Genomic DNA, 115343 nt, shown 5'->3' with positions numbered 1-115343 from the left:
CATCCGCGCCAGGTCCTCCCCGAAACCAGAGCGAGGCCCCCCGGCCGGCACGTCCTCACCGGGAAGCGGCCCAGGGACCACCCTCGGCATGTCCCCGGCGGGCGGCGGCGCGTGGGCCGTTCGCGGCGCGTCCTCGGCGGGACCGGCCGATTCCGGCTCGTCGCCCCAGGCGGTCGGCCAGGCGGGGGTGGGCACGGCGTCCCACGCACTGGACCTCGGCGGCTCGGCCTCCACGCCCGCACCCGCGGACGGCGACTCCGGCCACGCCGAAGGGCCAGGAGACGGCGACTCCGGCCACGCCGAGGGGCTCGCGGACGAGGGCTCCGGCCACACCGTGGCCCCTGTGGACGGCGGCTCGGACCACGCCGAGGGAACAGAAGACGGCGACTCCTGCCACGCCGAGGGGCCCGCGGAGGAGGGCTCGGACCAGGCGGAGGGGCTAGGGAACGAGGGTTCCGGCCACACCGTGGCCCCTGTGGACGGCGGCCCGGACCAGGCCGAAGGAACCGGAGACGGTGGCTCAGGCCACGCCGAAGGGCCAGGGGACGGCGAGTCCGGCCACGCCGGGGCGCCCGTGGGCGGGGGTTCGGACCAGGTTGGGGTGCCAGGGCCCGGGGAGACCCCTGAGGCCGGTGGGGGCCAGGCGGGAGAGTCAGGGCCAGGGGAGGCGCCGGAGGCCGGTGTGGGCCAGGCGGGGGCGTTGGGGTCGTCGTCGGGCCAGGCGGCGGGGGCCAGCCATTCCTCGGTTCCCCGGTCGTCGTCGCGCCGGCCCGAGGCTCCGCGCTCGTCCGCCCCGTCGGGGTCGGACCCTCGGCCTCGCGATGACGTGTGGCGTCCCCGTCCCATGAAGCGCCTTCCTCCTAGAAACCACAGCGCGTCACTTCATAACACCTTCAACACGTCTTTGTCACAATTTTCACGTTAATCACGGAAGTGATCCCAGCCACTCCTCTGCCCCACCCGCCCTCTGACCTGCACGCCTTCCCCCTCCGCCGCCCGCCCGATGACCTTCCACTCAGCGGGCAGCGAGACGTCCGGCGGGAACGCGGCGACCAGCGCGTGGTCCTCGCCCCCGGTCAGCACCCACTCCACCGGGTCCTGGCCGAGCTCGGCGGCGGCGTCGGCGAGCAGTGCGGGGACGGGCAGGGAGGCGGGGTCCACCTCGATGCGCACCCGGCTGGCAGAGGCGATGTGCCCGAGGTCCTGCACCAGCCCGTCGCTGACGTCGGCCATGGCGGTGGCGCCGAGAACGGCCGCCCGCGGCCCGCACGCGTACGGCGGCCTGGGACGCCGGTGGGCGTCGGCCAGTTCGGGGAAGGCGTCGTCGGCGCGGCCCGCCAGCAGCAGCGCGAGCCCGGCCGCGGCGTGGCCGAGCCGCCCCGCCACGGCCACCACGTCGCCGGGACGCGCTCCGGAGCGGGTCACCGGGGCACGTCCGCCGAGGTCGCCGAGTGCGGTGACCCCCAGCACAACAAGATCGGACCTGGCGATGTCGCCGCCCGCCACGCTCGCGCCGACCAGCGCGCACTCCTCGCCGAAGCCGTCGGTGAGGCCGTCCACCCAGTCGGTCGCGGTGTCCCCGGGCATCCCGAGGCCCACCACCAGGGCGGTGGGATCGGCGCCCATGGCCACGACGTCGGCGAGGTTCTGCGCCGCCGCCTTGCGCCCGATGTCGTACGCACTGGACCAATCGCGACGGAAGTGCCTACCCTCGAGTAGGAGATCCGTCGTCACAACCACCCGTCCATCAGGGGCGCGGACCACCGCGGCGTCGTCCCCAGGACCGAGCAATACCGCCGGAAATTGTGGCAAACGTCCGGCAATACGGGCAATGATCCCAAATTCGCCAAGATCTGCGGCTGTGATAGCACACCTCCAGGTCTGTTGCATGTACGGTTGCGATTCGGACTGATCGAGTAACGGCACTGAAACAAACCAGCTTCGCCCCCGCGGGAGGACGTGATGGTGCAGGCCTACATCCTTATCCAGACAGAAGTCGGCAAGGCCGCCGCGGTCGCAAGCGCGATCGCGGGCATCCAGGGTGTGACACGCGCCGAGGACGTCACCGGCCCGTACGACGTGATCGTCCGCGCCGAGGCCAACAACGTGGACGAACTAGGCAAGCTGGTCGTCGCGCAGATTCAGGCCGTCGAGGGGATCACGCGTACCCTTACTTGTCCGATCGTGCACATCTGAGCGTCGAGGTCTTCGGGGGGAGCCATGGGGCGGGCCGTCGTGGCCGCGTCGTGCCTGGCGGCGCTGTCCCTGACCGCCGGCTGCAGCGCGGCGGTCAGGGTGCAGCCTCCGGCCCCCCAGGGTGCGACGGCGGCCGCCTGCGCGTCCCTGGACGACCGGCTCCCCCGCACGCTCGACGGCGCGGAGCGCGTCCCGTCCGAACCCCCTTCGCCGTACGTGGCGGTGTGGGGCTCGGGCGAGATCGCGCTGCGCTGCGGCGTGCCGCGCCCCGCCGCGCTCGATCCCACCGAGCAGGTTCCCGAGATCAACGGCGTGCCCTGGTACGCCGACCCGGCCAGGCCGTCGCTGTTCACGGCCCTGGTCCACGGCGACTACGTCGAGCTGACGATCTCCTCCAGGCACCAGGCCGCGGCCGTGCTCGTCGACCTGGCCGCCCCGATCAAGACGGCGTTCCCCGGCCACTGAAACCCGCGGCCGGCCCCGACGCCCGCCGCGACTCGCGCGCCGACGCCCACCGCGACCCGCGCGCCGACGCCCGCCACGACTCGCACGCCGACGCCCGACGTCCCTGACCGGAGCGGCCGCCGCGGGCGGGCCGACGGCCCTTCCGCCCGCGATGACGCGCTCCAGCCGTTCCACCCGCGGCGACCCCCTCCGGCGGCTCAGCGCAGGCCGACGGGGCGGTGCAGCGCGAGCTGGATCAGATGGTCCACCAGCTCGGCGTAGGAGAGACCCGTGGCCGCCCACAGCTGGGGCGCCACCGACATGGCCGTGAAGCCCGGCATCGTGTTGATCTCGTTGAGGATCAGATGCCCCGTCGGCGTGTAGAAGAAGTCCACGCGCGACAGCCCTTCGCACCCGAGCGCCTCGAACGCCCGTACGGCCATCGCCCGAAGCTCCTCCGCGACCGCCTCGGGGATGTCGGCCGGCACGCTGAGCGCCATGTCCGACCCGATGTACTTGGCCGAGAAGTCGAAGAACTCGTGCGACTCTTCCACCAGCACCTCGCCGGGCAGGCTCGCCCGCGGCGGCTCGTCGCCCGGCCACTCCAGCACCGCGCACTCGATCTCGCGACCCTCGATCGCCGCCTCGACCAGGACCTTCGGGTCGTGCTCACGGGCCAGCTCCACGGCCCGCTCCAGATCCTGCACGTCGTCCACCCGGGTGATGCCCTGGCTGGACCCGGCCCGGGAGGGCTTGACGAAGACCGGCATGCCGAGGGCTTCGACGTCCTTGAGCACTCGGTCGCGGTCCAGGCGCCAGTCGCGGTCGCGCACGACGACGTACGGCCCGACGGGCAGGCCGGCCGAGGCCAGCAAAGCCTTCATGTACGCCTTGTCCATGCCCACGGCACTGGCCAGCACCCCCGAGCCGACGTAGCGCACGCCGGCCATCTCCAGCAGGCCCTGGATGGTGCCGTCCTCGCCGAACGGGCCGTGCAGCATCGGGAAGACGACGTCCACCTGTCCCAGCGAGGCCGGGATCGTCCCGGCGTCCAGCGCCACGAGGGGACCGCCTCCGGACGGCAGCGCGAGCGCCGTGCCGGCCGGGTCCACGCTGGGCAGTTCCTCGCCCTCGATCTCGAACCGCTGGTCGTCGGTCGCCAGCACCCACCGCCCGTCCGGCGAGATGCCGATGGGCACGACGTCGTACTTCGACCGGTCGATGGCCGAAAGGACACTGCCCGCGCCCATGAGCGACACCGCGTGCTCGGAGTTTCGGCCCCCGAAGACCACCGCCACCCGTACGCGCGGCCGGGATTGCTGCTGCTCGTTCATGATGCCCGAATCTACCTTGCGTCACTGTCGTCCCTGCTTGTCAGGTGCGCGGCGCGTCGTCCCATGACGCCCGCCGACGGACCGGAATGGTCAGGCGCGGGTGGCGGTGTTCGAGCGCAGGGCGTCGAGCGCCTCGGTGACGTCGGCGATGAGGTCCTCGGCGTCCTCCAGGCCGATGGAGAAGCGCACGGCCCCCGCGTCGACGCCCGAGCCGGCCCGGGCGGGCTCGTCGAGGCGGCGGTGGGTCGTGGAAGCCACGTGGGCGACCTTGGTCTCGGCGCCGCCGATCGAGGCGGCGATGCGCGGCAGCCGCACGGTGTCGGCCAGCATGACCCCGGCCTCGTAACCGCCGTTCGGGACGACGGTGACGCACGCCCCGTACCTGGTGCCCTCGGGGCCGGCGTCGAAGAGCTGGCGGGCGAGCTGGTGGCCCGGGTGGCCGGCCAGGCCGGGGTAGTCGACGCGGCGCACCGCCGGGTGCTTGGCGACGGCCGCGGCGAAGACCATCGCGGTGGCGCACATGCGGCGCACCCGCAGCGTCAGCGTCGCCAGGCCCCGGCGCAGCAGGAACGCCTCGTCGGGGGCCAGGGCTCCGCCGGTGTCGATGCGCACCTCGCGGATCTGCGCGATCAGGTCGGGACGCCCCACGACCGCGCCGCCCGTGGCGTCGTCGTGCCCGCCGATGTACTTGGTGGCCGAGTGGACGACCAGGTCGGCGCCGTGTTCCAGGGGCCGGCAGACCACGGGGGTGGCGAAGGTCGAGTCGACGACCAGCAGCGCGCCGGCGTCCCGGGCGATGCGGTAGAGCCCGCGGATGTCGGCGACCGCCATCGTCGGGTTGCTCAGCGTCTCGGCGTAGATGATCTTCGTGGTGCGGCGCACGGCGGCGTGGACGCGGCGCAGGTCGGCGTAGTCCACGAAGTCGACCGACACGCCGAACCGCGACAGCACGTTCGACAGCAGCGAGTAGGTGCCGCCGTAGACGTGGGCGGGCGCGACGACGTGCGCGCCGGCCCGCAGGAACGTCATCAGCACCCCGCTGACGGCCGCCATGCCCGACGCGAACGCCTGCCCGGCGACGTCCTCGGGGGCCGCGGCGCCCTCCAGCGCGGCGATGCCCGAGGCGAACGCCGCCACGGTGGGATTGTCGACGCGGCTGTAGGCGAACCCCGGCGCCCGGTCGCCGAGCACGTCGGCGTACTCGGCGGAGCCCTCGAAGCTCCACGCGGAGGTGCGCCAGACGGGCAGCCCGATGGGGAGCTGGCGGGAGGCCGGGACCGGTGGCAGGTGGACGGCCCGGCTGTTCTCGCCGAGCCTCCTGCGCATGCGTCGGGAGGAAGTCACACGCCGTACCGTTCGGGCTTGGGAGTCCGTGACATCAGCAGCATCGCGGCCTCGCTCGGGGTCATTCCGTCATGGACGACGCCCACCACGACCTCGGTGATCGGCATCTCCACGTCGTGCTTCCTCGCCAGGTCGAGGACCGACTCGCAGGACTTGACCCCCTCGGCGGTCTGCCTGGTGGCCGCGATGGTCTCGGCCATGGTCATGCCCCGGCCGAGATTCTCGCCGAAGGTGCGGTTCCTCGACAACGGGGAGGTGCAGGTGGCGACGAGGTCTCCCATGCCGGCGAGGCCGGCGAAGGTGTGCGGGTCGGCGCCGAGCGCCGCGCCGAGCCGGGAGATCTCCGCCAGGCCGCGGGTCATCAGCATCGCCCGGACGTTGTCGCCGAGCCCCATGCCGGCGGCCACGCCCACCGCGAGCGCGATGACGTTCTTGACCGCGCCGCCGAGCTCGACCCCGACCACGTCGGTGTTGGTGTAGGCGCGGAACCACGGCAGGTGGCAGGCCTCCTGCAGCCGCGCGGCCACCTCGTCGTCGACGCTGGCCACCACGGTCGCGGCCGGCTCGTGCCTGATCAGCTCGCCCACCAGGTTGGGCCCGGAGACCACCGCGACCCGCTCGGCGGGGACGCCCGCGACCTCGCAGATGACCTCGCTCATCCGCCGCGAGGTGCGCAGCTCGATGCCCTTCATCAGGCTGACGAGCACCGCGTGCGAGGGGATGTGCGGGCTCCACTGGGCCAGGTTGCCGCGCAACGTCTGGGAGGGCACCGCGAGCACGACGAAGTCTGCCCCCTCCATGGCCTCGACCGGGTCGGTGGTCGCGCGCACCGTCGCGGGAAGCCGCACGCCGGGGAGGTACTCGGGGTTCTCGCGCCTGCGGTCGATGGACTCGACCACCTCGGCCCGCCGTCCCCACAGGGTCGTCGGCGTGCCGGCCTCCGCCAGGATCATCGCGAAGGTCGTCCCCCACGAACCGGTTCCGAAAACGACGGCCTTGGTCATCTGCTCACCGTACGCCCACTCCGCGGCACATGGCCGTCTCTGACGGTCACCGCCGGATCGTTCACTGTCATGGCCACCGCGACGCCGGCGGACGAGGCCGCCGGCGCGCCGTCACCCGGCGCGGGTCTCGGGCTCGCCGAAGGGGGCGTCGGGCGCCTTCTCGCCGCGCAGGTCGGCGAGCTGGGAGGTGATGGCGGCCATGATGTCGGCCGTGGCCTCCTTCAGGACCTGGGAGCGCATCGGCAGGCCCTCGTACTTGGACAGGTCGACGGGCGGCCCGGCGATCACCCGGAAGGTCTTGCGGGGGAACAACCGGGGCTTCTTCTGGCCGTACGGGAGCAGCTCCTGGGCGCCCCAGTGGGCGACCGGGATGACCGGGACGCCGGTCGCCAGCGCCAGCCGGGCGACGCCGGTCTTGGCGCCCATGGGCCAGAACTCGGGGTCGCGGGTGATCGTGCCCTCGGGGTAGAAGATCACGCAGGAGCCCTCCCTGAGGGCCTGCTCGGCGTCCTTGAGCGAGCGCGCGGCGTCGGTGCTGCCGCGGTGCACCGGGATCTGCCTGCACTTCCTGACGATGGTGCCGATGACCGGGATGTCGAAGACCCCGGACTTGGCCAGGTACACCGGCCAGCGGCCGTTGTTGTAGGCGAAGTGGGCGAACAGCAGCGGATCACTCCACGACAGGTGGTTGGCCGCGATGATCACACCGCCCTTGCGGGGAACGTTGGAGCGGCCCCGCCAGTCGCGCTTGGTGAAGAGCAGCAACACCGTCTTCACGATCGCGACCACGAGGGCTTCCCAGAAAATGGGCGGACGTCCGGGGCGGCTCATCGACTCCTCCAGTCATGCCTGTGCGCCCTCAGTCTCCCGGGTGCCTCCACGGAATGTCGAGGCGGGATGCTTAAGCCATGCGCCGTACGCAACCTGGCGGGCCCGGCCCGCGGCCCGGCTGGACCATGGTGGTGCCGGTCAAGACCCTCATCGCCGCCAAGACACGCCTGGCCGCGGCGGCGGGTCCGCACCGGGCCGCGCTCGCCGTGGCGATCGCCTGCGACACGGTCGCGGCCGCGCTGGCCTGCCCGGCGGTGGCCCGCGTCGTGGTCGTCACCGGCGACCCGGTGCCCGCCGAGGCGCTGTCGGCGCTCGGGGCGCACGTGGTGCCCGACCCGCAGGCCGGGTTGAACGCCGCGCTGCGGGCCGGCGCGGCGCATGCCCTGGGCCTGGCGCCGGACGGGCCGGTCGGCGCGCTCCAGGCCGACCTGCCGGCCCTGCGCCCGGCGGAGCTGGGCGTGGCGCTGGCGGCGGCGGCCGAGTTCGACCAGGCGTTCGTCCCGGACGCCGCGGAGGTCGGCACCACCTTCTACGGAGTGCGTCCGGGCGTGGCCTTCCGGCCGCGGTTCGGCGGGGAGTCGCGGGCCAGGCACCTGGGCGGCGGGGCCAAGGAGCTGACGCCCGACGGCATCGTGTCGGTCCGCACGGACGTCGACACCCCCGCGGACCTCGCGGCGGCCCTGGCCCTCGGCGTCGGCCCCCGCACCCGGGCGGTGGTGGAGACGATGAAGGAGTCCCCCACCCGGGAGACTCCTTCCTGACTCTCCTTCCGAGGCGATTCCAACGGATGGGCCACAAGGACCCGCGTCCCGAGCCGCCGAGCGAAGCGGGGCCGGAAACTACGCCTCTTCCTGTTCGCGGGCGTGCTTGGGCAGCAGGAAGGCGACCAGGAAGGTCAGCAGCAGCATGCCGTCCACGACCCACAGGATCGTCTTCATCGCCACGCTGAAGCCCTGCTTGGCCGCCTCGGTACCGGCCGACGCGACGGCCCTGCCGATGGCCGCGCCCGCCTCCGGCCCCTTGGCCGCCGACGCGGCGTCGGCCTGGAGCCGCTCACAGGAGGCGGGCACCAGCACCGGGTCCTTGGCGACCGCGCGATCGTGCACGCAGGCGCGCACGCCCTCGACCAGGCGGTCCTGCGAGGCGCCGGTCACCTGGACGGCGGCCAGCTCGGCGCGCAGCTTCGGCGCGGTGTCGTCCGCGGCGGCGCCGACGTTGCCGCCGAGCAGGCCGAAGAAGACCGTGCCGAGGAGCGCCACGCCGAACGCGCTGCCGAGCTGCTGGACGGCGGTGAGGGTGCCCGAGGCCGAGCCGGTCTCGTGCTGCTCGACGCCGGCGAGCACGATGTCGAAGAACGGCGCCATGAGCAGGCCCATGCCGATGCCGGTGACCGCGAGCGCGGGGGTGAGCTGCCAGGGGGTGACGCCGACGCCCGCGAGGTTGAGCGTGACCAGGATCGCGAGCACGCCGACGGCCATGAGCAGGGTTCCGCCGTGCAGCAGCTTGCGCCCGTACTTCTGCAGGGGCTGGGCGATGCCGAAGCCGACGACCATGCCGAGCGACCATGGCACCATCGACAGGCCGGCCTTGAGGGTGGAGTAGCCGAGGCCGATCTGGGTGTAGAGGTTGAACACCAGCGTGAAGCCGATCATGCCGGAGAAGAAGACCAGCCCGGTGACCAGGCCGCCGGTGAAGGCGCGCTTGCGGAACAGGCTCGGCACGACGAGCGGGTCGCCGCCGGCCCTGGCCTTGCGCGACTCGTACCACCCGAAGACCGCGAACACCACGACGGACCCGGCGATCATCAGCAGCGACCAGAGCGGCCAGTCGTGCTCGCGGCCCTGCACCAGCGGGAAGATGATCAGCAGACCGGCCAGCGAGGCGAGCACCATGCCCGCGACGTCCAGTTTGAGCGGGTGGGGCGAGCGCGACTCGGGCAGGAAGCGCAGCCCGAACAGCACGGCGGCCAGGCCCAGCGGCAGGTTGATCAGGAAGATCATGCGCCAGCCGGTGCCCCAGAAGTCGGCGTCGACCAGCCAGCCGGCGAGGATCGGGCCGCCCACCGAGGACAGGCCCATGACCGGGCCGAACATGCCGAACGCCGCCTGCATCTCCTTGGGCGGGAACATCTCCTTGATCATGCCGAGGCCCTGCGGCAGCATGACCGCGCCGAACAGCCCCTGGACGACGCGCGCGGCGATCAGCAGTTCGGGGCCCTGGGCCACGGCGCACAGCAGGGAACCGAGGGTGAATCCCGCGGCGCCGATGACGAACATCTTCTTGCGGCCGAAGATGTCGCCGAGCCGTCCGCCGGTGATGAGGCCGACGGCCATGGCCAGGGTGTAGGCGGCGCCGAGCCACTGGATGACGGCGGCGCTGCCGCCCAGTTCGGCGCGGATGGTCGGCGAGGCGATGTTGGTGACCATCGCGTCCAGCAGGTCCATCACCTCGGCGGCGAGGATCACGAACAGGGCCGCCCACCGCCAGCGGTAGGGCGCCGTCCCGGGTGGCGCCGCCGGCGCGGTCGCGTCTGTGGTGGTCATGAGAACTCCTTCTGCGGGGGGTCGGCGCCGGGCGGCCGGCATCGTCGATCTGAACAGTGTTCACCATAGCCGATCGCCGTTCTACAATTGAACGGCGTTCGCTGGCCTGTTCGACGTTCTCAAGATATGTCGCATTCGACCGCGACACAAGATATATCGCGAAAGAGAGCGGCGTTCACCACCGCGAGCGGCGTTCGACCGGCCAACTAGACTCCGTGGGTAGCGATCAGGAACGAGGCGGTGAGGCATGAGCGAGCCACGGAGTGAGGAGAACGAGGTCCCCGCGCCCCCATGGGAGCGGTCACGCCGGCGCGCCGCCCCCGTTCGCGTGCCGCTCACCCTCGGCCGCATCGTCGATGCCGCCTTCACCGTCCTCGACCGCGAGGGGTACGACGGCCTGAGCATGCGCCAGGTGGCCGCCGAACTGGGCGTCGCGGTCTCGGCGCTGTACGCCCACGTCGCGAGCAAGGACGAGCTCCTCGAGCGCATGTACGCCCGGCTGTTCGAGGGCCAGGAGCTCCCCGAGCCCGACCCGGCGCGCTGGCGCGAGCAGGTCAGGGACTACGCCGTCCAGGGCCGGGCACGGCTGCTCAGCCACCGCGACATGGCCCGCATCTCCATGGCCCACGTGCCCTTCAGCCCCGAACTGCTCCCGCACGTCGAGCGCATGCTCGCCATCTTCCGCGCCGCCGGGCTGCCCGACCGGGTGGCCGCCACCGCGGGCGACATGATCTCCACGTTCCTCGAGGGGTTCACCTACGAGCAGAGCATGTGGCAGGAGCGCCAGCGCAACACCGACGCGCGCACCTGGGAGGAGATGCGGGCCACCATCAAGGCGTACTTCGACACGCTGCCGCCCGACCGCTTCCCGAACCTGCTCGCCATGGCGGACATGATGTTCGGCGGCACCTACGACGCCCGGTTCGAGCTGGGGCTGGAGATCATCATCCGCGGCCTGGCCAGCTACATCGAGCCGGGAAGCCCGGCGGGCCAGAACGGCGACACCGGCGCCCCGGTGGAGGGCGGTGGCTCGGGTGCCCCCCGGGACGGCGGTGGCTCCGGTGCTTCCGGGGACAGCGGTGGCTCCGGTGCTGCCGGGGAGGGCGGTGGATCCGGTGCTGCCGGGGACAGCGGTGGATAGGGTGCCCCCGGAGAGCGGTAGCGCTACAGGCGGGTGATCCGCCGGAAGGCGACCAGCACCGGCACGTGCGCGAGGGCGATGACGCCCGCCGCCGCCCACAGAGTGTCCCCGACCCCGCGCCACTCCCCCACCAGCCCGCCCAGGATGCCGCCGAACGGCATGGCGCTCCACATCAGGAACCGCATGGAGGCGTTCATCCGGCCGAGCAGGCGCGGCGGGCACATCGCCTGCCGGTAGCTCAGCTGCGTCACGCTGAACACCGTCCCCGCGAGCCCGGCCACGGCCAGGCCGAACGGGAAGAGCGCGACGCGCCAGCCGGGCGCGGCCAGGCACGCGACGAGGGTGGCGGGCAGCGCGACCGCCGCCGCGCCGTACAGCGTGCGGCCCGTCCCCCAGCGGGCGACGGCGCGCGGGGCGGCCACGGCGCCCAGCAGGCCTCCCACGGCCGAGGCGGAGATCACCGCGCCGTACAGGCCGGGGCCGAGCCGGAGCTCGCGCAGCACGAACAGCGCCTGAGCCGACGTCCACGCGCCGTACCCCAGCATGTTGAGGGCGCCGACGAGCGCGATGACGCGCAGCACCGGATGGCCAGCGACGTAGCGCACCCCCTCGGCGACCTCGGTGAACAGGCTCGGCCTGCCGGAGTCGGCGCGCGGCGGCGGCGTCCCGGCGGCGGGGATCGCGCTGAGCATCACCGCCGACAGCGCGTAGCTGACGGCGTCCGCGAGCAGGGCCAGCGGCGCGGTGACCACCTGGACGAGCCACCCGCCGAGGCCGGGCCCGGCCAGCGACGCCGTCGAGCGGATGGTCTCGATGGTCCCGTTGCCCCGGGCGAGGTGGCGCCGGTCGACGATGGACGGCAGGAAGCTCATGTGGGCGACGTCGAAGAACACCGTGCCGACCCCGGTGACGAACGCCACCGCGTACAAATGGGGCAGCGACAGGCCGCCGGCCACCACCGCCACGGGGATGCTCGCGAGTGCCACCGCGCGCAGCAGGTCGGCCGCGACGAGGATGCGCCTGCGCGGGAGCCGGTCGGCCCACACCCCTGCGGGCAGTCCGATCAGCAGGAAGGCCGCCATCTGGGCGGCCGTCAGCAGGCCGACCTGCAAGGGCCCCGCGTGCAGGCTCAGCACCGCGACGAGCGGCAGGGCGACGAGACTCACCTGCGCGCCGGCCTGGCTGACCGCGTCGGCGCCGACGAACAGGACGTACGACCTGCCGCGCCAGAGACCACGGGATCCACGGGATCGGTCGGGCGCGTCCGGCGCATCGGACGTATCCGCCGCATTCAGCACGTCCGCCGCATTCGGCACGTCCGCCGCATCTGACACGTCCGCCATATCCGGCCCGTCGGGCGTGTCCGGCGTGTCGGTCCTGTCGGTCGTGGCCATGGACGGCACCATGGCCGCTCTCCGGGGACCGGTCAAACGAATATCGGCGGAGTAGACTGGCCGGCGTGCAGGCCACGGTGCGGAGCTTCGACCCGGACACCCGGTCGGGCTCGCTCTTCCTCGACGACGGCAGCGAGATCCCCTTCGGCGCCGCGGCCTTCGACGCGGGCCCGTTGCGGCTGCTGCGCCCGGGCCAGCGGGTGAACTTCGCCCTCACAGACGGCACCGTCACCGTGATCACCCTGTCGACCTTCCCTCTGCCCGAGAGCGGCGCGTAACGCCCCTCGCGGAACGTCACCGGGCGAGGTCGGCCCCGGACACGCGGGGCCCGGTTGAGGACCCTCTGGTCGGCCCTCCGACAGAGCACGCGGAGCGCCGGGCATGGACCCGGACAAAGTGCGGAGCGTGGGCAGAGGGCAGAGCGCGCGGAGCATCGGCGGAGGGCCGGGCACGGACGGCGGCGCCCGGGATCCCTGGTGGGGATCCCGGGCGCCGTTATCGCCGGTCAGGTGCTCATGGGTCAGGTGATCACTTTTTCTTGGCGAGCTTCTTCCCCGCGGCGTTCACCTGGTCCTTGAAGTCGGCGCCGGGCCGGAACTTGGGCGCCCAGCTCTCGGAGACCTTGATGGGCTCACCGGTCGAAGGGTTCCTTGCCTGGCGGGCCGGCTTGTGCGCCATCTCGAACGCTCCGAAGCCCGTGATAGAGACTTTGTCCCCGTTCGAGACAGCGTGCTGGATGGCCTCGATTATGGCGTTCACGGCCTCTGTGGCCGTCTTCCTGTCGCCGACCCGATCGGTGATCGCGTCGACGAGTTCTCGCTTGTTCATCTAGCTTGCTCCCCCTGTTACCGCTGTCTGAGGATGAACATCGCGGCCGGCAGTGCGCGACCCCGTTCTCACCCGGTGTGCCAGGTGCGGGGTTTCGGCACGCACCCACCAGTCAACGGTCAGAAACCCCTTACCCGCTTGAAATTAAAGGACACACGGCCAGGACTCAATCACATTCCGCGATGTTTCGCCTACCCGGCGTGTCGGATTCGGCTTCGAGGTCGGCGAGAAAGGCGTCCAAGCGGGCGCAGGCGTGATCGACATCACGCTTCGCACTGTCACATATGGCCACAAAGCGGCGCGCGAAGCGTTCCTTGTTCTCAGGGGACATGCGTGCGGCGGCCACCCGACGGTAAACGTCGCGCAACCGCCGCGCCAGCTCGTCTTCGGAGCCCGCGGTGTCGTTCAGACGGTCGTCGGCAGCCATGGCTGCCGACCATTCTCGTACGCCGCCACATCGTCGGCGTGCGTCAGGGTCAGCCCGATGTCGTCCAGCCCCTCCAGCAGGCGCCAGCGGGTGTAGTCGTCGATCTCGAAACCGGCCGAGCCGCCGTCCCAGCGCACCTCGCGGCCGACCAGGTCGACGGTCACCTCGGTGGCCGGATCGGCCTCGACGGCCGCCTGCAGCGCCTCGACGGTCGCGGCGGGCAGCACGACCGGCAGCAGGCCCATCTTGGTGGCGTTGTTGCGGAAGATGTCGCCGAACCGGGCGGCGATGACGGCGCGGAAGCCGTACTGCTGCAGCGCCCACACGGCGTGCTCGCGCGAGGAGCCGGTGCCGAAGTCGGGCCCGGAGACCAGCACCGTGGCGCCGGCGTAGACCGGGTCGTTCAGGACGAAGGCCGGGTCCTCGCGCCAGGCGGCGAACAGGCCCTTCTCGAAGCCCGTGCGGCTGACCTGCTTGAGCCAGACCGCCGGGATGATCTGGTCGGTGTCCACGTTGCTGCGGCGCAGCGGCACGGCCCGGCCGGTGTGGGTGGTGAAGGCTTCCATGGTCGCGAGCTCCTTACAGGTCGGCGGGCGCGGTGAGACGGCCGGTGACGGCGGTGGCGGCGGCGACGGCCGGCGACACCAGGTGGGTGCGCCCGCCCTTGCCCTGGCGCCCCTCGAAGTTGCGGTTGGAGGTGGAGGCGCTGCGCTCGCCCGGCGCGAGGGTGTCGGGGTTCATGCCCAGGCACATAGAGCACCCGGCCTGCCGCCACTCGGCGCCCGCGGCCTGGAAGACCTCGTGCAGGCCCTCTGCCTCCGCCTCGGCCCTGACCTGCATCGAACCGGGGACGATCAGCGTGCGCGCCTTGACCGTGCGTCCGCGCAGCACGTCGGCGGCGGCGCGCAGGTCCTCCAGGCGGCCGTTGGTGCACGAGCCGACGAAGACGGTGTCCACCTCGATCTCGCCGAGCGGCGTCCCCGCGGTGAGGCCCATGTATTCCAGAGCGCGCTGGGCGGCCGCCGGGTCGGAGGTGTCCTCGGGGGCGGGGATCGCGCCGGTGAGCGGCGCGCCCTGCCCCGGGTTGGTGCCCCAGGTGACGAACGGCGACAGCGTCGAGGCGTCGATCTCGACGACCGTGTCGAAGACGGCGTCGTCGTCGGTGCGCAGCGAGCGCCAGTACTCCATCGCGGCGTCCCACGCCTCGTCCGTGGGGGCGTGCGGACGGCCCTGGAGGTAGGCGAACGTCGTCTCGTCCGGCGCGATCATGCCCGCGCGGGCGCCCGCCTCGATGGACATGTTGCAGACGGTCATGCGGCCTTCCATCGAAAGGTCGCGGATGGCCTGGCCGCGGTACTCGACGATATGGCCCTGGCCGCCGCCGGTGCCGATCTTGGCGATGATGGCGAGGATGAGGTCCTTGGCGGTGACGCCGTACGGCAGGGCGCCGCCGACCTCGATGGCCATCGTCTTGGGCCGGTAGGCCGGGAGGGTCTGGGTGGCCAGCACGTGCTCCACCTCGGAGGTGCCGATGCCGAAGGCGAGCGCCCCGAAGGCGCCGTGGGTGGAGGTGTGGGAGTCGCCGCAGACGATGGTCATGCCCGGCTGGGTGAGGCCGAACTGCGGGCCGATGATGTGCACCACGCCCTGGCCGGCGTCGCCCATCGGGTGGAGACGGACGCCGAACTCGGCGGCGTTCTTGCGGAGGGTCTCGACCTGCGCCTTGGAGACCGGGTCGGCGATCGGGCCGAGCACGGTGGGGACGTTGTGGTCCTCGGTGGCGATGGTCAGGTCGGGCCGGCGCACCTTGCGCCCCGCCATGCGAAGGCCGTCGAAGGCCTGCGGGCTGGTCACCTCGTGGATGAGGTGAAGGTCGATGTAGAGCAGGTCGGGCTCGCCGTCGGCACGGCGGACGACGTGCTGCTCCCATACTTTCTCGGCCAGTGTGCGACCCATGTCCTGAACGCCTCCTTGCGTCTCGGTCCCCCGGAAAACGTCTCATATGACAAGACGGGAATTTCGGGATATGGACAGCCTACCCGCCCCTCTCCCATATGCCAGTTGCATCTCGGATAGCGAGACGGCAGTATCGGGGTATGGACAACTCTAGCGGAGTCGGCGTACTCGACAAGGCCGTCCTCGTGCTCAACGCCCTCGAAGCGGGCCCCGCGTCCCTGGCACAGCTCGTCCAGGCCACCGGCCTGGCCCGTCCCACCGCCCACCGGCTGGCCGTCGCGCTGGAACACCACCGCATCGTCTCCCGGGACACGCAGGGCCGCTTCATCCTCGGCCCCCGCCTGTCCGAGCTGTCCACCGCGGCGGGCGAGGACCGCCTGCTCGCCGTCGCCTCCCCCGTCCTCACCCAGCTCCGCGACCTGACCGGCGAGAGCGCCCAGCTCTACCGGCGGCAGGGCGACGAGCGCGTGTGCGTCGCCGCCGCCGAGCGGGCGAGCGGCCTGCGCGACACGGTGCCGGTCGGCAGCTCGCTGCCCATGACCGCCGGCTCGGCCGCCCAGGTGCTGCTGGCCTGGGAGGAGCCCGACCGGCTGCACCGCGGCCTGCGCGGGGCCAAGTTCACCGCCGCCACGCTGGCCAGCGTGCGCAGGCGCAGCTGGGCGCACAGCGTCGGCGAGCGCGAGCAGGGCGTGGCCAGCGTCTCGGCGCCCATCCGCGGCGCGGGCGGCAAGGTCATCGCCGCCGTCTCGGTCTCGGGGCCGATCGAGCGCCTCACCCGCACGCCGGGCCGCATGCACGCCGCTCCGGTCGTCGCCGCCGCCGAGCGCATCACCGAGGCGATGCGCCGCGCCAACTGATCGGTGACGGGCCGGGAGCGCCCGGCCGACGGTGCCGCCCCCGACCCGTGCGAACTGATTAGAGACGGCCGCCGCCAAGCACTAGCCTGGCGGAGTGACAGATCGCATCGAGGCAGCCGCGACGGAGCTGCGTCCCCTCCTTCAAGAGTTCATTCTCTGGGCACCCGACAACGCACCGGACAGTGATCCCGACCTGGTGGGACCCGCCGCTCTCTGGCACCGCCTGATCGCTCGCGACGACGTCCACCTGTGGAAGCGCGAAGACCTGCGCATGGTGCTGGTCGAACGCCTCCCACAGGTCGTCGAGGATCCCGACGCGGCCGCCGACGGCATGGTCCCGGCCGTGCGCTCCTACCTGACCTTCCTGTCCGAGACCGGCCGCCTGGCCGAGGGCTCCGACGACCTGGACGATCTCCTCGACGAGCTGGACGCCGTCGAGGATGACTTCGTCGAGGCCATGGAGGAGGTCCTGGGCGAGCGTGACTGGGAGGAGGAGGACGACGAGCTCGACGAGGAAGAGGTCGAGGGTCTCGGCGACTTCGAGCCCTTCACCGACGAGCTGGCCGATCTGCCCACCATCCGCCTGCGCCCCGACGCCGAGCTCGCCGACGCGGCGCGGGAGGTCCCGCTGATCCACAAGGCCCGCGACCTGGCCGTCTGGGTCGGCAGGTCGCGCAAGGTCGGCGAGGACAGCCTGCTGAGCGACGACGAGATCAGCCAGGCCCTGGCCGTTCTCGGGCTGCCCGAGCCGGACGAGAAGCCGTTCGCCCACGCCGTCCCGGCCCTGTGGAACCTGTGGAACCTCGCCGTCGACCTCGAGTTCCTCACCCCCGACGGTGAGGACACCGTCAGCGTCGACGCCGACACCGCCGCGTGGCCGTTCGAGAACGACGAGGACGTCCTGGACGCCTGGATGCTCGGGCTCCACTCGGTCGACTACGGCGACCCCGAGCTGGACGACGACGATCTGACGCTCGCGCTCTCCGGCCTGACCCGCGCGCTGCTCGTCAGGCTGCTGGTCGCCGAGGGCGAACGGCCGCTCGCCGAGCTGCGCGAAGAGCTCGCCGAGGCCGCCGCCGAGTTCGACGACCTCGGCAGTGCCGCCTGGGAAGAGGCCGGCGACCCGCTCGCCTCCGTCGTCGAGTGGCTGTCCGGCTACGGCATGGTCACCGTCGAGGACGACCGCGTGCGGCTCACCGCCCTCGGCACCGAGGGCGTGGTCCACCTGCTGGACGACGACGACATCGAGGTGGACGCGCGTCCCGCGATCGACGCGATGACCGCGCTCGACCTGCTGTCGCTCAGCGCCGACCTGCCCGAGGAGGAGGCCGACGCCGAGTTCGCCGCCTGGATGCGCCTGCGCGAGCCCGCGACGGCCGCTGAGGAGCTCCTGGAGGCCGCCGCGGAGGACGAGGCCGACGCGCTGATCCGCGTCCAGGCGGCCAGTCTGGTCGGCTCGCTCGGACCGGTCGCCGTCCCCGCCTGGCGGGAGGCGCTGAACGAGCCGTCGCTGCGGCCCTACGCCGCCACCCACCTGGCCCAGCTCGGCATCGACGACGCGCCTGAGCCGAGCCAGGGCGACACCCACTGGCTCATCCTGGACATGTGGACGATCTCGGCGGGCCTCGGCCGGCCCGAGTTCGTCAGCAGCCTGCACGACATCGGCCCCGCGCCCGTGCTGAGCAGTCTGCTGGAAGTGATCTGGAAGATGCCGCACCCGCACGTCGAGGAGCTGCTGGAGGCCATCAGCGAGGCCCACCCCGACAAGCAGGTCGCCAAGGCCGCCAAGCGCGCTTTGTTCAAGGCTCGCTCCAAGGCCGCGCCCGACGCCGCCGAGTAGGCCGCCCGCTCCGCTCCTGCGCCCGTCCCCGCGGACCGACCGTCCGCGGGGACCGACCGTCCGCGGGGACCGACCGTCCGCGGGGACCCGCGCTGCGGAAGAGGGGCGGAAATGCGAAAAACCCCCGGAAGACGAGCTTCCGAGGGTTCCCGAGCTGCGGTGTAGCCCCGACCGGATTCGAACCGGCGCTACCGCCTTGAGAGGGCGGCGTCCTAGGCCACTAGACGACGGAGCCAGGCCGACAGGCCTTGCGGCCATGTCACTGCAGAGTAGTCCCGACCGGATTCGAACCGGCGTTACCGCCTTGAGAGGGCGGCGTCCTAGGCCACTAGACGACGGGACCCTGCAGCTGTCCTAATCGACGGAGGCGCCCTTGCGGACGCCCCGGCAACGGCCGTAACTCTACCGCACCCCGCAGAGCACGACCAAACCGTTACCGCCCACCGGCCGCCGGCCCGGGCCCGGCCCGGTCGGCCCAGGCCCGGCCAGGTGAGGCTGCACGCCACGGGACCGTGTGATCGACCAGGTCGGCGCGGAGGCCCCGCGCCACCGGCCCCGCGCCACCCGGCGGACGGCGGGCGCCACTCGGCGGGCGGCGGGCGGCGGCCGAACGGAGCGGGAGGGCAGCCGAACGGGGAGCGAGTGAGCGGTGAGCGAGCGAACGGGCGAACGGTGGCGGGCGCGCCGGCAGCGGCGGGCGGGGAGGCGGCGCCGGAAAAAACGAAGCGCCTATGTCCTTCACGGACATAGGCGCTCAGCAGGAAACCTGCTGGGGTACCAGGACTCGAACCTAGACTAGCTGAACCAGAATCAGCCGGGCTGCCAATTACCCCATACCCCATTGCTCACGGCCCCTGCTCGTCGCCGGGCCCGCTCGCGACTTCCGAAAGAATAGCCCAGCTTGGGGGCCAAGACCAAAACGATTGCCCAACCACGAGATTCCCCCTGGTCGGCCCCTGAAGCGGGCGGTCGTCCACAGGATCGCCGCTTGATGTGCCGAGCACGGCCAGGCTGTGTAACGCTGCAAGGAGAGCCGTCGCCACGTGAGGAGCCCGCGCGTTGACCGAGAACCCCTTCTTCGCCCCCAGTGCCCTGCCCTACCGCCTGCCTCCGTTCGCGGAGATCCGCGAGGAGCACTACGCGCCCGCCTTCGAACGCGGCATGGCCGAGCAGCTCGCCGAGGTCGAGGTCATCGCGGCCGGCGAGGAGGCGCCGACCTTCGACAACACCGTGGCAGCGCTCGAGCGGTCCGGTGAGCTCCTGTCGCGCGTCTCGACGGTGTTCTTCAACCAGGCGTCCTCCGACACCAACCCCGCCGTCCAGGAGATCCAGAAGGACGTCACGCCCAAGCTCACCAAGCACAGCGACGCCATCCACCTCGACCGGCGGCTGTTCGCGCGCATCAAGGCCATCCCCGTCGACGGCCTGGACGCCGAGGAGCGCTTCCTGCTCGAACGCTACGTCACCGACTTCGTCCGGGCGGGCGCCGAACTCGAGCCGGCCGATCAGGAGCGGCTGAGGTCTCTCAACGAGGAGCTGTCCACCCTCTCCACCCGTTTCGAGCAGAACCTCCTCGCCGCCACGAACGCCGCGGCCATCGTGGTCGAGGACGCCGCCGAGCTGGACGGCCTGTCCGAGGACGCCATCAAGTCCGCCGCCGAGACCGCGAAGTCCCGGGGCCTCGATGGCAAGTACGTCCTCACCCTGGTGCTGCCCACCGGCCAGGCCGCGCTGGAGGAGCTGACCGACCGCGCCCTGCGCGAGCGCATCCACCGCGCCTCCGTCGAGCGGGGCCTCGCAGAGAACTCCGAGCTCGTGGTCCGCATGGCGAAGCTCAGGGCCGAGCGGGCGGCGCTGCTCGGCTACGAAAACCACGCCGAGTACGTCGTCGCCGACCAGACCGCGCCGGGCACGCGCGCCGTCACTGAGATGCTCGCCAAGCTGACCCCCGCGGCCGTGGCCAACGCCCACCGCGAGGCCGACGAACTGCGCGCCGAGGCCGGCTTCGACATCGCCGCGTGGGACTGGTCGTTCTACGCCGAGAAGGTGCGCGAAGCGCGCTACTCGATCGACAGCCGCCAGATGCGCCCGTACTTCGAGCTCGACCGCGTCCTGCGCGACGGGGTCTTCCACGCGGCCGGCAAGCTCTACGGCCTGCGGTTCGCCGAGCGCTCCGATCTGGTCGGCTACCACCCCGACGTGCGGGTCTTCGAGGTGACCGACGAGGACGGCTCCCCGCTCGGGCTGTTCCTCGGCGACTTCTACGCCCGGGCGTCCAAGCGCGGCGGGGCGTGGATGAACAGCCTGGTCAAGCAGTCGGAGCTCGAGGGCACCCGGCCGGTGGTGGTCAACAACCTCAACATCGTCAAGCCCCCGGCCGGCGAGCCGACCCTGATGACCTGGGAGCAGGTCAACACGATGTTCCACGAGTTCGGGCACGCCCTGCACGGGCTGTTCTCGGCCGTGCGGTTCCCGAGGTTCTCCGGCACGGCCGTGCCGCGCGACTTCGTCGAGTATCCCTCGCAGGTCAACGAGATGTGGGCCACCTGGCCCGAGGTGCTGGCCAACTACGCCCGCCACCACGAGACCGGCGAGCCCATGCCGCAGGACCTCGCCGACCGCATGCTGGAGGCCCAGAAGTTCAACCAGGGCTACGCCACGGTGGAGTACCTCGCGGCCACCCTGCTCGACTGGGCCTGGCACACCTTCACCGAGGAGCCCCGCGACGCCCAGGAGTTCGAGCGGCAGGCGCTGCGCAACGCCGGCGTCGACCTGCCCCTCGTGCCGCCGCGTTACCGCAGCACCTATTTCGCCCACATCTGGGTGGGCGGGTACAGCGCGGGCTACTACTCCTACATTTGGAGCGAGGTCCTCGACGCCGACACGGTGGAGTGGTTCAGGGAGAACGGCGGCCTGACCCGCGAGAACGGCGACACCTTCCGCCGCGAGCTGCTGTCCAAGGGCGGCAGCGTGGACGCCATGACCGCCTTCCGCGCCTTCCGCGGCCGCGACCCGCGCATCGAGCCCCTCCTGGAGCGCCGCGGCCTCCTGTGACCCACGCCGCGCCACGGACGCGTCCGGGCCCGAAGGCCCGGACCGCGTCCGGAAGTCTCAGCTCACCGCGCCTGGCATTCTCAGGTCGCCGCGCCTAAGACCCTCAGCTCGCCGCGTCCTGCAGCTTGGCCAGGGCCGCGCGCAGGCGGTCCAGGGCGCGCTCGCGGCCCAGCACCTCGATCGACTCGAACAGCGGGAGCCCGACCGTCCGGCCGGTGATCGCGACCCGCACGGGGGCCTGGGCCTTGCCGAGCTTGAGGCCGTGCTCGGCGCCGACCTCCTCAAGGGCGGTCTTCAGAGACTCGGGGTCGAACGACACCGACTCCAGCCGCTGGAGGTAGCCCGCCAGGATGTTCTCGGCGCCCGGCTTCATCGCCTTGTCCCAGCTCGCCTGGTCGAAGACCGGCTCGTCCAGGAACAGGAAGTCGACGTTGGCCGTGATCTCCGACAGCACGGCGATGCGGGTCTGCGCCAGCGGCGCGACCTTGGCGAACGTCTCGCGCCCCCACGAGGGGTCGAGCCAGGGCTCGCAGCGCGCGATGAAGGTCGCGAGCGGCAGCGCCCGGATGTACTCGCCGTTGAACGCCCGCAGCTTCTTCTCGTCGAAGAACGCCGGGGAGGGGTTGACGTCGGAGAGGCTGAACAGCGGCACCATCTCAGACCACGGCATGATCTCGCGGTCGCCGCCCGGCCCCCAGCCGAGCAGCATGAGGTAGTTGACCATCGCCTCGGGCAGGTAGCCCTCGTCGCGGTAGGACTCCAGCGCCACCTTGTCGCGGCGCTTGGACAGCTTCTGCCGCTTCTCGTTGACGATCACCGGGACGTGCGCCCACACGGGAGGCTCGACGCCGAGGGCCCGCCACAGCAACTGCTGCTTGGGCGTGTTGGACAGGTGCTCCTCGGCGCGGACGACGTGGGTGATGCGCATCTCGATGTCGTCGATCACGTTGGCCAGCACGAACAGCGGAGAGCCGTCGCCGCGGGCGATGACGAAGTCCTCCATGGCCTTGTTCGGGAACTCCACCCGCCCACGGACCAGGTCGTCCACCACGGTGATGCCCTCGTCGGGGGTGCGGTAGCGCACCGCCCCCTCGGCGAGCCCGCGGTCGCGGCAGAACCCGTCGTACCCCTGGTGCTCGGAGCCGGTGCGGGCCTTGACGTCCTCGCGGGTGCAGGTGCAGTGGTAGGCGTTGCCGTCCGCGACCAGCTTGGCGGCGGCGGCGCGGTGCTGCTCCTCGTACGCCGACTGGAAGTAGGGGCCCTCGAAGTGCGGGGAGTCGCCGTGGATGCCGATCCAGGCGAGGGCCGAGATGATGCCCTCGGTCCACTCGGGCCGGTTGCGGGCGGCGTCGGTGTCCTCGACGCGCAGCACGAAGCGGCCGCCCGACTGCTCGGCCAGCGCCCAGTTGAACAGCGCGGACCGTGCGCCGCCCACGTGGAACATGCCGGTCGGCGAGGGCGCGAACCGCACCCTGAGCGTGGGCTCCGCCGAGCCCTCCTGCAGATCAGTCACGGGAGACCACCCGGTTGGTGAGAGTGCCGATGCCTTCGATGCCCACGCTGACCTCGTCGCCGTCCTCCAGCGGGCCGACCCCCTCGGGCGTGCCGGTGAGGATCACGTCGCCCGGGATGAGCGTCATGACGTCGGTGATGTAGGCGATGAGCTTGGGGATGTCATGGATGAGCTGGGAGGTGCGCCCGCTCTGCTTGAGCTCGCCGTTCACCGTGGTGGTGAGGGCCAGGTCGGCGGGGTCGAGCTCGGTCTGGATCCACGGCCCGAGCGGGCAGAAGGTGTCGAAGCCCTTGGCCCGCGTCCACTGCCCGTCCTTGCGCTGCAGGTCGCGGGCGGTGACGTCGTTGGCGCAGGTGTAGCCGAAGATGACCTCGTGGGCGCGCTCGACCGGCACCTCGCGGCACAGGCGCCCGATCACGACGGCCAGCTCGCCTTCGTAGTCGACCCGCTCGGACAGCTTGTGCGGGTAGGCGATCGCCTCGCTCGGGCCGATCACCGACGTGGACGGCTTGCTGAAGATCAGCGGCTCAGCCGGCGGCTCGCCGCCCATCTCGCGGGCGTGCTCGGCGTAGTTCTTGCCGACTGCGATGATCTTGCTCGGCAGCATCGGCGTCACGAGCCGCACTTCCTGCAGCGGATAGCGCTCGCCGGTGAACTGGATCGCGCCGAACGGATGCCCGTCGATCCTGGAGATGAACTCCTCACCTTGAGCGCCCTCGACCACGCCGAACGCGACACCCTCACCTGTGGAGAACCTTGCGATACGCACCCTCCAAGGCTAGTGCCGCCCACCGGCCTCCGCTGCCATCGCCACCAGCACCCCGCCGAGCCCTCCCCGGGCACCGGCGCGAGTGGCCCAGGTCACTCCTCGGCCGCCGTTTCCGCCGGCAGATCGGGCAGATCCTCGATCGAGAAGTCCGCCGAGCAGCAGGCCAGGTGCCTGGTGATGGCCTCGTTCAGCTCGGCGGACGGGGTGGCACGCGCCAGCGCCTCCGCCAGTTCCTCATGGGTCGCCCGGAGCGAAACAAAGGTCCTCAGCGTCGCCTGGACAGGTTCGCCATGATCACTGATCATCGACTCCATCAGTGCCGTACGCGACGCGGAGGCGTCCGGCCGTTGACCCAGCGCGTGCACGGCAAGCCGCCGGATCAACATGTCTTCCTCGATCCGAGCGCACTCCATCAGCGCCGCACGTACCGCGACGTCCCCGTTCAGCCGGTCCAGCACCAGAAGGGCATTGATCTGCATGTCGATGGACCCGTCGGTGGCGGCGGTGATCAGTAGCCGCCGCGCCTCGGGTTCGTCGGCCAAATCCGGCAGGACCGTGATCGCCGCGGCCCTGCTCTCGCGTCGTTCGTCGACGGCCATCGCCAGGATCACGTCTCGCACCTGGGGGTCGCCGGCCGCTTTGCCCAGAGCGGTCACGGCGGCCCGCTGGACCTTGCCTTCGGAGTCGGCGCAGAGTCCGATGAGTGCCGTCCGGACAGCGGGATCATGGACGGCGCCCGCCAGGGCCTCCGCCGCCGCAGTACGGATCTCGTCGTCCTCGTCGGCGGTGCACCGCAGCACGGCCGCGCGCACGCCCGGATCGACGACCGCGCCGGCGCCCGCGCGCACGGCGATGGCGCGGATCTCCGGGTCCGGGTCGGCCACCGCTCGCATCAACGCCTCACGTACATCGGGGTCGTCCGGCGGCGCATGGCCGAGTGCGGCGAGGGCGGCCGCACGAAGCTCATGATCGCCACCGGCCGCGTACCGCAGCAGGAGGGCCAGCCCACCGGGATCACCGGCGACGTCCCGGAGATGCCCCCGGGCGACGATGGCCGGCTGATCATGATCCGTGTACCGGATCACGCCGTACTCGTCTCTGGTCCAGCGCAGGATCGACGGGAGCACGTCGGGGTCGGCGGCGATGCCGCCGAGTGCGCGCGCCACAGCGGTCTGGACCTCCGTGGCCGCGTCGGCGACCCGGTCCAGCACCGCCCGGCGGACCGCCGGGTCGTCCAGCATGCCCGACAGCGCCGTCACCGCGGCGGCACGGACCCGCCAGTCCTCGTCGGCCGTGCACTCCAGCAGCAGGGGCAGCACAGCGGGGTCGTCCAGGGCGCCCGCCAGACCCGCCACCGCTGCGGCGCGTACCTTTCCTCCAGGTTCCACGGCATGGCGCAGCAGAGTGGCGCGGTGGTCCGGGTGGCCGAAGAACCGCTGGAGGGCTTCCTGTGCCGGGGACATCAGCAAAGGCCACGCGACCGGCAGCGCACCGTCTGTGTCGAAGGCAGATCCTGTGCGGGAGTAGCGCGCCTGCACCATCGTCAGCAAGGCGTTCAGCAGCCGACGGTCGTCAGGGAACAGCGCGACGGCGACTCCCGCCGCCACCTCGACAGCCGGTCTCCAGGGCTGGTGCGCCCCGCGCCGGAGGAACCATGCCAGGTAGGTCTCGCGTCCCGGCCATTCCCGGCCGAGAGTCTGGACGGTGGCCAGGATCTGCAGGCCGAGCACCACCTCGAACAGGTCCCGCGTGTCGCCGCCGTATTCCAGTGTCTGCACGATACGCACGATCACCCGGCCGCCCGCCTCCTCCAGTTCGGCCGAGGGGCGTTTCTCCGCCAGGCACTGGGCGGCGAGGATGACGTTCCACGGCAGATCGCCGCCGGAGCCGGCCCAAGGCCAGGGCCAGTTGACCTGGTCGGCCAGGTAGGTGACGATCTCAGCGGTGCGGGCGTCGGTGACCATGCCGGCGATCAGGCGCAGCACCTCGCGCCAGGCCGGGTCGTTCCAGTGCGTGCCGAACACCTCGGTCTTGAGCTCGTCCAGGCTCAGCGTGCCGTCGCGTTCGAGCTGCCAGCGGTAGGCCTCGGCGCAGAAGTACTCCAGCAGGGCCCGGTGTACGAAGCCGTACAACTCGGTGCCGTACCGGCTGAGGACGAAGTTGCGCTCGCGGAACTGCCGGATCATCACCCGGGCGATGCGCGTGGCCTCGGCCGGCGGGTGCCGGAACCGGGTCGTGAGGTAGTCCTCGAACTCCTCCCGCAGTTCCTCGGCGGTCAGGTAGTTGCCACCGGTCCCGCCCCGGCCGCCGAGCTGCATGCGCAGAGCGACCCGGCGCAGCAGCTCGCCCTTCTCCTCCTCGCCGATGTGGTCGACGTGCGGGCTCTCGTCGCGCAGATAGCGCTCGACGTCCCAGCGCTGCACGAGCACCGTCGCGGCGTACTCGTACACCTTCCAGCGCTCGCGCGGCAGCTCCTGGTGCCGTCCGATGATCGCCAGGATGGTCAGCAGCAGCGGGTTGCCCGCCATCTCGCGCACCGACCGGATGTTCTCCACCGCGTCCGCGATGCGCTCGGTACGGCTGACCGCGTCGGCGGGGCGGTCGTGCAGCGCGAGGTGGTACCAGGAGGTGAGGAAGGACCTGATCTGCTCCGGGTCGAAGTCCTGCAGGGTGGCGTGGGCGAACCCGGCGTCCGCCAGGGTGGCCTTGGCGTAGCCGATGATCCGCGAGGTGACCAGGACGCGGGCCGACGGATATCGCTCGGCGAACCCGGCGATGCGGCGGGTCACGGTGGCCCGCTCCCCGGGGTCGAAGATCTCGTCCAGGCCGTCGAAGACGACCAGTGCGGGCCCGCCGGCGCCAAGGTAGACGTGCAGGTCGTCGCTGGTCAGGCCGAGCGACTCGGTGTGGCACAGGTGGTCCAGGTAGTCGAGGAACGTCGCGCGGCCCGACCCCGCGTAGGACTTCAGCTCGACCAGCAGCGGCAGGTGCCCCTTGAAGGCCGGCGGTTCGGCACCGGTCCCGGCGAGCGCGAGCATCAGGTAACGGGCCAGGGTCGACTTGCCGGCGCCCGGGTCGCCGAGCAGCACGGTGTTGCGGACCTCGCCGCCGGTGAGGAACTCCAGCACCTTGCGCCGAGGGCGCTCCCGGTAGGCGGTGGCGAGGCGACGGACCTCCTCGCGGTCGACATGGTCTGGAAGATCACGCGCATCGAGGTTCCCTTCGGCGCGGATCCACTGCCACAGCTTCTTGGGCAGGTCCAGCGGCGGCACGTCCTCCCGGACGTCCTGTTCCACGAACACCGAGCCGAGGGCGAAGCGCATCTCGTCGGCGTACCGCGGCGGGGTCAGCGTTTCCAGGTCCAGCCTGCTGTACTGCCGGATGAGCCGCTGGTAGTAGGTCCGGACGGCGCCGGAGTCCAGGTGCGGGGCGGACGGCAGAGCGGGTCGCTGATCGCCGAGCGTGAGGTGGACGGCCGCCGCGACCCTGCGGCCCAGCTCCTCCGCGGAGGTGAAGAAGCTGATGATGTGCCGGTCGGCGAGTTCGGCGCGTAAGGCCTCGATGCGGGTGACGTCCGTGTCCATCTTCGATCGGGGCCAGGGCGCGTCCTCGTGCAGCAGGAAGATCAGCACGGGTATGCCGGCCTCGACCGCCGCCCGGTACTCCAGTTCGGTGATCGCCCGATCGTGGGCTGGCGGCACGTGGCCGTACCGCCAGGCGAAGATGCCGATGTAGAGGTCGCAGTCCCGTACGTCCGCCAGGCACTTCTCGGCGGCGGGATGGGTGTCGGCGACGTACGCCTCCATGGCGAGGTCCGCGACGCGCATCTCGTGCAGCGCCTGCCGTACGACCGCGCGCTCGTCCCGCAGATCCCGGTAGGTCGAGGAGACGTACGCCTTCTTCATCACCGATCGCCCCAACCTGATCCCATGGAATTCCCGAAAAACGGCACGCCGGAATTGGCCCATGTGGAGGCCTCGCCTCCGACCGATCCCGTACAGCCCCTCCCGCGTCGGCACCGCCGCCCGCCGCCCTGATCAAAGGCCGGAATTCCCCCGATCTCCGACGCAGCACGAGTATCCAGGAGAAGGCCCACCTATATCGCAGAAACCGAACATCAGCCGGCGCCGGAGATGGCACTGCGTCGGCGTGGGCGACGGGGCGGATCGTAGGGTGGCTGTGCCGGGTCAGAGTCCGTCACCGCGTTCCGCGCGCGTGCGGCCGCGGGCCTGGCTACGACGTCACGTGGCAGGAGTGGACATGTCGGTTGTGAAGATCAACGCTCTGATCGTGCCCGACGAGATGCGGGAGGAGCTCGAACGCCGGTTCGCGGGACGGGCGGGGATGGTGGAGTCCTCGGACGGCTTCGAGTGGTTCGAGCTGCTGCGTCCGCTGGAGGGCACCGACCGCTACCTGGTGTACACGCGGTGGCGCAGCGAGGAGGACTTCCAGCGCTGGCAGCAGAGTGAGTCCTTCCAGCGGGGCCACGCGCGCGCCGCGGCCGACGCGGCCGCCCAGGGCCAGGCGGCCGGGCAGGGCCAGGGCCATGGGCACGGTCAGGGGCACGGCCATGGCCAGGGGCCTGCCGCGACCGGCTCGGAACTGTGGACCTTCGAGGTCGTCCAGAGCACCGGCCACAAGAAGGCCTGACCGGCGCGCGGCGCGCACGGAACGGTGACCCGCCCGTGGCACCCGGCACGGGCGGAGCGGTGACCGGCCCGCCACGCCCGGCGAGCCCGGAGCGGTGATCCGTCCCCGGGGGGCGTCCGGCGAGGCGACGCGGCGGGGAGTCCTGATCCGACAGGGCCGGTGGGGCGGTCAGAAAGCGGGCCGCACCTGGGAGAAGCCTGTGTCCGACGCATCTGGTTGTTAACGATGCGGCGGAAGAGGCGCGAGCGACTTGACCTGTTCGTCATGATTCGGACAGCATGATCCGCCCCCATCTTCGGTCACGGAAGGAACTGGCGTGCGCCGCCGGACACGAGCCCTCGCTTTCCTCACCACCCTTCTGCTGACCTGGGGCTGGACCTTCCAGGCCGCGCCCGCGGGCGCCGACCGCTCCGCCGGGGCCGCGGCGGTGAAGCAGAGCGCCGAATGCCAGGGCGACTGGCTGCCCGCCACGCCGACCTCCGCGCAGGTCATGTCCGGCGAGGTGCAGTTCCTCGACCTGCCGCCCGTCAAGATCGGCACCACGATCAACTGGCGCTGGAGCCCGTACAAGAACCGCTCCTGGGACATGGTGTTCTCCTCCCTGCGCTGGGTCGGCCGGCTGGTCGCCGACTACGAGACCTCCGGGGACGAGAAGCTGCTCGACCGCGCGACCGCGCTGGTCAAGAGCTGGGTGGAGAGCAACCCCCGGGGCAGCTCGCGCGCCAGCGCCTACGCCTGGGACGAGCACCCGATCGCGTTGCGCGCGCCCGTGCTGGTCTGCCTGAGCCGCCACGTCAAGGCGTCCTGGCTGACCGGCAGCCTGGTCGACCACGCCAGGATGCTCTCCGACCCGGCCCTGTACGAGAAGGGCCACAACCATGGGATGGACCAGGACATCGCCCTGCTGCGCATCGGCTGCCGCACCGGGCACAAGGAGTGGACCGACCTGGCCGTCCGCCGCATGACCGGCTCGGTGAAGCTCGACATCGACTCCCAGGGCGCGCTGCAGGAGCAGGCCCCGCGATACGGCATCTACGTGCACGAGCGGCTGAAGGTCGGCATGGAGGCCATCACCGACTGCGGCAGGAAGGTGCCCTCCGAGATCGAGAAGCGCTGGGAGTCGCTGGAGGGGTACATCACCCACGCCACCGAGCCCAGCGGGTTCATGGTCCCGATCGGCGACGGCGGCGCGGACGTCAAGCCGGCGGGGTACAAGCACGCGAACAAGACCGTGCAGGTGTTCCGGACCGGCTACGTCTTCGGGCGGACGGCGTGGGACAAGCCCGAATCGGCGTACTACTCGATCAGGTTCGGCCCCGGCCTGAAGTTCCACGGGCACGAGGACCACCTGGGCGTGACCTACTACGCGCAGGGGCACGACGTGCTGGTGGAGGCCGGGTTCCACTCCTACGAGCGGACGGCGTACCGCTACTGGACCATGTCGCCCGAGGCGCACAACGTGCCCGTCGTGGTCGGCAAGCCCTTCCGCGGGCGCACGGCGACGTCCCTGACCCGCTCGTCGATCAAGGACGACCGGCAGTCGTACAAGCTCACCGACAAGGCCTACGGCGTGAGCAGGAACCGCTCGGTGCTGGTCAACCACGGCGACGACCTGATGGCCGTGCTGGACACGGTGGCCTCCGGCGCGAAGGCCCGCAGCTACTGGCACCTGGACCCGGCGCTGACCCCGGTGTCCACCAGCGGCGGGCGGGTCGTCATGAAGGACAAGTCGGGATGGAAGGCCACGCTCGTGCAGCTCGCCATGCCGTCCTGCGCGCCGATCGGCGGACAGTCGGTCGTGCGGGCCCAGACCAACCCCTACCAGGGCTGGATCTCACCGTCCTACATGGCCAAGGTGCCCGCCTCGGTGGTCGTCTCCCCCGCGGCCGGCGACCTGCTCACCATCGTCGTCCCGGGCACCGCCGAGCCCAAGGTCACCTGCTCGGGCACCCGCGTCACCGTCGAGACCTCCGACGGCCGGACCTCCTTCCGCGCCTCCGCCGGCACCCTCTCCTGAAGCGACCGGGAGGGCCTCGCGGGCCCTCCCGGAACCCGCTGTCTCCCCGCTCGCGGGTCGCATCGTGGCCGGCCGACGCCCGCCCGCCCTTCCCACCACTGTGGAGAAGACCTTCAGGAACGCCCGCTGTCGCACCTTCGACCCACGAACGCGACCTATCCGGGCTTGTCCGGCGGATACAGCTTGTCGAAGGCGATTCCCGTCAGGACGGAGACGGCGACCGCGATCATCCACGGGTCGATGCCGGTGGCCTGGTTGATGAACTGAGCCGCCTCGCCGAAGTTCAGACTCGCATCCGCACATGCGGCCAATGCCATCGCGAACGCGGCGCCGGTCATCACCCTGCGCCGCGATGCTCGTGAAGCGACGGGGAAACGTGCCTGCGGAGCCGTGAGCACGCCGGGCACGCCCAGGGATGGCGCCTGCTCAGGTAAGCGCGCGAACAGATGTGGATTCGGCCAGATCGCGGAGCCGGGCATGCGGAACAGCGGCTGCCATTCGGGCCGCTCGGGGACGGCTTCACGAATGGTCTCGGTGAAGAATGTGAAATCGCCGACGAAATCGACGAGCCACTGGACGCACACACTGCGCGTGTCGAGATCGAAGTACGAGATGAAGAAAAGCGGTGCATTGCCGCTTCCATCGGCTGTCGCCGGAGGCGCCGGCGGACGCCCAGGGGGCGCGCCATGTCCAGAATGGACCAGGAGCCTGGGAGGAGAATGGACAATGCGCCCGGCAGCCGGGGAAAGAGTCGCCACTGTCACCGCCCGACTCTACCTCCACCTCCCAAGAGACGGGCAGATGCGTAACCACCCCATCTCATAGCGCGGAACCTTTACACACCCCGTCCCCTTCCGCCGATCATGTCCATCTCTTGAAGGTCGGGCCAAGACGCTCACCGTGCCCTGGCGGTGACCACATATGTTCACCGGGCGCGGCTCTCCACCCCCGGCCACGTGCTGCGGTGATCGGCGCCAGGTCGGCGGGTCGTGGTACGGCGATGCCGGCGCCGACTACGGCGCTCAAACCGGTGAACGCTCCTGGACGGCACACCAGGCAGTCCCTCTTCGGAGCGGCCGACCCTCCCGTCCGATCCGGCATGTATACGGCGTACACAGGGAGCGTATACGGTGTAGACATGACGGAAGGACAGACCGCGGGACGCATCGCGGCGGCGGCGCGGGCGATTCTGGTCGAGCGGGGGGCCGATGCCGTCAGCATGCGGCGGGTGGCCGAGGCCGCCGGCATCACGCCCATGGCCATCTACCGCCACTACCCGAACAGGGACGCGCTGCTGCGGGCCGTCGCCGAGACCTCTCTCCGTGACCTGGCCCAGCACTGGGGCGGGCGCAGCCGGGGAGACGACTGGGACGGCCGGATGTTCGGCCTGCTCGACGACTTCCTCGACTTCGCCCTCGGCACCCCGCACCTGTACACGTTCCTGATGACGGAGGAGCGGGACCAGGCCCGCCGCTTCCCCGAGGACTACCGCAGCGGCGACGCGCCCCCGTTCAGCCAGATCGTCCGGGGCATCGAGGAAGGGATGCGCCTGGGAATTCTGCGGCCGGACGACCCCCTGGAGGTGGCCCTGGCCCTCACCGCGCAGACCCAGGGCCTCGTCCAGCTCTATCTCGGCCGGCGCATCGGCATGTCAGAAGAGGACTTCCGCTCCCTGTGCGAGCGCTCAGCGAGAAGGACGCTCAATGGACTCACCTCTTAGCGCACCAGAGAACACCTCACAGGAAGCCGCCCGAACGAGTCCGGAACGCGTAGACGCCGGTGGAGGGACGATCCGTTCCGTCTCCTCGGCGAGTGGCGCCTGGTCGTGGGCGGCCGCCGCGTGCTCGGCGGTGCTGCTGTACCTCGGCACCGGCCTGTCGCCCGTCGCGGCGCTGACATGGATCGCGCCCCTGCCGATCTTGCTGCTCGCCCCGAGGGTGACCGCCCGCCGGGCCACGGCGCTCGCGTTCCTGGCCTACCTGGCCGGCAGCGCGAACAGCTGGGACTATTTCCTGCGCCCGCGCCCCTCCCTCGCCGTCCCGCTGCCCGCCGCCCTGAGCATCCTCATCGGCGGCTCGGTCCTGTTCGCGGTGGCGGTGCTGCTCTTCCGCGCCCTGCTCGTCCGGCGCCACGCCGTGCTCGCCACGCTGGCGGCCCCCGCCACCTGGGTCGGCGTGCTCTACCTCACCTCGCTGGCCAGCCCCTCGGGCGTCATGGGCACCCTGGCCACGACACAGGCCGACGTCACCACCGTGGTGCAGATCGCCTCGGTGACCGGGTTCTGGGGCGTCGAGTACCTGGTTCTGCTCGTGCCCGCCGCGATCGCCGCCTGTTCCGCCACCGGCATCCCCGTCATCGCACGGCTGCGCGCCGGGGCCGCCGGGCTGGTGATATCGGCCCTCGCACTCGGATACGGGACGTTCCGCCTGCACGACTCGCCCGCCGCCGCGAGCTCGCGGCACGTCGTCGTCCTCGCCCGGGACCAGGGCCACTGGGCGGCCGATGTCGCGACTCCGGAGGGGCGCGAGTTGGTCGCGGCCTACGCGGAGCGCATCGCGGGCCTTCCGGACGGTCCCGGGATCGTGGTGCTGCCCGAGGCGGGGTTCGCCGCCGACGACGCGAGCCTTCCCGCCCTCGTCGGCCCGATGGAACGGGCGGGCCGCGCTCGGGGGGCCGACATCGTGATCGGCCTGCTCCACACCACAGGGGGCGTCCGGTACAACTCCGCGCTCGCCGTCCCGGCGGGCGGCGGCGCCCCGGCCGAGTTCCACAGGTGGAACGCCGGGATGGATCAGGTGAGCCGAACCGGCCACGACCTCGCCTACCTGCCGGGCACCCCCTGGGCCGGGATGGTGGTCTGCGGGGACGTCAACTTCCCCCGCCCCACCCGCGACTACGCCGCCGCCGGGGCCCGGCTGCTGGCCGTCCCGGCCTCCGACGAGGACGTCGACGGCTGGCAGCACAGCCGTACGGCGCTGCTGCGCGGCGTGGAGAACGGCCTGGCCGTGGCCTGGTCCGACCAGCGCGGCGTGCCGATGATCTCCGACTCGTGGGGACGGGTGCGCGCCGAGACCAGGACCAGGCCCGACGCCGGCCCCGACTCCTTCGCCATGGCCGCCGCCACCGTCCCCGCCGGCCCGGGAGCCACTCCCTACACCCGCTTCGGCGACTGGTTCCCCTGGCTCTGCCTCCTCACCACCCTCGCCGCCTCGCTCTTCGTCGTGGCCGCCAGGCTGCGTGAGAGGCCAGAGCAAGCTTGACCTTGCCACCGGCGTCAACCTCTAGCATCGTCCGGTCCGGACGGCCCGGACCGGGTCGGACGCCGGACGGCGATCGACCCGTTCCACCCCTCCGGGAGTGACCCGTTGAGCACCTCGCCCACCGCCGACGACCGCGCATCACTGCTCGACCACGACCGCCGCTTCTTCGACGCCCTGGTCGCCGCCGACGTCACCGGCTTGGCGTCCCTGCTGGCGGAGGACTTCGTCATGGTCGCCGTCGGCGACGGCGCCGTCGTGACCAGAGACGACCTGCTGACCGCGGTCTCGACCGGAGCGGTGCGGTTCCCGGTCATCGAGTCCTTCCCCGGCGAGGCCGTCGTCCGGCGCATCGGCGGCACCGGAATCGTCGTGGGCCGGACCGGTATGAGCTTCACCGGCCCGGACGGCGCCCCGTTCACCGCGGACAGCCGCTACACCCACGTCTTCACCACCACACCCACCGGCGGATGGCACCTCATGTCGGCCCAGGGAACCCAGATCAAGCCGCCCGTGGCGGGGTGACGCGGGTCGACGAGCATCAGCCCTTTGGGTGGTCGTCGGTCAGGCGAGTGCGGCGGCGCGTTCCTTGGCCGCCAGCAGCACTGTGAGAGCGGCGTTGAGCTCGGCGGGATCGATGCCCTCGAAGGCGGCGTCGGTGACCTTGCGCGAATGCGCGTACACGGTTGCGAAGTGGTCGTCGCCGGCTTCGGTCAGTTCCGCTGTAGCGGGGGAGTTCTCGGGCCGGTATGCGACGTGGCCCGCCGCGGCGGCGCGCTCGAGCACCCGGAGGGTGTCCGCCTCGGCCAGGTCCATGCGCTGGTCGAGCTCCTTGGCCACCTCGTCGATGGGCAAGGGAACGTCCTTCTCCTTCAGCAGGGTCAGGAGCATCTGGGTGGGGAAGTCGGAGTCGAGGTCCGCGAGGGCACGACGGTGCAGCTTGCCGATCAGGCGCGCGGTCTCGCCGAGCGCGCGGCCGAAGCTGGGGCGCGATTGGGGGTTCACGGTCATCTGAGTCTCCTTGTGATGTGCCGGTCGAACGGGAAGGGACGGACCACAGCACTCGACCGCCCTTATGGGAGGCCTCATCATTGGTCGCCCCAATGATGGTGTGACCAATGATGGTGCAGCCAACACTACAGGAGATTGATGGCGCTGCCAACAATTGGTTACGCTGGCGAGGTGAACAGCACCGCGAACCCGACACCCGCCCGGCTGCGCACCCTTCCGAGCTGGGTGATCAATCAGACGGCGATCGCGGCCAACCGGCTGACCGACCGCGCACTGGCCGGCACGGGTTCCCGCCGGCACCACTTCGCGATGTTGTCGGCCCTGGACGAGTTCGGCCCATCCAGCCAGGCCGATCTCGGTCGATGCACCGGGATCGATCGCAGCGACGTGGTGGCGGTGGTCACCGCGATGGCCGAGCGAGGTTTTCTCGAGCAGCGTCCCGACCCGGCCCACGGCCGGCGCAATATCGTCACGCTCACTCCTGCGGGGAAGGACCATCTGGAAAGCCTCAGCGTCCTCCTCGCCGACGCCCAGAACGAACTACTGCACGCCCTCTCCCCGGCGGAATCCAGAACGATCGTCGAGCTGCTCACGCGAGTCCTCGACAGCCGCTGACCATCACGAGGACGCCGCGTCACGCTCCGCGACGTCGCCGCTCCCCCGCTCGTATCGCACCTCGAACCAGACCGTGCGCCCGGCGCCGCCCTCGCACACGTCCCACCGCTGCGAGATGAGCTCGACGAGCATCAACCCTCGGCCGCCCTCTCCGAGCGTTTCGCCGCAGACGCGCGGCGCGGACCCGCCTCCGGCGTCCACCACGTCGACGTGGACGAGGTCATGACGGTCGGCGATGGCGAGGGTCACCTTTCCACCGTTCCCTGAATCGGAATGGAGGATGGAATTGGTGACGACCTCGGACACCAGCAATGTGACGTCGTCAATGGCGGGATGAGCCTCACCGAGTTTCGCCCTGACGAACTCCCTGGCCTGTGACACCGACTCCGGGGAGCCGGCCAGTTCGATAACGCCCAACAGCCGGCCTGCCGCCATGCGCGAACACCTTTCCTGCGCCGGTAATGGACACGCGTCCTGAGGACTTCACCGCACCAGAATGTCAACGCGCGGCTACCATCGGTAGTGAATTCGGCGCACACCCCAGGCACAGTAGGGGTGATCCAGGGGGTGAGGCGTCTACCCGAATGCCATTCTCCCCGGCAGGTGAATATGACAGCTTTTAATGAGATAAATCCGCATGACTCCCCGCGCGCCCTGTTCGTCTTCGAGCTACGCCGGCACAGGACCGCCGCCGGCCTCACCCAGAAGCAGCTCGCGGAACGCATCGGATTCTCCGAGTCCATGGTCGCCATGATCGAGTCCCTCAAGCGGACCCCGTCCCAGCGCTTCGCCGAACTCTGCGACCAGGCCCTCGACCTCGACGGAGCCATGACCAGGCTCCACGTCGCCACCACCTGGCACAAAGCCCCCGAACACTTCAGACCCTGGCTGGAAGAAGAACAAGACGCCACAGCCCTCCACGGCTGGGAGCCCGTGCTCGTTCCTGGCCTCCTCCAGACGGAGGCATATGCGAGGGAGTTGTTCGCCGCCGAGCCCGGCATCGGCGCCGACGAGATGGACGAACGCCTCGCGAGCCGCATGCAAAGGCAGACGGTCCTCGATCGCGAGGATGCCCCGTTCGTCGTGGCCCTGATCGACGAAGCCGTCCTTTATCGGCCCATCGGCACCGCCGAAGTCCGCAAGAAACAACTGACGCATCTATTGGAAGTCGCTCAACGCCCTCAAGTGACCATTCAGGTAGTGCCTCGCGCAGCGCAGGCCCTATGCGGGCTGCTGGGCGGATTCATCATCGCCGAGCGCAACGGCTCCTCGTACGCCGCATACGTGGAAGGGCAGCCCAACGGACGCATCGTGGATGATCGTCCCACGATCGCCAAATTGCTCCGTAGGTATGACGCTCTCAGCTCCGAAGCCGTACCGTACAGACAATCACTCAAGCTCATACACGAGGCGGTGGACCAGGATGCATGATCTTCGGGACGCTCAGTGGCGAAAGAGCACCTACAGCGGCGGCGACGGCGGCAACTGCGTCGAGGTGGCATCGAACCTCACCAGCATCGTCGCCGTACGTGACACCAAGAACCCGTCCGGCCCGGCACTGGCCTGCACACCCGCCAACTGGTCGACATTCCTGAACGGCCTCAGAAACGGCGCCCTCGGCACCTGAACTGGAGAACCGTTGCGCGTAGCGCGCCGATGGCTCGGGCCATGCCTTATGCGCTGGTGCGGGAACGGGCGAGCCGGGACAGGGCGGCCTGGATGACTTCGGGGCCGTCGTCGTCGTGGGTGCGGCTGCGGGCGAAGAGCCACAGCGGCTCGGGGTAGTGGTACCGGTCCAGGTCGCCGGGGACCAGCAGGTGCAGGTCCACCAGGGACTCCAGCAGCGCGGCGGTGTGGCCGAGGGGCAGTTCGAGCACGGCCGCGGCGGCGGCGAGGGAGATCTCGGGCTCCTCCGCGACCGACAGCAGCCGGAACGCCCGGGCCTGCGCGGGTGAGAGCCGCTCCAGCACCGACGCGTACGGCCGCTCGATGGCCCGGCACTCCGCCGGGAGCACTGGCGAGCCAGGAGCGGGCCTGCCGATGCGCTGCCTGGCCTCGGCCATGCTCCAGCCCGGCCGGGAGGCGATCCGCGCGCCGACGGCCTGCACGATCTGCGGCAGGCCGGCGGTGCGCCTGGCCAGTTCGCGCACTTCGCCGGGCTCGGGCCGCACCCGGTCGGCGCCGATGATCCGTTCCAGCAACGCGACCACGTCGTCCTCTTCCAGCCCGGCCAGCCGCAGCCAGTGGGCCGACGCCAGGTCGTACAGCCGCTGTCGCGCGGTGACCAGGACGGCGGGCCCGCCCGGGCCGGGCAGCAGCCGCCGTACCTGCTCGGCGTCGCGGGCGTCGTCCAGCACGACCAGCAGCCGGCGGCCGGTGGTGAGCGTCCGCCACAGCGCCATCCGCTCGCTGAACGACTCGGGCAGCCCCGTGTCCAGGACGCCGACGCCGCGCAGCAGCTCGGCCAGCGGCTCGCCGGCGGTGCCGAGGTCGACGAACAGTTGACCGTCGGGGAAGTCCGCGGCCACCTCGTACCCGAGGTGCACGGCGAGGGCGGTCTTGCCGACGCCGGCGAGTCCTTCGACGCCGACCACCGGGACGCTGGCCCGGGACGGGGTGAGGGCGCCGGCCATCAGGGACCGTTCCTGATCACGACCGACGAAGTCCGGCAGGTCGGGCGGAAGCTGGGTGGGACCGCCGGGCGCGGCGACGGCGGACGGCGGCGCGGGAGCGGCGGGGGCGAGCAGCGCCGGGTCGGAGGCGAGGATGCGGCGCTGCATCTCCCGCAGGTCCGGGCCCGGATCGAGGCCGAGTTCGTCGGCGAGCAAGCGCCGCGCGTCCTCGAACACGGCGAGCGCGTCCGCCTGCCGGCCGGACCGGTAGAGCGCCAGCATCAGCAGCTCGCGCGGCCGTTCGCGCAGCGGCTGCTCCCCGATGACCTGCGCGAGCCCGGCGGCGGCCTCGGCGTGCCGGCCGGAATCTATGTCGGAGGCGGCCAGGTCCTCGATCGCCGTCAGCCGCAGTTGCTCCAGTCGTACGCGCTCGAACTCGGCGTAGTCGCCGTTGACACCGGCGAGCGGAGTGCCGTGCCACAGGCTCAGCGCCGCGCGTAGTGCGGTCGCCGCCGCGGGCGCGTCACCGGCCCGGCGGGCCTCCCTGGCGAGTCCGAGGTGCCGCTGGAATTCGGTGAGGTCCAGATCGCCGGTACGTAGCGCATAGCCGCCGCCGACCGACTCGATCACCGCGGTCGGGTGGCCCGGGTCGAGCACCCGGCGCAGCCGTGAGACGTAGGAGCGGACGACGCCGATGGCGGCCCGGGGCGCCGCACCGCCCCAGATCGCGGCGATCAGCTGGTCGGGCAGGGCCGGCAGGCCGGTCTGCAGCAGGAGGATCGCGAGGATCGCCCGTTGCTGCGGGCTGCCCAGGTCGATCTCGTCGTCGCCGCGCCAGGCGCGCACCGGGCCGAGCACTTCGAAGCGCAGCCGCTCCCCCACCGATGACTCCCTCCAGCCGCTCCCCCTGGTCGTCACCGGCAACGACCTGCGGCAACCCGGTATTCCGCCTCAGCCGGCGCCGAGGAGGTCGGTGAAGGGGGTCGGCGCGAAGGGGTCGCGGACGTCGGGCGCGGCCCGGCGGCGGATCTCGGCGGCGAACTGGGCCGCGGCGCGGTCGATCCGGTGGGCCAGCAGGTCGGGTGCGGTGGCGCCGCCCCAGTCTTCCGGCGCCGCGAAGACCGACGTGGGCACGACCACGGCTCCCAGATAGGCGAACAGCGGCCGTACCGTGCTCTCCAGCACCAGCGAGTGGCGCGCGGTGCCGCCGGTCGCGCCGATCAGCACCGGCTTACCGTCCACCGCGTGGTCGTCCATCAGGTCGAGGACCTCGAAGAACGCCTTGAACAACGAGCTGTGGGAGGCGGCCAGCGTCGGGGTCACGGCGATCAGGCCGTCGGCCGCTGCGACCGTTTCCAGCGCGGTTCGCAGTTCTGGCTCCGGAAAGCCGCTGACCAGGTTGTCCACCAGGCCGTGCCCGTGCTCGCGCACCTCGATCACGCGCGTCTCGACCTGGTCTCCCCACTCGCGCAGCTCGCGCTCGGCCGAGGCGGCCAGCCGGTCGGCGAGGAGCCGGGTCGAGGAGGGGCGGCCGAGCCCGGCGGAGACCACGGCGATGGTGCGCCTCGTCGGCCCCGCGCTACCGTCGCCGGTCGGCCCTGTCACGGCTCCGCCGCTTTGGGCGGTTCGCGCGGCCACCGTTCGGTCCCTTTCGGCGGTCCACGCGCCCGTCGCCGCGCCGCCCTCACCGGCAGACGCGCTCACCGCTCCCCCGCCATCACCGGTTGACGGGCTCATCGCTGCGCCGCCTTCAGGGACTCGTGCGTCGGAGCGTCCGGGATGTGTGCCGGTCGGAGGGACGCGAACTCCTTGCGGAGGACCGGAACGACCTCCTCGCCGAGGAACTCGATCTGGTCGAGGACCGCGTGGTGCGGCAGGCCCATGCCGTCCACGTTGAACAACTGACGCTGGTAGTCGCCGAAGTCCTCCCGGAACCGGAGCGTCCGGTCGATGATCTCCTGCGGGCTGCCCACCGCCAGGGGCGTCTGCCGCATCGTCTCCTCCAGCGACGGCCCGTTGCCGTACGTCGGGGAGTTGTCGAAGAACGGCCGGAACTCGGCGATCGCGTCCTGCGACCTTCGCCGCATGTAGACCTGCCCGCCGAGTCCCACGATCGCCCGGTCGGCCGGCCCGTGCCCGTAGTGCTCGAAGCGGGTGCGGTACAGCTCGATCATCCGGCGCGTGTGCTCCTTCGGCCAGAAGATGTTGTTGTGGAAGAACCCGTCACCGTAGTAGGCGGCCTGCTCCGCGATCTCGGGGCTGCGGATGGAGCCGTGCCAGACGAACGGCGGCACGCCGTCGAGCGGGCGCGGGGTCGAGGTGAACGACTGCAGCGGGGTGCGGAACCTGCCCTGCCAGTCGACCACGTCCTCGCGCCAGAGCCGGCGCAGCAGGGCGTAGTTCTCCACGGCGAGCGCGATGCCGTCGCGGATGTCCTTGCCGAACCACGGGTAGACCGGGCCGGTGTTGCCCCGGCCCATCATCAGGTCGACCCGGCCCTCCGCCAGGTGCTGGAGCGTGGCGAAGTCCTCGGCGATCTTCACGGGGTCGTTCGTGGTGATCAGCGTGGTCGACGTCGACAGCAGGATCCTGCTGGTGCGCGCCACGATGTAGCCGAGGATGGTGGTGGGCGAGGACGTCACGAACGGCGGATTGTGGTGCTCGCCCATCGCGAAGACGTCGAGACCCGCCTCCTCCGCCTTCAGCGCCGTCTCCACCATCCGCTTGATGCGCTCATGTTCGGTCGGTGCGCGCCCGGTGGCGGGATCGGGCGCGATGTCGCCGACCGTGAAGATGCCGAACTGCACGGCGATCACCTTTCAGGAGTAGGCCGTGACCGATGGTTCCGGTCACGTCCCGATGAAAGCGCCGCGACGATGACAGCCGCTGCACGTCCGATTCACGCGCCCTGCACGCCCCGCGCGAAGCGCACCACCGCAGGACCGCGTCACGCGAGATCATTTGCGGAACGTGCCGCGCATCGACCTCTGGGAGGCTCCGTGGATGAGGTGTCCGTCCGGGACATGACGGTGGAGGACGTCCCGGCGGTGTCGGCCGTCCGGGTCACCGGCTGGAAGACCGCGTACGCGGGGATGATCCCCCGCGAGTTCCTGGACCTGATGACCGTCGAGGCCGACAGCGAGTACCGCAGGAGCGCCTTCCGGAGCGACTCCCCGGTACAGAACCTCGTCGCGGAACGGGACGGGACGGTGGTGGGCTGGGCCGCGCTGGGCCCCTGCCGCGACGAGGGCTGCACGGCCCTGGACGGGGAGATCTACGCGCTGTACGCGTTGCCGGACGCGATCGGCACGGGCATCGGCCAAGCGCTGATGCGCGAACTGCTCGCCCGCGCCGACCGCGCCGGGTTCACCACCCTGCGCCTTTGGGTGCTGGAGGCCAACCGCCGCGCCCGCCGCTTCTACGAGCGCGCCGGCTTCCACGCCGACGGGGGACGGTCGCTGTGGAACATCGGCCGGACGTCGGTCCCCGAGGTCAGCTACGTCCGCGATCTTCTCGGCGACTCCGGCGCCCGGCCGGCAGCGGGCTGAACCCTGTGTGACGGGCCGAACGCCAGGCCGGCCGAGCGGCACACGACCGGCTGAGCCCTGAAGAGCCGGCCGAACCCTGAACAACCGGCTGAGCCCCGCACACTCGGTTGAACGAAGCCCGGCCGGCCGAGCGCTACGCGGCGTGGCCCGCCCGCAGGAGGCCATAGGTCACGGCCTGCTCGAGCGCCTGCCAGGAGGCCTCGATGATGTTCTCGTCCACGCCGACCGTCGCCCACTCGCCGCTGGCGTCGCTGGAGGTGACCAGGACGCGGGTGACGGCCCCGGTGCCGTGGGTGCCCTCGACGATGCGGACCTTGAAGTCGATCAGCTCCACCTCGGCCAGCTCGGGGTACAGCTTCTCCAGGGCCAGGCGGACGGCGCGGTCGAGCGCGTTGACCGGGCCGTTGCCCTCGCCGGTGGCGACGATGCGCTCGTCCTTGGCGTGCAGCTTGACCGTGGCCTCGCTGACCACGTCGCCGCCGGGGCGCCGTTCGACGATGACCCGCCAGGACTCGACGGTGAAGTGCCTGCGCCGCTCGCCGGTCACGGTGTCGCGCAGCAGCAGCTCGAAGGAGGCGTCGGCGGCCTCGAAGGTGTGCCCGCGCGACTCCAGGTCCTTGACCCGGTCGACCAGCTCGCGCGACTGCTGGGAGGTGAGGTCGTAGCCGAGCGACTTGCCCTTCAGCTCCACCGAGGCCCGCCCGGCCATGTCGGAGACGAGCATGCGCATGTCGTTGCCGACCTCGGCCGGGTCGATGTGCTGGTAGAGGTTCGGGTCGACCTTGATCGCGCTGGCGTGCAGCCCGGCCTTGTGGGCGAACGCCGAGACGCCGACGTAGGGCGCGTGGGAGTTGGGCGTGACGTTGGTGACCTCGGTGATCGCGTGGGCGATGCGGGTCATCTCGGCCAGGGACTCCCGGGGCACCAGGTCGAAGCCCCGCTTGAGCTGCAGGTTGGCGACGACGGTGAACAGGTTGGCGTTGCCGGAGCGCTCGCCGTACCCGTTGGCGCAGCCCTGGACGTGGGTGGCGCCCGCCCGCACGGCGGCCAGGGTGTTGGCGACGGCGCAGCCGGTGTCGTCGTGGCAGTGGATGCCGATGCGGGCGCCCGTGCCGGCCGCCTGGTGGACGACGTCGGCCAGCTCGTCGGGCAGCATGCCGCCGTTGGTGTCGCACAGCGCGATGACCGAGGCGCCGGCCTCGGCGGCGGTGCGCAGCACCTCCAGCGCGTAGGCGGGGTTGGAGTTGTAGCCGTCGAAGAAGTGCTCGGCGTCCAGGAAGACCCTCTGCCCCTCCGCGCGCAGGTGGGAGACCGTGTCGCGGATCATCGCGAGGTTCTCCTGGAGGGTCGTGCGAAGGGCCAGTTCGACGTGCCGGTCGTGACTCTTGGCGACAAGGGTCACGACCGGCGCGCCGGATTCGCGCAAGGCGGCGACCAACGGGTCGTCGGCCGCCTTCACTCCGGCTCGGCGGGTCGCGCCGAACGCGGCGAGCTGCGCGTGCTTCAGGTCGAGCTCGGTCCGAGCCCGCCGGAAGAATTCGGTGTCCTTGGGGTTGGCCCCCGGCCAGCCGCCTTCGATGAAGCCGACGCCCAGGTCGTCCAGGTGGCGGGCCACGGCGAGCTTGTCGGCGACGGTGAGGGACAGCCCCTCCTGTTGCGCGCCGTCGCGCAGCGTCGTGTCGTACACATGGAAGCGGTCGTCGGCCATGGTTTGTCTCCTTCGCGGGGTGCCTTCTTGCGTTCGCCGCGCGCGATGTCCGCCGTCGGGCCCGGAAAGCCGGCCCAAACAAAAAGACCCCTCACGGACGTGAGAGGTCTGCGCGCTGGCGGTGTCCCTTTTCAGCCAGCGCGCCTGCTGATAATGAGCAGACCGTAGAACATGGTGCCCGTAGTCTGCCACACGCCGCCACCATATGGCACATCGATCTCACCATCCGGACGTCCGCCGTCACCCGCGCCCCGCCGGCCCCACCGTCATCCACAGGCATCCTCGATTTCCGGCGGACCGCAACTCATCCCCCTTACGCTAAGCGACGGTAAAGCAACGTTACGCAACCCGCCTGGAGGGGATGATGCACCTATGGCCAAGGTCCTGGACAAGCCCATCGCACCACCGAGGGGAGATCAAGATATGTCGCCCATCACTCCCCATATCGACACGGCGCCCATTGAGGCAGCGGCTCTCGCCGAATACGCCCAGCTTGAGGAGATCTACCTCGATCTCGACACCCGCCTGGGTAAAGCACGCAAGCTGGAGATCATTCACGGTCGGATCGTGGTGAGGGAGATGCCGACCGGAGAGCACAATGACATCGTCTTCCTGCTTCTTTCCCAGCTGCTCGCCGTCGCCGTCGAGCGCGGTTGGAAGATCTGGAACGACATCGCCATCTTCCTCGGACCTCAGATGGACCGCTACCGGCCAGACCTCACCGTGGTCCCGGCCAACCCTCCGATGTGGGGCAGCGACCAGGTACATGGCTATGCGTCCCTACTCGCCGTGGAGGTCGTCTCCAAAAGCAGCGTCCACGACGATCACGTGACCAAGCCCAAGAACTGCGCCGCGGGCGGAGTCCCACTCCTTCTGGTGATCGACGGATTCGAGCGAAAGGCTCGACTCTTCAGCCGCCCCGCTCCAGACGGCTACGAGCAGCAGACCGAGGTGACTCTGGGAGCTCCGTTGGAGCTGCCGGAGCCCTGGGGCTTCACACTCGACACCGGCAAGCTGGGAGGCTGAGAGAAGCGAACGTCCAGCCCGGTCACGGACGACCGGGCTGGACGTGGTGGGTCAGCAGATCTTGTGGACCCAGTTGTGGGGGTCGGGGCGGGTGCCGTACTGGACGCCCATGAGTTCGTCGCGGAGTTGGAGGGTGAGCTTGCCGGGGGTGCCGTCGCCGACGGTCCAGCCGCCGTCGACGCCCTTGACCGAGCCGACCGGGGTGATGACGGCGGCCGTGCCGCAGGCGAAGACCTCGGTCAGCTCGCCGGACTCGCAGCCCGCGCGCCACTCGTCGATGGAGATCTTTCCCTCCTCGGCGGTCAGGCCGAGGTCGTCGGCCAGGGTGAGCAGCGAGTCGCGGGTGATGCCGGGCAGCAGCGTCCCGGTCAGGTCGGGGGTGAGCAAGCGGTCGCCGAAGACGAAGAACAGGTTCATCCCGCCCATCTCCTCGACGTAACGGTGCTCGAAGGCGTCGAGCCAGACGACCTGGTCACAGCCGTTCTCGACGGCCTGCCGCTGCGCCACGAACGCGGCGGCGTAGTTGCCGCCGCACTTGGCGAACCCGGTGCCGCCGGGCGCGGCGCGGGTGTAGTCCTGCGACAGCCACACCGAGACCGGCTTGACGCCGCCGGAGAAGTACGCCCCGGCCGGCGAGGCGATCACCATGTACCTGTAGGTGCGGGAGGGGTAGTTCACCCCGAGCGCCGGCTGGGTCGCGATCATGAAGGGGCGCAGGTAGAGGCTGTGTCCCTCGGTGGTCGGCACCCAGTCGCGGTCGGTCTGCACCAGCAGTTCCAGCGACTCCACGAAGCTCTGCTCGGGGAGCTCGGGCATCGCCATGCGGGCGGCCGACCGGTTGAAGCGGGCCGCGTTGGCGTACGGGCGGAAGGCCACGATCGAGCCGCCGGACTGCCGGTAGGCCTTCAGCCCCTCGAACAGTTCCTGGGCGTAGTGGAACACCGAGGTGGCCGGGTCGAGCGTCAGCGGCCCGTACGGGGTGAGGCGTGCGTCGTGCCAGCCGCGTCCCTCGGTGAAGTCGATGGAGATCATGTGATCGGTGAAGGTCTGCCCGAAACCGGGGTCCGCCAGTACGCGCTCGCGCTCGGCCGGAGTGCGAGCGGCGCCGGAGAGCTGCACGTCGAAGCTGAGCTGCTGAGCGGTCGTCATGTCGGATCCTTCTCTGCTCTGTCGGTCGCGCCTGCATCCATTCTGCGACGGACCAGGTAACGGGAAACTACTGCATCAAATGGGCATACGGGAGTGTGTCGGTATGGCCTTGCCCCGGTGGCTCACCTGGTGCGCAGAACGCGAAAACGCGCACGGCGGCCCCGGGCGGGGGCCACCATGCGCGTCGGTCGGCGTAGGGCAGCCCCTCAGCCGGTTACTCGTGCGGTGATGTCGTCGCCGATCTCGCGAGTGGTGCGCGAGACCCAGTCGGCCTGGCGCTCGACGAGGTCGACGGCCACGGCCTGCTCGATGCGGGCGGCCTCGGCGGTCAGCCCGAGGTGGTCGAGCATCATGGCGACCGACAGGATCGCCGCCGTCGGGTCGGCCTTGCCCTGCCCGGCGATGTCGGGAGCGCTGCCGTGGACGGGCTCGAACATGCTGGGCGCCCAGGACGCCGTCCCGGGTGTCGCGGGGTTGACGTTGCCGCTGGCGGCCAGGCCGATGCCGCCCGCGACGGCCGCGCCGAGGTCGGTGAGGATGTCGCCGAACAGATTGTCGGTGACGATGACGTCGAAGCGCTTGGGGTCGGTCACGAAGAACATGGACGCGGCGTCGACGTGGCAGTAGTCGGTGGTGATCTCGGGATACTCGGCGGAGACCCGCTCGACGACGCGGGCCCACAGATCGCCCGCGTAGGTCAGCACGTTGGTCTTGTGGACCAGCGTGAGCTTCTTGCGGGGACGGGTCATGGCCTTGTCGAAGGCGTAGCGCACGACGCGCTCGACGCCGAAGGCGGTGTTCAGGCTCTCCTGCGTGGCGATCTCCTGCGAGGTGCCGCGGCGCATGACGCCGCCGGCGCCGGCGTAGGGGCCCTCGGTGCCCTCGCGGACGACGATCATGTCGATGTCGTCGGGGCGGGCCTTGCCGAGCGGGGTCTCGACGCCGGGGAAGAGCTTGACCGGGCGCAGGTTGACGTAGTGGTCGAGCTCGAAGCGCAGCTTGAGCAGCAGCTCGCGCTCGAGGACGCCGGGCGGCACGCTCGGGTGGCCGACGGCGCCCAGCAGGATGGCGTCGTACCCGCGCAGCTCGGCCAGGGTCTCCTCGGCCAGGATCTCGCCGGTGGCGTGGTAGTGGGCGGCGCCCAGCGCATAGGTGGTGGTCTCCACCTTCAGACCGAGGGCCTGGAGGACCTTCAGCCCTTCCGCGACCACTTCACCGCCGATGCCGTCTCCTGGGATGACGGCCAGACGGATGTCGTGAGAATCCCGCATGCACGTAGCCTACCGGTCCGTCTCGACGGCCGGGCACGTCATCTCACCGCTCGGACACGATCGGCGCGTCAGAGCGGGGGAACCTGGGCGATGGCTCGCTCGAAGACCAGGTCGCGGGCCGCGGTGAGGCCCACGGCCATCGCGCCGAGCAGCACCGCCTCCGTGCCGAGGTCGGACGCCTCGATCATGGGGACGCGCAGCGCCACCAGGTCGCGCAGGCAGTCGGTGACCGGGCCGATCAGCAGGTCGCCCGCCTGGACGCCGATGCCGCCGCCCAGCACGACGAGCTGGGGGTCGAGCACGGCGATCACCCCGGCCAGGGCGTGCGCGATGTGGTCGGCCTCGATGGCGACGACCCGGCGGGCGACCGGGTCGGCGGCCCGGGCGGCGTCGAAGACGTCCTTCGCGCTGGTCACGCCCTCCATGCCGAGCCGGGTGGCGAGCGCGACCACGCCGTCGGCGGACGCCACGGACTCCAGCATGCCCCGGCCGCGGTTGACCAGCGGGTCCCCCTCGCCGACCGGCATGTAGGAGATCTCGCCGGCGGCGCCCTGCGCGCCGCGGTAGAGCTTGCCGTCGATGACGACGCCCATGCCGATGCCGGTGCCGATCCAGACCAGGGCGAAGTGGTCGACCCCCTGGCCGAGGCCGTAGGCACCCTCCCCGACAGCGGCGAGGTCGACGTCGTTCTCCACGACGTACGGCGCGTCGGCGGCGACGCCCGCCAGCAGTTCGATCGCTCCGGGCCGGTCCCAGCCGGGGAGGTTCGGGGCGAGCTGGAGTGAGCCGGTCTCCTTGTCGTGGATGCCGGGCGTGCCGAAGACCGTCAGCGTGATGTCCGCGAGCGCCGCGCCCGCCTCGTCGACCAGTTCGCGTGCCAGGCCGCCCAGCCAGGCGACGAGCTCGTCGGGGGTCTCGCCGCCTCTGCGGTGCTCGTCCCTGCGGGCGGCGATGTCGCCGACCAGGTCGGCCAGGGCCAGCCGGACGAACTCCCTTCCGACGTCGACGGCGAGGACCCAGCCGGCCTGCGGCCGGATCTCGTACAGCAGGGCGGCGCGCCCGGTGTTGCCGGCGCGCAGGCCCACGGGCCGTACCAGGCCGGCGCGTTCGAGATCGGTCAGGGCCATGGAGATCGTCGGCTTGGACAGCCCGGTGGCCTGCGCGAGCTCGGGCCGGGACACCTTGCCCAGCTTGAAGATCTCCGCGAAGACCGCGCGCTCGTTCATGACGCGCAGCACCGCTGTCGTGCTGGCCGTACCGCCGCTGCTCACCACGCCCCCAGATTGGCACAGGCCGCCTCGTGTCACGGTCGCGCGCAAGTTTGTTAAAGACCTTGCCAAACGCGGCCCGCGAAGTCCAGCATGCTGCCAAGAACTCCTCGAACCACCTGAGAGGCAAGCATGAGGGCGAAATGGTTCGCGGTCCCCCTGGTCGCGGCGGCGCTGGCGACAGGGTGCGGCGCTTCCACCGGCACGACCACCTCAACCACCGGACAGGCCGGCACCGGCGGCGAGAACGGCGAGAAGGCCCCGACCATCGCGCTCTTCCTCCCCGAGTCCAAGACCACCCGGTACGAGTCCTTCGACCGGCCGCTGTTCGAGGCCAAGGTGAAGAGCCTGTGCCCCGACTGCCGACTGCTGTACTCCAACGCCGACCAGGACGCCGCCAAGCAGCAGCAACAGGTCGAGGCGGCCCTCACCCAGGGCGCCGACGTGCTCGTGCTCGACGCGGTGGACGCCGCCGCGGTCGCACCCCTGGTCAACCAGGCCAAGCAGAAGAAGGTCCCGGTCATCGCCTACGACCGGCTGATCTCGGGCATCGGCTACGACTACTTCGTCTCCTTCGACAACGTGCGGGTGGGCGAGATGCAGGGCCAGGCCCTCCTGGACGCGCTCACCAAGAACGGCACGGCGGCCAAGGGCCAGATCGTCATGATCAACGGTGCGACCACCGACCCGAGCTCCGCCGACTACAAGAAGGGCGCCCACAACGTCCTGGACGGCAAGGTCAAGATCGGCCGGGAGTTCGACACCCCCGACTGGAGCCCCGACAAGGCCCAGCAGGAGATGGAGCAGGCCGTCACCGCCCTCGGCCGCGACCAGATCGTCGGCGTGCTGTCCGCCAACGACGGCATGGCGGGCGGCGCGATCGCCGCGATGAAGCGCGCCGGGTACGACCCGACGCCGCCCATCACCGGCCAGGACGCCGAACTGGCCGCCGTCCAGCGCATCCTGACCGGCGAGCAGTACATGACCATCTACCTCGACATCAGGAGCGAGGCGGAGAAGTCGGCCGAACTGGCGGTGGCGGTCGGCAGGGGCGACAAGCCCGCCGCCGCGACCACGGTGAACAACGGCACCGCCGACATCCCCGCCTTCCTGCTCGACCCGATCGCGGTCACCGCGGACAAGGTGAAGGACACCATCGTGAAGGACGGCTTCTACAAGGCCGCGGACATCTGCAAGGGCGAGACGGCCGCCGCCTGCGCCAAGGCGGGCATCAGCTAGATGATCCGCGCGAAGGACATCTCCAAGCGGTACGGCGCGGTCCAGGCCCTGGAGGGCGTGAGCCTGGACCTGCGCCCGGGCGAGGTGGTGGCGCTCGTCGGCGACAACGGCGCGGGCAAGTCCACCCTGGTCAAGGCCATCTCCGGCGTCATCTCCCCCGACAGCGGGGAGATCACCATCGACGATCGCCCGGTTCGCGTCGGCAACCCGCACGACGCGCAAGCCATGGGCATCTCGACCGTCTACCAGGACCTCGCCCTCTGCGAGAACCTCGACGTCGTGGCCAACCTGTTCCTCGGCTCGGAGCGGCGGCGCTGGTCCGTGCTCGGCCACATCCGCATGGAACGGGCGGCCCGCGACCTGCTCACCCAGCTCGACGTGCGCATCCGCGACATCCGGGTGCCGGTCGCCATGCTGTCGGGCGGACAGCGCCAGTCGGTGGCGATCGCCCGCGCCCTGATCGGCGAGCCCCGGCTGGTCATCCTCGACGAGCCCACCGCCGCCCTCGGCGTCGAGCAGACCGCCCAGGTCCTCGGCCTGATCCGGCGGCTGCGCGCCCGCGGGCTGGCCGTCCTGCTCATCTCGCACAACCTGGCCGACGTCCGGGCCGTCAGCGACCGCGTCGTCGTGCTGCGCCTCGGGCGCAACGCCGGGGAGTTCCGTACGGCCGACACCTCACAGGAGTCCATCGTGGCCGCCATCACCGGAGCCGCCGCATGAGCTCGACGACCGTGCGGCCCGCGCACAAGCCCTACAGCCCGAAGCGGGCCGTGGAACGGATGCGGCGCGGCGACCTCGGCGCCTGGCCCGTCGTCGGCGGCCTGATCGCGATCGCCGTCGTGTTCGGATCGCTGAACGAGCACTTCCTGTCACCGGAGAACCTGACCAACCTGGCCCTGCAGATGGCGGCCACCGGGACGATCTCGCTGGGCATCATCATGGTGCTGCTCCTCGGCGAGATCGACCTGGCCGCCGGCTCGGTGAGCGGCCTGTGCGCGGTCATCATGACCATCATGAACGTCCGGCAGGGCTGGAACCCGCTGCTCGCCATCGTGGTGGCGGTCGCGGCGGGCGCGGCGATCGGGCTGGTGCACGGCCTGCTGTTCACCAGGGTCCGGATGCCGTCCTTCGTGGTCACGCTGGCCGGGCTGATCGGATGGCAGGGGCTGCTGCTGTTCCTGCTCGGCGAGCGCGGCACCATCAACCTGCCCTTCGACGGATTCGTCGCGAAACTGAGCGACACGTGGCTGCCGCCGTGGCTCGCCTGGACGCTCGCCGTGGCGCTCGTCGGCGCCTACGGCGGCTCCCTGCTGCTCGGCCGGCGGCTCCGGATCGCCGCCGATCTGCCCGTCGGGCCCGCCTCCTGGGCGGTGGTCCGCGCGGGTCTGCTCGCCGTGGTGCTCGCGGCGGCGGTCATCGTGCTGCAGGCCGACCGGGGCGTGCCGTTGCTGCTGGTCATCTTCGCGGCGCTCGTGGTCATTCTGGACCTGGTGCTGCGGCACACCGCCTTCGGGCGCTGGATGTACGCCGTGGGCGGCAACGCCGAGGCGGCCCGGCGCGCGGGCATCAACGTGACCCGCATCCGCGTGCTCGCCTTCGTGCTGTCGGGAAGCCTCGCCGCGTTCGGCGGCATCCTGGCGGCCAGCCGCCTGTCGGCGGTCAACCAGAGTTCCGGCGGCAGCGACATGCTGCTGATGGCCATCGCGGCGGCCGTCATCGGCGGCACGTCTCTGTTCGGCGGGCGGGGGCGGACCTACGCGGCGCTGCTCGGCATCCTGGTGATCCAGGCGATCACCAACGGCATGCTGCTGCTGAACCTCGACTCCTCGGTGCGCTACATGGTCACCGCGAGCGTCCTGGCCCTGGCCGTGGCGATCGACTCGCTGGCCCGCCGCGGAAGCACCCCGTGAGCCGGCGGGTCCTGCTCGGCATCGACTTCGGCGGCACCAAGGTCGCCCTCGCCACCGCCTCGGCGGACGACGTCGACCGGCCGCTGCGCAAGGTGCGGCTGCCGACCCGGGGCGACGAGGGCGCCCAGCAGGTGCTGCGCAGGTCCCTCGACGCCGCCGCCGAGCTCGCGGGCCGGTCGGGAACGCTCCAGGCGGTCGGGGTGTCCACGTTCGGGGTGATCAGGGGGGAGACGGTGCGCCTCGCGCCGACCGTGCCCGGCTGGGAGGGGCTGGAGCTTCCCCGGCTGCTCCGGGAGGAGTTCGGCGACACGCCGGTCGCGATCGACAACGACGTCAACGCGGCGGCCGCCGCGGAACTGCGCTGGGGCGCGCTCCGCGGCGTCGGAACGGGGCTCTACCTCAACCTCGGCACCGGCCTCGCGGCGGCGCTCGTGGTCGACGGGAGGGTGGCGCCGGGGGCGCACGGCGCGGCGGGCGAGATCGGGTACCTGCTCGGCGAGCCGGGGGACCTCGCGTTCAGCGAAGGCCACGCGCCGCTCGAGGAGATCATCTCAGGGCACGCGCTGGCGCGGCATGGAGCGGCGCTCCTGGGACGGCCGGTGAGCGCCGCCTCGCTCTTCGAGGCCGGCGACGATCCGGCGGTGCGGGCGCTGCTGGACAGGGCCGTCGCGGCACTGGCGATGGCGGTCGCCAACGTGTGCGTGGTGCTCGACCCCGAACGCGTGGTGGTCGGCGGCGGGCTGATGGGCGCGTCGCACCACATCATGCCCCGGCTGACGGCCGAGATCCGCCGGGCGGTCCCGTTCCCGCCCGAGATCACGGCGGCCAGGTTCGTCGACGACGCGCCGCTGTTCGGCGCGCTGGCGCTGGCGCTGACCGCGAGCGGCCGCTCGGTACGGGAAGACGCGAGCCGGCCGGGAGGGGCGTGACCGCTGGTCGTCCAGCGGGCCGTGGCGGTCTCCAGCGGGCCGCGGGTTTCTCCGGCGGGCTGCCGGTTCTCCAGCGAACCGTCAGTTCTCCGGCAGGCGGTCAGTTCTCCGGCAGGCCGCCGTTGTCGCGGCGGTCGAGCGCCGTCTGCACGGGGTCGGGCGTCTCGTCCTCGTGGCGGTGCTCTTCGGTGGTGGGACTGTTCCAGGGATACATGTCGTACATGGCACGTCTCGCTCGCTGGTGGGCATGCGCGCGTCGGCGCACGCGGTCGGATGGGTCGGACGGAACCTCGACGGACCTCGGCGGACCTCGGCGGAACCTCGATGAACACGGTGAAACAGCCGGATGGACTGGATCGACTGGATCGCGCGGATCTCGGATCGCGAACCCGCACTCCGGGCGGCTCCCCGCTCCGGGTCACGGAACGGAAGGGCCGCGGGTCTCACGGCCGGGCGAACAGCGGCATCACCGCGGCGGGTCGCCGGCCTGCCCTTATCAGGCCCCGCCGCGGCAGGCAAGGACTACGAGTACCTGGCGCGTCATCTCCGACCACGTTACCTGCCAGTAGCGAGCCTGTCTGCTAGGAAGACCTAGTATCTCGATATGTGAGACGACAAAGGCCCGCCACCCGGACGGGCGGCGGGCCTTCGGCCATCGCTCAGCGTGCGAAAAGGGGTGCCGGCCTCCCGCGGAACCGAGCCGGGAGGCGGCGGGGCGATCAGTCGGCGAGGTCCACCGTGCGGCCGCCCTCGGCGCCGATCTCCTGGGCGATCTGGTCGACGACCTCGGCCGGGATGGAGGAGTCCACGGTGAGCGCGATGAGCGCCCGCCCGCCCTTGGCGTCCCGCGAGACCTGCATGGAGGCGATGTTCACCTCGCGCTCGCCGAGGATCTTGCCCACGATGCCGACGATGCCCGGCCGGTCGGCGTAGGTGAAGAACGCCAGGTGCTCGGTCGGCTCGATCTCCATCTGGAAGCCGTTGACCTCGACGATCTTGGTGATCTGGCGCGGCCCGGACAGCGTGCCGGACACCGACACGGTGCGGCCGTCGGCCAGCACGCCCCTGACGGTGACGACGTTGCGCCAGTCGGGGCTCTCGTCGCTGGTCACCAGCTCGACCGTCACGCCGCGGTCCTTGGCGAGCAGCGGGGCGTTGACGTAGGTCACCGAGTCCTCGACGACGTCGGTGAACACGCCCTTCAGCGCGGCCAGCTCGAGCACCCGCACGTCATGGGCCGCGATCTCGCCGCGGATCTCGACGTCCAGGCGGGTGGCGACCTCGCCCGCGAGGGCAGTGAAGACCCGGCCGAGCTTCTCGGCGAGCGGCAGACCCGGCTTGACGTCCTCGGCGACGGCGCCGCCCTGGACGTTCACGGCGTCCGGGACGAACTCGCCGGCCAGCGCGAGCTTGACGCTGCGGGCGACTTGGGTGCCGGCCTTCTCCTGGGCCTCGTGGGTCGAGGCGCCGAGGTGCGGGGTGACCACGACGCTGTCGAGCTCGAACAGCGGGCTGTCGGTGCAGGGCTCCTTGGCGAACACGTCGATGCCGGCGCCGGCGACCCTGCCCTCCTTGATGGCGGCGTAGAGGGCGGCCTCGTCCACGATGCCGCCGCGGGCGACGTTGACGATGCGGACCGACGGCTTGACCGTGTGCAGCTCCCGGTCACCGATGAGCCCGATGGTCTCCTTGGACTTGGGCAGGTGCACGGTGATGAAGTCGGCCTGCTTGAGCACCTCCTCCAGCGAGACCAGCCGGACGCCCATCTGCGCGGCGCGGGCCGGCTGCAGGTAGGGGTCGTAGGCGATCAGCTCGACGCCGAACGGGGCCAGGCGCTGCGCCACCAGCTGGCCGATGCGGCCCAGGCCGAGGATGCCCACGACCTTCTCGTCGAGCTCGACACCGGTGTACTTGGAGCGCTTCCACTCGCCGTTCTTCAGCGCGCCGTGCCCCTGGGCGACGTTGCGGGCGCTGGCGAGGATCAGGGCGACGGTGTGCTCGGCGGCGCTGGTGATGTTGGAGGTCGGCGCGTTGACGACCATGACACCGGCCTTGGTGGCGGCTTCCACGTCGACGTTGTCCAGGCCGACCCCGGCTCGGGCGACGACGCGCAGGCGGGGCGCGTGGGAGAGCGCCTCGGCGTCCACCTGGGTGGCACTGCGCACGATCAGCGCGTCCACCTCGGCGAGAGCGGGCAGGAACTGCGAGCGGTCGGCGCCGTCGGTGTGACGGACCTCGAAGTCCGCTCCGAGCACGGCCAGACCAGCTTCGGACAGCTCCTCTGCGACCAGGACGACGGGCTTGTTCACGGGTAGTCCTTTGGGAAGTGCGGATGCACGGACAAGGTTCGAGTCTATCCGGGCTTGTGAAAGCACTCACGAGCGTCCGCCATCCGAGACGCCGCGCCGCCCGCGGCCACACAGGCATCCGGGACGACCGACCACGATCGGACCGCGCGGGGTCCGGAACGATCGGCCACACGAGATTCTGCGTCCGCCTGCGGCCGGCCCGGTAGGCCGCGGGAACCTTCTTGGCGCCATCGAGGCCCAAAACGTCCACTATCTGAGACGATTTCGCCGCCACCGACCGCTTCGCGAGGCACGCCGACCTGGGCGTTCTGTCCGGTATGCGAGGTTATTCGGCTCGGCCGAGCCGTCCGGCATGTGAGACGCGGGCCGCTTACCCACCTGCGCGGGATTCCACGCGCGAGCCGCCATCTTGGTATTGCTCACAACATTTCTTGACGATTAGGCTGATAAGCCGTGTCCTACTACCTATCGTTTGTCGTATGAGCATCGGGAACCCCGCTCTCGGAGAAGTGCTCGCGCAGCACGGCAGCCCGCACCGACTACTGGCGGCTCTTGCCGAGTGGGGCATCCTGGTGGCCGTGCGCCCCGACCGGTCCGTCGTGCTCGGCACGACGCAGGCCGGTGATCGCGTCCTGCTCGGGTACACCGGTCCGAGCACCTACGCACGGCACCGCGGCAACCACTCGTTGTCGGCGTGCGACGCCGACACCATCCTCGACATCCAGCGCGTCACCGGTGTGCGGGAGATCGTCATCGACGCGGCGGGACCGGCGGCGGCGGCCGTCCCCATCGAGGACCTTCAGCGCTATCTCGCCTCCACGCGGAGCGGCCAGCACGCGCCGGCCCTGTCCAGCGCGTCGCCCACGGCCTACGCCACCGGCGCGATGGCCACGGTGTCCCGCCACAGCACCGTGCCGAGCGCGCCGGCCTTCGGGCGGAACGAGACGCTGACCGCCCCCGTGGCGCAGAGCGCGCACGACGCCCCCGCGAGGGCGTGGATCCCCGCTCCGCGCCCCCACCTGTCGGGGCCGATGCAGCAGGTCGATCCCGGGTACAAGCGGTGCGCCCATCCGATCCTGCCGGCGCTGCGCGTGGCGATCTCCGAGCTGCTGCGCGACTTCCCGCTGGTGCACCACGTCTGGATCTCCGAGGCCCGCACGGTCTCCGGCTCCTCGGGGATCATGCTGCACGTCAAGGTGCACACCCGTGACGCCGAGGACATCGTCCGCGACCTGCACCGCATGGTCCGCGCCCGGCTGCCGCAGCTGGCGGCCAGCGAGGCGCCGGTGCTCATGGCCCGCGTGGCGGACGCCAACACCGAACGCCGCATGATCGAGCTCGGCGCCCACGTCGTGTGCGCCGACGTCTCCGACTGCTGACCCCGGCCGCCCCTGATCCCCGGCCACCGTCGAGCCCGGCGCGGCCGGGGACGGGCGACCGCCCGCCGTCCCGTCCCCCCGCCGCGCTCTGACTCCGGTTCCTGACTTTCCGGCCCGGCCCGCGCCGCCTCCCGGAAGCCCCGAAACGACCGGGCCCGCCGCCTTGACCACGCCTCGGCGAAACGCCGGTCAAGGCCCAACGGACGGGCCACGGGAGCCGGCGGACGACCCGGAGCCCGGACCGCCGGAACCGCCGGCCGAACGGTGTGGCGAAGAGCGTCTGACGGGACGGCGAGGACGACCGACGGGGCATGCGACGAACCGGTACGCGGATCGCCGAAGCGCCGCCCGGACGGTGTGACCGGGACGGCGCCGGAGGGCACGGCAAGGACGGCCCACGGGATGCCGGACGGGACGGCGAGGACCGCCGACGGGGTGGCGGCATGGCAGGCCGAGCGGGCAGGGCAGGGCAGGCGGGGTGGCGCCGCACGATCGTCACCGAGCTGCGGCCCGGGAGGGCTGGCGGCCAAACGCTTGCTGGTCTGTAATGGCGCAATGGTTCCTTCGACCACGGCGACTCCCGTCACGGCCGTCCCGCGAAGCGTCCGGCTCGGTTACGGTGTGGGCTCGTTCTGCACCGCCACCTTCAGCGCCATCCCCGGCCTGCTGCTGCTGTTCTACATGACCAACATCCTGGCGGTCCCCGCGCTGCTGGCCGGCGTCGTGGTCTTCGCCCCCAAGGCGTGGGACCTGGTCATCAACCCGCTGGTCGGCCAGTGGTCGGACCGCACCGTCTCCCGCTGGGGCCCGCGGCGGCCCTGGCTGCTGGCCGGCGCGGCGATCCTGCCGGCGGCCTTCGCGCTCACCTTCTCCGGCCCGCCGCTGACCGGCACGCCGGCGGCCCTGTTCGTCGGCGCCTTCTTCCTGCTGGCCGCCACCGGGTACGCGTTGTACGAGGTGCCGTTCAAGGCGATGCCCGCCGAGATGACCGGCGACTACCACGAGCGCACCTCGCTGCTGCAGTGGCGCATGATCTTCGTGGCGCTCGCCATCGCGCTGAGCGGCATCATCGCGCCCGCCATCGCGGCGCACTCGCTGGACGGCTACCGCACGATGGGCATCGCCTTCGGGGTGCTGCTGCTGCTGTCCATGCTGGCCTCCTTCCTCGGCACGGCCAAGGCCCCGATGACGGGCGCCGTCGAGCCGGAGTCGAGCCTGCGCACCCAGCTGGCCGCGGCGCGGGCCAGCCGTCCGTTCATGTGGCTGCTCGGCCTTTCCAGCGCCCAGACGCTCGCGGCCGGGGTGATGCTGGCCGGCGCCCCGTACTTCGCCTCGTACATCGTCGAGGACGTCTCGGCCACCAGCACCCTGTTCGCCGCACTGGTGGGGCCCATGCTGATCACCATGCCGCTGTGGGTGTGGGCGGCGCGCAAGATGGACAAGCGGGGCGCGATGCTCCTGGCCGGCGCGCTGTTCCTCGTCGGCGGCCTGGCGGTCGCGCTCACCCCGGTCTTCGGCGCGCTCTACGCCCACCTGGCGACGCTGGTGATCGGCGTCGGGTACGCCGGCCTGCAGCTCCTGCAGTTCTCCATGCTGGCCGACGTGATCGCCCACGACTCGGCACGCAGCGGCAAGCGCAGGGGCGGGGTGTTCACCGGCCTGTGGACGGCCGTGGAGAGCGCGGTGGCCGCGCTCGGCGCCGCGGTGGTCGGCGTGGTGCTCGCGGCGGGAGGCTTCGTCTCCTCCGACCCCGAGCACCCGGTCACCCAGCCCGGCAGCGCGCTCACCGCGATCATCCTGGCGCAGGCCGTCATCCCGGCCGTCATCGTCGGCCTCGGCATCTGGATGACGGTCAAGTACGACCTCACCGCCGACGACCTGGCCAAGGCCGGCACCGCCGAGCCCGCCACCGCGGACGGCACCGCCTCCCGTGGCACCCCGGCCTGACCCGGCCTGCTGGTCGACGGCCCCTGCCCCGTGTGCGAGGGCAGCGGCCGCGGCCCTTGCGCCCCGCGCCCGGCGAGCCGGCCGCCTCAGGTCGTGCGGCGAGGCGGTGTGACCCGGGCTCGGGTGAACGCCGCGGCGACCAGACCCGCCAGCAGGGGCAACGCGACCACCAGCGCGGCGATGGAGCCCCATGGAACGGTGATGGGGTTGTAGACCCGCACTCGGTGCGCGATGGACGTCGACTCCATGGCGGCCACGCCGAGGGACAGACCCGCGACCGTGCCGGCGGCCATACCCGTCACGGCCACGAACCACGCCTGCCCGAGCGTCACCAGCCGCCGCAGGCCGGGCGGCGCGCCCACCGCGCCGAGCGTGGCCAGGTCCGGCCGGGCGTCGGCCACGGCCAGGCCGGTGGCGGCGAACGTCCCGCCCAGGACCAGGACGACGGCCGCCCCCGCCAGGACCAGCAGCGTGACCTCCATCGGGTTCACCGGGCCCCGCTCGACGTAGACGTAGACGCCGGACCGCCATGCCTTCGCCAGGCTCTGGATCTTGTCCACCTCCTCCGGCGTCACCCGGTGGCGGCCGGGGTCGACGACGAACCCCGCGAGCCGCGGCCGGAAGCCGAGCTCCGTCGCCGTCCGCGTCGGCACCAGGACGTCGGTGACGGCGGCGCGAACCGCGCGCACCTCCACGGCCGGCACGCTGACCTCTCGGGGCTCACCGCCGAGCACGCGCAGCCGCACCGCGCCCGCACGCACCGCGCCGGGCCGGAACACCAGGACCTTGCCCGCCGCCAGGGCGGCCGCCGCTCGGGGGTCGTCGCGGCCGGCGAGATAGCGTGCCAGGTCGGGCCCCCCGATGCGGGAGGCGTTGCCATCGTACGGGCTTCCGCACTCCGTCCTGATCGCGCAGTCGGCGAGCTGCATCCCGTAGGCGTCCACGTTGTCCGCGGGCCGGTACACCTCGGCCAGCGGCACTCCCGGCAGCGCGCTCCGCAACGCCGCGCGCACGCGTTCGGCCCGCTCGTCCGTCGGCTGGCCGATGTCGACCGTCAGTGCGCCGGCCACCTCCTGGGGGTGGTAGTCGTGCAGCCAGCGTGTCTCCGCGCTGGCCGCGGCGATCATGCACCCTGCCAATCCGGCCGTCGCGGCGGCCACGGCGGCGACCGCCGGGGCGGTACGTCCCCGGTTGCGCACCGCGTCCCGCGCGGCCAGCCGGAATGGCAGCGGCAGGCAGGCGGCGAGCCGGCCCGCGACCCGCACCAGCCATGGGGTGAGCAGGACGAGCCCCACCATCGTGCAGAGCGCTCCGGTCGCGAGGCTGAGGTCGCCCAGCAACGAGATGACGCGGCGGTTCGTTCTCCAACCAAGAGTGATCACGAAGCCGGCGGCGACGAGCGCGAGGCCGGACAGAGGAAGGCCGTTCCGGACTCGGGCCTGCGCCGGCCGTCCGGCCAGCGCCGCGACGACGTCGGCGCGGGCGGCCCGCCGGGCGGGCACCACCGCGGCCGCCACCGCGCTGCCCAGGCCGAGCACCGCGGCCGCGGCGACATAGCGGATCGGCACCTCGTACGGTCCGGCGACGGCGCCGTTCACGCTCTCCAGGATCGGGACGGCGGCGCGTGCGGCGGCGAGACCCGCCGCCACGCCGAGCACCGTGGCGACACCGCCGAGCACGAACCCGTCGGCGAGCACGATGGACCGCAGGTGGCGGGTGGAGCCGCCCTGCGCGGCGACCAGCGCCAGCTCGCGGCGGCGGCGCCGGATGCCCACCGCGAACGCGGGGCCGGCCAGCAGGACGATCTCCAGCACCACCATCGTCACGACCAGCCCGCCGACGGCCAGGTCCACGGGTCTCATCCTCGGAGCCGACCGGATGCGCCATGAAGTCCCGGAATCCCTGCCGGTCACCACGGCGCGCGAGGTCACCGACAACCCCTCGGCGTTCAACCGCCGCACGTCCTTCCATCGCACGGGCCCCGGCGTGTCCACCAGCCATTCGACCGCCCGCTCGCGCGCCTCGGGCGCGGGGAGCGTGACCACCACGTCGAGGTCGAGGCGGTCGGCGTCGTCCACGACCCCGACGACCGGATGGTCGGTGGCCGAGCCGGACAGCCGGATGCGCGACCCGAGCGGAGCGCCGTGCCGGGCGAGCCAGGAGGACACCACGACTTCGTCCGGGTTCGCGGGGAACCGCCCCTGCCGGAGCGGATAGAGACCCCGAGTCAGCGGGTCACGCAGGTCGAGCTCGACCACCCTGGTGGGGTCGAGAGCAGGGCCCGCGTAGAGCTCCCGTCCGGGGGTGATCGGCACAATGCGGCTGCCCGGAGGCAGCAGTGCGGCCAGCCGGTCCGTCGTCACCGGCCGCGCCTTCTGCGCCGCCCTCGCATCCTTGAGTGTCCAGAATCGCCCCGTATCGTCCTGCTGCACCGGCCGGCCCGGCGCCCTGGCGACGATCCGCGCGTCCGACCTGCCCAGGTCGCGGTCCAGCCGCTCCCGAGGGGTCAGGTCGAAGGTCACGAGGAGGACGGCCATCGCCGTGACCGCCAGGACGGGCAAGCCGATCATGATGATGACCAGGGCGCTCCTGCCCTTGAACCGCCGGGCGTCCCGCCAGGACAGCCGCAGGGCCGCTCGCAGCCCGCTCACGCGCGACCTCGTCCGTCCGCCGCTCCCGCGATCATCGGCCGTGCCCCCGCCGGCGCCGCCCTGTCCGGCCACGCGATCATCCCCGCCCGGCACGTTCGCACGGTCATCGCCGCCTGGCGCCTTCGCCGGGTCACCCCCGTCCGGCCCGACCACGCCGTCTCCGCCGCCCCGCGCGTTCACGCGGTCACCGCCGCGGTGCTGTCGGCGATCACGCCGTCGCGCAGGAAGACGACGCGGTCGGCCCAGGCGGCCAGGCGGGGCTCGTGGGTGACCAGGAGGACGGCGGCTCCCGCATCGCAACGGGCGCGTAACAGGGCCAGGATGTCCTCGCCGGTCGCCGAGTCGAGGGCGCCGGTCGGTTCGTCGGCGAGCAGCAGCCGCCGCTCCCCCACCAGCGCGCGGGCGATGGCCACCCGCTGGCGCTGCCCGCCGGAGATCTCGTCGGGAAAGCGGTCGGAGACCTCGGCCACGCCCACCTCGCCGAGCACCTCCACCGCTTCCTGCCTGGCCTGGCGGGCGCGGACGCCGTCCAGCTCGCGCGGCAGCATGACGTTCTCGGCGGCGGTCAGCGAGGGGATCAGGTTGAGGTCCTGGAAGACGTACCCGACGTGCCGCCGTCGCAGGCGCGCCAGTTCACGGGCCGACAGCGCGCCGAGGTCGGCGCCCTCGACGGTGACGTCACCGGCCGTCGGGCGGTCCAGGCCGCCGGCGACGTTGAGCAGGGTGGACTTGCCCGATCCGGACGGACCCATCACCGCGACCAGTTCACCGGGGGCGACCTCCAGGCTCACGTCTCTGAGGGCGTGCACGGCTCCGGCGCCCTTGCCGTGGATGCGCGCCACGCCGGTGAGGCGGACGACGCGGTCAGTCGTCATTGGTGGTCTCCTGAGAAGTGGCGGGTACGGCCTCGGTGGTCTCCGGGGAACCGGCGGACACGACCGTTTCCCGTGATGTGGCGAGCACGGTCTCGCAGTGGTCGAGCCAGCGCTGCTCGGCCTCGGCCTGGAAGATCATGGAGTCGAGCACCAGCCGCTGCGCGGTCCCGGTCACGGCGCGCTTGGCACGGGTGAGCTCCTGCAGGGCGCGCATGGTGGCGGTGCGCTGGGTCTGGACGACCCGCCGGACGTCGGCCGCGGGCGCGGTGACCGCCATCGCCAGCTTGATCACCAGCTCGTCCCTGGGCCGGTCGGCCTGGGCGATGGGGGTGGCGAACCACCGGTCCAGCTCCGACCGGCCCTTGTCGGTGAGCGCGTACACGACGCGTCCCTGGTCGTCCTGCTCGCCCGGCGCCACCATCCCGTCGCGCTCCATGCGCGAGAGCGTCGTGTAGACCTGGCCGATGTTGAGCGGCCAGGTCGCCCCCGTGGACGCCTCGAACTCGGCGCGCAGTTGGTAGCCGTACCTCGGCCCCTGTGACAGGAGGGCGAGCAGGCCGTGCCTGATGGACATGAATACCGAGTATGCATACTCGGTATGCCCGCCGCAACAGATCCCGCATAATCTGGACACCTCACCGTTGCCAGCCTGATACTCGGGACATGAGCTCGACGCACCCGCCTGTGCGCGCCTCCGATGGGGACCGCGATCGCGCCATCAACGAGCTCCGCGATCACGCCCTCGAGGGTCAGATCTCGCACGACACCTTCCTCGGACGGGTCGACCGCGCGCTACGGGCCCGCAGCCAGGTCGAGCTCACCGATCTGGTCTCCGACCTTCCGCCGTCCGGGCGGTGGCGCCGCCGGTTGACCGAGGCCGTGGCCTCGGTGTCCGACCTGACCACGCGCATCGAGACGGCCTGGCGCCGCCCCCGGCTGCCCCGGCTGGCGCTCCCCGCCGACAGCCGCACCCGCTACGTCGTGGGCCGCGGCTCGGAGTGCGACCTGGTGCTGACCGACCTGACGGTCTCGCGCGTGCACGCCGAGCTGCGCCGCGAGACCGAGTCGTGGCTGCTGGTCGACCTCGGGTCGCTCAACGGCACGCGGCTGAACGGCTGGCGCCTGGTCGGCCCGGCCCGCGTCCGTGAAGGCGACGAGATCTCCTTCGGCGAGTGCGCCTTCGTCCTCGCCCCCCCGGTGGCCTGACCTCCTTCGTTCACCGACCGGCGCCGCGCTGCGGGCGGCGCCCGTACACCGAGGCCGAAGGCCGCATCGACCGATCACGGCCAAAAGAAACGGGCGAGTCTCCCAGAGACCCGCCCGTTCGTCCGTTCCGCGGAATACGAGTAATCGATCGACCTGCGAGCGCACGGCAGAGGCCCGCAGGTCGATCACGCCGTGTCGGCCTCCTGGTCAGCGGCACGTGCCCAGGAATGCCTTCGGCAGATCAGGAAATCAGGAACTTCTCGTAATCGCCGACGCTGTCCGCCCGGGCCCGGAGCATGGCGTAGCCCCCACCCGTGTAAGCCAGCTCAGCGCTCACGTACTTCCCATTGACCAGGGACTTGATGGTGTAGTAACCCTGCGCCTTGTTGTGCACGATCTGGAACTTCTCGAACGAAGCGACACTGGTCGCGCGTGCCCGCAACATGCCCTTGTCCGCGCCCGTGTAGTTCTTCTCGGCACTCACGTAGCGCTGGGCGCCATACGAATAAAGCGTTTGGTAGCCGTCCTGTGGGCAGATCGAGAACTTCTCCCAGGCTCCGGCACCTCCCGACCGCGCACGAAGCTGACCGAATACATATCCGCCGTATTCCACCTCGGCGGCGACGTACTGGTTGTTGGCCTTCGACTTGATCGTGACGTCGGCGCAGCTGTCGTCGCCGAGGTCCCAGTCGGGAATCGTGCGCCTCTGCTGCACGACGGTGGCGGTGTCGGCGATCGCCGCGGGCATCGCGGCCATCATGACCGGCCCCGCCACCGACACCATGCCGAGCGCGGCGATGACATTTCTGAGCTTCATTTTCCTGCTTTCTCTGGTCTTTCCGCATGATCGGCCGGCTGCACGGCCATGCCGGCAGCCGCCCGTTCTGACCTGGCACCGCGCACGATCCACCAGCGGCCGCCCCTGAGGAGTCGGCCACGTACGGCCCCCGCCTTTGCCGCTGCAGACGATAGGAAGAACCACGGCGAGCGGTATGCGTAATTCTGCACAGATAGCATGTGATCAGCGCCACAGAAGCAATGAAGTAAGGCATTCATAAATCTTCGCTCGCCATCAACCGATGGCCGGGAATCGAATTCACTTTCCGTCCGGTGGCCGATGTCCGATCACTCCGGCGGATATCCGCCGCCGGGCACGCGACGCATCATCCGCCCGTCTCCGCCCTCGACCTGCCCCCGTTATCGCGTGCCCGCCGTGCGGGCTTCTGCTACCGTGACCGGCATGAAGCGCGCTGGTTCGACGACGACGCCGAGGAGTGTCCCGGCGCGCTGACAGCTGACTCTCAGTCCGAAGCCCCGGGGCGAGTGCCCCGGGGCTTCGCCGTGTGGTCACCCGCCTCGACACCCGCGAGGAGACCACGATGCAGATGCACGACCACCGCAGACTCGGCCGAGAGCTCGGCCTGTTCGACACCGACCCGCTGATCGGCGCGGGGCTGCCGTACTGGCTTCCGGACGGCGCGGCCGTGCGGCACGCCCTGGAGGAGTACATCCGCGGCGCCGAGCGCCGGGCCGGCTACCGGCACGTCTACTCCCCCGTGCTGGGCAAGAGGGAGCTGTACGAGATCTCCGGGCACTGGTCCCACTACAGCGACGACATGTTCCCCCCGATGGACCTGGGGGGCGAGCAGGTCGTGCTGCGGCCGAGCCTGTGCCCGCACCACGCTCTGATCTACCGCTCCCGGGGGCGCAGCTATCGCGACCTGCCGCTGCGGATGGCCGAGCTGGGCGGCATGTACCGCTCGGAGCTGTCGGGGGTGCTGGGCGGGCTCACCCGCGTCCGGGCGATCCAGCTGAACGACGCGCACATCTTCTGCACCCTGGACCAGGTCGAGGAGGAGGCCGCGGCGGCGCTGGCGATGATCGTCAGGGCCTACCGCGCCCTCGGCATCCGCCCGGCCCGCTATCGGCTGTCCCTGCCCGGGCCGGGCGGCAAGTACGTCGCGGGCGCCGAGCTGTGGCGGCGCTCCACCGACCTGCTCGTCGGCGCGCTTTCGGCCTCCGGCCTGGACTACGAGGCCGTCGAGGGCGAGGCGGCGTTCTACGGCCCCAAGATCGACGTCCAGATCGCCGACGGCGCCGGCCGTGAGTCCACTCTGTCGACCGTCCAGGTCGACTTCCACCAGCCCGAGCGGTTCGACCTGCACTACGTCGGCCCGGACGGCGCCCGGCACCGGCCGGTCATGGTGCACCGCAGCATCATCGGCAGCGTGGAGCGGGCCGTCGCCCATCTCATCGAGGTGCACGGCGGCGCCTTCCCCGCCTGGCTCGCCCCCACCCAGCTCACCGTCCTGCCGGTGTCGGAGGCCGAGGCGTCCCGCGCCGCCGGACTGCTGCGCCGCTGCGCCGAGCTGGGGCTGCGCGCCGAGGTCGCCGGGCCCGAGCACGGCAGCCTGGGCGCCCGCGTCCGGGCCGCCCGGCTGGTGCCCTACCACCTGGTGATCGGCGCCAGGGAGGCCGCCCGCGACGAGGTCGCCCCGCGCCTGCGGGACGGGCGCCGCCTGGACGCGCTGCCCGCCGCCGAGATGCTCGCCCGGGTGCGCGCCCTGGTCGAGGCGCACAGCACCGATTTGTGGGACGACGCCGCCGCCCCGGACGACCAGGGCGTCCGCCCCTGACACACCGGCGCCGACCGTCCGGGCGGCGGCGCCGGGTTTGCGAGGATATGAGATCACCGGGTGGACATACGTAGGTTTCCGTATTGTCGGCCGGAGCGGTGTTGTCGATGATCCCCCCAGGCCGAGCCCTCATGGAGGCACCCCGTGCACAGACGTAGACAACTCACCACATTGCTGGCAGCCGCCGCCCTGACGGCCACGCTGACGCAGGCGACCGGAGGCGCGCCCGCGAGCGCGGCCGACCCCGCGCCCGGCGTGGCCGACCTCACCAAGGACATCGACCAGGTCCTCAGCGCGTCCAACCTGGTGGTGGCCCGCGCCGGGGTGGTGGTCAAGAGCGCCGCGACGGGCGAGCAGCTCTACGCGCAGGACGCCGGGAAGATCTTCCTGCCCGCCTCCAACACCAAGCTGCTCACCTCGGCCGCCGCCGTGGACACCCTGGGCCTGGACTACCGCTTCACCACCAGCGTGCTCGGCACGGGCCGAAAGGCGGGATCGGCCCTCACCGGCGACCTCTATCTCAAGGGCACCGGCGACCCGACCATGCTCGCCGCCGACTACGACGCGCTGGCGGCGAAGGTCGCCGGCGCCGGCGTGAAGCTCGTGACGGGCCGGCTGGTCGCCGACGACACCTGGTTCGACGACGTGCGGCTCGGCACCGACTGGGCCTGGGACGACGAGCCGTACTACTACGCGGGCCAGATTTCGGCGCTCACCGCCGCACCCGACACCGACTACGACGCGGGCTCGGTGATCGTCTCGGTGGCACCCGGCGGCGCGGCAGGCGCGCCCGCCAAGGTGACCACGACACCCGAGACCGACTACGTCAAGATCGAGAATCACGCCACGACCGGCGCCGAGACCGACGTCGTGGTGAACCGCGTGCACGGCACCAACACCATCGTGATCACCGGCACGGTCGCCGGCGCCTACGACGAGTGGGTGGCCGTCAACGACCCCACCGGGTACGCCGCCTCGCTGTTCCGCAAGGCGCTCGCCAAGCACGGCGTACGCCTGCTCGGCCCGACCACGCGCGGCGCCGCGCCCGAGGGGGCCAAGGCCCTGGCCACCCGCGAGTCGATGCCGCTCTCCCAGCTCCTGGTGCCGTTCCTCAAGCTCAGCAACAACATGCACGCCGAGATCCTGACCAAGGCGATGGGCCGCAAGGTCTCCGGCAAGGGCACCTGGGACGCCGGGCTCGCGGTCACCACCGCCTTCGCCAAGGCCAACCGCGTCAAGAACGTGCGCCTGCGCGACGGCTCGGGCCTGTCGCGGCTGGACGGGGTCACCCCCGGCGAGCTGACCGACTACCTCATCGCGCTGCGCGCCAAGCCGTGGTTCACCACCTGGTACGACGCCCTGCCGATCGCCGGCAACGCCGACCGCTTCACCGGCGGCACGCTGCGCAGCCGCATGGCGGGCACCGCGGCGGCGAACAACGTGCACGCCAAGACCGGCTCGCTCACCAGCGTCTCGGGCCTGTCGGGCTATGTGACCAGCGCCGACGGCGAGCCGCTGGTGTTCTCGATCATCACCAACAACTACCTGACCGGCAACCCCAAGCCGGCCGTCGAGGACGCCATCGCCGTACGCCTCGCGCAGTTCAAGCGCGACGCTCCCGTCGACACCCCCGCCCAGCTCAGAACCGCCACCCCCACCACCCCCGACGACCCCGCCCGCGAATGCTCCTGGCTCAAGCCCACCCCCTGCTGACCTGACCCTCGCCGCCCCCGGTGGCGAGAATGCGGACGCACTTCCCATCCCCGCCCGCAGAGTAGGTGCTCCCGGGCCCGGCCCCCACGGGCCGGGCCCGAACAAGGCGACACCAACGGGTCAAGCAATGACTTTCATGTTTCCATAGAGTGGTCAAGTGAACACGGATAGTGTTCACGTCATGCCAACGAGAGAACATCAGATCTGGCTCGAACTCATACGAGAGCGCCCGTCCCTGGCGGCCGACCTGCTCGGATGCGTCCAGTCCGACGCCGTCCCCGTCTTCGCCGAGGCCCGCGTGACCTGACCGAGCACAAACCCACCGAATACCGCGCCGACACCGTGGTCACCCTGCGTACCGAGAGCGAGACCGACCCCGAAGAGACCGCCATGGCCGTCATCGTCGAGGTGCAATGCGGCAGGGACTACGCCAAGCCATGGAGTTGGCCCGCGTACCTGGCCACCCTCCGTGCCCGGCTGCGCTGCCCGGTCGTACTGCTGGTCATCAGTCCCGAACGCAAGATCGCCCGATGGTGCGCCCAGCCCATCGCCCTCGGACACCCAGGATTGGTGTTCACACCGCTGGTGCTGGGCCCCGACGAGATCCCGACGATCATCGATTCGCTACAGGCGCGGGCCAACCCGGAACTGGCCGTCCTGTCGGCGATGATCCACGGTGATGGCCCGGCCGGCGAGAAGATCTTCACGGCGATGCTGGAAGGGCTCGAGCACATGGAGTCCGACCAGGCGCAAGGTTATATTGACGAGGTGCTGGCCATGCTCACGGTAGGGGCCCGCGAGATTCTGGAGGAGATGATGGCCACCGGTACACGCGAGTACAAGAGCGTCTTCGCTCGCGGCTACTACGGGAAGGGTAAGGCCGAGGGTCTCGCCGAGGGTCTCGCTCAGGGGGAGGCGAGGGGCGAGGCCAAGATGTTGCTGCTCGTGCTGGACGCGCGGGGGATCACGCTGTCCGAGGACCAGCGAGACGAGATCCTCGAGTGCTCCGACCCTGTGCGGATCGAGAAATGGGGACGACGCGCCGCCACTATCGACTCCATCGACGAACTGTTCGCCTGAGACTCCCAGAACGACAGATCGCCCGAGCCGGAGGGCGGCTCGGGCGATCACTTGTCGGTGTGCGGGTTACTTCTCCTTGAGCCAGCTCATCATCGGGCGGAGCTTGGCGCCGGTCTGCTCGATGGGGTGCTGGGACAGCTCCTCGCGGTACTTGCGGAAGTTGCCCTGGCCGCCGTCGAACTCCTCGACCAGCTCGCGGGCGAAGGCGCCCGACTGGACCTCGCCCAGGATGCGCTGCATCTCCTTCTTGGTCTCGGAGGTGACGACGCGCGGGCCGCGGGTGTAGCCGCCGAACTCCGCGGTGTCGGACACCGACCAGTACATCTTGGAGATGCCGCCCTCGTACATGAGGTCGACGATGAGCTTCATCTCGTGCAGGCACTCGAAGTAGGCGACCTCGGGCTGGTAGCCCGCCTCGACCAGCGTCTCGAACCCGACCTTGATCAGCTCGGAGACGCCGCCGCACAGCACGGCCTGCTCGCCGAACAGGTCGGTCTCGGTCTCCTCGGTGAAGGTGGTCTTCAGCGCGCCGGCGCGGGTGCCGCCGATGCCCTTGGCGTAGGACAGCGCGAGCTGCCAGGCGTTGCCGGTCGCGTCACGCTCGACGGCGACCAGCACCGGAACGCCGCGGCCGGCGGTGAACTGGCGGCGCACCAGGTGGCCGGGGCCCTTGGGGGCGACCATCGCCACGTCGACGCCCTCGGGCGCCTCGATCAGGCCGTAGCGGATGTTGAGGCCGTGGCCGAAGAACAGGGCGTCGCCCTCGACCAGGTTCGGCGCGACGTGCTCGGCGTACAGGTGACGCTGGATGTGGTCCGGCGCGAGGATCATGATGAGGTCGGCCTCCTCGGCCGCCTCCCCCGGGGTGACGACGCGCAGGCCGTCGTTCTCGGCCTTCTCGCGGCTCTTGGAGCCCTCGGGCAGGCCCACTCGCACGTCGACGCCGGAGTCGCGCAGCGACAGCGCGTGGGCGTGGCCCTGGCTGCCGTAGCCCAGCACCGCCACGTGCCGGCCCTGGATGACCGACAGGTCGGCGTCGTCGTCGTAGAAGATCTCAGTCACTAGCTTGCCTCTCATGGATTCTTACGGCTCGCGCCCGCAGGGCTCACGCGCTGCGGTCCAGGGCCCTGAGCGAGCGGTCGGTGATGGAACGGGCGCCGCGGCCGATGGCCACCATGCCCGACTGGACGAGCTCTTTGATACCGAACGGCTCCAGCACCCTGATGAAGGCGTCGAGCTTGTCCGGCGTGCCGGTGACTTCGATGGTCACCGCGTCCGTGGCCACGTCCACGCAGCGGGCGCGGAACAGCTGCACCAGTTCTAGCACGTTGGAACGGGTGTCGGCGTCCGCGCGGACCTTGATGAGCGTGAGCTCCCGCTGCACGGACTGGGAGGGGTCGAGCTCCACGATCTTGATCACGTTGACCAGCTTGTTGAGCTGCTTGGTGACCTGCTCCAGCGGCAGCTCGGCGACGTTGACGACGATGGTCATGCGCGAGACGTCGTCGTGCTCGGTCGGCCCGACCGCCAGGGAGTCGATGTTGAAGCCGCGCCGGCTGAACAGCGCGGCGACCCGGGCCAGGACGCCGGGCTTGTTCTCGACGAGAACCGACAGCGTGTGGCGGCTCATGCGTTCCCTCCTGCGAAACCGGTGGATGGTCCGTGGGCCCGTGCGCTCATGACTGCTCCTCGTTGTCCCACACGGGAGCCAGGTCGCGAGCGAACTTGATCTCGTCGTTGCTGGTTCCGGCGGCGACCATGGGCCACACCATCGCGTCCTTGTGCACGACGAAGTCGATGACCACGGGCACGTCGTTGATCTCCATGGCCTTGCGGATCGTCGCGTCGACGTCCTCGGGACGCTCGCACCGCAGTCCCACGCAACCATAGGCGTCGGCCAGCTTGACGAAGTCGGGGATGCGGCGCGGCGACTGCAGGTCGGTGTTGGAGTAGCGCTCGTTGTAGAACAGCGTCTGCCATTGACGGACCATGCCGAGGTTGCCGTTGTTGATCACGGCCACCTTGATCGGCACCCCTTCGAGCGCGCAGGTGGCGAGCTCCTGGTTGGTCATCTGGAAGCAGCCGTCGCCGTCGATCGCCCACACCGTGGCCTCGGGCTGCCCCATCTTGGCGCCCATCGCCGCCGGCACCGCGAAGCCCATCGTGCCCGCGCCGCCGGAGTTGATGAACGTGCCCGGGTTCTCGTAGCCGATGAACTGGGCGGCCCACATCTGGTGCTGGCCGACGCCGGCCACGTAGTAGGCGTCCGGCCCGACCAGCGCGCTGAGCCGCTCGACGACGTACTGCGGCGCGAGCGAGCCGTCGTCCGGCGTGTCGTACCCGAGCGGATAGGTCTTGCGGTAGCCGTCGAGCACCGCCCACCAGGCGGTGTAGTCGCCGGAGCGGCCCTCGGCCTGCTCGTGCTTGATAGCGCCGAGCAGGTCGGTGAGCACCTCGCGGCAGTCGCCCACGATCGGGACGTCCGCGTGGCGGTTCTTGGAGATCTCCGCCGGGTCGATGTCGGCGTGGATGATCTTGGCGTGCGGGGCGAAGGTGTCCAGCCGGCCGGTCACCCGGTCGTCGAAGCGCGTGCCGAGCGCGATGAGCAGGTCACTGCGCTGCAGGGCGCCCACGGCGGCGACCGTGCCGTGCATGCCCGGCATGCCCAGGTGCAGGTCGTGGCTGTCGGGGAAGGTGCCCCTGGCCATGAGGGTGGTGATCACGGGGATGCCGGTCAGTTCGGCCAGTTGCAGCAGCTCGGCCGAGGCGCGGGCCTTGTGCACGCCCCCGCCGACGTACAGCACCGGCCGCTTGGCCTCGGCCATGAGGCGCGCGGCCTCTCTGATCTGCTTGGAGTGCGGCCGGGTCACCGGGCGGTAGCCCGGCAGGCGCATGACGGGCGGCCAGGAGAAGGCGGTCGTGGCCTGCAGGGCGTCCTTGGAGATGTCGACCAGGACGGGGCCGGGCCGGCCCGTCGAGGCGATGTGGAAGGCCTCGGCGATGGTGCGGGGAATGTCATCGGCGTCGGTGACCAGGAAGTTGTGCTTGGTGATCGGCATGGTGATGCCGGAGATGTCGGCCTCCTGGAAGGCGTCCGTGCCGATCAGCGGCGCCGCGACCTGTCCGGTGATCGCCACGATGGGCACCGAGTCCATGTACGCGTCGGCGATGGCGGTCACCAGGTTCGTGGCGCCCGGCCCGCTGGTCGCCATGCAGACTCCGACCCGGCCGGTCGCCTGGGCGTACCCCTCGGCGGCGTGGCCCGCGCCCTGCTCGTGGCGTACGAGGACGTGCCTGACCTTGGTGGAGTCGTAGAGCGGGTCGTAGGCGGGCAGGATCGCGCCGCCCGGGATCCCGAACACCGTGTCGACCCCGACCTGCTCCAGCGCCCTGACGAGGGCCTGCGCACCTGTCATCTCTTCGGTCATCGGCTCGTTTCCTTGCGTGGCTGAGCTGGGCTGTGGCCATAAAAAATGCCCCGCTCGCCGGAGAGGCGATGCTGGGGCTGCGCGCAGGCTGGGGACTCTTCGTCAGCGACCCGCGCGCCGGCGAAGTACTACACCGTCAAGCCGAGGCTGCTGCAGCCCGGCAATCGAGTCCCCAGTGATACGCATGCGGCAACCATAGCCCCTGACACGTCGCAGGTGTCAAATCTCCGGACACAAGTCTCACAATATGGGATGAGCTTGCCCATCCCCTCAGGCGGTCTCCTGGAGAGGAGACAGGCTGGTGCGCATGAGGGAGTCGACGCCGCGGGCGGCCATGGGGCGGGCGACCAGGTAGCCCTGGCCCCGGGTGCAGCCCATCTCGCGGAGCAGTTCGAGCTGCTCGGGGCGCTCGATGCCCTCGGCCACCACGATGAGGCCCAGGTCGTGGCCGAGCCGGACGATGGTGCGGGTGAGCAGCGTCAGCGTCTCGTCGCGTCCCAGACCGGACACGAACGACGGGTCGATCTTGATCATGTCGACGGGAAGCTGCCGCAGGAACGCCAGCGAGGCGTACCCGGTGCCGAAGTCGTCGATCGCGAGCCGCACGCCGAGGGCGCGCAGCTCCGACAGCCGGCTGATGATCTCGTCGGCGTCCTCGACGAGCATCTCCTCGATCACCTCGAGGGTCAGGGCGCTCGCGGGCAGGCCGCTCTCGGCCAGGGCCGCCTCGACCGTCTCGACGAACCGCGGCGCGGTGATCTGGCGGCTGGACAGGTTGAGCGACAGCCCGATGTCCCAGGACGAGGCTCGCCAGGCGGCCACCTCGCGGCACGCCTCGCGCAAAATCCACTCGCTGAGCGGGACGATCAGCCCGGTGTCCTCGGCGGCGCCCAGGAACTGCTGCGGCGGGACGAGCGTGCTGCCCCGCCACCAGCGCACCAGGGCCTCGACCGCGGTGACCCGGGAGGTCGCCAGGTCCACCACGGGCTGGTACTCGATGGCGAACTGGCCGGCCAGCAGCGCCCGCTGAAGGTCGGCGGCCAGCTCGAGGCGGCGTACGACGTCGGCGTGCATATGGGCGGCGAACACCTCGACGCGGCGGCCGCCGAGCTCCTTGGCCCGGGTCGTGGCCACGTCGGAGTTGCGGATGAGGTCGCCGGCCGGGACGCCGTCCTCGGCGAAGGCGACGCCGACGCTGGCGGTCAGCGCGATGTCGCGGTCGGCCACCCGGAAGGGCTCGGAGGACACCGCGCGCACCAGCCGCTCGGCCAGGTCGATGGCCGACTGGGCGTCGGCCGTGCCCGAGCCGGTCGACGGGCCAGAGCCGCCGGACTCCAGCAGCACCGCGAACTCGTCTCCGCCCCAGCGGGCGAGGGTGTCGTCGGAGTGGACGGCCGCGCGCAGCCGCCGGGCGGCCTGGCTCAGCAGGTAGTCGCCGCCGGCGTGCCCCACCGAATCGTTGACGCCGGTGAAGCCGTCCAGGTCGATGAACACCACCGCCGTGGTGCCGCCGCCCCTGCGCGCCAGCACCTCGCGGGTGCGCTCCTCGAAGTAGGCGCGGTTGGGCAGGCCGGTCACCCCGTCGTGGAAGGTGAGGTGGGCTACCTGGTTGCGCAGTGCCACCTGGTCGCTGACGTCCCGCGTGGAGATCAGGACGAGGTCCTCCCCCTCGCTGGGGTGACGGGTGGCGACGGACTCGGCCGGCCGCCAGGTGCCGTCGGCGGCGCGGACGCGGCAGGCGACCCGGCACGCGCTCTGCCGTTCCAGGGGCGGTTCCTCTTCGGTCGTCAGGGACCTCAACGCCGCCTGGACGCCGGGGGCGTCCTCGGAGTGGACGTAGTCGAAGATCGAGCGTCCGATCAGATCGCGAGGATGGTAGCCGTACAGGGCCTCGACCCCGGCGCCCATCTCGCGCATGACGCCGTCGGTGTCGCAGACCAGGACCATGTCACCGGCGCTCTCGGCCAGATGGATGAGCCGGCGCTCGCTGGAGTTCAGATTGCCGCGCATGCTCGCGGTCTCCACGGCCAGCACGAACACCTTGGCCAGCAGCACGACCACGACCGAGCCGACCACGAAGGGCAGAACGGCCACCGGCCGGTCGGGGCCCTGGGTGATCACGCGGACGAGCAGCACGACGGTGGCGACGGCGGCCAGGACGAGCGGCGCCCCCTCCACGATCGCGGAGGACGGCGCCCGCACCGGGCGGGTGCGGGCTCGGCTCGCCCACGGGGCGGCGGCCAGCAGCAGATAGGCGATCGGCGCCACCAGGCCTGCGGCCGGCGGAAGAGCGCCGCCGACGGTCACGCGGGCCATCGCCGTGGCCAACTCCTGCACGGTGACCGTCGCGAGCACGGCCAGCGCGGCCAGGCCCACCCGGCGCCCGGCCGAGCGCGACGCCAGCGCGGCCGGGGCCACGGCGCACGTCGCCAGCAGGCAGACCACGGGTGAGGCGAGCGTGCTCGGCTCGTCGGACCTCGCGTACAGCGGAGCCAGAAGCACGACCCAGCCGATGGTGAACAGCGACGCGGCGCTGATGTAGGCGCTGGTGGCGTACTGGAGCAGCGACCTGCCGTACGCCCGGCGCCGCGCCGTGCGGCCGCAGCCGATCGCGAGCAGCACCCCGCCCGCGATGAGCAGGACGTCGGCGAAGGTCAGCATGAACGGCGTGCCCTCGGCGAGCGGGCGCACCCCGACCCCGGCCAGCCAGGCGGCCGTGCCGGAGGCGAGCCAGCGCCAGGCGGACGACTGGTGGCGCCAGCCCGGCGCGACGCGGACGGCCGCCACCAGGAGTGAGACGGCGGCGATGAGGCCGGCCACCACCCCGGCCACCGCGGTGACCGTCGCGGCGGCGGCGTCGACGAGGAGGGCAGCCGTGAGGCCCACCGCGCCGAGACCGGCGGCGGCGGTCAACGGGACCCTTGGGTCACGAAGGCCGTTCAACGTCGTCGCCCATGCGGCTCATCCCTGTCACGTGGCCAGTGTCGCGCCCGCCCGGGGGCGGAGGAGGCGACAACCGCTCAGTCGTCACCGATCTGATAACCGCCTTGCTCGCTGTCAGGAACGGTGGCGCGGTGAGACTCACCGTACGCATCGGAGGTCACGAGGCAGCCACGGCTTGGGTTTGCTTTCCTATCGTTACGAGTCAGAAACGAGAGTCAAGCCGTTCAGTACGACCCCGTGATCACGTTGTTCAGCGGTTCCCCGGACAGATATCTCAGCATCTGAGATCGCATGAGTTTCAGCGTCCGCCGCAGCGACGCCGGGGTGCTGCCTGCCACGTGCGGGGTGATGAAGACCCCCGGCGCCGTCCACAGCGGGTGGTCCTTGGGCAGAGGCTCGGGGTCGGTCACGTCCAGGGCGGCCCTGAGCCGGCCGGCGGCGAGCTCGGCAACGAGCGCGTCGGTGTCCACCACCGAGCCGCGCGCGGCGTTCACCAGCACCGCCCCGTCCTTCATCATGGCGAGGAAGGCTGCGTCCACCATGCGCGCGGTGTCCGGGGTCTGCGGCACCAGCAGCACCACGACGTCGGCCTCGGGCAGCAACCGCGGCAGCTCATCCTCGCCGTGCACGCCGTCGCGCGCGGTGCGCGCCACCCGCACGACCTCCACCTCGAACCCGTCCAGGCGGCGTTCCAGCGCCTGGCCGATCGAGCCGTACCCGATGATGAGCACGGTGGCGTCGGCCAGCACGCCGGTGTGGTGGTAGGTCCACTCCCCGCGCTGCTGGGCGCCGGCGAAGGCCGGGAAGTCGCGCAGCACGGAGATCATCGCGCCGACCGCCCACTCGGCGGTGCCCGCGTCGTGGACGCCCCGCGCGTTGCACAGGATCACGCCGTCGGGCAGGTGGGGACGGTAGGTCTCGACGCCGGCCGTCACCGTCTGCAGCAAGCGCAGCTTGGGCATCCGGCCGAGCAGTTCGGCGGTCGTGCGGGGCGGGATGAGCGGGGGGATCCACACCTCGACGTCCTCGGCGTTCTCGGGCGGCCGCTCGCCTCCGTCGTACAGGACGCATTCCACATCCGGCAGATCGGTCAAGACATCGACGATGGCCTGCGAGGGAGCCCAAATCTTCATGACCATCAACCCTAACGACCCCCCGCCGGGGGCGGGAACCTCGCCTGCGGGACGTCAGTATGGAGTGACGGAGGAGGTTCTTGATGCCCGACGGATCACCGCACGCCGGCACCGCACGCGACCACCGGCACCCCACCCCGCCCATCCCCCCGCCCGTTGCTTCGCCCGCCCCGCCCATCCCCCCGCTCGTCTGCTCGCCCACCCCGCCTGTCCGCCCGCCCGTCTCTTCGCGCACCCCGCCCACCCCGCCTGTCCGTCCGCCCGCACCCGCCATCGCCCGGACCGCGCCGGCCGCCCGCCCGCTCCCACCGGCCGGCCCGAGGACGGCGCCCCCCGCGCCGGTCCTGAGCAGGGCGCACGCGGTGCGGCGGGTGCTCGCCGCCGCGACCGCCGCCGTGCTGCTGGCGGGGTGCGCGCCCGGGAAGGCGGAGCGCGCGGACGGCGACGGCTCCTCCGTCCCGCCGACCAGTGCCGCACCTGCGGCCCCGTCCTCCGGCGCGACGGAGTCCCCCGCCAAGGTGGCGACGCCCGGCACCCCTCGCACGCTCGTAGGAGGTCTGGCCGTTCCCTGGGCCATCGCCTTCCTGCCCGGCGGCGACGCTCTGGTCACCGAGCGCGGCTCCCCGCGGCTGCTGCGCGTGTCCCCCTCCGGCGAGGTGAGCGAAGCCGGGGTGATCGAAGGCGTGTCCCCGAGCGGGGAGGGCGGCTCGCTCGGCGTCGCCGTCTCCCCCCGGTTCGCGCAGGACCACTACGTCTTCGTCTACTACACGGCCGCCACCGAGAACCGCATCGTGCGCTACCGCTACCAGAACCGCCTGAGCGACCCGGTGACGATCCTCAGCGGCATCCCCAAGGGCGCCATCCACAACGGCGGGCGGCTCGCGTTCGGGCCCGACGGGTACCTGTACGCCACGACCGGCGAGACCGGCGAGCGTCCCCTGGCCCAGGCGCTCGGCACGCTGGGCGGCAAGATCCTGCGGATGACCGTCGACGGCAAGCCCGCACCGGGCAACCCGTTCGAGAACGTGATCTGGAGCTACGGGCACCGCAACGTCCAAGGCGTCGCCTGGGACCCGGACGAGCGCATGTACGCCTCGGAGTTCGGCCAGAACACCTATGACGAGGTCAATCTGATCAAGAAGGGCGGGAACTACGGCTGGCCGGGGGTCGAGGGCTTCGGCGGCGGAGACGGTTACACCGACCCGCTGCTCACCTGGTCTCCCGCCGAGGCATCGCCCTCGGGGATGGCCTACGCGAAGGGCTCCCTGTGGATCGCCGCCCTGCGTGGGACGCGGCTGTGGCAGGTGCCGGTGATCGGCATCGGCCGCGTGGGCAAGCCCATCGCCCACTACACGGGAAAGTACGGCCGCCTGCGCGCCGTGGCCGCCACCCCCGACGGCTCCTCGCTCTATGTCAGCACCAGCAACAAGGACGGCCACGCCCCTTCCGCAGGCGGCGAGGACCGCATCCTGGTCATCCCGCTCCGCTGACCCGGAACCTCCGCGGACCCGGAACCCTCCGCGGACCGGAGCCCGGCCCTGGCTTCTCCCGGCCCTGACTTCTCCCGGCCGGAGCCCGGCCCTGGCCTTTCCCGCCGGAGCCGGTCCGGCCTGTGCGGGGACGGGCCCGAGCCCGGCGCCGGTCGGCCCGAGATGGACGCCCGGGTCAGGACGGCCTCACCAGGCCGGAGCCGCTCCTGGCGACGATGCCGGTGGACGGCGTCAGCCGCTTCCGGTCGCTCCCGCGGCGCCGGTTCCCTTGCCGTCGTTCCCGCTGCCGCTCGACCGGCCGTTCCCGTTCCCGTTCCCGTTGTTGCCGTTCCCGTTGTTGCCGTTCCCGTTGTTCCCGTTCCCGTTCCCGTTGTTGCCATTGCCGTTGTTGCCGTTGCCATTGCCATTGCCGTTCGGGTTGGCGTTGCCGTTGGGCGTGGTGTTCTTGTGGCCGTTCCCGTTCCCGTTCGGGTTGGCGTTGACGTTCGGCGTGGTGTTCTTGTGGCCGTTGCCGTTGTTGTCGGAGGTGACGGGCGTGCTGGGCTCCGACTGCTTCTTGCCGCCGTTGCGGCGCTGCTTGGCCGAGCCGTCGGGGTCCTGACCGGAGGGCTGCGACTGGACGGTGGAGTCGTTCTGCCGTTCGGGACCGCTCGGCTGCTCCGGCCTGCAGATCACCTTCGGCGCGGCCTCGTACACCGTCGTCCGCGGACGGTCCTCCTTGACGATCTTGCCGTCCTTGTGGAAGACCCGGGTGACCGTGACGGTGTAGCCGGGGATGCCCTCCATGGGGATGCAGTCGGGATCGGTGACGGTCCTGGTCTCCGGCTGGGCGGGGTTGGCGCGCTGCGAGGTCTCGATGTCGATGCGGTCGTACTTCCTGGTGCTCCACAGCGACACCGTCAGCGCCGTGCCGGTGTAGGACGCCTTGACCAGCACGCCGTACTCGGTGACGTTGCGCCACCGCAGGTCCTCGTCGGGGTAGTTCACCGACGCTTCGCGGCCCATCGGGTAACGCGTCACGTAGAACGGATAGGGGGTGCGGGCGACCTCCTCCATCCCGGCGAGGAAGGCCGCGTCGTACAGGGTCGTCGCGAACTGCGACATGCCGCCGCCCATCGCGATGACCAGGCGGTCGCCTCCGACGGACTGGGCACGGACGAAGCCGCGGGTGGCCGGGTCGCCGATGGCCTCGTTCAGCGAGAAGACCTGCCCCGGCCGCACGATCATGCCGTCCACCAGGTCGGCCGCCTTGTGGATGTTGGTCACCCTGGCGGCGCAGCACGGGTAGGTCGTGGTGGACTGCGCGATCTGCTCCTTCACCCCGAGCTTCACGGCCTCCGCGTCGCTGAGCGTGGGCTCGGTGATGGCCAGGGACACCGGGATGGTGCGCGCCCCGCCGACGGTGATCACCTTGCCCACCGCGTCGGCCAGTTTGGCGCTGTCGACCCCCTTACCCGTGCGGGCGTGCACCAGCTTGGGCCGCTGGTTCTCGATGACGAACCCGGCCTCGCGAGGCGCCGCGGCCATGCCGACCAGCTTGGTCTCCAGCCCGGCGACCGCCTTGTGCGCGTCGAAGACGGGGCGGACGACGCCGGCCTGGTCGGGGGTGAAGGTCAGGTGGGCGGCGATCAGCTTGGGGGTGAGGTGGGCGCGCCTGCCGCCGTTGACCAGCGTGATCGGCTCGGCCACCGCGCGCCGGGCGACCGCGAGCGCCCCGTCGAAGGCCTGGATGCCCGCCTTGGGCTGGACGAGGTCCACCGACAGCGGCACCGGGGACGGGGCGTCCAGGAACGACCGCCTGATGGCCTTGGCGGTGGCCGCCTCGTCCAGGACCTGCCCTGCCTTGGGGGTGCGCAGCTCCGGCGTGGTGCCGTTGTAGACGATCGCGCCCTCCTGGGCGGGACGGCCGACGTCCGCGGCGATCCGGCGGAGGCGGTCGGCGAACTTGGTCTGGTTGAGCGAGATGCGCAGCGGCAGCTCGCGTTCGCCGGTGAAGGACTGCCAGACGGCGATGGGGCTGGGGAAGCCGGTCTCGGCGTCGGCGATCGTGGCGTCGACGTCGATCGTGAGCCCGGCGTCGCGCGGGTCCAGCACTCCGACGCGCCGCCCGTCCAGCATGAGGACGAGGGGCTGCTGGTCGTTGCCGTCGAACCGCTCGTGCAGGCGGTCGAGCGCCTGGGTGGCGTTCATGCCGCCGATGCGCACGTCTTTGACGTGCGTTCCCGGCGGCACCTTCCCCCAGATCAACGTGGCGGGGACGCCGTAGCCGAGCAGGAAGAGGAGTGTGAGCGCTCCCACGGCCAGCAGGACGCGCCGCAGCCCATGCCGCCGCACGGACGGTTCAGGGTCGTGCAGGTCCGCCGGCTCGGGCTTGGGCTCGTCCTCCGGGCGGCGCACCCGCACGCCGGCCGTCATCGGCCACGGCTCGGGCGGGCCGGCGGGCGGCGGCAGGGTCACCGGCGGGCTGGAAGGAGCACCCGACGGCGGCGGGGTGTTGACGAAGATCTCGGGAGACACGCCCGGCGGCAGCGGTGAGACCCCGCGCGGCAGCTTCCTGCGCGTTGCGGACGCGTGGCCCGCGGCGGGGTCCTTCTGCTCGCCGGTGTCCTTGGCGAGTTGCCGGTCGGCCGGAAGCGCGACGGGTGAGCCAGGCCGGACCGCCGCGAACGGGTCGGGAGGCGGGTCGATGGACGCTCCGGCGTTCCGCACGCCTCCGTCCTCCTCCCACTCCGTACCGAATCCCCCGCATCACCCTAAACCAACACCACTCACAAATTCTTCAACATCGCTGGATGAATCCAGTCCCAGGTATGAGCAATTTATAGGTGAAAAGCGTACTAAGTACGGAAGCTAGGTTCGCCTCACATAAGGCGGACGGGTCTCGCGGACCATTTCCGCGAGACCCACACGCACACCGACGGACGGTTCGGTGCCCGGCGCCTACTCGGAGACGCCGAGCCTCTCCAGGATCAGCTCGCGGGCACGGCCGGCGTCCGCCTTGCCGCGGCTGGCCTTCATCACGCCGCCCACCAGCGCGCCCACCGCGGCGATCTTGCCCGAGCGCACCTTGTCGGCCGCGTCGGCGTTGGCGGACAGCACCTGGTCGATGATCGAGGACAGCTCGCCCTCGTCGCTGACGATGCGCAGGCCGCGGGCCTCGACCACCTCGTCCGGGGAGCCCTCGCCGGCCAGCACGCCCTCGAGCACCTGCCGGGCCAGCTTGTCGTTCAGCGCGCCGGAGGCCACCAGCTCGACCACCCGGGCGATCTGCTCCGGCGTGATCGGCAGCTCGGCCAGGGGCGTGCCGGACTCGTTGGCGCGCCGCGCCAGCTCGCCCATCCACCACTTGCGCGCGTCGGCCGCGGGCACCCCCGCCTTGACGGTCGCCTCGACCAGGCCGAAGGCGTCGGCGTTGTGCATGGCCGCCATGTCCAGGTCGGAGACGCCCCACTCGGCCTGCAGCCGCCTGCGCCGCGCCGTGGGCAGCTCGGGGAGCTCGGCGCGCAGCTCGGCGATCCACTCGGGGCTCGGCGCGATGGGCAGCAGGTCGGGCTCGGGGAAGTAGCGGTAGTCCTGCGCCTCCTCCTTGGACCGGCCAGAGGTGGTGGCGCCGGTGTCCTCGTGGAAGTGGCGGGTCTCCTGGACGATCTTGCCGCCGTCGGCGAGGATCGCCGCCTGCCGCTCGATCTCACCGCGCACCGCCCGCTCGACGCTGCGCAGCGAGTTGACGTTCTTGGTCTCGGTGCGGGTGCCCCACTCGCCGGCGCCGCGCGGCATCAGCGAGACGTTCACGTCGCACCGCAGGGAGCCTTCCTCCATGCGGACGTCGGACACGCCGAGCGTGCGCATGACCTCGCGCAGTTCGGTGACGTACGCGCGGGCGACCTCGGGCGCGAGCTTCTCGGTGCCCGGGATGGGCTTGGTGACGATCTCGACCAGCGGGATGCCGGCGCGGTTGTAGTCGACGATCGAGTAGTCGGCGCCGTGGATGCGGCCGGTCGCGCCGCCCACGTGCGTGGACTTGCCGGTGTCCTCCTCCAGGTGGACCCGCTCGATCTCGATGCGGACGGTCTCGCCGCCCACCTCGACGTCGAGGTAGCCGTTGCTGCACAGCGGCTCGTCGTACTGGCTGATCTGGTAGTTCTTCGGCATATCCGGATAGAAGTAATTCTTCCGGGCGAAGCGGCACCATTCAGCGATCGTGCAGTTCAGCGCCAGGCCGATGCGGATCGTCGACTCGATGGCCTTGTCGTTGGCCACGGGCAGCGCGCCGGGTAGCGCCAGGCACACCGGGCAGACGTGGGTGTTGGGCGGCGCGCCGAAGGCGGTGGAGCACCCGCAGAACATCTTCGACGCCGTGCCGAGCTCGACGTGGGTCTCAAGGCCGAGCACCGGCTCGAAACGCTCCAGCGCCTCGTCGAACGGCATGACGGAGTGGGTGGTGGTCACAGGGACGGAGCCTCCTTCAGCAGCGGGCCGCCCCAGCGGTCCTCAAAGGCCTTCTCGACGGCGGCGCCCACCCGGTAGCAACGGTCGTCGCCGAGCACGGGGGCCATGATCTGCAGGCCGACCGGCATGCCGTCCTCGTCGGCCAGACCGCAGGGCACCGAGATGGCGGCGTTGCCCGACAGGTTGGCCGGGATCGTGCACAGGTCGGCGAGGTACATCGCCATCGGGTCGTCGGCGCGCTCGCCGATCGGGAAGGCGGTGGTGGGCGTGGTCGGCGAGACCAGGACGTCCACCTGGTGGAAGGCCGCCTCGAAGTCGCGCGCGATGAGCGTGCGGACCTTCTGCGCCGAGCCGTAGTAGGCGTCGTAGTACCCGCTGGACAGCGCGTAGGTGCCGAGCATGATGCGCCGCTTGACCTCGGGGCCGAACCCGGCGGCGCGGGTGAGCGCCATGACCTCCTCGGCGCTGCGGGTGCCGTCGTCGCCGACCCGCAGCCCATAGCGCATGCCGTCGAACCTGGCCAGGTTGGACGAGCACTCGGAGGGGGCGATCAGGTAGTAGGCCGGGAGGGCGTAGCCGAAGCTGGGGCAGGAGACCTCGACGATCTTGGCGCCGAGGGACTCGAGCAGGTCGACGGCCTCGCGGAAGCGGGCGATCACGCCCGGCTGGTAGCCCTCGCCGCCGAACTCCTTGACCACGCCGACGCGCAGGCCGGCGACGTCGCCGCGGCGGGCGGCCTCGACGACCGGCGGCACCTCCTCGTGGATGGAGGTGGAGTCCATGCTGTCGTGGCCGGAGAAGGCCTCGTGCAGCAGCGCGGCGTCGAGCACGTTGCGCGCGAACGGGCCGGGGGTGTCAAGCGAGGAGGCGAAGGCGATCAGCCCGTACCGCGAGGAGCCGCCGTAGGTGGGCTTCATGCCGACGATGCCCGTGACGGCCGCCGGCTGGCGGATCGAGCCGCCGGTGTCGGTGCCGGTCGACAGGGGCGCCTGGTAGGAGGCGACGGCCGCGCTGGAGCCGCCCGAGGAGCCGCCGGGGATGCGGCCGAGATCCCAGGGGTTGCGCGTCGGGCCGTAGGCGGAGTTCTCGGTGGAGGAGCCCATCGCGAACTCGTCGAGGTTGGTCTTGCCCAGGATGACCAGGCCCGCCTCGCGCAGCCGCGCGGTGACGGTGGCGTCGTAGGGCGGCCGGTAACCCTCGAGGATCTTGGACCCGGCCGTGGTGGGCATGTCCTTGGTGGTGAAGACGTCCTTGTGCGCGATCGGCACGCCCGCGAGCGGCCCGAGGGGCTCGCCGGCGGCGCGGCGTTCGTCCACCGAACGGGCCTGCGCCAGCGCCGACTCGGTCGCCACATGCAGGAACGCGTTGACCTGCGGGTCGACCTCGGCGATGCGGTCGAGGTGGGCCTGGGTGACCTCGACGGCCGAGACCTCGCCGGAGGCGATCAGGGCGCCCAGCTCGGCGGCGGTCTTGCGGGTCAGGCTCATGCCTCCTCCCCGAGGATGCGCGGGACGCGGAAGCGGTCGTCCTCGACCGCCGGGGCGGCCGCCAGGGCCTCCTCGGGGGTCAGGCACCGGCGCACCTCGTCGGGACGGTAGACGTTCGTGAGCGGCAACGCGTGCGACGACGGCGGGATGTCGTCGGTGGCGACCTCGGAGACGCGCGCGACCGCGCCGATGATGTCATCGAGCTGGGTGGCGTAGTGGTCGAGCTCGTCATCGGACAGCGCCAGCCGGGACAGCCGGGCGAGGTGCGCGACCTCGTCGCGGGTTATGGCGGACATGAGTCGTTAACCCGTTTCATGGATGGCAATCGGACAGTGTCATCCTAGGGCGCGTGACCGAACGTGGCCGAACCATTAAGCATGGTTCTCCGGGCCATGACCGCCGGTGATCACCGGTCCGGCGGCCCCGGGCCCTACAGGGCCGTGACCCCGCGCGTGCCGCAGCGGCCGTAGGACGGCGCGCCCACCCGCTCGCCCAGCCAGTCGGTCATCTCCCCCGCCGGCATCGGCTCGGCGAACCGCCACCCCTGGGCGGCGTCGCAGCCCATGTCCTGCAGGCGCTGGGCCACCTCGTCGCTCTCGACGCCCTCGGCCACCGACCGCAGCCCGAGCGAGCGCACCAGGTCGACGATCGAGCGGACGATGCGCTCGTCGTCCACGGTCTTGCCGAGCCGCTGCACGAACGAGCCGTCGATCTTGACCTCGCACACCGGCAGCCGCTGGAGGCGCACCAGCGAGGAGTACCCGGTGCCGAAGTCGTCCAGGGCCAGCGGGATGCCGAGCTCCACCAGGGCGTGCACCGAGTCGGCGGTGTAGGCCTGGTCGGTCATCAGGATGCGCTCGGTCACCTCGAGCTGGATGGCGCGCGGCGGCAGGCCCAGGCGGTCGAGTCCGGCCTCGATCAGGTCGGGCAGGGTCGCGTCGAGCAGGTCGCGGGCCGACACGTTGACCGACACGGGCACCTGGATGCCCGCGTGCCACCAGTGGGCCGCCTGCTCCATCGCGGTGTCAATGACGTACTGGGTGATCTGCCGCATCAGGTACGACTGCTCGGCCAGCGGGATGAAGTCGTCGGGCAGGATCGGGCCGCGCTCGGGATGCCACCACCGCAGCAGCGCCTCGACGCCCTCCACCATGCCCGATGCGAGGCCGACCTTGGGCTGGTAATGCAGCTCCAGTTCGCCGCGGCCGATGGCGCGGCGCAGGTCGCCGAGCAGGTTCAGCCGCTCGGGCGAGTTGCGGTCCTTCTCGGCCAGGTAGACCTCGACGCCGGTGCGGCCCTCCTTGGCGAAGTACATCGCGACGTCGGAGCGCTGCAGCAGCAGCTCGAAGTCGGGGGCGTGGTCGGGGTACAGCGCGATGCCGATCGAGGCGTCCAGGTCGAAGGTCATGCCCTCCAGCCGGACCGGTTCGGTGAGCGCCACCCGCAGCCGCGCCGCCACCTCGCGAGCGGCCGTGGCGTCGCGGACCGTCGGCAGGAGCACGGCGAACTCGTCCCCGCCGAGCCGCGCGACGACGTCGCCCGGCCGCACGCTGTGGGTGAGGCGGTGCGCGACGATCTGCAGCAGCCGGTCGCCGACCGGGTGACCGAGGGTGTCGTTGACCTCCTTGAACCGGTCGAGGTCGAGCAGCAGCAGGCCGACCCGGACGTCCTCGCGGGCCTCGGCCAGCGCCTCCTCGGTGCGCACGATCAGCAGCTTGCGGTTGGGCAGGGACGTCAGCCCGTCGTGCATGGCCTGGTGGTCGCGGCGCACCGACAGCGAGGCGGTGAAGTACAGGGCGGCGAGGGGCGCGACGAACAGCGGGGTCAGCGCCGGGGAGCGGCTCATGACGACCACGACCAGCGGGGCGAGCCCGAGCAGCGCGGCGTAGACCAGGCTCTGGTGGCCGATGCTCGTGCGGATCACCCGCGGCAGCGACCGGCGCTCGTGCAGCGCCACCGCTCCGCAGACCAGCAGCCCGCGCACCACGAAGTACGCCACCGCCGCGAGCGCGACCGCGGCGATGTCGGTGCCCTCCGGCACCCAGGGCGCCGCCGGGTGGGGATGGTGGCCGAACGCGGCGAGCACCACGGCCGCCCCCGTCGTGGCCAGGGTCACCTGGGAGACGTTGAACAGCACCCGGTGCCAGGCCCTGCGGTGGACCAGGCCGCTGACGACCAGCGCCAGGGCGTGGATCAGCACGGCCACCGACAGCCCGTGGTAGAGCAGCACGGCGAAGGTGAACAGCGTCGAGGTGGCCGTGCCCCCGGCCAGGCGCGAGGAGGAGACCACGATCGGCCGGAGCTCTCCGAGCACGACCAGGACGATGAGCACCCAGAACAGCGAGGTTCGCGCCAGATCGGCGAGATCGCCGAGGCCGAGCCTGATCTCGGCGGTGAGCAGCGCCGCCAGGCCCGTGGCGACGACCCCCGTGAGGTAGGTCCACAGCGGGGAGAAGGGACGCGGCGGCGTGTCCCTCGTGTCGGATGGATCCGTCATAAGCAAGTAAACCCCCAAGAGGTCACTATGGGAGGGTACGACCTCTGGGCCACTTCGCGAAACCGGTTGGGCACGTTCCGTTACCGGTTATTTCCGGCATACGGCAGTTCTGCTTCGTCCGCGGCATGGATGCCGGATGACTGAAACTTAATGAAATAATCTTCTAGGGGTATTTTTCCAGGATCGATGCCGTCATGCAGCGGAGATCGTCCGGTCGGCGACCGGCGGGAACCGGTCCGATCCCCCCGTCGGTCCTCCCCGGACCGGCCGCCGAACTTCCGCCGGACAGGTCACCCTCCGAGTACGGGCGCCGGCGACAATGGGCGAAGGCCCGCCACCGGTGCGGTGACGGGCCTTCGGGAAGCGGACCCTCTCCGGGATCGGCCGGACGGGTTCGCTGGTCGGGCCGTGCCGTATGGCCTGGCCGGCCGGCCCTGGACGGGCGCGCGCGCCCGCGGCGCGGCGTCAGTACCCGAAGCGCTGCAGCCCGTCGGCCCAGGGGTTGACCACGTACCCGGTCCGGCTCGCCGGGTCCAGATACAGCCCCTGCCTGCTGTCCGGGCTGATGTTCGACGTGGCGATGGTCGAGTTGACCAGGTTCACCACCGGGTGCCGTGCCAGGACCTTCCCGGTGTCCGGCTCGATGACGGTGATCTCGCTCAGGGCGTTGTTGTCCCCGGTCGTGCCCGCCTCGTACAGGTGCGCGATCACCGCGACATGGTTGAGGTCGTCCAGCGCCGCCCACGCCGGGCCATGGGTGCCGAGGTCCGCGGGCGCCGGGCCGGTGAGCGTGGCCTGGTCGGCGACCGTCCAGGTGCTCGTCGGGAACTGCCCGCGGTCGGGCGTCGAGGCGCCGGCGAGCATGTACACCTTGGCGCCCTTGCCGTCGGGGTAGAACCCGGCGGTGCATCGCGGCGCGTCGGTGATCGGCGTGACCGCGCGGGCGTCCAGGTCCGCCCGGACCGTCCAGAACGGCACCCGCGTGTTGAGGCAGGGGCCCTGCGTGCCGGAGGTGGCGGCGAAGACGGCGCCGGTGGCCGCGTCGATCGACACGCTGCGGAAGGTGCGTCCGAGGTTCGCCGGGTTCAGCGGGATGGGCGTGCCCACCTTCCCCGTCGCCATGTCCACCGGCCACAGCTCGGCCAGGCCCGACCGGGCGTCGAAGGTCGTCACGGCCGCCCGGTGGCGCACCCGGTCCACGGCGCCGCCCTCCAGGAGGGTCATCTCGCCGTGGGTGTCGTCCTGGAGCGTGGCCGCGAGAACGCGCTTGCCGGTCGCGGTGTCGCGCACGTCGAGCTGGGGCGCCGCCGCGGCGTCGAACGGCCTGCGGGCGATCAGCGTGTGGCCGGTCGCCGGGTCCGAGCCCACGACCGACTGCGTCTGCGTGCCGCCGGACTCGCTCAGCAGCGGCGCACCGAGCTTGCCGTCGATGAGCGAGTACGGCGTCGTGGCCGAAATCCTCACATGGGTCCCGCCGTCGTCGCCCTCGGCGAACTCGTCGGTGGCGATGAGCGCCGTCCGGCCGGTGACCTCGAAGTTCTCCAGCGCCCCCGTGACCGGTTCGCCATCGCGGTACTCCAGGAACGACGTCGGGGACGCCTGGCCGACCGGACGGCCGCCCCGGGTCGCCAGCACGCGCACCGGGTACTGCGTGCCGGTGGTCAGGCGCAGGGCGTTCAGGTCCAGCACCGTGGTGCCCTTGGCGGACGGCAGCGCCCGCACCAGCGTGGAGGCGTGGTCGACGCCGTTGTCGTCCGGGCCGCTGCCGTTCTGGTTGGTCACGGTGTTCAGCGACCCGTACAGGGTCGGGCCGGGGGTGAGGAACTCCACGGCCGCGCCGTCGGCGCCGCGCACGTCCTTGACGTCCCAGGACACCTTGAGCTTCGGCGCGGCCAGCGTGACCAGGGCCGAGTGGCCCTGCTCGCCGTCGCCGCCGGTCAGCAGGGGCGCCTGCGGGCGCTGGTCCGCGCCCTCGCCGACGCGCACCGCGCGGAAGTCGCCCCACACGGCGCCGCCGTTCAGGCTGACGCCGACGCCGTAGATCCCGGCGCCGCCGGCCGCGAAGGCCGAGGCGGGGATCGTCACCGAGCCCTTGCGCCCGGCGAGCGGGGTGCTCCAGTGGGCGCGGAACTTGTCGGTCGTGGACAGGGGCGTCCAGTGGCCGACGGAGGACAGCACCAGCGTGGCGTCGGACAGGTCGCGGGTGCGGGACAGGTCGTACTGCACGGTCAGGGGCTTGCCCAGGGCGATCGATCCCGGCACGACCGGCGCGGGCGCCCCCGTGCGGGTGCCGTCGGAGGCGGAGAAGGTGAGGCTCCGCGAGACGGCGGCGACGGGCTTGCCGTGGCGCAGCGCCTCGAACACCACCGGCACGGTCCGCTCGCCGTCGGCGGCCACCGGCAGCCCCGCCGCGGCGAGAAGCTCCTCCGGGAGCACCCGCAGGCTCGGCCCGGCGGCGGCGATCCGCCCACGGTCACCGACGCGCAGCCGGTAGGTCAGATCGGCGTCGCCGCCGGTCATGTCGAGCCCGAAGGTGATCGGCGAGGTCGCGTTCTGGCCGGACGACTCGCCCCAGAAGTCAGCCGGGCCGGTCAGGTCCAGGTGGGCGGGGTCGGTGGCCTCGACGAAGGAGGAGGTGACGTCCGTGGCGATGAGCTGCCGGTGCGCGACGGACAGGCGCAGCGCGGCGGTGGGGATGCGGTGAGAGCCGCCGAGCACCTTCTCCACGGCGGCGGTCACGTCAAGCTGCGGCCCCACGTGCAGCTCCTGGTCGGCCTGCGGCGGCTGGGCCACCGGGCGGCCGGTGGAGATGAGCAGGTCGCGGACCTCCCGCGGGCTGAGCTTCTGGCCGGTGGCCCGCGCGGCCGACAGGACGTTCGCCGCCGCCGCGGCGATCATCGGGGCGGAGGCGGACGTGCCGCCGTTCAGCGTGACCTGCGGCCCGTCGGGGGAATGGAACAGCGTCGGCAGGTTGTCGCCGGGCGCCGCCAGGTCCACCCGGCTGCCGAACCCGGAAGAGTAGCTCGCCGCGCCGTTGTACCGCGTCGTCGGGTAGGTGGCGGTGCGGACGTCCGCCGAGGTGAGGGTGTCGTCGACCGTGGTGCCGCCCGCCGCGATCACGCCGGTGTCGCGCACGAGCGTGGGAGTGCCGGTCGCGGCCACGTCGTCGAGCGTCGTCTGCGCGGAGGCGCTGCGGGTGAGCTCGGTCGGGGTGCTGCCGCCGTCCGGGCCGATCGAGACGGGCAGGCCCAGGCGCGTGCCGTCGTTGGAGGAGACGACCACGACGATGCCCGAGTCCACGATCTCGCGCAGCGTCCGGCGGATCTGCGGGTCCTCCTCCAGCCAGCGGGAGGGGAAGCCGATGGACCCGTCGGTGCCGAAGCCCAGGCTGGCGGTGATCACGGTCGGCCGCGGGCGCTGGGCCGCCGCCGCGCGAAGGGCCGCGTCGATGCCCCTGCTGGAGGGCTCCTGCGGGATGACCAGGCGGTAGTCGGCGCCGGGCGCGATGCCGAGCAAATCGGTCGGCCCGCTGCCGGTCGCCTCGGGACGCTGCCGGTCGTGCGGGAGGGGCGCCATCATGCTGAAGTCCATGAGGACCTCGCCGAGGTAGGGGTCCTGGCCCTCGATCGCGCCGGTCGGGTCGAGACGGCCGTCGTTGTCGGCGGTGTAGGCGGGGATCAGCGGGAGCGAGGGGTAGTCGAGGTAGCGCTGCCCGTCCTTGACGACGGACGTCGGGCCGTAGGCGCGCACGTAGTCGTCGCCCGCGTCGGCCATCGCCTGGTCGGTGAGGTCGCCCAGGGATACGTTCGTGATGATCTGCCCCTTGCCGGGCAGCGCGTGCAGGTAGGTCGCGAAGTGCTGGAAGGCGCCGACCGCGTTGACGCCACCGGCGTTCAGATACGACTGGAACGAGGTCGTCAGCCCCTCGTTGGCAGGCACGGCACTCGGCGCCGCCGCGGTCGGAGCCGCGGTCGGGCCCGGCGTCGCGTCCGGGCCCGCGTCGGGCGTCGCATCCGGGGCCGCGTCCGGGGCCGCCTTCGGGGTCGCGGACCGCGCGACGGGGTGGCCGAGCGCGGACAGGGCGGCGCCGGGGATGGCCACCGCGCCGTAGTTCATGGCGCGCGGGCGCACCGCGGAGGTCGCCAGGCCGGACGGCGCGCCCACGGTGTAGGGGGTCAGCCGGGCGGCGTCGGCGCGGCGCTGCAGGCCGGCGGCGGTCGGGGTGAGCGGCACGCCCAGGCCGGTGCGGCCGGAGTTCTGCGGCACCGGGAAGACCCGGGTCCTGCCCGCCTTGTCGGTGAGGCTGCCGGTGCCGTCGTCGGTCCAGCGGACGACCGACCCGTCGGCCAGCGTGACGGAGTGCGCCGCACCGTCCGTCCCGGGCCCCTCCTCGGCCAGCGCGGCGGGCGTGCCTGACGCCAGCAACGCGGTGGCCAGCAACGCGGCGGCCGCTGTGGCGGCTGAGACGCGCCTGAAACCTGCGGACATTCTCGTCCCTTCGGGGGGTGTTACTACCAGGTAAAATGTCGCTTTTGCACCAATCGACATGATCACCCTGGCGGCGCTCCCACCTCTGAGCAAGCCCTTGCACCTGCCACTTAGCGCAACTGCCCATGTGAGACGCCCAGCCCGTGGACCGCCTTCCACGGAGACGGGACCAGTCCGACCATCACCGCCGCCGCGCCCTCCGGCCGTCCCCTCCGCGACGAAGGCCCTCCGGAGTGACTCCGGAGGGCCTTGGTCCTAGTCCTGCACGCAAGCGGGTCATCGGTCTCGCGGAAACCGGCCAGGACTGCCTGGACCCTTCAGCCGGATTCTGGCGTTACCTGTTGTCGGAGTCGTAGAAGAGACTGACCGGCCGACCGGTTCTGGCATCGAGCATCGTCACGCACTCGGGCCTGACGAACCCCCACCCATACTCTTCGTCCAGGACCACGAGCGCTCCGCCGTCGAGTGTGCGGAAGCGGTAGTTGACCTGCCCGGATCGGTGACCGATCTGCTCGGTGGCGTGGGCCGGATCCCGGAGCGCCCCGTGGGTGAAGTTCGTCCCTGCGAAGTAGTTGTAGTAGAGCCTGCAGTCCTTTCCCTGGCCGGTCGCCACCGTCGTGGGAATCCCGCTAGTAGCCGAAAGGACGGTTCGTTATCCGGCGCCGGCCCCCAGTTCGTCCTTGCCCTCGTTGGGGCTGGGAATGGCCCCGTCCTTGGTGGTGTACACCGTCCCGGCAACGGCTGCGGGGATCGGGGAGAGAGCCAGGCAGACGCCCGCCGCGACCACGGGCATGATGTGGTGGAGCATCTGCGAACAGCTTGATCTCATGTGTCCATTTCTTTCTCTGCGGATGGCTGCGGCCAGGCGCCTTCGATTGCCGCCGTTCCGACGATCAGAGGCACGCAGGGAGATGCATCGCCTCGACGTAGCCCCAGCGTCCGGTCACGGGCGCGTAGCCGAGGATCCACTGCTCCGGACCGTGATGGCCGCAGGTCGGCTGGGTGATGTAGAAGGCGTCGCCGGCACGCACGTTGCCGATCACGAAGGACCGGGGGGCGCTGCGGTAAGACCCGGCGGATCCGAGATGGATGGGCGTGCCCTGAGGGGAACCGGGATGTGGCGCGCTGACGGGAACATCTTTCACCTGTCCGTCGCCTCCGACGGCCCGTAGGTCCGGCAAGCCGGTGCCCCGGTCACCCTGGCTGCGGGCGAACGGGTCGCCGAGGCAGGACTTGGCGATGAATCCCCAGTTGGGACGGTCACGCTTGCTGTAGTCGAGGACCAGCGCGTAGTCCTTGTAGGTGTAGCGGACCCCTACGGCCTCCCCTTTACCCTTGCCCCAGGCACGCTGTGGCACCTCCGGCTTCGGATAGTTCTCGTAGATCGAGCAGTCACCCTGGAGCGCGGTCCGGTGGGTGTAGCGCGTCTCTGTCTCGGCCCCGGTCGAGGCGGCCGCACTGACGGCGTGGAAGGCGAAAGAGGTCGCGACGCCTCCGGCCAACAGTGCGCCCCTAAGCGCGGAGCCCCACCGGCCGGCGGCGGCCTTTCCGCTCCGCCGAGTCCACATTTCTTCCCGCGATGCGGCGACGGGGACGATCTGGTGCACGGGTCGCTCCTTTGTCATCTCATACGCGCCACGAACGTGAGCGCATCTCCGAATAAGATTCTGAAACACCGCTGTGCTCTAGCTGCATTATTCAGCGCCTCACATCCCACTAAGGAGGGTTTTCTACGAGAAAATTATGAAAATCCCTGCAAATCACTGAAACCCCCACTAACCTGGGCGATCGGCCTCACCCACCTGTCGTTGCAGAGGTTGGATGAATGATTGAAAAGGGACAAACCGCAAAAATCCTAACTACCCCGCCCTCTACTTCGAGAGGCCCGACAGGAGAGGAGGTCAAAGAGGCGCGCGAAGCTGCCGCCATGTCGCTGAAAGACATGGTCCAGGAAATTGGGCGAGTGGGGGTAAAGATGTCCATATCGACGCTCTCGCGCAGCGAAGCGGGAACTCGTGACTTCAAGCGAGCCGAGCTTCAGGCCATCACGGCAATCCTGGCATCGAAGGACGTGCATCTTCGGCCGCCGCCATGTGATGAGAACAGCGCCGATGTTGCTCATGTCCCTATGCCGCCGACGCAAGACGCGCCGGGACCCCTAAGCGGCTCCTATGCGCGCTCGTGGCACGAGCGGGCCTCGCACCCCCGATCCCTCCGCAGCCGCCATGCGAGCGTTCTCGGCGTCGTCGGCCTCCTCGTCGTGGTGGGATCGGTGCTCCTGCTGATGCCCTTCATGCGAGGCACCGCCGTCACCTTCCTCCGGGGCACCGCCACCACGCCCGCGATCTCCCCGCCGTCCACGACGCACCAGCCCCCGCCCCACACGTGCGCGCGCTACCGCGTCGCAGCGCGCGACCTGTGGTTACGCAACCGGTACGGCAAAGGCCTCGTGCAACTACCGCAGGACACAGAGATCGCCTACTCCGGCGAGCAGAACGCAGCCGGCCATTGGGAGATCACAACGGCCGATGGCAGGCACGGGTGGGTCGACTCCGCGTATCTGGAACCACGGTGTTGACGTCCGACGCCCATGACATATCCGGCTATGCCAAATGGCGGCACGACGCGCATCGGGGGCAGAGCCATGACACGTCCGCGGAGTGTCGAACCACCTGTCAGGGCGCCGCCCCGAGACGCCCACCTTCCCCGCGCACCAGACGTCACTCGGGCCGGTTCGGTCGGAGGCGGATTCGGGGAGAGGGGCGGCGGGTCGTACGATCGACGCCACGCGCACGCTTCGAGGAGTGACCCGATGGACCCGTCCCCCGGCGCGTCCTGGGCCGGCACCGGCCTGACGCCCCTGGCCGGGCAGGTTCTCGAATACCTGGTCGGCCATCCGGACTCCGGTGAGAGGACCGTCGCGGCGGCGGTCGGCGCGACGGCCGAGGACACCCGCCTCACCCTGGCCTCCCTGGAGGCCGACCTGCTGGCGGTGCGCGTCGACGGCACACCGGCCGGGGCCGGCGTGGAGGGGCCGCCCTCGCGCTGGCGCGCGAGCCCACCGCGCTCCTCGCTCGGGTCGCTGCTGGCCCGCAGACGCCAGGACCTGGCCCGCGCCGAGCTGTACACGGAACGGCTGCACGAGCTCTACCGGGCCGCGGCGCACCGCTACGTCGACTCCGACCTGTTCGAGGTCCTGGAGACCCCCGCCGAGGTCGCGACCCGCTACGCGCACCTGCTCAGGACCGCCCGCGAGGAGGTGCTGCACCTGGCCAAGCCGCCCTACGTGACCTCCGTCCCCGTCCCCCGCGACGGGGAGGGACGTCCCGGTCCGGCGGCCGAGCTGGTCTGGGGGGAGGAGGTCAGGCTGCGGTCGGTGTACGACAGCGACGGGTTCACCGACACGGTGTCACTGGAGACCGCGCTGCGCGGCACCTCCCGGGGAGGGGAACTGCGGCTGGCCCCGGACGTGCCGATGAAGCTGGCGGTGTTCGACCGCACCGCGGCGATCATGCCTCTGGGCGGGGCCGACCCGGCCGGCGGTTCCCTCGTGGTGCACTCGCCGCCGCTGCTGGAGGTGCTGACCGCCCTGTTCGAGAACATCTGGCACCGCGCCGTCCCGGTCTCCCTCGGCCCCCACCCTCCCGCCCCGGACGACCGAACCTCCCCTGCGGCCGACCGGCCGTCCGTCCGGGCCTCCGCCCTGGGCGGCCCGGACGAGCGGACCCGCGAAATTCTGCTCCTGCTGTCGGCGGGGATGAAGGACGAGGCGGTCGCGCGGGTGCTTCACCTGAGCCGCCGGACGGTCCAGAAGCACATCAGCGACGCCGCCAAGACGCTGGGGGCGAGGACGCGCTTCCAGATCGCCCTCCTCGCCCGCGACCGCGGCTGGCTCCGCCCCGGCCAGGACACCTGACCGGCGAACGGCCACCGTGCCAGTGCGGTGACCACATACGTTCACCGGGCACGGCTCTCCACCCCGGCCAGGACACCTGACCCAGCGAACGGCCACCGTCTAGTGCGGTCACCACATACGTTCACCGGGCGCGGCTCTCCCCCCGGCCACGTGCTGCACGTGATCGGCCGATCGCCCTCCTCGCCCGCGACCGCGGCTGGCTCCGCCCCGGCCAGGACACCTGACCGGCGAACGGCCACCGTGCCAGTGCGGTGACCACATACGTTCACCGGGCACGGCTCTCCACCCCGGCCAGGACACCTGACCCAGCGAACGGCCACCGTCTAGTGCGGTCACCACATACGTTCACCGGGCGCGGCTCTCCCCCCGGCCACGTGCTGCACGTGATCGGCCGATCGCCCTCCTCGCCCGCGACCGCGGCTGGCTCCGCCCCGGTCAGGACACCTGACCCAGCGAACGGCCACCGTCTAGTGCGATCACCACATACGTTCACCGGGCACGGCTCTCCACCCCGGCCACGTGCTGCAGGTGATCGGCGCCGGGTCGGCGGGTCGTGGTACAGCGATGCCAGCGCCTGCTACGGCGCCCGAGCCGGTGAACGTTCGTGGACAGCGCGCTAGGCGCCGGCCGTCTCCGCGGCCTCGACGGCGGGAACGATCTCGTCGGCGTCAGCGTCGGCTGTGACCTGGTCGGCGTCGGCGGGGGCTTCGGAGCCGGTGTCCGGCTCTTTCGGGGGACGGACGGCGTCGGGGCCCTGGGCGAGGAGGGTCTCGAAGGCCGCCTCGTCCAGGATCTGGACACCCAGTTTGGCGGCCTTGTCGTACTTGGAGCCGGCGTTCTCACCGGCGACCAGGAAGTCGGTCTTCTTGGAGACCGAGCTGGTCACCTTGCCGCCGCGCGCCTGGATGGCCTCCCCCGCCTCGTCCCGGCTGTATCCGGCCAGCGTGCCGGTGACCACCAGCGTGAGGCCGGCGAGGGTCTGCGGGCCCTCGACGGCCGGGGGCTCGTCCTCCATGCGGACGCCCGCCGCCTTCCAGCGCACGACGATCTCGCGGTGCCAGTCTTCGGCGTACCACTCCTGGATGGAGGCGGCGATGGTCGGGCCGACGCCCTCGACGGCGGCGAGCTCCTCCTCCGAGGCGCCGAAGATGCGCTCGAGGGACAGGAACGCCGCGGCCAGGGCCTGCGCCGCCGTCGGGCCGACGTGCCGGATGGACAGCGCGACCAGCACCCGCCACAGCGGCCGGTCCTTGGCGACCTGGAGCTGGGACAGCATGTGCTCGGCGTTCTTGCTCGGCTCGCCGTTCATGTTGGCGAAGAAGGTGACGACCTTCGGCTCGCCGGTCTCGGGGTCGGTCTTGGGCAGGCCGGTGTCCTGGTCGCGGACCACCGACTTGATCGGCAGCAGGCGCTCGATGGTGAGATCGAACAGGTCGGCCTCGGTGCGCACCGGCGGCTCCTGCGGCGGCAGCGGGGCGGTGAGCGCGGTCGCGGCGACGTACCCCAGGCCCTCGATGTCGAAGGCCCCGCGGCCGGCGGCGAAGAAGATGCGCTCGCGCAGCTGCGCCGGGCAGGACTGGGCGTTGGGGCAGCGGATGTCGACGTCCGCCTCCTTCATCCGCCGCAGCTCGGTGCCGCACTCGGGGCAGTGGGTGGGCATGACGAACTCGCGCTCGCCGCCGTCACGCAGGGCGGCCACGGGGCCGACGATCTCGGGGATGACGTCGCCTGCCTTGCGCAGCACCACGGTGTCGCCGATGAGCACGCCCTTGCGCGCGACCTCGGAGGCGTTGTGCAGCGTGGCCCGCTCGACGGTGGACCCGGCGACGACCACCGGCTTCATCACCCCGTACGGCGTGACCCTGCCGGTGCGTCCCACGCCGACCTGGATGTCCAGCAGCTTGGTGTTGACCTCTTCGGGCGGGTACTTGAACGCGATCGCCCACCGGGGGGCGCGGGAGGTGGAGCCGAGCTGGCGCTGCGCCTCGATGCGGTCGACCTTGACCACCACGCCGTCGATCTCGTACACCGGGTCGTGGCGATGCTCCCGGTAGTACTCGATGAAGTCGTTGATCTCGGTGAGGCTCTCGACGACCTTGTAGGTATCGGCGACCGGCAGCCCGAACGCGCCGAGCCGCTCGTAGATCGCCGACTGGGCCTCCGGGCGCGGGGAGCCGCCCTCCCAGACGCCGACGCCGTGGCAGATCATGGACAGGTCGCGCTGCGCGGTGATGCGCGGGTCCTTCTGTCGCAGCGAGCCGGCGCCGGAGTTGCGCGGGTTGGCGAACGGCGGCTTGCCCGCCGCGACGAGCTGCTCGTTCAGCTTGTGGAAGCCCTCGACCGAGAGGTAGACCTCGCCCCGGACCTCCAGCCGGTCGGGGATGCCGTCCCCGGTGAGGCGGTGCGGGATGTTCTTGATCGTCCGGACGTTGGCGGTGACGTCGTCGCCCACCCGGCCGTCGCCCCGGGTCGCGCCGCGCACCAGCCGGCCCTTCTCGTACACCAGGTCGATGGCCAGGCCGTCGATCTTCAGTTCGCACAGGTAGGGGCCGGGATCGGCCTCCAGCAGCCGTTCGGCCCTGGCCTGCCAGCCCGCGAGGTCGGCGTCGTTGAAGGCGTTGTCCAGGCTCTCCAGCCGCCGCGGGTGCTGGACCGGGGTGAAGTCGGAGGAGATGGGCGCGCCGACCTTCTGCGTCGGGGAGTCGGGCGTGCGCAGGGAGGGGTGCGCCTCCTCCAGCTCGCGCAGCTCGCGCATCCACGCGTCGTACTCGCCGTCGCTCACGGTCGGCGCGTCGAGCACGTGGTAGCGCCAGTTGGCCTCCTCGGCCAGCTCGGCCAGCTCGGCGTGGCGCTCCAGTGCGCTCACGGGCACGCCCTCGACCTCGGCAGCCATGCCGTCTCCCCTCATCGTTCAGCCCCAAGGAGAACGCTACGGGCTACGAAGAGTGCTCGCGCCCTCGCACAGACGTCCTACCAGGGGAATCATTACTCCTACCATGCCACCCACCACCGACATTTCCCCACGAAATGGACTCCCCTGCCAGCCCCCTGATGCGATGACCGCGCACCTCCACCGAACGCGGCTCTCCATCCGCCATGTGCCGCGTGGCTCAGCCGCCTTGGGCCCAGACGCCTTCCCAGTGGGAGCACTTGCCGGTGACGCGGGTGGCGGTGCCCCGGCAGACCTTCGCCAAGGAGCTCAGCATGTGTCCCGCGTCGACGCGGAAGGCGCGCGGCGCCGACCGCGAGCAGTTCTTGACCGTCGCGGTGCGGTACCCGCCCTGGCCGGTCAGCCACTTGATCTTCAGCCACGAGCACGTGCGCGCGCCGCCCGCGTCGTACAGGTTCCCGGTGATCCGCAGGCCGGATTTGGTGGTGCGGATCTCGCCCTTGGCCCACCCCTTGGCGTCGGTGGAGGTCGTCGGCCCCCACGACCACTTCTCCGCCGCCGCGCTCCGCCCCTCGGCCGTCCCCTGAACCCCGGCCTGCGCCCAGGTGGCTTGAGTTGAGGTGGTCTGAGCCGAGGCGATCCCCTGGCCTGCCGCGGAGGCCGGAGCGGCGCAGAGCCCCAGGCCCAGGGTCGCGCCGGCGGTGAGCCCGAGCAGTACGTGAAGTCCGCTACGCATGTCGTTCCTTCTCTTGCGTGTGGCGATGGTCGTTGCCCATCAAGAGATAGACGGCGCCGCTTGCACCGGACTTGCCCCCACTTGCGACCGGCTGTCCCCCGCTGTTCCGGCGTCCACCTCGCACGAGCCCCCTTCCAGGAGCCGGCCGCAGAATGCCGTTCGGGCGGCCACTCGCACGAACCGGAACGCGGGGCCCCCGTGGCGGCCGGGCTCCTGCCGTCGAAGGTCAGCCGCGCTCTTCCTCGGGGTCCTCGCGCAGGACGCGGGCCGCCTCCCGGCAGCGGGCCAGGGCGGCGCGGGCGTAGGCGGGAGAGGCTCCGGCCAAGCCGCACGCCGGCGTGAGGACCACCTGCTCGGCGAGTCGCGCGGGGGTGAAGCCGAGCCGTCCCCACAGTTCCAGCGCCGGCTTGGCGACGACGCCGAGATCCGGCAGCCGGACGTCGGTGCCCGGGACCACGCCGAGGAACAGCGCCGTGCCGGCCTCGATCGCCTCGCCGATGCGGTCCTCGTCGCGGCGCCGCAGCAGGCTCGCGTCCAGGGAGATCCCCCGGGCCCCGGCGGTGCGCAGCACCTCCAGCGGCACCCCGGGCGCGCAGCAGTGCACGATCGTGAAGGTCTCGGCGGGCAGGACCACGCCCAGCCGGTCGGCGGCGACCGGGGCCTCGACGGCGGCCAGCCGCCCGAAGCCCGAGGCGGTCGGCACGGTGCCCGCGAGAACGGCCGGCAGACCGGGCTCGTCCACCTGCACCAGCACCTCGGCCCCCGGCACCCGCCTGCGGACGTCGTCCAGATGAAGCGCCAGCCCCTCGGCCAGCGACTCCGACAGATCGCGCACGGCCCCCGGGTCGGCGAGGATCTTGTCCCCGTGGCGCAGCTCCACGGCGGCCGCGAGCGTCCACGGCCCGCACACCTGGATCTTCAGGCGGCCCTCGAAGCCCACCGCGACCTCTTCCAGGGCGTCCAGGTCACGGGTCAGATGATCCCTGGCCCTGCGCATGTCGCGGCCCGGGCGGTCGGCGACGCGCCATCCGGACGGGCGGACCTCGACCGGCATGTCGACCAGCAGCGACGCCGTGCGCCCGATCATGTCGGCGCCCACGCCGCGGCCGGGCAGCTCAGGCAGGTACGGCAGGCCGGGAAGCTCGCCGAACACCATGCGCAGCGTCTCGACGTGGTCTTCGCCGGGGTGGGACCCGACGCCCGTCGCGCTCGCCGCATCCCACGGAAACTCGCTCACACCGCGCAAGCTTAGGGACTGTGCGAAGGCCGTGGACTCATCGGAGCCGAGAGATCGTCCGAAAGAGCGGTGGGCGCGCTTCCGGACCGCTGATCGGGCAGGTCCATGATGGAGGGATGAAGCTCACCAAACACGGTCACGCGTGCGTCCGCCTGGAGAAGGACGGCTCGACGCTGGTCATCGACCCCGGCGGCCTCACCGAGGAGTCGGCGCTCGACGGAGCCGACGCCGTCCTCATCACGCACGAGCACTTCGACCACCTGGACGCCAAGCGTCTGGCGGCCCTGCGCCCCGACGTGCGAATCTGGACCTGCGCCGCCGCCGCCCAGCAGCTCGAAGGGCTGAGCGCGAAGGTGAACGTCGTCGGCGAGGGCGACTCCTTCACGGCCGCCGGATTCTCGGTGGGGGTCCTCGGCCGCGAGCACGCGCGCATCGCCTTCGACATGCCCGTCGTGCAGAACGTCGGCTTTCTCGTCGACGACGAGGTCTTCCACCCCGGGGACGCCTTCACGCTGCCCGGCAGGCCCGTCGGCACCCTGCTCACCCCGACCAGCGGCCCTTGGCTGAAGGCCATGGAAATGGTGGACTACCTGCGGGAGGTCGCGCCGCAGCGGGCGTACTCCATCCACGACGGCCTCTACAACGACATCGGTCTCATGCTGGTGGACAACATCCTCTCCCGCCGGGCCCAGGCCCAGGAGGCGGACTTCCGCCGCCTCGCGACCGGCGAGAGCGTCGACCTGCCCGGCTGACCCCCGGAGGCGGTCAGCAGGACGAGGCGATGGTGGCCGAGCCGAGGACGGTGTCGCCGTCGTAGAGGACGGCCGCCTGGCCCGCGGCCACGCCGGTCGCGGGAGCGTCCAGCTCGATGTGCAGGGCGTCGCCGGACACCTGGGCGCGGCAGCCGTACACCTCGCCGTGGGCACGGAGCTGCACCTGGCAGGCCAGCGGCTCGTGCGGCGCGGCGATCGGGCCGTTCCAGACCGGGCGCTCGGCGTCGATCGAGGTGACCGCCAGCGAGGAGCGGGGGCCGACCGTCACCGTGTTGGACACCGGCTCGATCGACAGCACGTAGCGCGGGCGGCCGTCGGGCGTCGGCCGGTCGAGGTGCAGGCCCTTGCGCTGGCCGACGGTGAAGCCGTACGCGCCGGCGTGGGTGCCGAGGACGGCGCCGGACTCGTCGACGATCGGGCCGGTCTCGGCGCCGAGCCGCTCGGCCAGGAAGCCCCGGGTGTCGCCGTCGGCGATGAAGCAGATGTCGTGGCTGTCGGGCTTGTCGGCCACCGTGAGACCGCGGGCGGCGGCCTCCTCGCGGACCTCGGCCTTGGTGGAGCCGCCAAGGGGGAAGATGGCGTGCGAGAGCTGCTCGCGGGTGAGGACGGCCAGCACGTACGACTGGTCCTTGCCGGAGTCGACGCTGCGGCGCAGCACACCGTCGGACAGGCGGGCATGGTGGCCGGTCGCGACCGCGTCGAACCCGAGCGCGAGCGCGCGGTCGAGCACGGCCTCGAACTTGATCTTCTCGTTGCAGCGCAGGCACGGGTTGGGCGTGCGCCCGGCGGCGTACTCGCTGACGAAGTCCTCCACGACGTCGCGGTGGAACCGCTCGGCCATGTCCCAGACGTAGAAGGGGATGCCGATCACGTCGGCGGCGCGCCGGGCGTCCCGGGCGTCCTCCAGCGTGCAGCAGCCTCGCGCGCCGGTGCGGTAGGACTGCGGGTTGGCCGACAGAGCGAGGTGGACGCCTGTCACGTCATGGCCGGCCTCGGCGATGCGGGCGGCCGCCACCGCGGAGTCGACGCCGCCGGACATGGCGGCAAGCACACGAAGACTCATAACACCCCCGAGGTTACCCGCCCCCCGGCCCCGAACGGCTGCCGCCGCCCACTTCGCCCCCTCCGCTCGCCCGAGACCGGGTGGTGAGGCTGTCCGGATCTTGGATGAGGGCTCACGTTCGCGTTCAGGGCGTACACCTGGGAGGATCCAGGGCCATGGGACTGTTCGGGCGCAAGAAGGAGCCGGGTGGGCCTGCCGAGGCGATCGCCGGCTTCTGGGCGTGGTGGGCCGATGCGCGGCCGAAGGTCGAGACGCTGCTGGACGCGGGCGACCGCGAGGCCCTCGCCGCCGAGGTCGGCCCGGCGGTCGCCGCGCTGAGTCCCGAGCTGACGTGGGACATCACCCCGGGCCGCGCCGCGCTGCACGTGCTGATCGTCTCCTCGGGCGGCGACCCCGAGCTGCGCCCGCTGGCGCACCGCTGGGCGCTCGCCGCGCCGCCGACGGACGCGCTGTGGGAGTTCCTGCCCTCGCGCCCGGCCCGCGCGGACGCCGCCGCCCTCACCTTGGAGGTGGCCGGCCGCGAGTTCGCGCTGGGCGAGCTGGTGCTCGGGCTGCGGGTGCCCAACGGCGCCACGCGCATCGACATCGCCGCCTTCCACCCGCTGTTCCCCGACCTCGGCGACGAGACGCGCATGGAGGCCGTGCTGCTGGCCCTCGACTGGCTGCTCGGCGAAGACGAGGTCGCCCGCTGGGTGGGCGACATCACCGCCGCCACGTTCCAGCCCATCGACGCCGTGGCCGCCGTCCACCTGCCGGCCGTGGTGGCCGACCTGGCCTCGGAGTTCGAGCAGGAGCAGTGGGCCCTGCTGGAGGGCCAGACCGGCGACGGGGCACGCCTGATCGCCGCCGCCCGCCATCCTCTGCGCCCGGTCGACCATCCGCTGCTCGACCAGCACATCGCGATCACACTGCCGTACGCCGAGTCCGACGAGGATGGCCTGCCGGACGGCGGGTCGGCGGCGGCGCTCCGCGAGTTCGAGGAGCGCCTCGCGGCCCTTCTGGACCGGCTCGGCGACGCGGCCCTGCTGGTCGTGCACGTGAGCGCGCAGGGCTCCCGGGTGCTGCACGTCTACGCCGACCCCGCCGCCGAGGTCCCCGCGCAGGTCGACAAGCTCGTCTCCACCTGGCAGGAGGGCCGCCCCGACCTCGCCATCGCCGAGGACCCCGGCTGGATCGCCATCTCCCCCTTCCTGAGCTGACGCCTCGGTGGGCCCGGCCGGCGTCAGGGGGCCGGGTGGGCGCGCAGGGCCTTGGCTATCCAGTCGTGGGCGATGGTCTGCGGGTGTGGCCAGGGAGTGCCCTGGATCGTGGCGACCAGTTGCCAGTGGCGGACGGCGCGCGGGTCGTGCTCATCGTACCCGCGTGAAAGTGAGCTGCGGAACTCCGGCCCGTCGCCCGCCGCGCCGTGCAGCCCGCTCAGCAGGATGACGACCCGGGCGAGCACCGGCCCCGCCTCGGCGGACTCCGGCTCCACGCCCTTCTCCACGGCCGCCAGGACCGTCTCGGCGATCTCCTCGTTGGCCCGGCACCAGCTCTCGAACCGTTCGTCCTCGGACCGGTCGCGCCGCTCCCAGAAGCCGGTGTCGTCGCGCCGCAGGACGGCCCGGTAGTCCTCGTCCGAGAGCAGTTCGGCCAGTTCCAGCCACGCGTCGAGTTGTTCGATGGTCGGCTCGGGCGGCAGGTCGGGCACCATGGCCTCGCGCAGCCCGGTGAGCCATTGCTCGCGGGCGCGGCTGCCGCCGCCGACCTCGCCGACGAAGGCGTCCATCAGCGCCTCGCGCTCGGCGGCTCCGAGGCGGCCGAGCGTGTTGAGCCGGCGCAGGTCGGTCTCGGAGGGCTCGCCGCGCTCCAGGGTCGCCCGCAGGACGGCCCGGGTGCGCTGGAGCGCCTTGAGCTGGGTCTCCACGGTGCGGAGCTGGAGGGCGAGCACCTGACGCAGGTCGCGCTCGCCCAGGTCGCGGATCGTCGCCAGGTCGACGCCGACGTCGCGGAGGGTGCGGATGAGCTCGAGCCTGGCCAGGTCCTCCTCGCCGTACAGGCGGTACCCGGCGGCCGTGCGCTCGCGCTCGGGCAGGACACCGACGTCGGAGTAGAAGCGGATGGTCTTCACCGGCAGGCCGGACAGCCGGGCGACCTGCCCGATGGTGTAGCCGTCGTGTCGGGGCTCCATGGCTCGGCTCCATCGTGTCCTGCGGGCGGAAAATCCCGTTGAGTCTCCAGTTACTGGACACTTTACCTTTTCCGGCATGGCGAAGAACAAGATCACCAGAGTCGTGAAGATCCAGCTCAGAGCGGGTGAGGCGGGGCCGGCGACCGTCGGCAAGGACCTCGGCCCGCTGGGGATCAACCTGATGGACTTCTGCCGGCGCTACAACGCCGCGACCGAGTCCCAGCGCGGATTCGTGGTGCCCGCCGAGGTGACCGTGTACGAGGACAGGTCGTTCGACCTGGTCACCAAGATGCCCACCACCGCCTCGCTCCTGCGCAGAGCGGCGGGCCTGGACGGCGGCAGCCCCCGCCCCGGGCACCAGACCGCCGCCACCATCACCCGCGACCAGCTCCGCGAGGTAGCCCGCGTGAAGCTCCCCGACCTCAACACCACCGACCTCGACCAGGCCGAAAAGATCATCACCGGCACCGCCCGCTCCATGGGCATCCAGGTAAAGGAGTGACCGATCCACCGCCCGACCACCGGTTTCACCGAGAACATTCCCCTGGCCGCACAGCTCTCCATCGACCACACCAGCGACGAAGACGGAGTGAACATGCCGAAGAGGACGCCGGGGGACTGGACTGACCTGGAGCGAGAAGCGCACGAGGCAGGCGTCTCCCCTCCGTCATCGAGGAGGGCGCCAGGAAGCTCCTCGCCGAGGCACGTGAGCGACTGGGGCTCGGGCAGGATGATGTCACGACCGTGCCATGAGCGGAACCGTGGCCGGCATGTCCGAGATCGAGCACGGCCAGGTCACCTCCCTTACGGTCGCCGCGCGCCACGTCGAAGCGCTCGCGGTCGCCGGGTGGAGGTCACTGGGCGGGGGTGGGGCCGGGCTCGGCCGGGGCGAGGGGTCGGCGGCGGGGGACGATGGCGCCGCGCTTGCGGGCCAGGCGGATGAACAGCCAGGTCACCAGCAGGCCGGCGGCCACCGTCACCAGGCTCGCCTCGGGGCCGAAGTCGCCGCCGGTCAGCGCCGCCGGGCCCGACGTCAGACCGTCCAGCAGCCCCTCCGAGCCGGTCTTGCCCGAGACGTCGGTGCCGAAGATCCCGGCCTCGGTGTAGTTCCAGGCGAAGTGCAGGCCGATCGGCAGCCAGAGCGTGCGGGTGGCGGCGTAGGCCGCGGCGAGCATCCAGCCGGCCTCGATGCCGATGGCGAGCGCCCCCCACAGGGTGGCGTGCGGATTGATGATGTGCATCAGGCCGAAAACCAGGCCGGTCAGGACGAGGGCCCCCCAGGTGCCGAGGCGCTCCTCGATGATCCGGAACAGCACGCCCCGGAACATCACCTCCTCGGTCACGGCGGCGGCGGCCGTGACGCCGATCAGCGTCACCGCGCCGCCGACCGAACCCCAGCCGTTCACCCGGTAGCCCCCGAACAGGGCGATCAGCAGGATGACCGCCGTGAACATCGCCGCACCGATCAGCAGTCCCCGGCCGAGCGAGGCGGCGGCTCCCTCCCTGGCCACCTCCACGGGGTCGCGGTGCTCGGTCCACCGCACCACCTTCGCGTACGTCAGCAGGGCGAGCAGGGCCGTCGCGACGCCGGCGATCAGCGCGAGCACGGCGTTCCCCTGCACCGCGCCCACCAGCAGGCTGCCGAGGAAGGCCACCACCGCGACGGCTACCAGTTGCTTCAACAGACGCACGACGACTCCTTGCGGGTTTCCCGCGGCCCGGCGCCGCGCGTGCCCAGAACGCTATGGATTCGCGGCCCCGGAATCGTCACCGCCCAGTGGACACCTCCCCGTAGCTCGCACGGGGGACGAGGCGACCGGCCGTCCGTCCTCCGGCGACGCAGAGTCGCCGGAACCCTCGGAACCCTCCGTACGCCCGGGGGGCACCCGGGCGATCGGCGATCACGCCGCTCGAATTGCCGAAGTACCTGCTTCCGCGCGTACTAGATCGATAAGATCGCGCAAAAGTTACTAAAGGTACTCGGGGGACGAAAGTGGCGCTCAGTCGGCGTGAAGTGTTCAAGGTGGGCGCCGGGCTGATGCCCGCGATCGCGCTGTCCGGATCGCCGGCGTACGCGGCGGGCGCGCCCACCATGACGGCCACGGGGACCGCGCCCTCGCAGTTGGCCGCCCTCGACACCGTGATGAAGACCTACATCAAAGAGCGGAACATCCCCTGCGCCCAGCTCGCCGCGGTCAAGAACGGCAAGCTCGTCCTGGCCCGGGGATACCGCTACAGCAGCGACACGGCCGTCCCTGCCGTGCAGCCGACCTCGCTGTTCCGGATCGCGAGCCTCAGCAAGAACATCACCGCCGCGGCGGTCCTGCGGCTGGCCCAGGACGGCAAGGTGTCGCTCGGAGCGAAGGTGTCCGACCTGCTCGGCCTGCCGACCACGACCGACCCGCGGCTGAAGAACGTCACCCTGTGGCGCCTGATGCAGCACACCGGCGGCTGGGACCGCGACATCTCCGGCGACTACCTGATGGCCGATCGGACCATCGCCGCCAAGCTCGGCATGCCGCTACCGGTCGGCAAGAGCGACATCGTCGCCTACGCCGGCGGCCGGCCGCTGGACTTCGCCCCGGGCGCCCGGATGGCCTACAGCAACTACGGCTACCTGCTGCTCGGCCTGGTCGTCGAGAAGGTGTCGGGGCAGAGCTACGAGTCGTACGTGAAGCAGAAGCTGCTCGCCCCCGCCGGCGTCACCCGGATGCGGCTCGGCCGCGGCCTGAGGTCGCAGGCCGCGGCGGGCGAGGTGCCGTACTACTCGCAGTACACCTCCAAGACCGTCCTGGACGACTCGGGAGCCGTCGTGCCCGCGCCGTACGGCGGCTTCAACATGGGAAACCACGCCGCCAACGGCGGCTGGCTGGCCTCGGCGGTCGACCTGGTCAGGTGGGCCCGGGTCTTCGACGCCGCCGGGCCGGTGCTGAACGCCACCTCCATCAGCCGGGCGTTCGCCAAGCCGGAGATCGGCGTCAGCGCGGACGGCTCCTGGTACGGGTGCGGCTGGTACGTGCGCCAGGTGACGGGCCACCTCAACACCTGGCACAACGGCAGCCTGCCCGGCACCTACACCTACCTGGCCCGGCTGCAGCAGGGCTTCACCTACGCCGCCGTCTTCGACCAGCGCGAGGAGACCGGCACTCCGGACTACGACGTGCTCAGTTCCCGGATGAACACCGCCTGGAACGGCGTCAGCACGTGGCCGACCGGCGACCTGTTCCCCAAGTACCTCTGACCCGGGCGGCACCGGCGCTCGCTCGCCGCGCCGGAGCTTCTCGGGCGATGACTTCCCCCGCAATACGAGCTGGAACGACGCCCGGCTCGGTGGCAGACGAACCACACCGGGCTCCCTAGCCGCCGTCCGGCGTTCCCGTCGCCCATCCCCGCACCGACTCTCCTGAGGTCGCAATCATGAAAAAGCTCTACTACGCGGCACACACCTACATGATCCTCGGCGTGGTCAGCGGTCTGTACTACCGCGAACTCACGAAGATGAACGACTTCACGGGCGACACCCAACTCGGGGTGGTGCACACCCACCTGCTCGCCCTCGGAATGCTCTTCTACCTCCTCGTGCTGGCGCTTGAGAAGTTGTTCACCCTGTCGGCGAGCAAGCTCTTCAACTGGTCCTTCTGGGTCTACAACGCGGGTCTCGCGCTGACCGTCCTCATGATGATCATCCACGGCACCCAGACGGTCCTCGGCGCCAAGACCAGCGCGGCGATCTCCGGCATCGCCGGACTGGGGCACATCGTGCTGACCGTGGGCCTGATCCTCTTCTTCGTCAACCTGGGCAAGCGGATCCCCGCGACGAGCGGCACGAGCTGATCACCCGCCCGGGCGGCGTACAGCCCCGGGCGGGCGGACGGACCGGCAGGAAGTGTCAGGTCAGGCCGGCGCGGCGGGCGCGTTCGACGGCGGGGGCGATGACCTGGGCCAGCTCTTCCACGTCGGCGGCCGTGGAGGTGTGGCCGAGGGAGAAGCGCAGCGAACCGCGCGCCCGTACGGCGCCGGCGCCCATGGCGAGCAGCACGTGGGAGGGCTGGGCGACCCCGGCGGAGCAGGCCGAGCCGGTCGAGCACTCGACTCCCTTGGCGTCCAGCAGCATCAGCAGCGCGTCGCCCTCGCACCCCGGGAAGGAGAAGTGGGCGTTGCCCGGCAGGCGCTCGTCGGGATGCCCGTTGAGCACCACGTCCGGCACCGCCGCGCGGACGCGGGCGATCAGCTCGTCGCGCAGGGCGCGCAGCCGGGCGGCCTCGGCCTCCCGCCGCTCGACGGCGACCCGCACGGCGGTCGCGAAACCGGTGATCGAGGCGGCGTCCAGCGTGCCGGAACGGACGTCGCGCTCCTGGCCACCACCGTGGAGCACGGGAACCGGGTCCACACCGCGGGCGAGCAGCAGGGCGCCGGAGCCGACCGGGCCGCCGACCTTGTGCCCCGAGATGGTCATCGCGTCCACGCCGGACGCGGAGAACGACACCGGCAACTGCCCCACGGCCTGCACGGCGTCGGTGTGGAACGGGATGCCGTACTCGTGGGCGATCGCCGCCAGTTCCTGGATCGGCTGGACGGTGCCGACCTCGTTGTTGGCCCACATCACGCTGACCAGGGCCACCCGTTCGGGAGCCTCCTCGATGGCGGCGCGCAGCGTCTCAGGGTGAACGCGGCCGTACTCGTCGACCGCGAGCGGCTCCACGGAGGCGCCCTGGTGCTCGGCCAGCCAGTGGGCGGGGTCCAGGGCGGCGTGGTGCTCGACGGCGCTGATCAGCAGGCGGTCGGCCCCGTGGGAGGCGCGGCGCGCCCAGAACAGGCCCTTGATGGCGAGGTTGTCGGCCTCGGTGCCCCCGGAGGTGAACACGACCTCGCTGGGCCGCGCGCCGAGCGCGCCGGCGATGGCCTCGCGCGACTCCTCGACGACCCTGCGGGTGCGGCGGCCCGCCGCGTGGAGGGACGAGGCGTTGCCGACGCGGGCGAGCTGCGCCGTCATCGCATCGACGGCCTCAGGAAGCATCGGCGTGGTCGCCGCGTGGTCTAGGTAAGCCATGGCGTACTCCAGCGTAACCCAGTTCGCGCACTGTACCGTCCAGCCGGTATAGTTACGGGCGTGCGGAAAGACGAGCTTTTGAACGCGGCGGAAGACCTGCTGGCCGACCAGGGGGCCGGGTGCCTCACGCTGTCGGCCGTGGCAGAGCGGGCCGGCGTGAGCAAGGGCGGTCTTCTGTACCATTTCGCCACCAAAGAAGCCCTGATCAAGGCCCTGATCGAGCGCCTCATCGCCGATTTCGACGAACTGGTCGCCGCCCAGGGCCAGGCCTCCTACACCCGGTCCTACCTGGCGGCCACCCTGGCGGCCATCCGCACCGGGCGCCTGCGGCGCTGGGCGGTGGTCACCGGCGCCGCCGGCGACCCGCAGTTGCTAGCCCCGCTGCGCGAGGCCATGTGCCGCTGGCACCGCGAGGGCATGCAGACCGAGGCAGACCCGATGGCGGCGCAGATCGTCCGCCTCACCTGCGAAGGGCTGTGGGACGTGGCGACCCACGACCCCGGCATCTACGACGAGGCCCAGTACGAGGAACTGCACCGGCGCCTGCTGGCCCTGCTGTCGCCCTTATGATCGGGCCACGCCGCTCGCGACACGCGCAGAAGCCCGTCAGCCTGTGAGCCTGTGAGGGCCCGTCAGCCTGTGAGCCTGTGAGGGGCCCGTCAGCCTGTAAGCGCCCTTCCCGGCCGACCGCCGGACAGGGCTTTTCAGCGGGCGCGTCCCCCTGCCTTCGGTCCGCATCCGGCGGTCCCCCGCCCAGCGGCATGAGAGCCCCCACCACCCGCCGGCCCGCCGGCGACCGCCCGGCCGGCGCGCCTGACCGGCCGGCACCCGGTTCGGCCGGCACGCTCCTCATCGGACATCCGCTGCTCACGCGCTCCTCATCGGGCATCCGCTGCTCACGCGCTCCTAATCGGGCATCCGCTGCTCACCGCGCTCGTCATCGGGCATCCGTTGATCACCGCGCTCGTTATCGGCATCTGCTGATCACTGTGCGGTGACCCCACGCCATCCAATCGGTCACCGCGCCCTGACCTGCCGCCATCCGTTCGGTCGCCCGCGCGCTCCAGCTCGCCGCATCCCCTCGATCGTGGACGTCCGTCCTACCCGGCCTCCTGCCCCCCCGGCGTCGACCGCCGCGCCCGGGGCCGCGACCGGCGCTCGTCCGCGCGCCCCGTCCACACCTGTGGACACCAACGTGAAAGGAACTTGTGTTGACCCCCGTTCTGAGGGTGGCCCGCGTGCGGGCGATCCTCACCTTCGTCCTGGCCGGCCTGATGTGCGGCACGTTCACCGTGCGCATCCCCGCGCTGGCCGAGAAACTCGGCATATCCGAGGCCTCGGTCGGCGTCGCCCTCCTCGCATGGGGGCTCGGAGCCCTGGTGACCATGCAGTCCATGCGGGGCGTGATGGCACGGGTGGGCAGCCGTGCCGTCCTGCGGGCCGGAGCCCCGCTCACCGCGGCGACGCTCGCCGGGGTGGCCTTCGCGCCCTCCCTGCCGTGGCTGGTCGCCGCGACCGCGCTGTTCGGCATGGCCTTCGGCGCGGTGGACGTCGCGATGAACGCGCAGGGCTCCGCGGTCGAGCAGGCGTACGGGCGCCCGCTGATGAACGGCATGCATGCCGGATGGTGCGTGGGCGCCGGGTCGGCCGGCCTGCTCGGCACCCTCGCGATCTTCTTCGGGGTTTCCTTCACCGCCAACCTGCTCGCGGTGGCGATCGTCTCGGCGCCGATGGCCTACCTGCTCAGCCGCGGCTTCCTCCCGGACGGAGCCGTCCCGGCGGACCGGCAGGCCCCCGCCAAGTCCACCGCCGCCCGGAGCTCCACGCCCTCCGCCGACTCCCAGAGCTCCGCACGCTCCGCCGACCCTCAGAGCTCCACGCGCCCCGCCGACTCCCAGGGCTCCGCCGCCTCCGGCCGTGGCAGGGCGGCCCGGACGCGGATGCCCCGAGTGGTCTACCTGCTCGGTGCGATCGCGTTCGGCGCGTTCATGGTCGAGGGCGCGGTCGCCGACTGGAACGGACTGTTCCTGCGGAACGTCATCGGCGCGCCCGAGGCCGTCGCCGCCCTCGGCTACCCGATCTTCGAGGCGGGCATGCTGATCGCCCGGCTCATCGGCGACCGGCTGCGTGCGGGCCTCGGCGCCCGCCGGCTGATCGCCGCCTCCGGCCTCGGCACGGCCGCCGCCTTCACGGTGGTGATCACGACCTCCTCACCGGTGGTCGCCGTCGCCGGGATGGCACTCGTGGGGATCAGCGTCGCCGCGATCTCCCCGATCGCGCTCTCGCTCGCGGGCACCGCCACTCCCACCCCCGGCCCGGCGATCGCCCAGACCGGCGCGATGGGGTACGCCGGCCTGCTCCTCGGCCCGGTCGTGATCGGCTTCCTGTCCCACGCCATGACACTGCGCTTCGCCCTCGGCGTCGCCGCCGTCCTCGGCGTCTCGATCGCGGTGGCGGCCCGCTTCCTGCCCCGCACCCGCTCCCTCCGGGACGCCACCACCACCGCCGAGCCCCGGCCCTCCCCCCTGCGCGCCGCGGCCCTCAAGCGCACCCCCGAACCCGAGCCCCTGGACCTGGTCGCCTGACACCGAACGTCCACCGCCCTCTCAGAACCACAAGGGCGGTGGGCGTCAGGTCCGGCCATGTCAGCGAACCGGAGTCGCAGCCCCGCCGCGCCGTGAGCCTTGCCGGCCCGCGCTACAAGCTCGCACGGACCCGGAGCCGCGTACAGCCGGAAATCCGATTCGGGTAAGGAACTATCGGCGATACTTCCTATTTACCTTATTTCGGATCTGCAATTTCCGGGTGACGCCGGGTTTACCAGAAGCAGAACGTGTACGATCCTCGCGATGCCGATGTCGACCGCGGGTAAATGCCGCACCTCAGGGTCAACTCTGTCGCGACGGAGATCGTCTTGGTAGACCAAACGTCATTGTTCGCCCCCGATCTCCGGAGTCGTCCGACCAAGCCGCCGGGCAGCGAATACCAGCGCATGCGGGTGCTCATCACCGTGAAGGCCGCCCCGAACCCGTCGGAAACGTACGGAGAGACCGTATGCGTCGCCGCATTACGTCTTGATCTAGATCAACCAGGCTGGATCAGGCTTTATCCCATCAATTATCGCGACCTGGACGACAGCCGAAAGTTCAACAAGTACGACATAGTCACGTTGCAGGCCAAGCCCAGCCCCAATGATCCTGCAGCGTCGCCTGAAGGGTCGTGACGATGACACGGTCAAGCGGGCCATCCAGGAGAAGTTCTGGGACATGATGTGCGCCCCTGACCGCGACACCATCTTCTATGTAGGCAACCAGCAGGCGCACCCGCAGAGCTTCATCGTGCTGGGTGTCGTCTACCCGCGGAGGCTCACGCGGAAAGGGGGTAGGTGAACCGCTCACCGAGGGCCGACAGTACGAGATCTCGGTGGCAACGGCGCTGGTCGGCTTCGAAGCACATCACTGCGACACGCCGCAGACGGCATGCCTCGACGATGCGTTCCAAGCACTCCTGCGTTTCCGGGGTCGAAAGCCCGGCCGAGTAGACATCGCGGGCGGTGCTCAGCTCGCCGGGGCTGCCGCCGAACCCCGCCCTGTTCCATTTCGGATTGCCCAGGTGCCGCATGTGTTCGTAGCCGATGCCGGCTTCGGTGAGGGCTTCGCCCAGGGCGGTCTTGCTGAACCCTCGCTTACGGGAGATGGGCGTCAGGCGGACGTCGACCAGCAGCTCCACGCCTTCGCGACGCAGCATCTCGATGAACTCAGAAAGATCGCGGCCTTCGTATCCCACGCCGATCGCCCGCGCGCTCTGTTCCATCACCGGCATGATCTCAAGCCTTCCATACAACGCCCATCACTGTTCGATGGACTCGCCGGGAGGGTACGGAAGGGCGCCGTCCTCTCGGCCGATGGACGAGGGGACGGCGCCCGGGGTCGGTGGGGGGGTTACTTGCGCTTGTCGACTTCTTCGGTGAGTTGGGGGACGATCTGGTGCAGGTCGCCCACAACACCGAAGTCGGCCAGCTCGAAGATCGGGGCCTCGGGGTCCTTGTTGATCGCGACGATGGTCTTTGCGGTCTGCATGCCGGCCCGGTGCTGGATGGCGCCGGAGATGCCCGCCGCGATGTAGAGCTGCGGGGCGACCGTCTTGCCCGTCTGCCCGACCTGGAACTGGTGCGGGTACCACCCGGCGTCGGTCGCGGCGCGCGAGGCGCCGACGGCGGCGCCGAGGGCGTCGGCCAGCTTCTCGATGACCGCGAAGTTCTCGGCCGAGCCGACGCCGCGTCCGCCGGAGACCACGATGGCGGCCTCGGTGAGCTCGGGGCGGGCGCCCTTCTCCTGCTTGACCCGCTCGACGACCTTGGCGGCCTTGTCGGCCTCCGACAGCGTCACCGTGACCTGCTCCTCGGCCGCCGCTCCCGTGGAAGCCTCGGGAGTGGTGGCGTTGGGGCGCACCGCGAAGATCGGGGTGCCCTTGGTGACCCGGGAGTGGACGTTGACGCCGCCGCCGAAGATGGACTGCTCGGCGACCGGGCCGTCGACGAGGCCGACCGCGTCGGTGATGATGCCGGAGTCGGTGCGGATCGCCAGGCGGCCCGCCACCTCCTTGCCCTCGGCCGTGGCGGCCACCAGCACCGCCGCCGGGGAGGCGGAGGAGACGAGCTGGGCGAGCAGCGCCGTCTTGGGGGCCACGACGTGGTCGGACACCTCCGCGGAGTCGGCGATGTAGACCTTGTCGGCGCCGTACTCGGCCAGCCGCGCCTTGGCGTCGGCGGAGTAGCCGGGGCCGGCCCAGACCGCCGACGGCGAGCCGAGCGTGCGCGCGAGCGTCAGCAGTTCGAGGGTGACTTTCTTGACCTCACCCTCGACGTGCTCGACGAGAACCAGAATCTCAGCCATCGACCCGCCCCTCAGATGAACTTCTTCGACGCGAGGAAGTCGGCGGCCTTGGAGCCGCCGTCGCCCTCGTCCTTGACGATGGTGCCGGCCGCGCGCGGCGGGGCCGCGGAGAAGTCCGCCACCTCGCTCCAGGCGGCGGCGAGGCCGACCTGGGCGGGGTCGATCTCGGCGTCGGCGACGCCGAAGGTCTGCACCGGCTTCTTCTTCGCGGCCATGATGCCCTTGAAGGACGGGTACCGCGGCTCGTTGATCTTCTCGACGACCGAGACGACGGCGGGCAGCGAGGCCTGCACCTTGTCGTAGCCGTAGTCGGTGACGCGCTCGATGGTGACCGCGGAGCCCTCGACGTCGACCTTGCGGGCGAAGGTGAGCTGCGGCGCGCCGAGGCGCTCGGCCAGCATGGCGGCCAGCACGCCCATGCGCGCGTCGGTGGACTCCGAGCCGAGGATGACCAGGTCGAACCCGATCTTCTTCAGCGTCTGGGCCAGGGCGTAGGAGGTGGACAGCGCGTCCGAGCCGTGCAGCGCGTCGTCGACCAGGTGGACGGCCTTGTCGGCGCCCATGGCCAGGGCCTTGCGGATGGTGTCGGAGGCCTTGGCGGGCCCCATGGTGAGCACCGTCACCTCGCCGCCGTGCGCCTCCTTGATCTTGAGGGCCTCTTCGACGGCATACTCGCACAGCTCGTTGATGACCCCATCGGCGGCGTCACGGTCGAGCGTGTTGTCCTTGTCACTCAGCTTGCGCTCGGTCGCCGTGTCGGGGACCTGCTTCACGCAGACGACGATGTTCATGGCCGGTGGCCGACCTCCCGTTTCACGAGGCGCCACCGCATCGCTGGGCTGGCGCCGATTGATCGGCACGTGCGCGCGGGGGTACGCACACGTCGTACGCGCCGCTCCGGTGACGGGCACCGGAGCCGCGATCAGATTGTCATGCTCCCGGGAACGCCGTGACGCCGGGTGGGCCAGGACGATCTCCGTGTCGGAAGCGCATCCCTTTCCTCCCTCAATGTACCCGCAAGTAGTTACTCGTCAGTAGCTTAGCCGCGTACCCGCAGCGTACGACACCTGGGGGCCCGCACGACGAGGCCTTCCCACCCTACCGAACTATATTCCAGTGCATTGTCCGACCCGCCCCGCGCGACGCGTCCACCGACGCCGGGACGTCCCGGGCCGATCACACGGTCCGCGGGACCGGCGCCCCCCTCGGGCGATCATCCGGCGAAGGCCACCGTCAGCAGGACGAACAGCACGGTGCCCAGGGCCAGCAGCAGCGTGAACGGGCTGAACAGCGCGATCAGCGCCGCGTACAACCCGGCGGTGCCGGCCCCGCTGACCAGGGCGAACACCACGCGCCCTCGCGCCCTGGACACCGCGCCGGCGCCCGCGTCGACCAGCACGCCGACGCCGTAGGCCGAAAGGACCAGCAGCGACAGCTCGGGGACGTACTGGTGGGCGGCCGCGGCGACCAGCCCGGACACGACGCCCGACCCGGCCACCCACCGCCGGCGCACCTTGTCGCGGTGGCGCGTCCGCGCGTCGTCCACCTGACCGGCCGTCTCGCGGCTGCGCGGCCGCCACTCCTGCGTCGGCGGCTCCGGGGCCGCCGCGCGGCGCGGCCGCTCCGCCGGTAACGGCGGCGGGGCCGCGACGCCCAGCCTGGCGCACAGCTCGGCGGCCTCCGGGCGTGCGGAGGGGTCGCGCCGCAGGCATTCCCGCAGCAGCGGCACCAGCCAGGCCGGCGCTTCGGCGAGGTCGGGGTCGTGGTGCACGACGCGGTAGGCCACCGCCGGCGGCGGCCCGGTCCCGTACGGCTGGCGCCCCGAGGCGGCGTAGGCGACCGTGGCCCCCCAGGCGAAGACGTCGGCCGCGGGCCCGGCCTCCCCACCCTCCAGGACCTCCGGCGCCAGGTACCCGGGAGTGCCGAGCACGGCCCCCGACGCCGTCACCGACGCCGAGTCCAGCGCGCAGGCGATGCCGAAGTCGATGACGTGCGGCTCGCCGTCGGCCAGGATGACGTTCGCCGGTTTCAGGTCGCGGTGCACGACCCCGGCGGCGTGGACGGCCGCCAGCGCCTCGGCCAGCCCCCGCGCCAGCCGCGTCAGCTCCTCACCGCGCAGCGGCCCGCCCGCGGCGAGCACGGCGCCGAGCGACCTGCCCTGCACGTACCGGGTGACCAGGTAGGGGCGCGATCCGGTGAGATCGGCGTCCAGCACCTCCGCCAGGTGCGGCCCGCGCACCAGGCGCATGGTCTCCACCTCGCGGGCCAGCCGCGCCAGGGCCTGCTCGTCGGCCGCCACGTGCGGGTGGAGCACCTTGACCGCCACTGTGCGGCCCTCGGGGTCCAGCGCCAGATGGACCTCGCCGAACCCGCCCGCGCCCAGGCGCGACAGCAGGTGGTACGGCCCCAGCCGACCAGCGGTGCTCATGCCACTCCTTCCGGCCGGCCCGGCCCGTCGTCGCCCCCGGCGCGGTCACCTGCCCCAGAAGGCCAGGAACCCCAGGCCGAGGTCGTTCATCAGGTCCTTGACCAGACCGCCGATGAGGCCGGTGGCGGTGCTCCTGGCCTGTTCGCTGAGCGCGTCGATGGCGTGCGAGGGCGCCTGCCACGGGATCCACGAGGGGACGGCGGACATCGCGGCCACCACGGTGAAGAACGCCAGCGTGCCCACGATGATCGTCGCGACCATGCCCGCGCCCGGGCTGCGGATGGCGGCGGTCAGCGTGCGGGCGACGGCCTTGCGGGGCTTGCCGCCGCCCGGCAGCAGGAACAGGCCGCCGACGAAGGCCGCCGCTCCGTAGGAGGCGGCGGTGTCGGTGCCCATGCCGCCCGCGAAGTGCAGCCCGCCCCAGACGCACAGGGCGAACATCACCGTCAGCGGCGTGACCAGCACCGTGGTCAGAGTGGCGCGGATCAGCGCCCACGGCGTGCCGAGCACGGCGAGCAGCGGGTCGCTGGCCGAGCCGCCCCGGATGGATCGGCGCTCGGCCAGGTCGCTCCAGAGGTGCTCGCCGACCCGCAGGCAGAGCACCACGACGACCATGAAGACGCACATCAGGACGGGCAGCAGGCGCGCGCCGGCCACGGCCACGGCCAGCAGCAGGGCGGCGAGCACGGGATGCCCGGCCCGGTAGGGCGGGCGCTCGGGGCGCCGCTCGTCGCCGCGCGGGCCGGCCTCCGGACCGTACGGGCCGGGGCCCTGCGCGGGCGGGTACGC

96 protein-coding genes, 3 tRNA genes and 1 pseudogene (1 of these 100 running past the window's edge) are annotated in these 115343 nt (G+C 71.4%); 40 read left to right on the top strand and 60 right to left on the bottom strand.

Features of this window, described 5'->3' with window-relative positions; all coding sequences use genetic code 11:
* Together ABZU32_RS23090 and ABZU32_RS23085 are read right to left on the bottom strand one after the other, a co-directional pair.
* Positions 1-3 carry the 5' portion of a cellulose binding domain-containing protein gene (locus ABZU32_RS23090; RefSeq protein ID WP_354924926.1) on the bottom strand. It extends 1185 nt beyond the left edge of the window, so 3 of the gene's 1188 nt are visible here — the first part of the coding sequence; it begins with the start codon at positions 1-3; the stop codon falls past the left edge of the window.
* Positions 4-921: 918 nt separating this feature from the next.
* On the bottom strand, positions 922-1890 hold the full coding sequence (locus ABZU32_RS23085; protein ID WP_354924924.1) for a thiamine-phosphate kinase: 969 nt from the start codon (positions 1888-1890) through the stop codon (positions 922-924).
* A gap of 72 nt (positions 1891-1962) precedes the next feature.
* Between ABZU32_RS23085 and ABZU32_RS23080 the strand changes: the two genes are divergently transcribed.
* Together ABZU32_RS23080 and ABZU32_RS23075 are read left to right on the top strand one after the other, a co-directional pair.
* Positions 1963-2196 carry an Lrp/AsnC ligand binding domain-containing protein gene (locus ABZU32_RS23080; protein WP_354847479.1) on the top strand — a complete coding sequence of 78 codons (234 nt, stop codon included), beginning with the start codon at positions 1963-1965 and terminating at the stop codon, positions 2194-2196.
* A 24-nt stretch (positions 2197-2220) separates the two neighbouring features.
* Positions 2221-2661: a DUF3515 family protein gene (locus ABZU32_RS23075; RefSeq protein WP_354924922.1), complete on the top strand. Its 441-nt coding sequence runs from the start codon at positions 2221-2223 to the stop codon at positions 2659-2661.
* Positions 2662-2858: 197 nt separating this feature from the next.
* Here the strand turns inward: ABZU32_RS23075 and ABZU32_RS23070 are convergent, their stop codons facing one another.
* From ABZU32_RS23070 to ABZU32_RS23055, 4 genes are all read right to left on the bottom strand, one after another.
* The gene (locus ABZU32_RS23070) at positions 2859-3974 is read right to left on the bottom strand and encodes a D-alanine--D-alanine ligase family protein (protein ID WP_354924920.1); all 1116 of its coding nucleotides are present in this window, start codon (positions 3972-3974) and stop codon (positions 2859-2861) included.
* A 90-nt stretch (positions 3975-4064) separates the two neighbouring features.
* Entirely contained in the window at positions 4065-5300 is a 1236-nt protein-coding gene (locus tag ABZU32_RS23065; RefSeq protein WP_354847544.1) for an aminotransferase class I/II-fold pyridoxal phosphate-dependent enzyme, read from the bottom strand.
* Between the two features lie 14 nt (positions 5301-5314).
* Positions 5315-6322, bottom strand: a complete 1008-nt coding sequence (locus ABZU32_RS23060; protein WP_354847470.1) for an NAD(P)H-dependent glycerol-3-phosphate dehydrogenase — start codon at positions 6320-6322, stop codon at positions 5315-5317.
* 111 nt (positions 6323-6433) lie between these two features.
* Positions 6434-7111, bottom strand: coding sequence for a lysophospholipid acyltransferase family protein (locus ABZU32_RS23055; protein ID WP_354924918.1), 678 nt, complete (start codon positions 7109-7111; stop codon positions 6434-6436).
* A 119-nt stretch (positions 7112-7230) separates the two neighbouring features.
* Here ABZU32_RS23055 and cofC point away from each other — a divergent pair, with 119 nt between their 5' ends.
* The gene (gene cofC / locus ABZU32_RS23050; RefSeq protein WP_354924916.1) at positions 7231-7914 is read left to right on the top strand and encodes a 2-phospho-L-lactate guanylyltransferase; all 684 of its coding nucleotides are present in this window, start codon (positions 7231-7233) and stop codon (positions 7912-7914) included.
* Positions 7915-7992: 78 nt separating this feature from the next.
* Here cofC and ABZU32_RS23045 read toward each other — a convergent pair whose 3' ends face one another.
* The gene (locus ABZU32_RS23045; protein ID WP_354924914.1) at positions 7993-9696 is read right to left on the bottom strand and encodes an MFS transporter; all 1704 of its coding nucleotides are present in this window, start codon (positions 9694-9696) and stop codon (positions 7993-7995) included.
* A gap of 247 nt (positions 9697-9943) precedes the next feature.
* Between ABZU32_RS23045 and ABZU32_RS23040 the strand changes: the two genes are divergently transcribed.
* Complete coding sequence (locus tag ABZU32_RS23040) at positions 9944-10837, top strand: TetR/AcrR family transcriptional regulator (RefSeq protein ID WP_354924912.1); 894 nt, start codon at positions 9944-9946, stop codon at positions 10835-10837.
* Positions 10838-10860: 23 nt separating this feature from the next.
* Here the strand turns inward: ABZU32_RS23040 and ABZU32_RS23035 are convergent, their stop codons facing one another.
* Positions 10861-12231 carry an MFS transporter gene (locus tag ABZU32_RS23035; RefSeq protein ID WP_354924910.1) on the bottom strand — a complete coding sequence of 457 codons (1371 nt, stop codon included), beginning with the start codon at positions 12229-12231 and terminating at the stop codon, positions 10861-10863.
* Positions 12232-12296: 65 nt separating this feature from the next.
* Between ABZU32_RS23035 and ABZU32_RS23030 the strand changes: the two genes are divergently transcribed.
* Entirely contained in the window at positions 12297-12509 is a 213-nt protein-coding gene (locus ABZU32_RS23030; RefSeq protein WP_354924909.1) for a hypothetical protein, read from the top strand.
* Between the two features lie 250 nt (positions 12510-12759).
* Here ABZU32_RS23030 and ABZU32_RS23025 read toward each other — a convergent pair whose 3' ends face one another.
* The 4 genes from ABZU32_RS23025 to leuC form a co-directional block, all read right to left on the bottom strand.
* A complete protein-coding gene (locus ABZU32_RS23025) occupies positions 12760-13059 on the bottom strand; it encodes an HU family DNA-binding protein (RefSeq protein WP_354847449.1) in 300 nt (99 codons plus the stop codon).
* Positions 13060-13225: 166 nt separating this feature from the next.
* Positions 13226-13486, bottom strand: coding sequence for a hypothetical protein (locus ABZU32_RS23020; RefSeq protein ID WP_354847446.1), 261 nt, complete (start codon positions 13484-13486; stop codon positions 13226-13228).
* A complete protein-coding gene (gene leuD / locus ABZU32_RS23015) occupies positions 13465-14052 on the bottom strand; it encodes a 3-isopropylmalate dehydratase small subunit (protein ID WP_354924907.1) in 588 nt (195 codons plus the stop codon). The genes ABZU32_RS23020 and leuD overlap by 22 nt, the downstream gene beginning before the upstream one ends.
* Before the next feature lie 13 nt (positions 14053-14065).
* Positions 14066-15442, bottom strand: coding sequence for a 3-isopropylmalate dehydratase large subunit (leuC, locus tag ABZU32_RS23010; protein ID WP_354924905.1), 1377 nt, complete (start codon positions 15440-15442; stop codon positions 14066-14068).
* Positions 15443-15582: 140 nt separating this feature from the next.
* Between leuC and ABZU32_RS23005 the strand changes: the two genes are divergently transcribed.
* Together ABZU32_RS23005 and ABZU32_RS23000 are read left to right on the top strand one after the other, a co-directional pair.
* The gene (locus tag ABZU32_RS23005; protein ID WP_354847437.1) at positions 15583-16299 is read left to right on the top strand and encodes an IclR family transcriptional regulator; all 717 of its coding nucleotides are present in this window, start codon (positions 15583-15585) and stop codon (positions 16297-16299) included.
* A 94-nt stretch (positions 16300-16393) separates the two neighbouring features.
* Positions 16394-18139, top strand: a complete 1746-nt coding sequence (locus ABZU32_RS23000; RefSeq protein ID WP_354924903.1) for a hypothetical protein — start codon at positions 16394-16396, stop codon at positions 18137-18139.
* Positions 18140-18301: 162 nt separating this feature from the next.
* Here the strand turns inward: ABZU32_RS23000 and ABZU32_RS22995 are convergent.
* The 3 genes from ABZU32_RS22995 to ABZU32_RS22985 all read right to left on the bottom strand — a co-directional run bounded on the left by ABZU32_RS22995 (position 18302) and on the right by ABZU32_RS22985 (position 18980).
* Positions 18302-18374: transfer RNA gene (locus ABZU32_RS22995), tRNA-Glu, on the bottom strand.
* A 35-nt stretch (positions 18375-18409) separates the two neighbouring features.
* Positions 18410-18482, bottom strand: a tRNA-Glu gene (locus ABZU32_RS22990).
* A gap of 426 nt (positions 18483-18908) precedes the next feature.
* A tRNA-Gln gene (locus tag ABZU32_RS22985) sits at positions 18909-18980 on the bottom strand.
* Between the two features lie 218 nt (positions 18981-19198).
* Between ABZU32_RS22985 and ABZU32_RS22980 the strand changes: the two genes are divergently transcribed.
* Positions 19199-21193 carry a M3 family metallopeptidase gene (locus tag ABZU32_RS22980; RefSeq protein ID WP_354847431.1) on the top strand — a complete coding sequence of 665 codons (1995 nt, stop codon included), beginning with the start codon at positions 19199-19201 and terminating at the stop codon, positions 21191-21193.
* A gap of 103 nt (positions 21194-21296) precedes the next feature.
* Here the strand turns inward: ABZU32_RS22980 and gltX are convergent, their stop codons facing one another.
* From gltX to ABZU32_RS22965, 3 genes are all read right to left on the bottom strand, one after another.
* On the bottom strand, positions 21297-22697 hold the full coding sequence (gene gltX / locus ABZU32_RS22975; RefSeq protein ID WP_354924953.1) for a glutamate--tRNA ligase: 1401 nt from the start codon (positions 22695-22697) through the stop codon (positions 21297-21299).
* 1 nt (position 22698) lies between these two features.
* Positions 22699-23475: a fumarylacetoacetate hydrolase family protein gene (locus ABZU32_RS22970; RefSeq protein WP_354847428.1), complete on the bottom strand. Its 777-nt coding sequence runs from the start codon at positions 23473-23475 to the stop codon at positions 22699-22701.
* A 92-nt stretch (positions 23476-23567) separates the two neighbouring features.
* A complete protein-coding gene (locus ABZU32_RS22965; protein ID WP_354924901.1) occupies positions 23568-27380 on the bottom strand; it encodes a HEAT repeat domain-containing protein in 3813 nt (1270 codons plus the stop codon).
* Between the two features lie 355 nt (positions 27381-27735).
* Here ABZU32_RS22965 and ABZU32_RS22960 point away from each other — a divergent pair, with 355 nt between their 5' ends.
* Positions 27736-28125 (top strand): antibiotic biosynthesis monooxygenase, encoded by a 390-nt coding sequence (locus ABZU32_RS22960; protein ID WP_354924899.1) that lies wholly within the window; start codon positions 27736-27738, stop codon positions 28123-28125.
* A gap of 316 nt (positions 28126-28441) precedes the next feature.
* Positions 28442-30142, top strand: coding sequence for a heparinase II/III family protein (locus tag ABZU32_RS22955; RefSeq protein WP_354924897.1), 1701 nt, complete (start codon positions 28442-28444; stop codon positions 30140-30142).
* Positions 30143-30297: 155 nt separating this feature from the next.
* Here ABZU32_RS22955 and ABZU32_RS22950 read toward each other — a convergent pair whose 3' ends face one another.
* Positions 30298-30906: a hypothetical protein gene (locus ABZU32_RS22950; protein WP_354924895.1), complete on the bottom strand. Its 609-nt coding sequence runs from the start codon at positions 30904-30906 to the stop codon at positions 30298-30300.
* Positions 30907-31280: 374 nt separating this feature from the next.
* On the opposite strand from ABZU32_RS22950, the gene ABZU32_RS22945 reads away from it, so the two are divergent.
* The 3 genes from ABZU32_RS22945 (at position 31281) to ABZU32_RS22935 (ending at position 33924) form a co-directional block, all read left to right on the top strand.
* Positions 31281-31862 (top strand): TetR/AcrR family transcriptional regulator, encoded by a 582-nt coding sequence (locus ABZU32_RS22945; protein ID WP_354924894.1) that lies wholly within the window; start codon positions 31281-31283, stop codon positions 31860-31862.
* A 130-nt stretch (positions 31863-31992) separates the two neighbouring features.
* Complete coding sequence (locus ABZU32_RS22940) at positions 31993-33402, top strand: nitrilase-related carbon-nitrogen hydrolase (protein WP_354924892.1); 1410 nt, start codon at positions 31993-31995, stop codon at positions 33400-33402.
* Positions 33403-33507: 105 nt separating this feature from the next.
* Positions 33508-33924 (top strand): nuclear transport factor 2 family protein, encoded by a 417-nt coding sequence (locus ABZU32_RS22935; RefSeq protein WP_354847407.1) that lies wholly within the window; start codon positions 33508-33510, stop codon positions 33922-33924.
* Between the two features lie 39 nt (positions 33925-33963).
* On the opposite strand, the gene ABZU32_RS22930 is transcribed toward ABZU32_RS22935, so the two are convergent.
* Entirely contained in the window at positions 33964-34410 is a 447-nt protein-coding gene (locus ABZU32_RS22930; protein WP_354924890.1) for a hypothetical protein, read from the bottom strand.
* A 171-nt stretch (positions 34411-34581) separates the two neighbouring features.
* Between ABZU32_RS22930 and ABZU32_RS22925 the strand changes: the two genes are divergently transcribed.
* On the top strand, positions 34582-35025 hold the full coding sequence (locus tag ABZU32_RS22925) for a MarR family winged helix-turn-helix transcriptional regulator (protein WP_354924889.1): 444 nt from the start codon (positions 34582-34584) through the stop codon (positions 35023-35025).
* A 3-nt stretch (positions 35026-35028) separates the two neighbouring features.
* On the opposite strand, the gene ABZU32_RS22920 is transcribed toward ABZU32_RS22925, so the two are convergent.
* The gene (locus tag ABZU32_RS22920) at positions 35029-35460 is read right to left on the bottom strand and encodes an ATP-binding protein (protein WP_354924887.1); all 432 of its coding nucleotides are present in this window, start codon (positions 35458-35460) and stop codon (positions 35029-35031) included.
* A gap of 174 nt (positions 35461-35634) precedes the next feature.
* On the opposite strand from ABZU32_RS22920, the gene ABZU32_RS22915 reads away from it, so the two are divergent.
* Positions 35635-36456, top strand: coding sequence for a helix-turn-helix transcriptional regulator (locus ABZU32_RS22915; protein WP_354924951.1), 822 nt, complete (start codon positions 35635-35637; stop codon positions 36454-36456).
* Positions 36449-36652, top strand: coding sequence for a DUF397 domain-containing protein (locus ABZU32_RS22910; protein ID WP_354924885.1), 204 nt, complete (start codon positions 36449-36451; stop codon positions 36650-36652). The genes ABZU32_RS22915 and ABZU32_RS22910 overlap by 8 nt, the downstream gene beginning before the upstream one ends.
* Before the next feature lie 46 nt (positions 36653-36698).
* On the opposite strand, the gene ABZU32_RS22905 is transcribed toward ABZU32_RS22910, so the two are convergent.
* From ABZU32_RS22905 to ABZU32_RS22895, 3 genes are all read right to left on the bottom strand, one after another.
* A complete protein-coding gene (locus tag ABZU32_RS22905) occupies positions 36699-38519 on the bottom strand; it encodes a BTAD domain-containing putative transcriptional regulator (protein ID WP_354924883.1) in 1821 nt (606 codons plus the stop codon).
* Between the two features lie 69 nt (positions 38520-38588).
* Positions 38589-39242 (bottom strand): FMN reductase, encoded by a 654-nt coding sequence (locus ABZU32_RS22900; protein ID WP_354924881.1) that lies wholly within the window; start codon positions 39240-39242, stop codon positions 38589-38591.
* Between the two features lie 128 nt (positions 39243-39370).
* Positions 39371-40444 (bottom strand): LLM class flavin-dependent oxidoreductase, encoded by a 1074-nt coding sequence (locus ABZU32_RS22895; protein WP_354847380.1) that lies wholly within the window; start codon positions 40442-40444, stop codon positions 39371-39373.
* 192 nt (positions 40445-40636) lie between these two features.
* Between ABZU32_RS22895 and ABZU32_RS22890 the strand changes: the two genes are divergently transcribed.
* Positions 40637-41185 carry a GNAT family N-acetyltransferase gene (locus ABZU32_RS22890; RefSeq protein ID WP_354924879.1) on the top strand — a complete coding sequence of 183 codons (549 nt, stop codon included), beginning with the start codon at positions 40637-40639 and terminating at the stop codon, positions 41183-41185.
* A gap of 133 nt (positions 41186-41318) precedes the next feature.
* Here ABZU32_RS22890 and cimA read toward each other — a convergent pair whose 3' ends face one another.
* Positions 41319-42893, bottom strand: a complete 1575-nt coding sequence (gene cimA / locus ABZU32_RS22885; protein WP_354924878.1) for a citramalate synthase — start codon at positions 42891-42893, stop codon at positions 41319-41321.
* Between the two features lie 372 nt (positions 42894-43265).
* Here cimA and ABZU32_RS22880 point away from each other — a divergent pair, with 372 nt between their 5' ends.
* The gene (locus tag ABZU32_RS22880) at positions 43266-43919 is read left to right on the top strand and encodes a Uma2 family endonuclease (RefSeq protein WP_354924876.1); all 654 of its coding nucleotides are present in this window, start codon (positions 43266-43268) and stop codon (positions 43917-43919) included.
* A 51-nt stretch (positions 43920-43970) separates the two neighbouring features.
* Here ABZU32_RS22880 and ABZU32_RS22875 read toward each other — a convergent pair whose 3' ends face one another.
* The 3 genes from ABZU32_RS22875 to ABZU32_RS22865 all read right to left on the bottom strand — a co-directional run bounded on the left by ABZU32_RS22875 (position 43971) and on the right by ABZU32_RS22865 (position 47613).
* Positions 43971-45068 (bottom strand): branched-chain amino acid aminotransferase, encoded by a 1098-nt coding sequence (locus ABZU32_RS22875; RefSeq protein ID WP_354924874.1) that lies wholly within the window; start codon positions 45066-45068, stop codon positions 43971-43973.
* Positions 45069-45274: 206 nt separating this feature from the next.
* Positions 45275-46339 carry a 3-isopropylmalate dehydrogenase gene (locus ABZU32_RS22870; protein WP_354847364.1) on the bottom strand — a complete coding sequence of 355 codons (1065 nt, stop codon included), beginning with the start codon at positions 46337-46339 and terminating at the stop codon, positions 45275-45277.
* Positions 46340-46407: 68 nt separating this feature from the next.
* The gene (locus ABZU32_RS22865; RefSeq protein WP_354924872.1) at positions 46408-47613 is read right to left on the bottom strand and encodes an ROK family protein; all 1206 of its coding nucleotides are present in this window, start codon (positions 47611-47613) and stop codon (positions 46408-46410) included.
* Between the two features lie 126 nt (positions 47614-47739).
* Between ABZU32_RS22865 and ABZU32_RS22860 the strand changes: the two genes are divergently transcribed.
* From ABZU32_RS22860 to ABZU32_RS22845, 4 genes are read left to right on the top strand one after another with little or no spacing between them, the layout of a single operon-like run.
* The gene (locus ABZU32_RS22860) at positions 47740-48846 is read left to right on the top strand and encodes a substrate-binding domain-containing protein (RefSeq protein WP_354924870.1); all 1107 of its coding nucleotides are present in this window, start codon (positions 47740-47742) and stop codon (positions 48844-48846) included.
* Complete coding sequence (locus tag ABZU32_RS22855) at positions 48847-49566, top strand: ATP-binding cassette domain-containing protein (RefSeq protein ID WP_354924868.1); 720 nt, start codon at positions 48847-48849, stop codon at positions 49564-49566.
* The gene (locus tag ABZU32_RS22850; RefSeq protein WP_354924867.1) at positions 49563-50756 is read left to right on the top strand and encodes a sugar ABC transporter permease; all 1194 of its coding nucleotides are present in this window, start codon (positions 49563-49565) and stop codon (positions 50754-50756) included. The genes ABZU32_RS22855 and ABZU32_RS22850 overlap by 4 nt, the downstream gene beginning before the upstream one ends.
* Positions 50753-51685, top strand: coding sequence for an ROK family protein (locus tag ABZU32_RS22845; RefSeq protein WP_354924865.1), 933 nt, complete (start codon positions 50753-50755; stop codon positions 51683-51685). The genes ABZU32_RS22850 and ABZU32_RS22845 overlap by 4 nt, the downstream gene beginning before the upstream one ends.
* Before the next feature lie 100 nt (positions 51686-51785).
* Here the strand turns inward: ABZU32_RS22845 and ABZU32_RS22840 are convergent, their stop codons facing one another.
* Both ABZU32_RS22840 and serA read right to left on the bottom strand, forming a co-directional pair.
* Positions 51786-51908 carry a hypothetical protein gene (locus ABZU32_RS22840; protein ID WP_354924863.1) on the bottom strand — a complete coding sequence of 41 codons (123 nt, stop codon included), beginning with the start codon at positions 51906-51908 and terminating at the stop codon, positions 51786-51788.
* 496 nt (positions 51909-52404) lie between these two features.
* Entirely contained in the window at positions 52405-53994 is a 1590-nt protein-coding gene (gene serA, locus ABZU32_RS22835; RefSeq protein WP_354847344.1) for a phosphoglycerate dehydrogenase, read from the bottom strand.
* Between the two features lie 479 nt (positions 53995-54473).
* Between serA and ABZU32_RS22830 the strand changes: the two genes are divergently transcribed.
* Positions 54474-55373, top strand: a complete 900-nt coding sequence (locus ABZU32_RS22830) for a hypothetical protein (protein WP_354924861.1) — start codon at positions 54474-54476, stop codon at positions 55371-55373.
* Between the two features lie 555 nt (positions 55374-55928).
* On the top strand, positions 55929-57320 hold the full coding sequence (locus ABZU32_RS22825) for an MFS transporter (RefSeq protein WP_354924860.1): 1392 nt from the start codon (positions 55929-55931) through the stop codon (positions 57318-57320).
* 86 nt (positions 57321-57406) lie between these two features.
* Here the strand turns inward: ABZU32_RS22825 and ABZU32_RS22820 are convergent, their stop codons facing one another.
* From ABZU32_RS22820 to ABZU32_RS22810, 3 genes are all read right to left on the bottom strand, one after another.
* Positions 57407-59971 (bottom strand): ABC transporter permease, encoded by a 2565-nt coding sequence (locus ABZU32_RS22820; RefSeq protein ID WP_354924858.1) that lies wholly within the window; start codon positions 59969-59971, stop codon positions 57407-57409.
* A 176-nt stretch (positions 59972-60147) separates the two neighbouring features.
* Positions 60148-60846 (bottom strand): ABC transporter ATP-binding protein, encoded by a 699-nt coding sequence (locus ABZU32_RS22815; RefSeq protein ID WP_354924856.1) that lies wholly within the window; start codon positions 60844-60846, stop codon positions 60148-60150.
* Positions 60836-61420, bottom strand: coding sequence for a PadR family transcriptional regulator (locus ABZU32_RS22810; RefSeq protein WP_354924854.1), 585 nt, complete (start codon positions 61418-61420; stop codon positions 60836-60838). The genes ABZU32_RS22815 and ABZU32_RS22810 overlap by 11 nt, the downstream gene beginning before the upstream one ends.
* A gap of 89 nt (positions 61421-61509) precedes the next feature.
* Here ABZU32_RS22810 and ABZU32_RS22805 point away from each other — a divergent pair, with 89 nt between their 5' ends.
* Positions 61510-62052, top strand: a complete 543-nt coding sequence (locus ABZU32_RS22805) for a DUF1707 and FHA domain-containing protein (protein ID WP_354924852.1) — start codon at positions 61510-61512, stop codon at positions 62050-62052.
* 241 nt (positions 62053-62293) lie between these two features.
* Here ABZU32_RS22805 and ABZU32_RS22800 read toward each other — a convergent pair whose 3' ends face one another.
* The gene (locus tag ABZU32_RS22800; protein WP_354924850.1) at positions 62294-62869 is read right to left on the bottom strand and encodes a hypothetical protein; all 576 of its coding nucleotides are present in this window, start codon (positions 62867-62869) and stop codon (positions 62294-62296) included.
* Positions 62870-63395: 526 nt separating this feature from the next.
* Between ABZU32_RS22800 and thrS the strand changes: the two genes are divergently transcribed.
* The 4 genes from thrS to ABZU32_RS22780 all read left to right on the top strand — a co-directional run bounded on the left by thrS (position 63396) and on the right by ABZU32_RS22780 (position 67481).
* Positions 63396-64688: a threonine--tRNA ligase gene (thrS, locus tag ABZU32_RS22795; RefSeq protein ID WP_354924848.1), complete on the top strand. Its 1293-nt coding sequence runs from the start codon at positions 63396-63398 to the stop codon at positions 64686-64688.
* Positions 64689-64832: 144 nt separating this feature from the next.
* Positions 64833-66401 (top strand): D-alanyl-D-alanine carboxypeptidase/D-alanyl-D-alanine-endopeptidase, encoded by a 1569-nt coding sequence (gene dacB, locus ABZU32_RS22790; RefSeq protein WP_354924846.1) that lies wholly within the window; start codon positions 64833-64835, stop codon positions 66399-66401.
* 181 nt (positions 66402-66582) lie between these two features.
* Positions 66583-66708: a hypothetical protein gene (locus ABZU32_RS22785; RefSeq protein WP_354924845.1), complete on the top strand. Its 126-nt coding sequence runs from the start codon at positions 66583-66585 to the stop codon at positions 66706-66708.
* 35 nt (positions 66709-66743) lie between these two features.
* Positions 66744-67481, top strand: coding sequence for a hypothetical protein (locus ABZU32_RS22780; RefSeq protein WP_354924843.1), 738 nt, complete (start codon positions 66744-66746; stop codon positions 67479-67481).
* Positions 67482-67547: 66 nt separating this feature from the next.
* On the opposite strand, the gene ilvC is transcribed toward ABZU32_RS22780, so the two are convergent.
* From ilvC to ABZU32_RS22755, 5 genes are all read right to left on the bottom strand, one after another.
* Positions 67548-68558 carry a ketol-acid reductoisomerase gene (ilvC, locus tag ABZU32_RS22775; RefSeq protein ID WP_354924841.1) on the bottom strand — a complete coding sequence of 337 codons (1011 nt, stop codon included), beginning with the start codon at positions 68556-68558 and terminating at the stop codon, positions 67548-67550.
* A gap of 28 nt (positions 68559-68586) precedes the next feature.
* Complete coding sequence (gene ilvN / locus ABZU32_RS22770) at positions 68587-69111, bottom strand: acetolactate synthase small subunit (RefSeq protein WP_354847308.1); 525 nt, start codon at positions 69109-69111, stop codon at positions 68587-68589.
* A 46-nt stretch (positions 69112-69157) separates the two neighbouring features.
* Complete coding sequence (locus ABZU32_RS22765) at positions 69158-70996, bottom strand: acetolactate synthase large subunit (RefSeq protein ID WP_354924949.1); 1839 nt, start codon at positions 70994-70996, stop codon at positions 69158-69160.
* A gap of 183 nt (positions 70997-71179) precedes the next feature.
* Positions 71180-73822: an EAL domain-containing protein gene (locus ABZU32_RS22760; protein WP_354924839.1), complete on the bottom strand. Its 2643-nt coding sequence runs from the start codon at positions 73820-73822 to the stop codon at positions 71180-71182.
* 254 nt (positions 73823-74076) lie between these two features.
* Positions 74077-74985 carry a 2-hydroxyacid dehydrogenase gene (locus tag ABZU32_RS22755; protein ID WP_354924837.1) on the bottom strand — a complete coding sequence of 303 codons (909 nt, stop codon included), beginning with the start codon at positions 74983-74985 and terminating at the stop codon, positions 74077-74079.
* An 83-nt stretch (positions 74986-75068) separates the two neighbouring features.
* On the opposite strand from ABZU32_RS22755, the gene ABZU32_RS22750 reads away from it, so the two are divergent.
* Positions 75069-76475, top strand: coding sequence for a PQQ-dependent sugar dehydrogenase (locus ABZU32_RS22750; protein WP_354924835.1), 1407 nt, complete (start codon positions 75069-75071; stop codon positions 76473-76475).
* Between the two features lie 231 nt (positions 76476-76706).
* Here ABZU32_RS22750 and ABZU32_RS22745 read toward each other — a convergent pair whose 3' ends face one another.
* The 9 genes from ABZU32_RS22745 to ABZU32_RS22705 form a co-directional block, all read right to left on the bottom strand.
* A complete protein-coding gene (locus ABZU32_RS22745; RefSeq protein ID WP_354924833.1) occupies positions 76707-79184 on the bottom strand; it encodes a VanW family protein in 2478 nt (825 codons plus the stop codon).
* 231 nt (positions 79185-79415) lie between these two features.
* Complete coding sequence (gatB, locus tag ABZU32_RS22740) at positions 79416-80924, bottom strand: Asp-tRNA(Asn)/Glu-tRNA(Gln) amidotransferase subunit GatB (protein WP_354924832.1); 1509 nt, start codon at positions 80922-80924, stop codon at positions 79416-79418.
* Positions 80921-82411, bottom strand: coding sequence for an Asp-tRNA(Asn)/Glu-tRNA(Gln) amidotransferase subunit GatA (gene gatA, locus ABZU32_RS22735; RefSeq protein WP_354847290.1), 1491 nt, complete (start codon positions 82409-82411; stop codon positions 80921-80923). The genes gatB and gatA overlap by 4 nt, the downstream gene beginning before the upstream one ends.
* The gene (gene gatC / locus ABZU32_RS22730; RefSeq protein WP_354847287.1) at positions 82408-82707 is read right to left on the bottom strand and encodes an Asp-tRNA(Asn)/Glu-tRNA(Gln) amidotransferase subunit GatC; all 300 of its coding nucleotides are present in this window, start codon (positions 82705-82707) and stop codon (positions 82408-82410) included. Before gatC ends, gatA begins: the two co-directional genes overlap by 4 nt.
* 134 nt (positions 82708-82841) lie before the next feature.
* Positions 82842-84908, bottom strand: coding sequence for an EAL domain-containing protein (locus tag ABZU32_RS22725; protein ID WP_354847284.1), 2067 nt, complete (start codon positions 84906-84908; stop codon positions 82842-82844).
* A 465-nt stretch (positions 84909-85373) separates the two neighbouring features.
* Positions 85374-89396, bottom strand: a complete 4023-nt coding sequence (locus ABZU32_RS22720) for a S8 family serine peptidase (RefSeq protein ID WP_354924830.1) — start codon at positions 89394-89396, stop codon at positions 85374-85376.
* Positions 89397-89730: 334 nt separating this feature from the next.
* Complete coding sequence (locus tag ABZU32_RS22715; protein ID WP_354924828.1) at positions 89731-90009, bottom strand: hypothetical protein; 279 nt, start codon at positions 90007-90009, stop codon at positions 89731-89733.
* Between the two features lie 39 nt (positions 90010-90048).
* Positions 90049-90225 (bottom strand): hypothetical protein, encoded by a 177-nt coding sequence (locus ABZU32_RS22710; RefSeq protein ID WP_354924827.1) that lies wholly within the window; start codon positions 90223-90225, stop codon positions 90049-90051.
* A gap of 64 nt (positions 90226-90289) precedes the next feature.
* Positions 90290-91003, bottom strand: a complete 714-nt coding sequence (locus ABZU32_RS22705) for a hypothetical protein (RefSeq protein WP_354924825.1) — start codon at positions 91001-91003, stop codon at positions 90290-90292.
* Between the two features lie 320 nt (positions 91004-91323).
* On the opposite strand from ABZU32_RS22705, the gene ABZU32_RS22700 reads away from it, so the two are divergent.
* Positions 91324-91974, top strand: coding sequence for a hypothetical protein (locus ABZU32_RS22700; RefSeq protein WP_354924823.1), 651 nt, complete (start codon positions 91324-91326; stop codon positions 91972-91974).
* A 234-nt stretch (positions 91975-92208) separates the two neighbouring features.
* On the top strand, positions 92209-93312 hold the full coding sequence (locus ABZU32_RS22695) for a helix-turn-helix transcriptional regulator (protein WP_354924821.1): 1104 nt from the start codon (positions 92209-92211) through the stop codon (positions 93310-93312).
* A 616-nt stretch (positions 93313-93928) separates the two neighbouring features.
* Here the strand turns inward: ABZU32_RS22695 and ligA are convergent.
* From ligA to ABZU32_RS22680, 3 genes are all read right to left on the bottom strand, one after another.
* Complete coding sequence (gene ligA / locus ABZU32_RS22690; RefSeq protein WP_354924819.1) at positions 93929-96205, bottom strand: NAD-dependent DNA ligase LigA; 2277 nt, start codon at positions 96203-96205, stop codon at positions 93929-93931.
* Between the two features lie 217 nt (positions 96206-96422).
* Positions 96423-96938, bottom strand: a complete 516-nt coding sequence (locus ABZU32_RS22685; RefSeq protein ID WP_354924817.1) for a hypothetical protein — start codon at positions 96936-96938, stop codon at positions 96423-96425.
* A gap of 226 nt (positions 96939-97164) precedes the next feature.
* Positions 97165-98175, bottom strand: coding sequence for a methionine synthase (locus ABZU32_RS22680; RefSeq protein ID WP_354924815.1), 1011 nt, complete (start codon positions 98173-98175; stop codon positions 97165-97167).
* A gap of 116 nt (positions 98176-98291) precedes the next feature.
* On the opposite strand from ABZU32_RS22680, the gene ABZU32_RS22675 reads away from it, so the two are divergent.
* A complete protein-coding gene (locus ABZU32_RS22675; protein WP_354924813.1) occupies positions 98292-98927 on the top strand; it encodes an MBL fold metallo-hydrolase in 636 nt (211 codons plus the stop codon).
* 13 nt (positions 98928-98940) lie between these two features.
* On the opposite strand, the gene mnmA is transcribed toward ABZU32_RS22675, so the two are convergent.
* Positions 98941-100011, bottom strand: a complete 1071-nt coding sequence (mnmA, locus tag ABZU32_RS22670) for a tRNA 2-thiouridine(34) synthase MnmA (RefSeq protein WP_354847263.1) — start codon at positions 100009-100011, stop codon at positions 98941-98943.
* Positions 100012-100166: 155 nt separating this feature from the next.
* Between mnmA and ABZU32_RS22665 the strand changes: the two genes are divergently transcribed.
* Positions 100167-101210, top strand: a complete 1044-nt coding sequence (locus ABZU32_RS22665) for a DUF695 domain-containing protein (protein WP_354924811.1) — start codon at positions 100167-100169, stop codon at positions 101208-101210.
* Positions 101211-101233: 23 nt separating this feature from the next.
* Here the strand turns inward: ABZU32_RS22665 and ABZU32_RS22660 are convergent, their stop codons facing one another.
* Positions 101234-102181: a MerR family transcriptional regulator gene (locus ABZU32_RS22660; RefSeq protein WP_354924809.1), complete on the bottom strand. Its 948-nt coding sequence runs from the start codon at positions 102179-102181 to the stop codon at positions 101234-101236.
* Between the two features lie 76 nt (positions 102182-102257).
* Between ABZU32_RS22660 and rplK the strand changes: the two genes are divergently transcribed.
* Entirely contained in the window at positions 102258-102683 is a 426-nt protein-coding gene (gene rplK / locus ABZU32_RS22655) for a 50S ribosomal protein L11 (protein WP_354847255.1), read from the top strand.
* Positions 102684-103035: 352 nt separating this feature from the next.
* Here rplK and ABZU32_RS22650 read toward each other — a convergent pair whose 3' ends face one another.
* On the bottom strand, positions 103036-103872 hold the full coding sequence (locus tag ABZU32_RS22650) for a type II CAAX endopeptidase family protein (protein WP_354924807.1): 837 nt from the start codon (positions 103870-103872) through the stop codon (positions 103036-103038).
* Between the two features lie 323 nt (positions 103873-104195).
* On the opposite strand from ABZU32_RS22650, the gene ABZU32_RS22645 reads away from it, so the two are divergent.
* Together ABZU32_RS22645 and ABZU32_RS22640 are read left to right on the top strand one after the other, a co-directional pair.
* On the top strand, positions 104196-105422 hold the full coding sequence (locus ABZU32_RS22645; protein ID WP_354924806.1) for a serine hydrolase domain-containing protein: 1227 nt from the start codon (positions 104196-104198) through the stop codon (positions 105420-105422).
* Positions 105423-105598: 176 nt separating this feature from the next.
* A complete protein-coding gene (locus tag ABZU32_RS22640; protein WP_354924804.1) occupies positions 105599-106015 on the top strand; it encodes a DUF2871 domain-containing protein in 417 nt (138 codons plus the stop codon).
* A gap of 55 nt (positions 106016-106070) precedes the next feature.
* Here ABZU32_RS22640 and ABZU32_RS22635 read toward each other — a convergent pair whose 3' ends face one another.
* Positions 106071-107231, bottom strand: coding sequence for a cysteine desulfurase family protein (locus ABZU32_RS22635; protein WP_354924802.1), 1161 nt, complete (start codon positions 107229-107231; stop codon positions 106071-106073).
* A 60-nt stretch (positions 107232-107291) separates the two neighbouring features.
* Between ABZU32_RS22635 and ABZU32_RS22630 the strand changes: the two genes are divergently transcribed.
* The 3 genes from ABZU32_RS22630 (at position 107292) to ABZU32_RS22620 (ending at position 110454) form a co-directional block, all read left to right on the top strand.
* Positions 107292-107801, top strand: a complete 510-nt coding sequence (locus tag ABZU32_RS22630; RefSeq protein ID WP_354847239.1) for a TetR/AcrR family transcriptional regulator — start codon at positions 107292-107294, stop codon at positions 107799-107801.
* A 641-nt stretch (positions 107802-108442) separates the two neighbouring features.
* On the top strand, positions 108443-109816 hold the full coding sequence (locus ABZU32_RS22625) for an MFS transporter (protein WP_354924800.1): 1374 nt from the start codon (positions 108443-108445) through the stop codon (positions 109814-109816).
* A gap of 287 nt (positions 109817-110103) precedes the next feature.
* Positions 110104-110454 carry a hypothetical protein gene (locus ABZU32_RS22620; RefSeq protein WP_354924798.1) on the top strand — a complete coding sequence of 117 codons (351 nt, stop codon included), beginning with the start codon at positions 110104-110106 and terminating at the stop codon, positions 110452-110454.
* Positions 110455-110597: 143 nt separating this feature from the next.
* On the opposite strand, the gene ABZU32_RS22615 is transcribed toward ABZU32_RS22620, so the two are convergent.
* The 5 genes and pseudogenes from ABZU32_RS22615 to ABZU32_RS22595 form a co-directional block, all read right to left on the bottom strand.
* Positions 110598-111053 carry a DUF488 domain-containing protein gene (locus ABZU32_RS22615; protein WP_354924796.1) on the bottom strand — a complete coding sequence of 152 codons (456 nt, stop codon included), beginning with the start codon at positions 111051-111053 and terminating at the stop codon, positions 110598-110600.
* A gap of 119 nt (positions 111054-111172) precedes the next feature.
* Positions 111173-112126, bottom strand: a complete 954-nt coding sequence (locus ABZU32_RS22610) for an electron transfer flavoprotein subunit alpha/FixB family protein (RefSeq protein WP_354924795.1) — start codon at positions 112124-112126, stop codon at positions 111173-111175.
* Between the two features lie 11 nt (positions 112127-112137).
* Entirely contained in the window at positions 112138-112917 is a 780-nt protein-coding gene (locus ABZU32_RS22605; RefSeq protein WP_354924793.1) for an electron transfer flavoprotein subunit beta/FixA family protein, read from the bottom strand.
* Between the two features lie 422 nt (positions 112918-113339).
* Positions 113340-114554 (bottom strand): serine/threonine-protein kinase, encoded by a 1215-nt coding sequence (locus ABZU32_RS22600; protein ID WP_354924791.1) that lies wholly within the window; start codon positions 114552-114554, stop codon positions 113340-113342.
* A 45-nt stretch (positions 114555-114599) separates the two neighbouring features.
* A pseudogene (locus tag ABZU32_RS22595) lies at positions 114600-115343 on the bottom strand (serine/threonine protein kinase); the annotation flags it as partial.

It is taken from the genome of Sphaerisporangium sp. NPDC005288 (genome assembly GCF_040607475.1).
GTDB lineage: Bacteria > Actinomycetota > Actinomycetes > Streptosporangiales > Streptosporangiaceae > Sphaerisporangium > Sphaerisporangium rhizosphaerae.
This window is presented reverse-complemented; position numbering and strand designations above follow the sequence as displayed.

Bases quoted from the DNA above. Each gene is read 5' to 3' on its own strand.
- ABZU32_RS23085 (WP_354924924.1), bottom strand. From the start codon at position 1,890: ATGCAACAGACCTGGAGGTGTGCTATCACAGCCGCAGATCTTGGCGAA.
- ABZU32_RS23080 (WP_354847479.1), top strand. From the start codon at position 1,963: ATGGTGCAGGCCTACATCCTTATCCAGACAGAAGTCGGCAAGGCCGCC.
- ABZU32_RS23075 (WP_354924922.1), top strand. From the start codon at position 2,221: ATGGGGCGGGCCGTCGTGGCCGCGTCGTGCCTGGCGGCGCTGTCCCTG.
- ABZU32_RS23070 (WP_354924920.1), bottom strand. From the start codon at position 3,974: ATGAACGAGCAGCAGCAATCCCGGCCGCGCGTACGGGTGGCGGTGGTC.
- ABZU32_RS23065 (WP_354847544.1), bottom strand. From the start codon at position 5,300: ATGCGCAGGAGGCTCGGCGAGAACAGCCGGGCCGTCCACCTGCCACCG.
- ABZU32_RS23060 (WP_354847470.1), bottom strand. From the start codon at position 6,322: ATGACCAAGGCCGTCGTTTTCGGAACCGGTTCGTGGGGGACGACCTTC.
- cofC (WP_354924916.1), top strand. From the start codon at position 7,231: ATGCGCCGTACGCAACCTGGCGGGCCCGGCCCGCGGCCCGGCTGGACC.
- ABZU32_RS23045 (WP_354924914.1), bottom strand. From the start codon at position 9,696: ATGACCACCACAGACGCGACCGCGCCGGCGGCGCCACCCGGGACGGCG.
- ABZU32_RS23040 (WP_354924912.1), top strand. From the start codon at position 9,944: ATGAGCGAGCCACGGAGTGAGGAGAACGAGGTCCCCGCGCCCCCATGG.
- ABZU32_RS23035 (WP_354924910.1), bottom strand. From the start codon at position 12,231: ATGGCCACGACCGACAGGACCGACACGCCGGACACGCCCGACGGGCCG.
- ABZU32_RS23025 (WP_354847449.1), bottom strand. From the start codon at position 13,059: ATGAACAAGCGAGAACTCGTCGACGCGATCACCGATCGGGTCGGCGAC.
- ABZU32_RS23020 (WP_354847446.1), bottom strand. From the start codon at position 13,486: ATGGCTGCCGACGACCGTCTGAACGACACCGCGGGCTCCGAAGACGAG.
- leuD (WP_354924907.1), bottom strand. From the start codon at position 14,052: ATGGAAGCCTTCACCACCCACACCGGCCGGGCCGTGCCGCTGCGCCGC.
- leuC (WP_354924905.1), bottom strand. From the start codon at position 15,442: ATGGGTCGCACACTGGCCGAGAAAGTATGGGAGCAGCACGTCGTCCGC.
- ABZU32_RS23005 (WP_354847437.1), top strand. From the start codon at position 15,583: ATGGACAACTCTAGCGGAGTCGGCGTACTCGACAAGGCCGTCCTCGTG.
- ABZU32_RS22965 (WP_354924901.1), bottom strand. From the start codon at position 27,380: ATGAAGAAGGCGTACGTCTCCTCGACCTACCGGGATCTGCGGGACGAG.
- ABZU32_RS22960 (WP_354924899.1), top strand. From the start codon at position 27,736: ATGTCGGTTGTGAAGATCAACGCTCTGATCGTGCCCGACGAGATGCGG.
- ABZU32_RS22945 (WP_354924894.1), top strand. From the start codon at position 31,281: ATGACGGAAGGACAGACCGCGGGACGCATCGCGGCGGCGGCGCGGGCG.
- ABZU32_RS22930 (WP_354924890.1), bottom strand. From the start codon at position 34,410: ATGACCGTGAACCCCCAATCGCGCCCCAGCTTCGGCCGCGCGCTCGGC.
- ABZU32_RS22920 (WP_354924887.1), bottom strand. From the start codon at position 35,460: ATGGCGGCAGGCCGGCTGTTGGGCGTTATCGAACTGGCCGGCTCCCCG.
- ABZU32_RS22915 (WP_354924951.1), top strand. From the start codon at position 35,635: ATGACAGCTTTTAATGAGATAAATCCGCATGACTCCCCGCGCGCCCTG.
- ABZU32_RS22910 (WP_354924885.1), top strand. From the start codon at position 36,449: ATGCATGATCTTCGGGACGCTCAGTGGCGAAAGAGCACCTACAGCGGC.
- cimA (WP_354924878.1), bottom strand. From the start codon at position 42,893: ATGGCCGACGACCGCTTCCATGTGTACGACACGACGCTGCGCGACGGC.
- ABZU32_RS22880 (WP_354924876.1), top strand. From the start codon at position 43,266: ATGGCCAAGGTCCTGGACAAGCCCATCGCACCACCGAGGGGAGATCAA.
- ABZU32_RS22875 (WP_354924874.1), bottom strand. From the start codon at position 45,068: ATGACGACCGCTCAGCAGCTCAGCTTCGACGTGCAGCTCTCCGGCGCC.
- ABZU32_RS22870 (WP_354847364.1), bottom strand. From the start codon at position 46,339: ATGCGGGATTCTCACGACATCCGTCTGGCCGTCATCCCAGGAGACGGC.
- ABZU32_RS22860 (WP_354924870.1), top strand. From the start codon at position 47,740: ATGAGGGCGAAATGGTTCGCGGTCCCCCTGGTCGCGGCGGCGCTGGCG.
- ABZU32_RS22855 (WP_354924868.1), top strand. From the start codon at position 48,847: ATGATCCGCGCGAAGGACATCTCCAAGCGGTACGGCGCGGTCCAGGCC.
- ABZU32_RS22850 (WP_354924867.1), top strand. From the start codon at position 49,563: ATGAGCTCGACGACCGTGCGGCCCGCGCACAAGCCCTACAGCCCGAAG.
- ABZU32_RS22840 (WP_354924863.1), bottom strand. From the start codon at position 51,908: ATGTACGACATGTATCCCTGGAACAGTCCCACCACCGAAGAGCACCGC.
- ABZU32_RS22830 (WP_354924861.1), top strand. From the start codon at position 54,474: ATGAGCATCGGGAACCCCGCTCTCGGAGAAGTGCTCGCGCAGCACGGC.
- ABZU32_RS22825 (WP_354924860.1), top strand. From the start codon at position 55,929: ATGGTTCCTTCGACCACGGCGACTCCCGTCACGGCCGTCCCGCGAAGC.
- ABZU32_RS22815 (WP_354924856.1), bottom strand. From the start codon at position 60,846: ATGACGACTGACCGCGTCGTCCGCCTCACCGGCGTGGCGCGCATCCAC.
- ABZU32_RS22810 (WP_354924854.1), bottom strand. From the start codon at position 61,420: ATGTCCATCAGGCACGGCCTGCTCGCCCTCCTGTCACAGGGGCCGAGG.
- ABZU32_RS22805 (WP_354924852.1), top strand. From the start codon at position 61,510: ATGAGCTCGACGCACCCGCCTGTGCGCGCCTCCGATGGGGACCGCGAT.
- ABZU32_RS22800 (WP_354924850.1), bottom strand. From the start codon at position 62,869: ATGAAGCTCAGAAATGTCATCGCCGCGCTCGGCATGGTGTCGGTGGCG.
- ABZU32_RS22785 (WP_354924845.1), top strand. From the start codon at position 66,583: ATGCCAACGAGAGAACATCAGATCTGGCTCGAACTCATACGAGAGCGC.
- ilvC (WP_354924841.1), bottom strand. From the start codon at position 68,558: ATGAGAGGCAAGCTAGTGACTGAGATCTTCTACGACGACGACGCCGAC.
- ilvN (WP_354847308.1), bottom strand. From the start codon at position 69,111: ATGAGCCGCCACACGCTGTCGGTTCTCGTCGAGAACAAGCCCGGCGTC.
- ABZU32_RS22755 (WP_354924837.1), bottom strand. From the start codon at position 74,985: ATGAAGATTTGGGCTCCCTCGCAGGCCATCGTCGATGTCTTGACCGAT.
- ABZU32_RS22750 (WP_354924835.1), top strand. From the start codon at position 75,069: ATGCCCGACGGATCACCGCACGCCGGCACCGCACGCGACCACCGGCAC.
- gatA (WP_354847290.1), bottom strand. From the start codon at position 82,411: ATGAGCCTGACCCGCAAGACCGCCGCCGAGCTGGGCGCCCTGATCGCC.
- gatC (WP_354847287.1), bottom strand. From the start codon at position 82,707: ATGTCCGCCATAACCCGCGACGAGGTCGCGCACCTCGCCCGGCTGTCC.
- ABZU32_RS22725 (WP_354847284.1), bottom strand. From the start codon at position 84,908: ATGACGGATCCATCCGACACGAGGGACACGCCGCCGCGTCCCTTCTCC.
- ABZU32_RS22720 (WP_354924830.1), bottom strand. From the start codon at position 89,396: ATGTCCGCAGGTTTCAGGCGCGTCTCAGCCGCCACAGCGGCCGCCGCG.
- ABZU32_RS22710 (WP_354924827.1), bottom strand. From the start codon at position 90,225: ATGAGATCAAGCTGTTCGCAGATGCTCCACCACATCATGCCCGTGGTC.
- ABZU32_RS22700 (WP_354924823.1), top strand. From the start codon at position 91,324: ATGTCGCTGAAAGACATGGTCCAGGAAATTGGGCGAGTGGGGGTAAAG.
- ABZU32_RS22695 (WP_354924821.1), top strand. From the start codon at position 92,209: ATGGACCCGTCCCCCGGCGCGTCCTGGGCCGGCACCGGCCTGACGCCC.
- ligA (WP_354924819.1), bottom strand. From the start codon at position 96,205: ATGGCTGCCGAGGTCGAGGGCGTGCCCGTGAGCGCACTGGAGCGCCAC.
- ABZU32_RS22685 (WP_354924817.1), bottom strand. From the start codon at position 96,938: ATGCGTAGCGGACTTCACGTACTGCTCGGGCTCACCGCCGGCGCGACC.
- ABZU32_RS22675 (WP_354924813.1), top strand. From the start codon at position 98,292: ATGAAGCTCACCAAACACGGTCACGCGTGCGTCCGCCTGGAGAAGGAC.
- mnmA (WP_354847263.1), bottom strand. From the start codon at position 100,011: ATGAGTCTTCGTGTGCTTGCCGCCATGTCCGGCGGCGTCGACTCCGCG.
- ABZU32_RS22665 (WP_354924811.1), top strand. From the start codon at position 100,167: ATGGGACTGTTCGGGCGCAAGAAGGAGCCGGGTGGGCCTGCCGAGGCG.
- ABZU32_RS22660 (WP_354924809.1), bottom strand. From the start codon at position 102,181: ATGGAGCCCCGACACGACGGCTACACCATCGGGCAGGTCGCCCGGCTG.
- rplK (WP_354847255.1), top strand. From the start codon at position 102,258: ATGGCGAAGAACAAGATCACCAGAGTCGTGAAGATCCAGCTCAGAGCG.
- ABZU32_RS22640 (WP_354924804.1), top strand. From the start codon at position 105,599: ATGAAAAAGCTCTACTACGCGGCACACACCTACATGATCCTCGGCGTG.
- ABZU32_RS22635 (WP_354924802.1), bottom strand. From the start codon at position 107,231: ATGGCTTACCTAGACCACGCGGCGACCACGCCGATGCTTCCTGAGGCC.
- ABZU32_RS22620 (WP_354924798.1), top strand. From the start codon at position 110,104: ATGCCGCACCTCAGGGTCAACTCTGTCGCGACGGAGATCGTCTTGGTA.
- ABZU32_RS22615 (WP_354924796.1), bottom strand. From the start codon at position 111,053: ATGCCGGTGATGGAACAGAGCGCGCGGGCGATCGGCGTGGGATACGAA.
- ABZU32_RS22610 (WP_354924795.1), bottom strand. From the start codon at position 112,126: ATGGCTGAGATTCTGGTTCTCGTCGAGCACGTCGAGGGTGAGGTCAAG.
- ABZU32_RS22605 (WP_354924793.1), bottom strand. From the start codon at position 112,917: ATGAACATCGTCGTCTGCGTGAAGCAGGTCCCCGACACGGCGACCGAG.
- ABZU32_RS22600 (WP_354924791.1), bottom strand. From the start codon at position 114,554: ATGAGCACCGCTGGTCGGCTGGGGCCGTACCACCTGCTGTCGCGCCTG.